Source organism: Actinoplanes sp. NPDC026619 (assembly GCF_040638295.1).
In the GTDB taxonomy this organism is placed as follows: domain Bacteria; phylum Actinomycetota; class Actinomycetes; order Mycobacteriales; family Micromonosporaceae; genus Actinoplanes.
The window spans coordinates 508,748-620,480 of sequence record NZ_JBEZYA010000002.1; the positions used below are offsets into that span (position 1 = coordinate 508,748).

The following is a 111,733-nucleotide window of genomic DNA, read 5'->3' on the forward strand; positions in this document are numbered from 1 at the left end:
CCGGCCGGCGGCCCTCCCTACGGAAGCGGCACACCCGCGAACGGCAACCCGCCCTACGGCAGCAGCCCGGCCGGCGGCCCTCCCTACGGAAGCGGCACACCCGCGAACGGCAACCCGCCCTACGGCAGCAGCCCGGCCGGCGGCCCTCCCTACGGAAGCGGCGCCCCAGTCAGCAGCGCGCCTTACGGCGTCAGCGGCACACCTGCAAGCGGTAACGCCGCGGTCAGCTCCGCCCCCTACGGCGGCGCGCCGGCCGGCGGCGGCGCCCAGGTGAGCAGCCCGCCCTATGGCGGGGGCGCGCCGGCCGGTGGCGGGTCGGTGGCCTACTCGCGTGGTTCGGCCGCTATCCCGGGCACGGCGGCTGCCTCGGGGATGGCCCCGCAGCCGGGCGCGACGCCGCCGATGGGCCTGGCCGCCACGTCCGTCGCGGGAGCGGCTCCGATCTTCGGTGGTGCGGCTCCCGGCGTACCGAATGAGTCGCGGCCTTGGCCACCGCCTCCCCTCGCCGGGGCGCCCAAGCGCAACCTCGGCAAGATCTTGATGGTTGTCGCCCTGGTGGTGGCGGTGATCGCGGGTGGAACGACGGTCGGGCTGATCCTGCTGAACAAGGGCAAGAAGGACAACGAGACCGCCGGCGGCGTGACGCCCACCGCGACGACGGCCGCGGCGACCACCCAGCCGACCGTTGACCCGCTGGCCCCGCCGACCGACACCATGCTGATCCGGGTCGACACCGGCAACGGCGACGCGCAGGTCTCGAAGGTCTACTCGTTCAAGCCGGGCGAGGACACCCGCACCGAACTGCCCGGCACCAAGCCCGGCGACGTGCTGCCGAAGTGGTCGCACACCCGCACCCAGATCGCGCTCACGCACAACAACGGCGACCACACCTCGATCGACATCATGAACGCGGACGGCACCGGCCGGCACGAGGTCGCCGAGGACGCCGGCGGCCGGGTGGCCTGGTCGGCCGACGACAAGAAGATCGCGTTCATGAAGAAGTTCGACGGGATCAAGCAGATCGCCGTGCTCAACCTCGAGACCGGCGAGCTGAAGCAACTCACCAAGACGACTACGCAGAAGGACGACGCGATGTGGTCGCCCGACGGCAAGTCCATCCTGTACTGGCTGAACCGGAACGGGGTGCGCCAGGTCTACGAGCTGACGGTGGCGAACCCGAAGGAGCCGGGCCGGCAGATCACCAAGCCGGAGGTGGGCCAGGTCAACGACCCGGTCTATTCGCCGAAGGGCGACCTGGTGCTGTTCACCCTGGAGGTGGACAAGGAGAACTCGGACATCTGGCTGGTCAACATCGACGGCTCCAATCCGCACCGGGTGACCTCGAACCCGCAACGCGAGATGGACCCGACCTTCTCGCCGGACGGAAACTGGTTCGCGTTCGTGCGGGGCGCCTACGACCATCCGACGATCGTGGTGGAACGCGTGGCCGGCACCGGCGAACAGGTCCTGACCAAGAACGGCGCCCGCGAGGGCCACCCCTGCTGGTTCTAACGCCGGTGGAGGAAGCGGAGGAGCCGCCAGGCGCGCCGGCGGATGCCGTCGTTGCCGGACCAGAGGTAGACGGCGGCCAGAACCACGGTCATCACGAGCTGTACGACCAGGACGGTGCAGATCAACGAGAACGTCATGCCACAAAGAATCCCCAGCTCAGGCCGGGTACGGAAGGTGTTTGGTCACCTTTGGACGGCGTACGACAACGTTGGACGCGGGCGAGACGGTCTTGACCAGCCCGACCGTTTCCGATCATGCTGACGCGGCGATGACTGACCATCCCGATCCCGCTCTGGCCCGCCTGCTGGCCCACGTTGATCAGCTCCGGATGGCCGCGGGCGGTCTGAAGGCGCCCGAGATCTCGAAGCGCCTGGGTGGCATTCCGGGTCGATCCACGGTCAACAACATCGTCAGCCGGAACAGCAGGATCCTGGTCTCCTGGGAACACGTCGCCAAAGTCGTCGATTTCCTCGGCGGCGACCGTGGTGTCGCCCTGGATCTGTGGACGCAGGCAGAGGCCGCGATGAGGGCAGAGCCTGCGAGCGCGACGGACGCCGAGCCCGAGATACTCAAGTGCACGCCGGTCGAACTCGATCTCAACTGCGTGCTTCCGCATGCGGCCGACGACCAGTGGGTGCCGCGTGGGGTGTTGGCGCGGATGGCCGTTGAAGGTCTGTCCCTGGCCGACCTCGGCGACGAGCGCGACCAGCTTCTGCGGCGCGAGCTCATCCGATCGCTGATCACCGCCCGCCAGATCGTCATCAACCGCAGCTTCCTCGTGCGCAATCCGGTGTTGTCCCGGGCCTACCGCGACGAACCCGAAGAACGTCGGGCCTTCACGACGCTGTTGTCCGACGAGGCGATCGTTCCGTATCTCTACACGGAGAAGACCCCGCTGGAGAGCGAGTTCGCCACCGAACCGGCGGCGCGGCAGGCCCAGGAGGTGTGGAACGAGATCCTGCATTCGACGGTCGTGATGTGTGTGCGCCTGTCCTGGAACAACGCCAAGAATCTCGAAGCCACGAACGGGCTCCAGCAGAGTTTCGCGGACGGACTCCGGCGAGCGGCCGGTTCCCAGCTCCGGATGTTGCTGGAGGACGTCGGGACGAGCGCCGATGAAGTGGACGACTTCCGGAAGAAGCTCGGGCACCTCCCGCAGCTCGGCCGGGCGGACGCACCGGAGCCGGTGTCGCGCACGTTGCTCTACAAGCACTACATCGTGAAGCGGGGAACCGATCCGCGCGCCGGCGACTACGACTTCACCCGGACCCGTCATATGGTCCCGCTGAAGTGGGTGCTCGATCTCGTCTACCACTCCAACCTTGCGTCCCGGCTGGGTATAGCGCTGATCACCCCGGTCGACTCGGCCAATCGCTCGGTAGTGCATCACCCCAACTTCCTTCAGACGTCCGCTCGGCGGGGCGGCTACAACGCCCGGCGGGTGCAGATTTCCATTCAGGAGGCGATCCAGCACTTCAGCGCCGGTTCGCTGAAGGTATTCGAGCGTCTTACGCTGGCCGATGTCGTCGAAATTCGGACGAATCCGGTGTGGTTGAGCTATGCCCGGTCGGTCGACGCGCTGCTCAAGGAGCCCTGGCTGATGTCGCATCCGGAGCGCGGCCTGCCGCACGTCTACGCCCGTCATCAAGATCTGATCGACTACGTCAGGCGGCGCTCGTGACCCACGTGATGATCTATGGCGCGGCCGGCTTCGTCGGCACCACGCTGCTGGCGGCCGACGAGCCGCTCGCCGAAAGACTGACCCTCGTCGATCAGAAGCCGATCATGGCACAGCCCCAGCATGCCGTCATCCAAGGGACCGCCCTGCCCGACGAAGCGGCCGATGTGCTGCTGGTGCTCGCCGGCCAGACCGACGTCGACCAGGCACTGGCCGATCCGGCGCTCGCGTTCACCGCGAACGGCGCCATCGCGCTCGAGGCCGCGGAATGGTGGCGCCGTCACCCGCAGGCACGGGTCGTCTACCTCTCCTCCGACGAGGTACTCGGGGTGGCCGACGAACCGCTCGCCGAGGATGCGCCCTACTGCCCCACCCAGCCCTACGCCGCCTCGAAAGCCGCCGCCGAGATGACTCTGCGGTGCTATGCGGAGTCGTATGGCATGGATCTGATCGTTGTTCGCAGCTGCAACCTGGTCGGTGGCCACCAGCGGGCGCGCAAGCTTCTCCCGACCGCGGTGCGAACGCTGGCGAGCGGGTTGCCGGCCCCGGTCTTCGGCACCGGCCGGCAGACCCGTGAATACATGGCGGTCGAGGATCTCTGCGAGGCGCTGCGTCTGGCGGCCTCGGGCACCCTGCCGGCGGACATCTACCACTGTTCGTCCGGAACGGCGTTCACCGTGCTCGACGTGGTCGAGATCGTCGCCGAGGCGGTGGGCGCGCCGGCGTCCTACGAGCACGTCGCCGACCGGCTGGTGCACGACCGGGCGTATGCGATGAATCCGGCCCGGCTCCGCTCGTTCGGCTGGGAGTCCCGCGTCTCGCCGGACAAAGCGATCCGCCGCGCCGCCCAGCACATGCTCGCGGCCTGGCAGCGCGGCGAACAGCTGACCCCACCCCTCAGCTGACCAGGATTCCCTCGCAGCTGCGGGCCACGGCTCGGGCCGCGGTCTTCAGTTCGCGGGGGGAGAACGGGTGTTCGGCGATGTTCTGCCAGCGGATCAGGGCCTCCTGCGCGCCGGCGGCGATCCGGCCGCGGGCGGCGTCGGCGGGCAGGCCGAGGCGGTGGTGGGCGGCGCCGCCGGCGCCGCCGAGCAGCAGGTCCATCTCGGCCAGTTGTTCGTCGGTGCCGGGCAGGCGGCCGGATCTCAGCTGGTGCAGCAGGCGCAGTTCGACGAACTCGTGGGCGCTGGCCCGGATCCGTTCGGCCTCGCCGGCCAGTGCCGAGCCGGGCGGGATGCACTCGTCCAGCACGGCCAGCGCCGAGCGGGCCTTGAGCACCTCGCTGCGGCCGACGAACTGGGCGGTGAAGACCTCGCGCAGCCGGTCGATGCCGCTGTGCTCGGTGAGCGCCTTGGCCAGGGCGGCCGAGTCGGTGACGGTCTTTTCGCGGATCAACCGGATGGAAAGACGAACACCGAACAGACCCAGGCGCTTGAGTACGGCGGCCCGATGCGTTCCCGAGGCGGCGAACCGGTCGGCCGTCAACAGCAGGTCGACAACATGCTCCATCGGTTCGGCCGCGATCGCGGCGAGGGTCCGGTATTCCTCCTCACGCAGGGTCGCCCCGGCCGCCCCGAGCAGCCCGGCCACCGGCACGACGACCGGGCAGAGCTTGCGGAGCCGCTCGTCGGTGGCGTATCGCGCGGCAACCCGGCCCGCCGACGCCATCGCGTCCAGCCGGCAGCCGCCGATCTCGTCGGCCCGCGACAGCACGCCGACCGCGTTCACCGGGGTGCCGCTGGAGAGGCCGTCGCCGTGGAACGACTCGAGGAACCGGACGTCGCTGCCGTGCATGTGGCGCAGCAGGTAGATGACCGCGTCGGTCTGTGCCGCCCGCTCCCCCTCGGCCTCCAGGAACGCCATGGTCCGCAGCGACACGTCGGTGGACAGCGACGCGATGCCGGGCGTGTCGATCAGGGTGTGCTGCCGCAGCCGGCTGCTCGGCACCCGCACCTCGAGGTGTTCGACCTGCTCGGCGGGACGGCCCAGGGAGATCTGGATCGCCCCGTCGCGGCGGGTGAACGGGCGCGGCTCGGCGCTGCCGTCGGTGAGATAGGCGGTCACGGCGTAGGTGCGGCCGTCCGCGTACCAGGTGACTATCCGGGTGCACTCGCCCGCGTCGGTGGGTGCGAGCTCCTCGCCGACCAGGGCGTTGAGCAGAGTGGACTTGCCGGCCTTGACCTTGCCGGCGATGGCCACCCGGAGCGGCTCGTCGACCCGGCGCCGCGCGTCGACGAGCCGCTGATCCGACATCTCCGAGATGGCGCGGTCGAGCAGCGTACGCACCTGGTCGAGGAGGAAGCTCATCTCAGGCCGCCAGCCGGTTCAGCCGGCGGCGCTGCTCGGCGAGGGCGTCGGCGCGTTCTTTCCGCTCGTCCGGTGGCAGGTCGGCGATCTCCCGGACCGCCGCCGCGGTGGCCGCCGCCGAGCGCTCGGCGGCCTGGGCGCGGGCGGCGAACTCGTCGCGCAGGAACCGCTGGGTGCGCCGGATCGCCTCGCGGCAGTCGCGGCCCACGTGGAAGCCGACGTCATCGACGTACCGCCGGAGCTCCTGTTTTGCCTGAAGCCGCCGCTGCTGCACCTGGCGTTCCCGCTCGCTCTTGATCATGCGGCGGCCGAGGGTCATGCCGGCGAGCAGGCCGAGCGGCGCGGCGAAGGCGAGGCTGAAGAACGCGCCGACCGCGCCGAGCATGTAGAAGCCGCCGTAGGTGACCCGGGCGGCGGTGAACGCGCCGAGGAACTGCTGCATGCCCGACTTCTGGAAGCTGACATCGAGCTCGTCGACCTTGCGCAGGGCCAGCTCAGGCGCGGGCAGGTCGACGTCGAGGCTGTCATATTCAATTCCGAAGCGCTCGGCCACGTCGTGTGCGAGCTGCTCGGTGCGGGTGACCAGCAACATCAGGTTGTCGACGGCCGCGGCGGCCGCCTCCCGCTGCGCCCACGCCTGAAAGTCCCGCCAGGTCTCCCGCGGATCGGACTCGGCCAGCAGGTCTTCGCCCTTGCGCACCATGATCCGCAGCCGTTCCCGGAGGTCGTGCTCGATGTCGGCGCTCAGGTCCTGCACGCCGTCGCCAAGCACGGTCTGCCACGAGCCGCCGGCCAGCCAGGCGCTGCGCCGGGACTTCTCCGCGTAGCGCCGCACCACCTCGGGCGCGGCAGCCGGCTCGGCGGCCACCGCGTGCTCGGCCTCGACCCGCTCGCGCAACTGGGCGACGACGAACTGCAGCTCGGCGCGCGCCGCCACGATCTTGTTCTCGGCCGCGGCGCCCAGCACATCGCGGCGCAGCAGCTCGACCAGGCGCGGGAAGCCGGACTCCTCGTTGAGCGCGGTGTCGTCGCGGGCCTGCGCACGCATCCGCAGGAACGAGGAGACCGCCACGATCGGCACATCCAGGCCCGCTCGCTGGAAGTGACCCTCGTTGATCTCGACGATCCGCCGCCACTCCCCGTAGAGGTCGGTCTTGGTGAGCACGCAGAACGCGCGCGGGCAGCGCTCGAGCGCCCGCCGCAGGAACTCCACCTCCGGCGCGGTCAGCTCCTGCGCCGAGTCGGTCACGAACAGCGCCGCCCCGGCCAGGCCCAGCGCGCCCAGCGTGAGGTTGCCCTGGGCCGAGTCGAGCCCGCCCACCCCGGGCGTGTCGATGATCGACAACCCGGCCGCGAGCAGCCGCCGGTCGAGCCGCACCTCGACCGCCCGCACGCCGTTCTTGTCACCCTCGGCGATGTGCCGCGGCAACTCCTCGAAGCCGACCGGCACCGAGGCCAACCCGCCGTCATCCTGCGGCACCTGCAGAAACGCGGCCGGCGGCCGGCCGTGACGCAGAATCGTCGGCACCGCGGTCACGATGTCGGAGTCGACCGGGCAGATGTCGGTGCGCAGCAACGCATTGACCAGCGTGCTCTTGCCCTGTTTGAACTCCCCCACGACGGCCACCGTCGCGTCGTCGGACCGCAGCCGCCCGGCGGCCTGGTCGAGCCGTTGCACGAGGTCGGCGCGCTGCGCGGCCTCGGCCAGGGCGCGGGCATCGGCAAGCTCGGCGAGCACGCCCGTCGTCAACCGCCCTGCCCTCACCTTCATCACGCAACTCCGGCGTTCGAACCCTACGCGCCCCGCACACGCTCTGACCAGCAAGGCAGCGTCCACGACGGATTCGAGACAGCGGGCGTCCCGGATGGCCGGTCCACCGGACCAATTTTGACACCCGCCGAGACTGAGCGAAGAGCGCCGTTGCCCATTACGATCGGACTGCCGCCGTCGGCTGCACGCCGCGCGGCACCGGAGACCTCCGCACGAATCTCGCGGTACGGCACCCCGCGAGATTCGTGCGGGGCCTTTCCGAGATCCTCACCGCCACCGGTCAGCGCGTCAGGGCCAGCCGCGCGCCGAGGCCGAGCAGGGCCGTGCCGGTCGCCGCCTCCAGTCCGCGACGGGCGACCGGGCGGGCGAAGAACCGGCGCAGCGCGGCGATCAGGTTGGCCACCGTGAAGAACCAGGCCAGCGTGACTCCCACCGCGACCAGCGACAGCACGAGAACGTCGCCGACCCCCGCGCCGCTGGGCACGAACTGCGGCAGCAACGCCACGAAGAAGACGGCCGCCTTGGGGTTGAGCACGTTGCAGAGCAGTCCGTCCCGGAAGGACAGCCAGGTGCTCCGGCCGCCGGCTGCGCCCGGATCCGCCCCCGGGTCCGCCGGCGCGTCACGCCGGATCGCGGCGATCAACGCCCGCACACCGAGGTAGGCCAGATAGCCGGCACCCGCGTAGCGGACCACCTCGAGCACCGCCGGAAGCGCGCTCAGCATGGCCGCCACCCCGGCCGCGGCGGCCGCCGCCCACCCGAAGATCCCGGCGGCCACACCGGCCGCGGCCGCCATCCCGCCGCGCCGCCCGGCAATGGCCGCCCGCCGCACCACGACGGCGAAATCCGGCCCGGGCGACATTGCTCCGAGCACGATCACACCCGCGAACCCGAGCACCTGTCCACCAGTCATGCCGTTCCCCTAACCGTCGATCGCAATACCTTCATAGGCCGGGACCAGCTCGCCCATCCGCGCATCCGAGTCGCCACGCTCACCGCCGGCGAGGTGGGCGGCGAGGTCCTCGACATGGATCTGGAGCCCGGCCGCGAAGATCGCGAGCCATTCCAGGCGGAGACCGCGCTGCTCGACCACCAGGATCGTCCCATCCCCGTCGGCGGTCAGGGTGACCTCGATGACCTGCTCGTTCGGCGCGTGCTGGCCCTTGGTCGCCACGATGAAGCGCCGCGGTGACTCGCACGCCTCGATCCGCCCGGTGGCCTCCGCTCCGCTGGAGTGGAACCGGGACCGGTAGGTGCCGCCGAGGTGGAGGTCGCCGTCGAACTCGCCGAGCCAGCGCGCCAGCCGGCCGGGCTCGGTGAGCGCCGACCACACCTCGTCGATGCCGGCGCCGAGGCGGTCCTCCATGCGCGCGATCCCGTTGCCGTCCGCGGATCGCAGGCTGCCGAGGACGTGCGGTTCCGCCTGTTCCTGGCTGGTCATCCGGTGCCCCTCGTCGACTTCGCCCGGCTGCATCGGTGCCGATGTTATTCCTGGACGGTCCCGGCGTGGGGGCAGGCGGCGGGCCGCAGGCCGCCAACGGCCGTGCCGGTGCAGGTCGCTGCGCTGCTCGCAGTGGACCTGGGCCATCTCCGTATCGTCCGAATTCTGGTTTTGGGGGTCAGCGCAGCCGGCCGTCTGACCGTGGTCGGCCAAGCTACCGACGAGTAGATTGCGGTCTGTGACGCACGAGGTCTTCAACCAGCCGCCGCCCCTGGTCGACTACGACGTGTCCGCCGACGCCGCCCTGCTCGCGGCGGTGGCGCGGGAGGGCGCGCCGTGGGCGGTGGGCGATCTGCACCGCCTCGGCAAGCAGGCCGGGACCGCTTCGTCGCAGCTCTGGGCGGACGAGGCGAACAGGTTCGAGCCGCGGCTGATGACCCACGATCGGTATGGGCATCGGATCGACGAGGTGGAGTTCCATCCGTCGTGGCACCAGCTGATGTCGGTGGCGGTCGGCGCCGGTCTCGCCGGGGCGGCCTGGACCGATGGCCGCCGCGGAGCGCACGTGGCCCGGGCGGCCGGATTGTTCGTCTGGTCCCAGGTCGAGGCGGGCCATTCCTGCCCCGTTTCAATGACATATGCCGTCGTGCCCGCCCTGCGTAACAATTCCGCTTTGTCGAAAATGTACGATCCGCTCCTGACTTCCCGTGAATATGACCCGGGGCTCCGGACGCCGGCCGCCAAGCGCGGGCTGCTCGCCGGCATGGGCATGACCGAGAAGCAGGGCGGCTCGGACGTGCGCGCCAACACGACCGCCGCGACCCCCGCCGGCGACGGGACGTGGCGGCTGCGCGGGCACAAATGGTTCACCAGCGCCCCGATGTGCGACCTGTTCCTGGTGCTGGCCCAGGCGCCCGGCGGGCTGTCGTGTTTCCTGGTGCCGCGCGTTCTCCCGGACGGCACCCGCAACGTCTTCCGCATCCAGCGCCTCAAGGACAAACTCGGCAACCGCAGCAACGCCAGCTCCGAGCCGGAATTCGACGACACCGTCGCGTGGCTGGTCGGCGACGAGGGCCGCGGTGTGCGCACGATCATCGAGATGGTCGCGATGACCCGGCTCGACTGCGTCACCGGCTCGGCCTCCGGCATGCGCGCCGCCCTCAGCCAGGCCATCCACCACACCCGCCACCGCAGCGCCTTCGGCCGGGTGCTCGCCGACCAGCCCGCGATGAGCAACGTCCTCGCCGACCTGGCCATCGAGTCCGAGGCGGCCACCCTGTTGGCGATGCGCCTGGCCGGCGCGGTCGACCGGGGCGAGCAGCAGTTCAAGCGCCTGGCCATCGCGATCGGCAAGTTCTGGGTGTGCAAGCGGCAGCCGGCCGTGGTCGGTGAGGCGCTCGAGTGCCTCGGCGGCAACGGTTACGTCGAGGATTCCGGTCTTCCCCGGCTCTACCGGGACGCCCCGCTCAACTCGATCTGGGAGGGCTCCGGCAACGTGCAGGCCCTCGACGTGCTGCGCACCCTGAACCGCGACCCGGAGAGCCTGGAGGCCCTGCTCGCCGAGATGTCCGCCGCGTCCGGCGCCGACCGCCGCCTCGACGCCGCGGTCACCGAACTCAAGAAGACACCGGACGAGAGCCAGGCCCGCCGGGTGGTCGAGCGGATGGCCCTGGTCCTGCAGGGATCACTGCTGGTACGGCACGCGCCGCCCGAGGTGGCCGACGCCTTCTGCGCCACCCGCCTCGGCGGCGACTGGGGCCACACGTTCGGCACCCTGCCCACGTCGGTGCACACCGCCGCGCTCGTGGATCGAGCAGCACCCGCTTAGCAACGTGGCGGGACTCATGCCGGCGGCCGGGCTGTCGATCTCGCTGGACGTGAGGGCTTGGTGGACGTGGCTGACGGTCGGGGTGCTCGTGTGCCTCGGCTATCCGCTGCTGCCCGGCGGCAGTCTCGGCTCCACGCTCGTCTACACCGGGCTCGGCCTCGCTGCTGTCCTGGTCATCGTGGCCGGGGTGTGGCGTAACCAGCCTCCGAACCCACGTTCCTGGTACCTCTTCGCGGCCGGCGTTCTCACCTTCGTGACCGCCGACATCGTGTACGAGGTGAGCGGCCGGATCCTGGGTTACCCCCCGTACCCGTTCTGGGACGACGCCCTCTATTTCATCGCCTACCCGATGGTGTTGGCCGGCCTGCTCGGCGCCTCCCGCGGCCGCCGCCGCCCCGGCCGGACCCGCGACCTGGCCGGCGCGATCGACGCCGCCGTGATCGCCGTCGGGGTGGGCCTGGTCTACTGGGTGTTCCTCATCCAGCCGACCCTCACCGACCAGAGCACCCCGATCCACGTCCGCCTGGTCTCGGTCGCCTACCCGACGTTCGACGTGCTCATGTGCACGGTCGTGACCCGGATGCTGACCCGCCGCGACAGCCGCAGCCCGGCCGTGCTGCTGCTGGCCGCCGGCTGTCTGGCCAATCTCGGCGGCGACGTGGTCCTGACGCTGACCGAGTCGTTCACCACCTACTCCGACGGCGTCATCGGCTCGGGATTCCTGCTCGGGTACGTCGCCTGGGGCGGCGCCGCGCTGCACCCGTCGATGCGCCAGGGCAATCGGCCGGCCGGCCCGGCGACCGGTGACTTCCACCGCGGCCGGCTCAGCCTGCTCGCCGCCTGCACCCTGCTGGTGCCGGCCGTCCTGTTCATCCAGGGCATCCGGCAGGACGAAATCAACTGGATGGCCGTGGGGATCGGCGCGGTCGCGCTGTTCCTGCTGGTCCTGGCGCGGCTGGCCGGCTTCGTCGGGCAGGTGCGCGAGCAGTCGGTCAAGCTCGAGGACCTCGCCATGCGCGACGACCTCACCGGCCTGGCCAACCGCCGGCTGTTCGAGCAGTCGGTCACCGCGGCGGTCGCCGGCGGCGAGGCCCAGGTGTGCCTGCTCGACCTCAACGGCTTCAAGATCGTCAACGACCTGTACGGGCACACCATCGGCGACCGGCTGCTCATCGAGGTCGCCGGCCGCCTCACCACCGCGATGCGCGGCGACGACATGGTCGCCCGGATGGGCGGCGACGAGTTCGCCGTGCTGGTGGCGGGCGGGATCGCCGAGGGCGACGCGGTCGTGCGCCGGCTGTCCGACGCGCTGCGTCAGCCGATCTCGGTCGGCGGGCACGAGCTGCTGGTCGCGGCGACGTTCGGCGTGGCCGACACGGCCGGCACCGACGATCCGGTCGAGGTGCTGCGCCGCGCCGACGTCGCGATGTACGCGGCCAAGGACGCCGGCAGCCGCCAGCACCGTCGCTACTCCCTCGATCTCGACGACCGGGCCGGCGAGGCCGCCCGGATGGGCGTGGACATGCGGATGGGCCTGGACACCGGCCAGTTCCGGATGGTCTACCAGCCGATCGTCGCCCTCCCCGAGGGCCGCACCCGCTACGTCGAGTCGCTGGTGCGCTGGCAGCACCCGGACCGCGGGATGGTCAGCCCGGCCGAGTTCATCCCGGTCGCCGAGCAGAACGGCCTGATCGTCGAGCTGGGCGAGTGGATCCTGCGGACCGCCTGCGACCAGTTCGTCGTCTGGCGCGAGACGCACGGCTCGGACGCGCCCCAGCGGATCAGCGTGAACGTGTCGGCCCGGCAGCTCAACGAGCCCGGCTTCGTGGCGGTCGTCGCCGACGTCCTGGAATGCACCGGCATGCCGGCCGACCACCTGATCGTCGAGGTCACCGAGACCGCGGTGTTCGGCGGCGGCACCGCCGTGCAGGCGGTCAAGGACCTCAAGGCGCTGGGCGTACGGATCGCGCTGGACGACTTCGGCACCGGGCACTCGTCGCTCGGCCTGCTGCAGACCGTGCCGGTGGACGTGCTCAAGGTGGACAAGTCGTTCGTCGACAACCTCACCATGGCCGGCCGGCACGCGGTGATCGCGACCGCGCTCATCCAGGTCAGCAACGGTCTCGGGCTGACCGCGGTGGCCGAGGGCGTGGAGACCGCCGAGCAGGCGGCCGAACTGCACCGGCTCGGCTACCAGTACGCCCAGGGCTTCCACTTCGGCAAACCCGCCGCCGAACCCGACTTCCAGTTCCACGGTACGGCGGTCGTCGTCGGCTAAAGTGCCGCGGTGGCACTCGGCTCGGACTTCCGGCGGCTCTGGACGGCGTACGCGATCAGTGAGGCCGGCACCGGCCTGAGCTTCGGCGCGATTCCCCTGGTCGCGGTGCTCGTCCTCCAGGTTCCCGAGTTCCAGGTGTCGCTGCTCGCGGCGCTCGGCGGGCTGGCCGCCGCCGTCATCGGGCTCCCGGCCGGACCGTGGATCGAGTTCCGCCGCAAACGCCCGGTGATGATCCTCGCCGACCTCGCGCGGGCCCTGGCGATCATCAGCGTGCCGATCGCCTGGGCGACCGGCATGCTGACCTATGCGCAGCTCGCCGTCGTGGCGATCGTGCAGGCGGCGGGGGCGATGGCCTTCGCCGCGGCCAGCGGATCACACCTCAAGGCCCTGGTCGGCGCCGAGGATCGGGCCGCCGCCAACGGCCGGTTCGAGGCGACGTTCTGGACGGCCTACAGCGCCGGCCCGGCCGCCGGCGGGGCGCTGACCTCGTGGCTGGGCGTGTGGTGGACCCTGTCGGCGGACGCGGTCAGCTTCGTCCTGTCCGCGGTCAACGTCCGCCGGCTGCGCTCCCCCGAGCCACCCCCGCCGGTCCGGGCGCCCGGCGGAAATCGCTGGAGTGAGATCGCGGCCGGGTGGCGCTACATCCTCGCCCACCGCGGCCTGCGCACCCTCTACCTCAACTCGCAGGTCTTCGGCGCCGCCATGATGGCCGCCTCCCCGCTGCTGACCGTCCTGATGCTCGGCGAACTGCACTTCGCACCCTGGCAGTACGGCGTCGGCTGGGGCGTGCCGTGCGCCGCCGGCGTCCTCGGCGCCTTCGCGCTCAAGCCGCTCCTCGCACGGTTCGGCGAGCGGAAGGTCCTGCTGATCACCGGTGTCGGCCGCGCCGTCTGGCTGCCGTTCCTGGCCGCGATGCCGGCCGGCCCCCTCGGCCTGGTCCTGCTCATCGTGGTGGAGTTCCTGGCCCTGTTCTTCACCGGCGCCTTCAACCCGGCGTTCGCGACCTACCGGATGACGCACACCGAGGACGGCTACCTCTCCCGGGTCATCGCCGCCTGGTCGATCACCTCACGCACCACGCAACCGGTCGCCATCCTGCTCGGCGGGGCGCTGGCCGCCGCCACCAGCGTGCGCTTCGCGCTGCTGGTGTGCGGCCTGATCGTCGCGGCGAGCTCGCTGCTCCTGCCCTGGCGCGAGCGGGTCAGCGCGGAGCAAGCAACTCCCGTACGCTAGCCAGCAGCTCTTCCTGGGAGATCGGCGAGGCGTTTCCGCCGGTGCGCGCGTCCTGCATCGCTTTGGTCAGCTGCACGCGGCGCAGCACCTCTTTGATGTCCGCCCCGGTCATGCCGTGGCTCGCGTGCCCGAGCGCCTTCAGGTCGATGTCCTCGGCGAACATCACGAAGCCGGGCTGCTCGTGTGCGGCGATCAGGCCCTGGATCATCTTGCGGAAGATCTCGGCCCGGCTCGCCTCGTCCGGCTTCGGCACGCTGATCTTCACGTCGAAGCGGCCGGAGCGGATCAGCGAGTCGTCCACCCGGTGCGGGAAGTTCGTGGTCGCCACCACGATCACGTTCGGGTTCTCCTCGATCAGGTCGTTCATCTCCTGCTTGAAGATGCCGGCCACCGCGTTGAGCGCCTGGCTCGCCGCGTCGCCGCCCTGGCCGGCGTAGCTGACGATCGAGTCGAACTCGTCGAACAGCATCAGCGTCGGCACCCGGTAACGTCGCGCGTCCCGGAAGATCTGCTTGATGTTGCGCTCCGACCCGCCGAGCCATTTGTCGAGGATCTCCGGGGTGCGGATCTCCCGGAAGTCGGCGCCGATCTCGTTGGCGAGCGCGCGCGACAGCATCGTCTTGCCGGTGCCGGGCGGCCCGTACATCAGCAGGCCCTGCGGCCGCCGCGCGCCCCAGCGCGCCATCGCCTCCGGGTGCCGGAACGACACCGCGATCTGCCGCAGCTCGGCGACCACCCCGGTGAGCCCGCCGACCATGTCGAGGGTGACGGTCTGCGTCGTGGCCGGGGTCGGCGGCAACTGCTCCCGGCTGATCACATAACGCCGCCCCTTCAGCGCGTCGGGGCCGGTCAGCTCGAGCACGGTCTGCAGCGTCAGCCCGACGAAAGCCTGCAGGTGAGCGGGGGTGACATCGTCACGCGGCACCTCGGCGGTCAGGCGGACGACGGTCCCGCTCTCGTCCCACGTCACGCCGGCCTGCAGCCCGACGACGGCATCGGCGAGGGTCTCGGTCCGGCGATTTGCTTCCGGCTGGGCGGGTTTGTCAAGACCGAGCTTGCGGTACGCGGCGGCAGCCGCCGCACCCACCCCGTCCACGATGCGCGTGGTGATCGGGTCGCCCTGCTCGATGCGCTTGGCCAGCAGCAGGCCGACCGGATCGTTGCCGAGCACCAGCTTGCGGATGCGCTCCTTGGACAGCGGCTCGTCGGCGGTGCTCACCGCGGCGGCGAACACGTGCACCGGACCGTCCGGCCGGTCGGAACTGGACACGCTCAGGTCGACCCGCCGCACCGGCGCCGGCCAGACGGCGTGCCGCAGCAGGTCGACCGGGTTGACCCGGGCCGCGGCCAGCACGGTGGCCGCCTCGACCAGTTCGACGGTGGCCCCGGCGTACTCGAACGTTTCGCCGCGCGGTCGTGCAAAGCTCGCGTCAGACATGTACCAAGAGTTGCACGCCGGCACACGCACCGCTCGCGTGCGACACGGAGGACAACCATGACCATGCCGCCCATCGTTGACCTGGCCACCTGGCAGGCCGCCCGGGACGAGCTGCTGGTCCGCGAGAAGGCGCACACCCGCGAGGGCGACGCCATCGCGGCCGCCCGCCGCCGGCTGCCGATGGTCGAGTTCGATCCGAAGGTCGAGGTGATCGGCGCCGCCGGCCCGGTCCCGTTCCTCGAGTTGTTCCAGGGCCGCGACGAGCTCGTGGTCTACAAGCACATGTGGCACGACGGCGCGCCGCACCAGGGCCAGTGCGAGGGCTGCACCACCACGGCCTGGCACGTGTCGGACGCGGCCTACCTCCACGCCCGCGGCGTCTCGTTCGCCGTCCTGACCACCGGCCGCCGGCCCGAGGTGGCCCCGTTCGTCGAGTTCATGGGCTACACCCAGCCGTGGTACCCGGTGCGCGACAAGGAAGCGCCGGTCGGCGACAACATGGGCACGATCGCCGCCCGGTGCCGCAGTGGACCCGCCCCGGCGCCACCCCGGAGCAAACCCTGGGCCGCACCGACCACTGCCACTAGACGAGGCGGTGGCCGCCGTCGATGTGCAGCACCGAGCCGGTCATGAAGCCGTTGGTCATCGCGGTCCGGAAGGCGGCGGCGATGTCCTCGGGGCGGCCCACCCGGCCGGCCGGCAGCCGGGCCGCCATCGTGGCCAGCCGCTCGGTCTTCGCCGCCCCGGCGAGAATGTCCCAGATGGCGGTGTCGACCCAGCCCGGCGAGACCACGTTTACCCGGATCGGGGCGAGCTCGACCGCGAGAGTGCGGGCCAGCGACTCCAGGGCGCCGTTCGCGGTGGCCAGCACCGAGGCGCCCGGACCGGGCCGGTAGGCGGCGATCCCGGAGGTGAACGTGATCGATCCGCCGGCGCGCAGGTTCGCGTGCTTGGCGACCAGCCACGGGCCGAGCACCTTGGTGGCCAGGACGTTGCGGGCGTCGTCGAGGGGGAACTCACGGATCGGGTGGTAGGCGCCCGCTGCGTCGGCCGCGGTGACGACGATGTGGCTGCGCTCGGCCGCGAGCAACTGCCGCACGCCGTCCTCGTCGGCGATGTCGACCGGGCTCGCGGTCAGCTGCTTCGGTTCGCCGAGCTCGCGGGCCGCCGCGGCGAGCCGTGGCGCCGAGCGGCCGGCGATGTGCACCTCGGCACCCTCGTCGAGAAGCTGCCGGGCCAGCGCCAGCCCCATGCCGGATCCGCCACCGATGATGAGCACGCGTTCGTTCTGCATGAGCTCAGCGTGGAGCGGCCGCGATCCGCCGTGAAGGCCGCGCCGGGCCTGGTCCTCGCGGGGCCAGGCCCGGTGTTCCGGCCGGTGCGAGACTTGCCGGGTGAGTGAGCTCGGGGAGTTTCTGCGCAGCCGGCGCGGGCGGATCGGGCCCGGTGACGTGGGGCTGCGGGCCGGGAACGGGCGGCGGCAGACGCCGGGGCTGCGGCGGGAGGAGCTGGCCGCGGTGGCCGGGGTCAGCGTCGACTACTACATCCGGCTCGAACAGGGGCGCGACACCAACCCGAGCGCCGCGGTGCTGGATGCTCTCGCCGGGGCGCTGCGGCTGGACGACGACGAACGCGATCACCTGCACCGGCTGGCGAGTGGGCGCCGCGAGGTGAGGCGGCCGGCGCCGGTGGTTGCCCGGCCCGGCCTGCGGCAACTGCTGGAGACCGTGCGTCCGGCGCCGGCGTTCGTGCTGACGCCCGGCAGCGACATCCTCGCCGAGAACCCGGAAGGACTCGCCCTGCTCGACGGGCTGGCCGGCTGGCCGCGCGGGCGGCGCAACATCGTGCGCTACATCTTCCGGCACCCGGCCGCCCGCACGGTCGTCACGCCGTGGCGGCGGATGGCCGAGGACTGCGTCGCCCACCTGCGGGTGGTCCCGGCGGCGCAGACCGAGGCGCTGGTCGAGGAGCTCCTGGCGGTCAGCGCCGACTTCGCGGATCTCTGGGCCCATTACGACGTACGCGTCAAAAGCGGCACCCACCGCGCGTTCCAGCACCCGGCCGTCGGCCGCCTGGATCTGAATTCCGAGGTCCTGACCGTCGCCGACGGCCAGCGGCTGGTGGTCTTCCAGGCCGCCCCGCACTCGCCGTCGGCGGACGCGCTGGCGCTGCTGTCGCTGGCCGCGCGACCGTAGCCCGGTTGGCCGTAGGGTGTGATCATGCGGATTGCGATCTGGCCCGGGGCCCAACGGCCGTATGCGGAGATCATCGAGATGGCCCAGCACGCGGCCGCGACCGGGTGGGACACCGTCTACATCGCCGACCACTTCATGCCCGACGGCGATGACATGGCGTCGCCGATGCTCGAGGCCGGGTCGCTCGTCGCGGCGCTGGGTGCGCTGGTCCCGCGGGTGCGGATCGGCACGCTGGTCTACGGCAACACCTACCGGCACCCGGCCGTCGTCGCGAACATGGCCGCGACCGTCGACCACATCAGCGGCGGCCGGTTCATCCTCGGCGTCGGCGCCGGGTGGCAGAAGACCGAGCACCGGGAGTACGGCATCGAGCTGCCGTCGCCGGGACCGCTGCTGGACCGTTTCACCGAAGCGCTGCAGGTGATGACCGGCCTGCTGCGGCAGCCGCGCACCACTCTGGACGGCAAGTATTACCAGCTGGTGGACGCGGTGTGCGAGCCGAAGCCGCTGCAGTCCCCGCTGCCGCTGCTGATCGGCGGCAAGGGCGAGAAGCGGATGCTCGGCATCGTCGCCAAATATGCTGATTTGTGGAACTGCTGGGGCGTGCCGGCAACGATCGCACACAAGTCGGCCGTCCTCGACCAGCATTGCGCCGCCATCGGCCGCGACCCGTCGTCGATCGACCGGACGGCGCAGGCGCTGGTCGCGGTGGAGGGCGGGCGGCCCGCCGACACCGGCCGGCTGCCGGTGATCGGCGGATCGCGCGCCGAGCTGGCCGACGCGATCGCGGAGTACCGCGCGATCGGCCTCGACGAGCTGATCATCCCGGACGACCTCCTCGGCGAGGGCGCCGCCCGGCTGGCCGCGATGGACGTCATCCGGGAACTGGTCAGCGACTGATTGCCGCCATCTCGGCGTCGGTGAGCGGGCCGCGGGCCTCGGCGGCCAGGCACTCGGCGAGCTCGGTGCGGTTCTTCACGCCGAGCACCACCGTGGCCACGCCGGGAACGCTCAGTGCGTAGCGGTGGGCGAGCGCGGCCGGCGTCTCCCCCAGCTCGGCGGCGAGCTTGCGGAACGGCTCGGCCCGGGTGAAGTCGACGGCCGCCGGGTGGTCCGGCGGGACGTCACGGTCGAGGGCCGAGGTGAGCGAGCCGGCCGCGACGGCCCGGATGCCGATGACCGCGACCCCGTTGTTGCCGGCCGTCTGCCGGATCTCGCCATTGGCGGTGGGCACGTCGCCCCACGGCCAGATGTCCCCGGTCATGTCGAGGGCGTTGACGACGACCTGGGCGGCGTCCGGCCGGGGCTGGCCCGCAGGCTGCGCCCGATCCGCCCGGCGAAGTCGCCCTTCCCGTCGTGCAGCTGCACCTTGGACGTGATCATGACGTGGTCGGCGGCCCGCTGCCGGAGAGCCTCGCCGACCGCCAGCTCCGACTCGGCGTCGACGCCGTAACTGGGCGCGAGGTCGAGCATCGTGATGCCGCCGTCGATGGCGGCGTGCACGGTGGCGACGGCCTCGGCCCGATCGGTCCGCCCCCAGACCCCGGCGATGCCACCGCCGCCGAGGGTGAGCGCGCTGATCCGGCTAAGCCGCCCGAAGTCCCTGATCTCCACAGTGGATTCCTCTCGTAGCTTCTACGCCCCGACCGTAAAGGCTGGAGTGCACTCCACCTCAAGTGGCCGGCGTAGCTTATTGACGAGCTTCACCATGACGGGCAGTGTTGGGGAGTTCGCCCACTGTGGAGATGCTCATGAAGATCACCGTGGACACCAGCCTCTGCATCGGGTCGGGGACCTGTGCGCTCACCGCGCCCGGCGTCTTCGACCAGGACCCGGAACAGCCGGTGGTGGTCGTGCTCGACGACGCCCCGCCGGAGGCCCAGCGGGAGGCGGTCGAGCTGGCCGTCAACAGCTGCCCGGCCGCGGTCATCCGGCTGATCGAGTGACCGGTAACCGTTCGCATCGATCCAGTTACTTCGATATGTTCGAGGCATGCGGAGTGCGGCGGAAACCGAGGTCTCGCTGGTCCTGACGGCGGCGGAGATGTTCGGGCGGGACGGCTATGCGACCACCTCGCTCGACGACGTGGCCCGGGCCGCGGGGCTCAGCCGCGGCGCGGTCTACCACCACTTCGGCACCAAGGCTGCCCTCTTCAAGGTGGCGCTGATCCATCAGGAGCGCCGGCTGGCCGAGCGGTTCGTCGCCGCCTCGTCGGTGCGGGCGGGCTGGGACGCGGTGCGCGCCGGCTGCGCGATCATTCTCGACGGCTACCTCGACCCGGCCATGCGCCGCATCCTGCTCATCGACGGGCCGGCGGTGCTGGGCTGGCAGGAGGTCCGTTCGATCGAGGACGGGTTCGTCGGCGAGCTGCTGCGGCGCGGCCTGCAGCGGGCCGGCGAGGAGCAGGACGTCGAGGCCAGGCTGTCCGTTCTGCGTGGCGCGCTCGCCGAGGCCGGGCTGCTGCTGACCCGCGACGAGGACGCGTTGCCGGCCCTGACCCGCGAGATCGAACTGCTGATCAGCACGTACGAGCGAAACCCGGCCGCCGCCTAGCTTTTCATCTACCCGAAACAAAACTACAGTCGTCGATATCTGGGAGCGCTCCCAAAGCCTCCGTCCCCCATCCCACACGGGAGTTCAGATGCGCCGACGAGCAATTGCACTGGCGGTGGCCGGCCTGGTGGCCGGAGCCGGGCTGATCGTGGCGGCGGCGTCGACCGCCTCCGCGGCCACCGCCTGCGCCGTCGACTACACCCTCAATTCGTGGTCCAGCGGCTTCACCGCCGACGTCAAGGTGACCAACAACGGCTCCGCCCTCTCGTCCTGGACGGTGGGCTGGTCGTTCGCGGGCAACCAGCAGATCACCAGCGCCTGGAACGCCACCGTTACCCAGTCCGGAACCGCCGTCACCGCGGCGAACGTCGCCTGGAACGGCAGCCTCGCCACCGGGGCCGCCACCAGCTTCGGCTTCCAGGGCACATATTCCGGGACAAATGCCGCGCCAACCGCCTTCACCCTCAACGGCGTCGCGTGCGGTGAGCAAACGGCGACGACGCCACCGACGACCCCGGCCACGACCGCGCCGACCACCACCCCGACCACGGCTCCGACGACACCCCCGACCACCTCTCCCACCAGCGCGCCGACTGAGAACTGCGTCGCCACCGCGGTCTGTGACGGCTTCGAGAATCAGACCGGCACGGCCCCGGCCGGCAACTGGGCGATCTCCACCCCGGACTGCTCCGGCGCCGGCACCGCCACCATCGACAAGACCACGGCCCACTCCGGCGGCACCTCGCTGAAGATCAACGGCGCCGAGGGTTACTGCAACCACGTCTTCGCCCGTAACACCGCCATCCTCGGCACCACCAGCAACGTCTGGTACGTCCGCTACTGGGTCCGGCACACCACCGCGCTCCCGGTCTCGCACGTCACCGCGGTGGCCCTGGCCGACGCCAACGACGGCGGCAAGGACCTGCGCTTCGGCGGCCAGAACAGCGCCCTGCAGTTCAACCGGGCCTCCGACGACGCGACCCTGCCCGAGCAGAGCCCGGCCGGCGTCGCCCTGTCCGCCCCGCTGCCGGTCGACACCTGGAACTGTGTCGAGTTCAAGGTCGACGGCAGCAACGGCACGATGGAGACCTGGCTCAACGGCACGTCGGTCCCCGGCCTGCTCGAAGACGGCACACCCACCCACGACATCGACAGCCAGTGGCTCAACAAGACCTGGCGGCCGGCGCTGACCGACCTCAAGCTGGGCTGGGAGAGCTACGGCCAGGGCGCCGACACCCTGTGGTACGACGACGTGGCGGTGAGCGCGATGCGCAACGGCTGCTGAGAACCGTTGCCGGGCCGACCGCCGGAACCCACGATGTAGCCATGCGAATCGTGCACCTGGGCCTCGGGAACTTCTTCCGGGCGCACCAGGCCTGGTACACGTCGGTTGCCCCGGACGCCGGCCAGTGGCCGATCGCGGCGTTCACCGGCCGGTCGGCCGAGGCGGCCCGCCGGCTCAACGCCCAGCACGGGCAGTACACGTTGCTGGTGCGCGGCCCGGAACGGGACGAGGCGCAGCTCATCGGCGCGGTGGACTCGGCGTACCCGGCAAATGATCATCAAGCGTGGCGGGAGCACCTGGCCGCACCCCGCACCGCGCTGGTGACCTTGACCGTGACCGAGTCGGCCTACCTGCAGAAGCCGGGCGGCGGCCTGGACGTCCACCGGGCCGCCGCCGACGTCGCCGCCTGGCTGCGCGGCGACCCGGTGCAGACCGTGCCGGGCCGGCTGATGGCCGGGCTGGCCGAGCGGCGCATCCTCGGCGGCGGTCCGATCGCGATCGTGCCGTGCGACAACCTGCCGGCCAACGGCGAGGCGGCCGCCCGGGTGGTGCTCGACTTCACCTCCCTCGCCGAACCCGCCCTGGTGCCGTGGATCCGCGACCACGTGTCGTTCGTGTCGACGATGGTCGACCGGATCACCCCGCGCACGACTGCGGACGACGTACGGGCGGCGGTGTCCCTGACCGGTTTCGACGATGCCGTGCCGGTGGTCACCGAGCCGTACTCGGAATGGGTCCTGGACGGCGTCTTCCCGGCCGGACGGCCGCAGTGGGAAGCGGGCGGGGCGCGGTTCGTCTCCGACGTCACCGCGCACGAGCAGCGGAAACTCTTGCTGCTCAACGGGGGTCACTCACTTCTGGCGTACGCCGGGAGCGCTCGCGGCCACATCACGGTCGCCGACGCCGTCGCGGACCGGGAGTGCCGCGCCTGGCTGGAGCAGTGGTGGGACGAGGCGGCCCGGTACGTCCCGCTGCCGCCCGGCGAGATCGCGGCCTACCGCCAGGCGCTGCTGACCCGCTTCGCCAACGCCCGCATCCGGCACACCCTCGCGCAGATCGCCGCCGACGGCTCGCAGAAGATCCCGATCCGGGTCGTCCCGGTGCTGCGCGCCGAGATCCGGGCCGGCCGCCTCCCCAGCGGCGCCATCCGGATCCTGGCCGCCTGGATCGATCACCTCCGCGGCGCCGGCGCCCCGGTCGACGACGCCGGGGCGGCCCCGTTCATCGAGCGCGCGGGGAACGTACGAAATCTGCTGGAGCTCCTTGCTCCTGATCTTGCCGCCGACGACGCGCTGGTGGCGGCAATTACTTCCGCACCCGCACCGCGGTGAACGCCCGCAGCACGAACGTCGGGCGATGCACCGGCTCCGCCGTCAGGGCCAGCGCGGGCGCGTGGTCGAGCAGCGCGGACAGGCCGGCCTGCAACTCGATGCGAGCGAGCGGGGCGCCCAGGCAGAAGTGCAGGCCGGCGCCGAAGCCGAGATGCGGGTTCGGATCGCGGCCGACGTCGAAGGTGTCCGGCTCGGCGAAGACGGCCGGGTCCCGGTTCGCCGCGCCGAGCAGGGCCGCGATCTCCCCGCCTTCCCCGATCGTGACGCCGGCGATCGTCACCGGCGCGGCCGCCGTGCGCACGAACAGGTGCAGCGGCGGGTCGTAACGGATCATCTCCTCGATCGCGGCCGGGACCAGCTCTCTTTCTACGCGCAGGCGGGCCAGCTGCGCGGGGTGCCGCAACAGGGCGACAACGCCACCACCGAGCGCGTTGACCGACGCCTCGTGCCCGGCGTTGAGCAGCAGGATCGCGGAGGCGACCAGCTCGTCGCCGGAGAGTTCCCGCTCCGCGACGAGGTGGCTGATCAGGTCGTTCTGCGGGTTCTTCGCACGAGCGGCGGCGAGGACCCGCAGGTAGTCGGCGAACTCGCGGCAGGCGGCAAGCGCGGCCTGCTCGGCCTCCGGCGTCCGGGACACCTCGTACATCCGCACGATCGCCGCCGACCACGGGCGCAACCGGTGCCGATCGGCGGCCGGCACTCCCAGCAGCTCGGCGATCACCGTGACGGCCAGCGGCTCGGCCAGGTCGGTCAGCACGTCGAACTCGTCCCCCGCCGCGTCCAGCAACGACGCCGCCTCGGCCGCCACCGCCGGGCGCAGCCGCTCCACGTGACCACGGCCGAACGCCCTCGCCACCAGCGACCGCAGCCGGCTGTGGGCGGGCGGCTCGTTCTCCATCATCTGGTTGCGGTGCAGCAGATTGAACGGCTCCCACTCGGCCGCCGGCTCCCGATCCCGCCAGAACCGGCCGAGCCGCCGGTCACGCAGCACCGCATCGGCCGCGGCGTGACTGGCGGCCAGCCACTTGCCGGTGGGCTCATGCCAGCCCACCGGCGCGTGTGACCGAAGCCGGGCCAGTGCCGGGTACGGGTCGCGGATGAAGTCCGGGTCCTCGAAGTCGATCACCCGGCCAATTTAGCCGGACCCGCCCAGACATAGCTCTGCGGCGCAACCGCCACCGACGTGCGGAACAGCGACTCGACCTTGGCCCGCTCGGCGGCGCTCGGGGTGGCGTTGGTGCAGGAAACCGGCGCGCTGCTGCCCGACATAAGGTCGGAGCAGAGCCCCGTGCGGTTGTCCGGCAGCCCGAGGATGTGCCCGAACTCGTGAGCCGCGATCCGCGGCGGGTAATACCCGTCGTTCACGGCCTCACGCCCCATGTACCAGCGCCCGTTGCCGAGCGAGGTCGAATAGGTACGCGGCCACCCGTTGTCGGCGTAGACCCGGATGTTGGCGGTGTGCCCCGTGGTAACCGGCTGCAGCTTCACGTTGCTGACCACCGAGTTCCAGATCTGCGCACCCTGGTTGACCACCGCGACGAACTCCTGCGCCTGACTGGCGTCGTAATACAGAATCTTCGCCGCCGCGGAGGCCGGCGTGGCCCCAGCAACCTGCACACCAGCAAGCGCGAGCACGGCGACCAGCGCGGCCGCCCACCTTCGTAGAAGCATCATTGCCCTCCCAGGGGGTTTGAGGGTTACCCCACCACCCTAGAAAGACAAAGAAGATCATCAATCTAAACCCGGCATATCACTTCCCCTCTCCCACCAGTGCAATACCGCCAAAACCCAAGACCCTCCCCGAGTACGCTCCCCTCTCCCCCAACCGCAGCGCGCCAGTCACCCGACTGCTCATGCCTTCCGCCTTCCGCCTTCCGCCCAGCGCCCAGCGCCCAGCGCCCAGCGCCCAGCGCCCAGCGCCCAGCGCCCAGCGCCGATGGTGGGAATTGCCCTTCCGCCACCCACAGGTGCCACGCCAGCCAAAATCTAATCCTCGTGCCGCGGCCACGAAAGCTATTATCCGACTGGGAAAGAAGCCATTTTGTTCGTCACACAAATACCAGATCCGCACCTTTCCAATATTGGCATGATCGACCGTTGTACCTAGCTCTCCGCGGTGCGGGAGAATGTATTCATGCGGCACCCAGACGGTCATGTGGTCGGCGTTCGACAGCTCCAGTTCTTCACCAACTGCGAGCTCGCCGTTATGCGTGACCGAACGAAAGCCCGCAATTATTCGCCGGAGGCTGATGAGTTTCGTCGTGAGCACCTGCGTCACCGGCGATGGGGGCTCGCACGGCGCCACGCCCGGAAGCTGTGCCGATCGAACGGTTGCTCGGCCGAGTGCGGAGCAGTGGGCCTGCATGACAACTTCGAGGAGATCCCGCCGCTGATCTGGAGCGACCAGACCACCGTCGCACGGCCGCCGCAGCACGTGCCAGACCGCGCGGCCCAGGTCGTGTGGGATGCGCGCGAGGAACAGCCCGGCCGCGCCGGTCCCACCGAGCAGGCAGCGGATGCCAACTCAGCCGATCGGGCAATGCAGGCCAAACCTGCACGCCAGGCGGATGCAGCCGGCCGGGCCGAGGTGGTTGATCAGGCGCACGACGGCGACCAGGCGTCGACAGTCGGCCAATCCCAGGCCGTCGACCAGACGGAAGCAGCCCACCAGGCGTCGACAGCCAGCCAAGCCCAAACACTCAACCAGACGAAAGCAGCCCGCCAAGACCAGACAGTCGACCAGGAGGAAGCAGCCGTCCAAGCATTGGTAGTCGATCAAGACCAGACAGTCGACCGGGCGGAAGCAGCCGACCAAGCGTTGGCTGCCGGTCAGGCGCAGGAGGCTGACCAGGCAGAAGTAGGCAGCCGGGCACCATCAGGGAGCCAGGAGCGGGTGGGCGCCCGGTCGAAGGCAGTTCGACCAGGCGGAGTCGGCACATCAGCTCGGGCCGGGCGGCCGCGGTGGGTCCGCAGTTCCCCGCGAACGATGTCGACCGCCTGCGGCCGCCGCGCGGTCCGGGCCCGGCCGCCTCCCGCGGCTCTTCCGAAACCGCAGCCACCCCTGCTGCTCAATCGCGGCCAGCCCGGCGGCGCCACCGCTGGCGGCCGACCCCCGGCGGCCAAGCGGCCGCCCCTCCACCACGCACACCAGACACCAACCACCGCACGCACCACCGCAAGGGCCGACCCCCGGCGGCTAAGCGGCTGCCCCGTCACGACGCGCATTGGACGCCTGCCACCGCAAGCACCACCGCTGGCGGCCGACCCCCGGCGGCCAGGTGGCTGTCGCGTCACGACGCGCACTGGACGCCTGCCACCGGCGGCGCCGGATCGCCGAACATCGCCCGGCGACACCCGAGTGGGCTGGAACGCTGCCCCGGCCCAGTGTCGGATGTGTCGTTCTGTCGACCGGAACGGCAATCGGTGAAATGCGCGGCCATTGCCCGCGCCGAGAAAGACACCAATGACTTTTCCGCGGCCTGCGGAAAGGGCTCCGGGCAACGAACGGAATGAGGATGTCGGGATTGCCGCGGCACCGGCGGAGTTCCTGCGGCGGCGGGCCGGCCGCGCGATTGGAATGCTGTGGCGATAGGGCGCCCGGCTGCTCATGGCGCCCAGCCTGAAGCGCTTTCTATCGGACGTATTCGGCGTCCAGCAAGGCGGCGGCGCTTTCGGTGGTGGCGACGAAATCGGCCGGGGGGACTCGGGCTACGAAGGCCTTGTGCCGGTCCTCCGGGAGCGGGTGGGTGTTTCGCCAGAACTCGAAGACGATCACCAGGTCGACGTCCAGGTAGGCGTACATCAGGACGTTGTCGACGGCTGCGTCCCACTGCATGAACCAGAACCGCTCCCGGAACCCGGTCTGATCCGCCTTGAGTAACCGGAAGATCTGCTCCGGTGAGCGGCCCGGGAAGGGGCAGGGCTCGATTTCGCGGCGGCGCACGCGCTCCACGTCGAGTCGCAGGTAGTGAAGGAAGGACGGGAGGTAGACCGTGTGGTCGTCCGCGGTCAGCAAGTGGTCGCCCAGCCACAGGTGGACGACGCGCTGTGCGTTCGAGATGATCTCGCCCGCTTCGACGCCGAAGGTGCCCCGGTCACCGAATCGACGTGTCATCAGCTGCTGAGCATAGTGGCGCACCGACGGGCATGGATGCCCCGGGCGACGGCCGCTGCTGCGGTTGGTGGAGCCGTCACCCGTACATGCGAAGGGGTTATGGGCGTCGGCGGATGCCGGCGACCAAGCCGACGCCGACCGCAGCCAGCACGACCTGAATGAGCAGCTCGATCCAGTCGATGCCCTTGGTGTCGTTGACGCCTAGGCCGGCGGCGATGAATGTGCCGATGATGGCGGCCACGATGCCGATCAGGATGGTCAGCCAGATCGGGATGTTCTGCTTGCCGGGCACGACGAGGCGGCCCAGGGCGCCGATGATCAGGCCGACGATGATGGCGGTGATGATGCCGGAGACGTGCACGTTTGCTCCTCGGGGGCGAAGTTCTGAGGTGCGGATGCCCCGTGGGTGTGACTCGGCAAACGTGGCGAGCGTGGCGGATCATCCGGCTTCTTCCGGGCGCGATGCTCTCGGGTCGGACGATCAGGATCGGCTCGAAGGCAAGGAGATCGGTGGCAGCCTGCAACTGCTGACCGAGGTCGGGCCCGCCGAGCACCTCCGCGGTCAGCAGATAATGCACTCCGGGCTCCAACTCGTCGACGACAACGGTGCACTGATACACGTCGCCGTCCGGGCGGCACGGGAAGCTTCCCTCGTCCGCCGGCCTTCCGGTGGTCGCCCGGAATGACAGCACGAGTCGCTGTCCACGGAGGAATTGGGACGGCACCAGAACATCGAAGTCGCCGCCGATCGTCCGAGCGTCCGGCGGCGGCTGCTCGGCGGCGGGCGGTGGCACCGACGACGCGGAAGGCAACGCCGGCGGTGCGACCGCGTACGGCTCCGGGTCGGTGCCGGCCGGCGTGACACGGCTGCCGCCGGGGCATAAGCGCTTCTCACCGGCCGGGGCAGCGGCGGGCTGTCGTGCGCCGCCGAGACGACGACCTTCGCGGACGGACGTGCGGCGGGCCGGCCCGAGACCGCTGCACCGGTCGCCTTCGAGGTCAGCACGCCCGCAACGGCTACCCCGCCGGAGATCAGCGAGAGCACCAGGCCGATCACCGCCAGTATCCGCAGGGTCGGATGCAGCAGGACGACGACAACCCGCCGCCATCGCTCGATGGGCGTAACTTTTACGACGCGAGTGCTCAGCGCGGATAACGTCTCTTTGTTATGGCCCGCACTCCGAACTGCGATGCGGCTGCGCTGGGACAAGAATCTTCCGGCATCGTCCGACCCGGGTGAGCGCTTGCCTCGGAGGACCTGGAGGCGATCTTGAAGCGGATGGACGGCCGCTGCCGGCCGGAGTCGATGATCGCCCGGCTGCGGACCTTCTGCGGCTTCAGCCTCTTCGAGCTGTTCCGCACCGCACGGGCCCAGCCCTCGTCCGCCAGCATCATCGAGCCGGTCGCGAACTCCAGACGCGTGAGCAGCACGAACGCGTGTACACGCGCCGACACCTCTCTGGCGTCGCGAGTTCCATCCGGCCCGGTGACGACCAACGCCTCCAGGATCTGAGCGGCGCCGTGCAACACCTCCGGGCACCGCCGCCGGTTCAGTTCTGCCAGGAAGTCGAAGGCCTTCAATATGAACAGCCCGCACAGGGTGAACAGCACCACGCTGATCGGGATGGGAAGTCGGTCATCGGCAGACGGTGGCGCACCGGACGCCCTGCAGATCGCACCAACGGTCCGTCATGTCGGCCGGGGGCAGACTAAGATCCGCGCCTTCAAGATCCCCACCCCGACGCAGGCCGCCTCGCGTCGGCATCCGCTACGTCACAGAGATGACCCATCGCGGCTGGTCGAAGGCCGGCGCCTGGGAGACTGAGCGTTGGCCGAGACCGAGGGGCGGAAATGTCGAGCGAGGGCAGCACCAGGGCCGTATTGACGGCGCTCAGCGCGAACCTGGCGATCGGGGTGGCGAAGTTCGTCGCGGCGGCGATCACCGGGTCGGCGTCGATGCTGGCCGAGGGCGTGCACTCGGTGGCCGACTCGGCCAACCAGGTGCTGCTGCTGATCGGCGGGCGCCGGGCCAAGCGGCCGGCGTCGGCGCTGCACCCGTTCGGATATGCCCGGGAACGGTATGTTTATGCGTTCCTGGTGGCGATCATCCTGTTCAGCCTCGGTGGGCTCTATGCCGTCTACGAGGGCTACCACAAGGTCCGGGATCCGCATCCGCTGGAGTCGCCGCTGGTGGCGGTGGTCGTGCTGCTGTTCGCGGCGGCGCTGGAGGGTTATGCGCTGCGCACCGCGGTCGGCGAGGCGAACCGCACCCGTGGCAAGCGGGACTGGCTGGCCTTCATCAAGCGCACCCGCAACCCGGAACTGCCGGTGATCCTGCTCGAGGACAGCGGCGCCCTGTTCGGCCTGCTGTTCGCGCTGCTCGGGGTGATCCTGAGCGTGGCCACCGGCAACGGCGTCTACGACGGCATCGCCACGCTGTGCATCGGCCTGCTGCTGATCACGGCGGCGGTGCTGCTCGCCACCGAGACGAAGAGCCTGATCATCGGCGAGTCGGCGGTGCCGGAGCAACTGGTCGCGATCGAGCGGGCGCTGTTGGCCTCCCCCGGCGTCAACCGGGTGATCCACCTGCGCACGATGCACCTGGGCCCGGACGAGCTGCTGCTGGCCGCGAAGATCGCCGTCGACCCGGAGGACGACGGCCGCGACATCGCCGCCACGATCGACGATGCCGAGGCCAGGGTCCGCACGGTGGTTCCGACCGCCAAGGTGATCTATCTAGAGCCGGACATCTATCACCCGGTGTGATCCGCGGCGGCGGGCAGCGTGTCCATGAACGAGCTGACCGAGAAGACCGCGTTGCCGGCTCCGGGCGGACCGTACCCGGGCGGGCTGGTCAGGCCGTTCGCCTCCATCACCGCGCGGTAGGTCTGCAGCAGCCGCACGTGGTATTCGAGCGGCGCGCCGTCCGGGTTCATCTTGCCGAGCGGCGTGGTCGGCTCCGGGCACCAGGTGGTGAAGCGGGGCGTGATGCCGCGGGACATGAAGTATTCGAGGCCCTCGGCGGTCGAGTCGATCGCTTCGTTGATGCTGGTGAAGCCGAACGGCGCGGCCATCTCGATGCCGGCCACGAAGTTCGGGATGACGTTGCGCGGGCCGAACACCTCGGCCGACTCGAGGATGCGGCGGTGCCACTCCTCGCGGCCGACGTAACGCTCCTTGCCGGGGCAGTAGCGCTCGAACAGATACTTGTCCCACACCTCGTAGTTCGGGTGGTAGATCTGGATCCCGTAGTCCTTGAAGCGCTGCACGTCCTCGCGCGGGAGCGCCTGGGCGACCACCTTGCCGATCCAGCGGCCCGGGAAACGCTCCTCGATCGCCTGCGCGTAACGCCCGTAGAAGTCGGCCTCGGCCAGCCCGTCGACCTTGCGGGTGATGCTGCCACCGGTGAGCGTGTAGGCCGTGGAGGTGCGCGCCGTGTCGTACTTGTCGATGATCGCGAGCGCCTCGAGCACCTCGTCGACCGGTTTCACGCCGGTGTAGGGGCGCCCGGCCGCCTTGTGCTGGCGGTAGTTGTGGTTGATGTCGCAGTACTGGCACTCTTCGGTCGCGCCGAAGTACTGGCAGAGGCGGTAGGCCGTCAAATAGATCAGATAGCCCCACTGGATGGTCGGGGCGACCTCCATGACCTGCTTGCCGTTTTCGAGGGTGTGCCGGTAGTAGTCCGGCATCGGCGGCAGGCCGACGTCAGCGATCGGCCGATCGTCGAGGTGCAGTTTGAGAAAACCGTCCGCGTCGGCCTTCACGCGATAGGGCGAATCAGGATTTGTCCGGACCGACACCACCGTGCGCCGCAACTCGTACGGCCCGCCGGTGAGCACGATCTCCTCCGGCGGCCGGCGCAGCGCGGCGGTGCCGAGCTCCGGCAGCGTGCGGTGGTCGAACGAGAAGATGAAGTACGACTTCGGCTTGACGTCGCCGTCCTCGTTGTCGGTCAGCGCCGAGTCGTCGAAGGACAGCCCGCCACGGAGCAGGTCCTCCTTGATGACGGCCTCCCGGGGCACGCCCGGGTAACGCCCCATCAGGTCTTCGACCAGGTCGGTCCGCGATTGCATAGGTCTCCTCCACGCCTTTTGTCCGAGCCTACTTCTCAGACCCGATCGGTCAGTGCGGAGGTGACGAACGTCCTGGCGTGATGCACGAGAGGCCCGTCCGCCGGCCCATGGAAGACGTCGGTCACGGCCGCGACGACCAGCGTCGAGTCACCCACCGCGAGCAGATGCAGCGGCGTGCACCGCAGCGCCGCCACCGCATCGGGCAGCACCGGCTCCCCCGACGCGAGCACGCTCCACCCCTGCTCATCGGTGAACCGCGGCCCACCCGAGCGAGCGAAGTCCCGCGCCACCCCGACCTGCCGCGGCCCGAGCAGATGAACGACGAAACTCTCCGCCGCGAGCAGCGCCTTACCGCTCCCGGTCCCCATGACCGAGAACGACAGCACCGGCGGCGCCACCGACACGGACGCGACGCTGGACGCGGTCAGCCCCACCGGCCCAGCCGCGGTGATCACCGCAACACCGGTCGGATAACCGCGAAACGCCGTCCTCATCCGCTCCGAGAGACTTTCGGCAATGGCAAGATCCACGCGAGCACGCTAAAACCTCAACCAACTTTCAGGTCAAGCCAGGCAGGCCCGCTGACAGCTCTTCCAGGTGTACGCGTGACAACTCCCCCACCCGCAGCAGCGACAGTCACCCGACTGCTCATGCCATCGGCGCCGACTGATCCGAACGGGTGACGCGCCCATTTGCGGCAGTCGGCCATGGTGACAGCGTGAGGGTTTTCGTCAGCTACGCCGGCCCCGACCGCCCGTGGGCAGAATGGGCAGCCCAGCAGCTGGAAGCCGCCGGCTTCGAGGCGGAGCTGGACGTCTGGGACTGGTCGACCGGCGACAACTTCGTGTTGCGCATGAACGACGCGCTGGCGAAAGCCGAGGTGATGCTGGCGCTCTTCTCCCCCGCCTATTTCGCCCGCGACCGCTTCACCACCGACGAGTGGGCGGCCGTGCTGGCCGAGCGCCCTGATTCCCCGTCCCGCCGCCGCCTGATCCCGATCCGGGTGGCCGAGGTGACCCCGCCTCCACTCCTGAGGCCACTGTTGTTCCGCGACGTCTTCGGCGTCCCCGAGGAGCAGGCCCGCCAACGACTCCTGGCCGCCGTCTCGGGACCGTCCCGCCCCACGACCACGGTCCCGTTTCCTGGCGGCCCCGCCCGGCCGGCGCCGGCGGACGGCACCCGGGTCCCGGGCTCGCTCCCGCCGATCTGGAACGTCCGCCGCCGGAACCCGGCCTTCACCGCCCGGGAGCGCGAACTGGCCCGCCTCCGGGAGCGGCTGTGCTCGGGCGAGCGCGCCCTGGTCCAGGCCCTGCACGGAATAGGCGGCGTGGGCAAGACGGAGCTGGCCGTCGAATACGCCCACCTGTTCGGCAACGAATACGACCTGGTGTGGTGGATCCCGTCCGAACGACCCGAGTCGATCGGTGACCACCTGGCCGCCCTGGCCGCAGCGGCGGGCGTGGCCGAGATCGGCACCCCCACACCGGTCGCGCTGGACGCGATCCACCGGCACCTGCGGGGACAGGCCCGCTGGTTGCTGATCTTCGACAACGCGGAGAGCCGCGACGACCTGGCTTCCTGGCTCCCCAGCGGCCCCGGCCACCTGATCATCACCAGCCGCAATCCGGCGTGGACGGGCGTCGCCGAGCCGGTGAGCGTTGACCTCTTCGCCCGGCGGGAGTCGGTCGCGCTGCTGCACACCTACCTGCCCGGCGTCGGCACCGAGGACATGGACCGGCTGGCCGAGGCCTTGGGCGATCTGCCCCTGGCGATCACTCAGGCCGCGGAGCTCCTGACCGGGACTCATCTGCCCGTCGACACCTACCTGACCGACCTGCGCAGGAACACGGCCGGACTGCTGCGCGAAGGCCAACCCCCGGCCGGCTATCCGATGCCGCTGGGAGCCGCGGTCGCTGTCGCCGCGCAACGGCTGGCCGACGAGGACGCGGCAGCGGGACAGCTGCTTGCCCTCTGCGCTCATCTCGGGCCCGAGCCCATCCCCGCCGACCTGTTCACGGCCCGGCCCGACCTGCTGGCCGGTCCACTCGGCGACGTCGCCCAGCGGGAGGTCGCGTTCGGTCGCGCCATTGCGCAGCTCAGCCGATTTGGGCTGGCCCGCGTCACAAGCACCGGCCCACTGTTCCATCGGCTGACCCAGGCCGTCCTGCGCGACACCGACCTCGACCCGGACGGCCACCGGGGCACCGTCGAGAAATTGCTGGTCGCCGCCCGGCCCCAGGACGCGACCGCACCCGCCGATTGGCCGCGCTGGAAGCTGCTGCTGCCGCATGTTCTCGCCCGTGACCCGGCCGGCACCGAGAACCACGATCTACGGTGGCTCGCTATTGAGGCAGTGAACTATCTGCACAGCCGTGGCGACATGCGGGCCGCCTTGCCGCTGGCCGAGCAGTTGCACACCGCTTGGCGCCGCCGTCTGGGGCCCGACGAGACGATAGTCCTCGCAGCCGCCGGCAGCCTCGCCGCCAACTACCGCCGGGTCGATCGCTACCAGGAAGCCAGGGATCTCGACGACGACGGACTGACCCGGAGACGGCGACTGCACGGGGAGGACGCCGCCGCGACGCTCGCGACGGCGCACAATCTCGTCGTCGACCTATCTCTACTGGGCGAGCAGCAGCGCGCACTCCGGCTGAGCAAGGACACGCTCGCCCGAATGCGATCTGTGCTGGGCGACGACCACCCCCACGCCCTCCGGGCAGCTGACACGGTTGCGGCTCTCCTTTTCAGGACCGGCCAGATCCAGCCGGCTTTGGATCTGTCAGAGGACACTCTCGCCAAACAGCGACAGATACTGGGCGTCGACAACCCGTCCACCCTGATCTCGGCCGCAAGCCTCGTCGCCCTGCTCTTCGCCGCTGATGAGTACGACCGAGCCTTCCCATTGGGCCACGACACCCTGACACGCCGGCGACAAGCGCTGGGCGACAATCACCCGGACACCCTCACCTCAGCAGACCACCTCGCCGCCGTCCTGGTCGGACTGGGCCGATACGACGAAGCCCGGGCACTTGCCATGGACACACACGCCCGCCTGCGACAGGTGCTGGGGGACGATCACCCCGGCGCGCTCAGTGCCGCCAGACGTTTCGATGACTTCCTGCGGGCTGCCGAAGCGCGCGACCGGACGCGCGGCGCATAGCCCCGAGCCGGCTTATTTCCAGGGTCGAATCATTCGTTGTTGGCAGTCGGGTGGCCGACAGTTTTGGGAAATTGCCCGGATGGGTGGTCCAAAACCGACACATGGTGGTCGAAGTGCGGGATCGGCGGCCAGGTGCTGTCCGGATCGGCCGATGTGCAACTTGCGCTTAACACGATTGAGTGACTTTGCTCGCGCACAGGCGACCCGGGTGAGGGAGATGGTCACGGTGCCCCATGCAGTAATTTTCGTGCAGCCGGACAGGTTCGACGTCCATGCCGCACGCTGCCTCGACTACTGCGCAGCGATGCGCTACGAGGTGGCCGGCCTGATCTGCGGCGATTGGAACGCCGCACTGCAGATGCTCAAGGACGGGCTCGCTGCCGTCATCGTGGTGTCCGCGATGACTCAGCTCGACCCGCACCGGGAACCGCGGATCGAGGTCGTCCCCAAGCGCCTCAAGGCGCGCCGCGGCACCCGCCCCCGGTTGGTGGCGAAAGTCGCGCACTGACGCGCGGTAGTTGAGCGCAAATCCCCCTCGGCGCTCAGCGAATCATTGACGGCCGGAGCCGCCACTCCGGCACCCCGAGCCTTGCGTCGAGTCAAGCTCCGCAGGCCCGTCTGTACAGTCTCTCCGTGAAGCGTCACGAGAGGGAAGCAAGGGCATGACAGGCGAGGACACGGAAACAGCAGGCCCACGGGTGGACCCGGAGCGGCTCGCGATCTGCCTCACGGTCATGGCCGAGGTGGAGAAGCTCCCACCCGAGCACCCGGACGCCGTCGCCGTCCGCCGCGCCACGGCCGGCCTGTTCAAGACGGTCAAGATGCAGCGCCGCCGGGACCGCCGGGAAGCGATCCTCGCCGCCGACCGTGAGGTCACCGAGGCCACCGCGACCGGGGCGCCGGGCCGCATCGACGACGAGACGGCCGGCATCCCGCTGACGTCGAACACTCGTGGCGCCACCGCCGGCGTGCTGCTGCAGTCGCGCGGTTGTTACGTGTGCAAGCAGCGGTTCACCGTGGTCGACGCGTTCTACCACCAGCTCTGCCCGGACTGCGCGGCGGCCAACCACGCCAAGCGCGACGCCCGCACCGATCTGACCGGCCGGCGGGCGCTGCTCACCGGCGGGCGGGCGAAGATCGGCATGTACATCGCGCTGCGGCTGCTGCGCGACGGTGCGGACCTGACGATCACGACGCGGTTCCCGCACGATGCCGTCCGCCGGTTCGCGGCGATGCCGGACAGCGCGGATTGGCTGCACCGGCTGCGGGTGGTCGGCCTCGACCTGCGCGATCCGGCCCAGGTCGTCGGCCTGGCCGATTCGGTCGCGGCGCGCGGCACGCTGGACATTCTGATCAACAACGCCGCTCAGACGGTGCGCCGCACGCCCGGCTCGTATTCGGCGATCGCGGCCGGTGAGAAGGAAGCGCTGCCGGACGGCCCACTGCCCGAGCTGGAATATTTCGGGACGGCTGGTGCCTCCCCCGCGGCCGCGCTCACCGCGCACGCCACGAAACTGACCGCGCAGCAGGTCACCGAGATGGCCCTGACCGCCCGCTCGGTGGCGATCGACGCCGGCGGCCTGGTGCCGGACACGACGGCGACCAACAGCTGGAGCGACCGCGTGCACGAGGTCGATCCGCTGGAGCTGCTGGAAGTGCAGCTGTGCAACGTGACGGCCCCGTTCATCCTGGTCAGCCGGTTGCGTACGGCAATGACGAAGTCGCCTTTCCCACGCCGATACGTGGTGAACGTGTCCGCGATGGAGGGCATCTTCAACCGCGGTTACAAGGGCGCCGGGCACCCGCACACGAACATGGCGAAGGCTTCGCTGAACATGCTGACCCGCACCAGCGCGGTCGACATGTTCGCCGACGGCATCCTGATGACCAGCGTCGACACCGGCTGGATCACCGACGAGCGGCCGCATCCGACGAAGCTGCGCCTGCACGAGGAGGGCTTCCACGCCCCGCTGGACCTGGTCGACGGCGCGGCCCGGGTCTACGACCCGATCGTCCGCGGCGAGGCGGGCGAGGATCTGTACGGCTGCTTCCTCAAGGACTACGCCCCGGTTCCCTGGTGAACAAAAGCGGCGAACCGCACCCCTGGCCGGGATGCGGTTCGCCTGGGTGTTGCAGGAACTAGCTCTGCACGCTGACCGGAGCCGGCGGCTGAGGAGCACCCGGCAGGGTGTTCGGGAACGGGGCGCCCGGCGCCACGATGATCGGAGGACGGCCCGGGAATCCACCCGGGAATCCACCCGGACGGCCCGGGAATCCACCCGGGAATCCACCCGGACGGCCCTGGCCCGGGAAGAAGCCGCCCGGACGCCAGCCCGGGTAGAACCCGGAGCCGCCGATCGGACGCCACTGGTTGCCCCAGTTACCCGGGAAGTGACCGCCCCAGCCGTGGCCCCAGTTGTCATAGTCGACGACCAGCGCGAAACCGCTGCGGCCGTGGTTCCGGATCCGCTCGCAGTCGTAGTCGTCCCAGTAGCCACGGTCCTCGCCGTACTCGCCGGCGCGGTCACAGGCACGGTAGCTGCCGAAGACGTCAACGACCCGGTCGCCGTGGCGACGCGTCTCGCTGGCGCTGGAACCCGACTTCGCCGTCCCCTGATCGCTGCTGACCGACGCCATGGCCGGGCCGGCAGCCATCGTGACGCCGGTCACCAGCCCAAGGCCGGTCATGGTGAGAATACGGGTAAATCGGTTCATGTCACACCTTCTCCTGACAAACGTTATGTCCCAAGAAGGAGATCACATCCACTGAAAGTCACAGGCCGAATTCGTTCCGTGTCGCCCGATGGTGGAAAAACTGACTCCGGCTACGCTTCCGGCAGCGCGAGGTACGCCGGTCGCAAAAGGTCGACAATCGGGCGGCCGTCGTGTGCTAAATGTGGCGGGTCCAATTGGTCGAGAAGTGCATCGGGCCTGGTCACAGCCCCGGGGCGCCCTCCGGTCGGCGCCAGGGAAAGCTCCTGGCCACCCCAGAAATCGACCGGATTTCCCAGATCACCCGAAGAAATCTCCGAATTGGCCGACGAATAACCCTCGGATTCCGGAGCAATAGATTTCTGCGCGAAAGCCGCTCTGAGTTCGCGCAAATGCAGCAGAAGCTCATCCCGGGAGCGGCCGCGCCAGGCGAAAATCCCGAATGGATCCTCCTCGAAGGACCGCGCCAAGGCGTAACAGGTCGCCGCGAGATGCACGCACGGCATCGGCCACCGCTCGCAGCTGCAGTCCATCGCGACCTCGTCGAGCGAGAGCGGCACGAGACTGAGCCCGGCCGCGGCGAACACCGCACCGATCCCCGGCGGCATCCGGCCGGCGAGCAGGTCAGCGGTGTACCGCGCCTCGGCGACCAGGTCCTGCTCGACCCGCGCCCACTCGGAGGCGCCGAAGCTCCGCATCGCGATCCGCGCCCGGAACGCGGTGGGATCGTCCGGCCCGCGCACCAGGGCGACGACCAGGCTGCCCGAGATGGTGAGCTGCCGGACGTGCCCGGCCCGCTGGTCGCGCCGGCCGCGGGCGAACGTCGGCCCCATCCGCAGCGATTCGAAGGTGCCGAGGAACGCGACCGCCATGGAGTCAGTCAACGATCGCCTCCGGTGCCAGGCGCATCAGCTCGCGCAGCTCGCCGGTGCCGAGCGCGGTCAGCCAGCTCTCGCCGTTGCCGACCACCCGCTCGGCGAGCACGCCCTTGTCGACCAGCAGCCGGTCGATCCGCTCCTCCACGGTGCCGAGGCAGACCAGGGTGTGCACCTGCACGTCACGGCGTTGTCCGATGCGGAACGCCCGGTCGGTGGCCTGCGCCTCGGTGGCCGGGTTCCACCACCGGTCGACGTGCACGACATGGTTGGCGGCGGTCAGGTTCAGGCCGGTGCCGCCGGCCTTCAGCGACAGCACGAAGACGCCCGGACGTTGGTCTTCCTGGAACGCGGCGACCATCTCGTCGCGGTCGGTGCGGCTGGTGCCGCCGTGCAGGTAGCGGACCGGAACGCCGAATCGGGCCGCCAGGTGCGGGGTGAGCATGGCCCCGAACTTGGCGAACTGGGTGAAGCAGAGCACGCTCTCCCCGTCGGCGAGGGCGCCGTCGAGGATCTCCTCGAGGCGCTCCAGCTTGCCGGAGCGGCCGGGCAGCGGTGAGCCGTCGCCGAGGAGCAGGGCCGGGTGCACGCACGCCTGTTTGAGCTTGGTCATCGCGGCGAGCACGATGCCCTTGTTCCACTTGTGCGTGCTCTCGGTCAGCTTGGTGGTCATGTCGTCGAGGACCGCGCGGTAGAGCGTGGCCTGTTCGGTGGTGAGCCCGCACAGGTGCCGGACGTGCCGCTTCTCCGGCAGGTCGGTGATCACCGACGGGTCGGACTTGACCCGGCGCAGCAGGAAGGGCCGGGTGGCGGTGCGCAGCTGGGCCGCCGCCTGCTCGTCGCCGTAACGTTCGATCGGCACCGCGAACCGGGCCCGGAACGTGTGCGCCGAGGCGAGCAGCCCGGGGTTGACCCAGTCCAGGATCGACCACAGCTCGGCCAGGCGGTTCTCCACCGGGGTGCCGGTCAGGGCGATCCGCACCCGCGCCGGGAACTTGCGCACCGCCTTGGCCATCACTCCGGCGCTGTTCTTGACGTTCTGCGCCTCGTCGAGCACCACCCGGTCCCACTTGAAGCCGGCCAGCGCGTCGGCCGTCCGCAGCGCGGTCGCATAGGTGGTGAGCACCAGATCGGCGCCCTCGAAGGCGGGCTGCGAGCTGCCGTGCAGCACGCGCACGGTCAGCGACGGCGCGAACCGGGCCGCCTCCCGCTGCCAGTTGCCGAGCACCGACAACGGGCAGATCAGCAGCGCCGGGCCGCTGCGCCGGTGCAGCAGCAGCGACAACAGCTGCACGGTCTTGCCGAGCCCCATGTCGTCGGCGAGGCAGGCGCCCAGCCCGAGCGAGTCGAGAAAGGCAAGCCAGGAGAAACCCCGCCGTTGGTACGGGCGGAGCTCCCCGCGCAGGCCGGCCGGCTGTGGGAGGAGCTCAAGGTGCTGGTCGAGGTCGCCGGCCAGCAGATCGGCGAGCCAGCCCTTGCCGCCGACCGCAGTGACCGGCAGCGGCAACTCCTCCGGCGGCAGCAGCCGGATCATCCGCAGCGCGTGGCCGGCGGTCATCGAGCCGCCGCCGCGCTCGAGGAACAGCAGGCCGGCCGAGAGCTGCGCCGGGTCGAGGTGCACCCAGCGCCCGCGCAGCCGCACCAGCGGCACCTTGGCCCGGGACAGGTCGGTCAGCTCGGCCTCGGTGAGCACCCGGCCGCCGAGAGCGAGCCCCCATTGGTAGTCGACCAGGTGCGCGAGGTCGGCGGCCTCGTCGCGCAGCACCGGCGCGACCGGGTCACGTTCGCGCAGCTCGAGGGCGAGGCCGAGGCTCTGCGGTTCGCGCCACCAGGCCGGCAGCAGCACCCCGTAACCGGCCTCGGAGAGCACCGCGGCCTGGCTGAGGAAGGCGTGCGCCTCAGCCGTGTCGAGCACCATGTCGACCGGCCGGGGCACCCGCAGGGCGGCGCCGAGGTCGGGGTAGAGCCGGGCGGCACGGCCGAGACCACCGAGCAGCCGTTCCTGCGGGTGCCGGGTCCAGCGGCGCAGCGGTGCGTACTCGTCGCGCCAGATGTCGGCCGCGGTCACCAGCGCGCTCGGTTCGTCGACCGCCTGCAGCAGGAATTCCAGGAGCCAGACGTCGCGGCCCGGCGGGCGTGGCCGTGGGTCGGTGGCGTCCGGTTCCTCCTCCAGTTGCTGCAGGTGGCTGAGGCGGAAGCAGAGCCGCACGGCGGCCCCGGAGGCGGCGTCGGCGAACCACGCGTCGAGTTTCTCGGCGAGGTCGTCGGCGAGCGCGTGGGCGGCGGTGAACGCGCCGTCGATGCTGGTCAGAGCGGCCAGCCAGCCGTCGCCGATCTCGATGCCGGCGAGCGCGAGGCGGGTGCGGACCAGGCCGTCGACCAGCCGGTGCAGGGCGGCGGCGAGCGTGTCGAGGGCGGGCAGGCCGGCCACGTCGCCGGGGCGGGCGCGCTCGGCCCGGCAGGCCGGCGGCATGCGGCGCAGCAGGTCGGCGTGGTGGACGGCGTCGAAGCCGGTGAGCACCGGCCGCCACCGGGCGACCGGCCCGGCCGGCAGGACGGCGGGCAGCACCCGGCCACGCCGCACCAGGTCGGCGGCGAACGCGCACAGCTCGATCAGCCACCGCACGGACGGCCCGAGCCGCCCGTCGAACTCGTCGGCGAGATCGTCGTCGACGAACGGCACCTCGGTGACCGGCACCTGCCACGGCTTCAGCCGCGGGGTGCCGCGCCGGGGCGGCAGCCCGAGCTGCGGCGACGGCATCGGCCCGGCACTGGTGGAGGGCAGCATGAGCACGGCCGGCCCGCGCGAGGCCCCCGCCGGAAGGCGCGACTCCGCAAGCGCGAACGGATGCGACCCGCGCCCGGCCGATGAATCGGATTTGTCCGACTCACCCCAGAGCAGCAGCGACCCGTCCCGCGCGACGAACCCGTGCAGAACCCGGACCTCGGCCGGGACGACGTCGCTCATCGCACCGTCCACACGATGTCCGGCGGCCGGACCCGGGCGCAGCGCGGCTCCCCGAGCGAATCGGTCAGCCCGAGCTCGCCCACGAGGAGCGCGGAGGAATCGTCGAAGAGAGAACGCAGCAGGGCGGTCGGAATGTCGCCGAAGAGAAGCTTGGCTCGCCGAAACATCGAAAAGCCCGAATTGTCGACGTTGCCCCAGCTCAAGTACAGAAATCGGGCCCCCGGACGGCCGTGGACGAACGGGCCGCCCACGTCGAGCAGCCCGTCGACTTCCCGGCCGTCGACGAAAACTTCCCAGACGGCGGACGGCGCCGACGCCGGCACGAGGGAGACGACCTCGGCCTTGCGCTGCACCCCGACCTGCACGTTACGCAGGCGCAACTCATCGGCCACCGGGCCCGGCCGGGCGCCCGGCAGATCCCGCCCCTCGATCCGGATCCGCACCCGACCGACAATAGGCCGGGCGTGTGACAAAAACTCGTTACGAGTGGTCGCGCACCCACGCGTCGATCAGGCCGCCGAAGTGGCCGAGGAACTTCTCGTGCTCGTGCACCGGGTAGGTCGCGCGGACCGTCTCGCGCAGCAGCGACCGGAACTCGTCCGAGGTGACCCAGTCGTAGACGATCGCGTCCACGTTTCCCATGTGCTTGTCGCAGAACTCCTCGTACCGCTCGGTCTCGAAGTACTCGTCGGCGAGCCGGCGGTATTCGCCCAGCTTGTCCTCGTACGACATGGACGGGTCGTCGCCGATGGCGAAGTAGCGGGCGGTGTCGGTGTCGAGGGTCGCCTTGCGGCCGGTCACCACGCAGAACACGGTCCACCGCAACAGCGCCGACATCGCCCACGGGAAGTAGTAGTGCAAGGACGTGATCGCCACGTCGGGACAGGCGTTGGCGTAGTCGATCGGGTGCACCTCGGTGCCGCGCACCAGCGACTCGCAGGAGTTGAACTCCCACCGGAAGAACGCGTTGACCAGCCGCGAGATGGTCACCACCTCCTGCCCGACGTCGGCGGTGAGGAAGCCGTGGTCGACCTCGTAACGCGAGTGCATGGGCTGCTCGGGCCGGAACTTCATCACCATCGTCTCCGGGCCGATGGTCAGCGAGCGGGCGAACACGTCGTACCCCTCGACCGCGGCCTGCAGGTGCATGAGCCGCTCGCCGGAGGCGTCGTAGGCCGCGTGCAGCTCGTCGGAGTTGCGGATCTTCGACACCCCGACCCAGGCACCGCCGTCGTACGGCTTCATGTACAGCGGATAGCCGACCCGCTCCGCCGTCGCGTCCAGGTCGAACTCCTTGTTGTAGCGGGCCGAGGTGTAGGCGTACCGGCTGTTGTCGAGCGGATTCTTGTACGGCACCAGGACCGTCTCCGGCACCTTGAGCCCGAGCCGCATCATCGCGCAGTAAGCCGCGTGCTTCTCCATCGACTGGAACGTGAACGGGCTGTTCAGCAGGTAGACGTCGTCCATCAGCGAGATCTTCTTGAGCCACTCGCGCGGGTGGTAGTACCAGTAGGCGAGCCGGTCGATGACCAGGTCGTGGCGCGGCTTGTCGCGCAGGTTGAAGGGCTCGATGGTGACCCGCTCGGTGACGGCCCGATGGGTGCGCCCGTCCGGCCCGGTGACGACCCCGAGCCGGCGCAGCAGCGCCTCGTAGGCCCGGGGCCAGTCGTCCTCGGTGCCCAGCAACAGTCCGATGGTGTGCTCGACGTCGGCCACGTCGTCCTCCCCGGGGATTCGAGAGTTACGGCCACACCCGCTGCAGCAGCGTGGTCAGGTGCGGATCGAGGGCATCGCGCCATCCGATCCAGTTGTGTGCGTCGCGGTTCTCCGCGAAGGTCACCTCATATCCCTGCCCGCGCAGGGCGCCGGCCATGCTCCGGTTGTTGGCGAGGTTCTCCTCGACGGTGCCGCAGGTGAGGGTGGTGGGTATGGCCGGCCCCGACGCGGCGCGCAGCACCGACGAGACGAACCGGGTGATGCGCAGGTAGCGGCCGAAGCCGGATTCCTGCGAGTCGTACCGATGCTGGAAGAAGCTGCCGGACTGCAGGAACAGCCCGGCGAAGCGGCCCGGCTCGTAACGCTGGGCGTGCAGCATGGCGAGGGCGCCGAGGCTGGCCCCTGCGCCGATCACCGGCGCGTCACCGGCAAGGCCCGGCAAGATCTCCGAGACCAGGCTTTTCGCGTACGGCGTGGAAGCCGCGTACCACTCGAGGCGCTCCCCCGGGGGCAGCAGCACCAGGTGGAACGGCGCGACCCGGCCGGCCGCCACCGACGCCGCCGCGAACCGGCCCAGCTCGGCGTAGGTGTCGTAGTCGGGCCCGTCGTGCGCCACCAGGTAACGGTCGGCGGCGCCGGCCGGTGACCACACCCGCGCGGTCAGTTCGGCGCGCAGCGACGGCGCGGGCAGCCGCATCTCGCGCCACTCGCCCCCGGCGGCCGGCAGGTGCAGCCAGTCGGGTTCCCGGTAGTCCGGGCACCACAGCACCGACGAGTCACCGTAGCCACCCGGCGCGCGGCGTGGATTACCGTCGTCGCAGATGGTCTCGCGGCGCCCGTCGCGGTGGGTCAGCTCGAGCTGGTATTCGATCCGGGCCGCGTCCGGGCGGGGAATCCGCAGCTCCCACCGCCGTTCACGGGACGCGTAGGTGAATTCCGGGAATCCCAGGAACTGGTTGATGAGGCGTACACCAGCCAGCTTTTGATCTTGATCGGGGAGCCGGAAGCAGGCCGCCGAGCCGTCGCACCAAGCCCCGGCCACCCGTTCCATGACCGCACATTAACCGGCAACGCGCCGCGGCGCTCGGCTAAGCGATCAGGACGTGTACGACGTCGTCGGCGAGGACGACGGGGGCAGGCCGAACATCTCGTCCAGGCCGGTGACGCGCAGCTGGCGGTGCACGAACTCGCTGGGATTGCGCAGGATGAACCGGGTGCCGATCTCGCGGGCCGAGTTGTAGCCGGTGACCAGCGCGCCGATGCCGAGCGAGTCCATGAAGACCACGAAGGTGAGATCGACGATCATGGTGAGCGGGCGTTCCCGGGTGAGGGTGCCCTGCAGCGATTCGCGCAACGCGTCCACGGTGGCGGCGTCGAGGCTGCCGCGGACGTCGACCACGATCGCACCGTCGGCCTGACGGCGCGTGGTCATCACCGCCTCGCCCATCGCCGACCTCCGCATCGTGCCCTTTCGACTCACGGTACAACGACGATCGCACCCGCCGCAGGCGGCCGGATGTTTCCAGGAGCGTTCCTCGAGTTGCGGACGGTGTGGCGCTGTGCACAAGGTGAGATCGGTAGTCCCCAATCCGAGCTGAGGGTGGGTGGGCCGTGGCAACCACTTCGGGTAAGCCGGGCATCTTTGCAATCCGGGACGTTCGTTCGCTGATCACCGAGACGACCGAGGAAGGGCACGGCCTGAAGAAGTCGGTCGGCGTGACCCAGCTGACCGCGATGGGGGTCGGCGCGATCATCGGCACCGGCATCTTCGTGGTGATCGGCAAGGGCGCCGGCATCGCCGGGCCGGCCGTCATCCTGTCCTTCATCCTGGCCGCCGTGGCCTGCGCGTTCTCGGCGCTGTCCTACGCGGAGCTGGCCTCGTCCATCCCGGTCTCCGGAAGCGCGTACACCTACACGTACGCCACCCTGGGCGAGATCGTCGCCTGGATCATCGGCTGGGACCTGATCCTGGAATACGGCGTGTCGGTGGCCGGCATCGCGGTCGGCTGGGGCGGCAACCTGAACGCATTCCTGGACGCCGCGTTCGGCTACCAACTGCCGGACGCGATCGCCAAGAGCCCCTCCGAGGGCGGCGTGTTCAACCTGCCGGCCGTCTTCATCGTCTTGGCGATCACCTTCCTGCTGGTCCGGGGGGTCAGCGAGAGCGCCAAGGCCAACCTGGTCATGGTCGTGATCAAGCTGGCCGTCCTGATCTTCTTCCTGGTGGTGGCGTTCGCGAACTTCGGCACCGGCAACTTCAAGCCGTTCGCGCCGGACGGAACGGACGGGGTGACCTCGGCGGCGGCGATCATCTTCTTCGCCTACATCGGTTTCGACGCGGTCTCCACCGGCAGCGAGGAGGCCAAGAAGCCGGGCCGCGACCTGCCCATCGCCATCCTCGCGTCGCTGGGCATCTGCACGCTGTTCTACGTGCTCACCGCGGTCGGCGCGATCGGCATCGCCACGCCCGACCAGATGAAGGGCAGCGACGCGCCGCTGGCCGCCGCTCTCGACCAGGGCGCGGGCATCAGCTGGGCGGCCGGCATCCTGGCGCTCGGCGCGGTCGTCGCCATCACCAGCGTCGTGCTGGTCATCTTCTACGGCCAGACCCGCATCTTCTTCGCCATGTGCCGCGACGGCCTGATGCCGAAGCGCTTCGCTACCGTCAACCAGCGGTACGGCACCCCGGCCCGGCTCACCATCGGCCTCGGCGTGCTCATCGCGATCCTCGCCGCGCTGGTGCCGCTCGGCACCATCGTGGAGCTGGTCAACATCGGCACGCTGTTCGCGTTCGTGCTGGTCAACATCGGGGTCATCATCCTGCGCCGGACCCGCCCGGAGATGCCGCGACCGTACCGCGTGCCGTGGGTGCCGGTGCTGCCGATCATCGGGGTGCTGTTCGCGATCTACCTGATGAGCGACCTGCCCTGGGAGACCTGGGTGCGGTTCGGGGTGTGGCTGGTCATCGGCATCGCGATCTACCTGCTCTACGGCTACCGCAACTCGCGCCTGCGCACCGAGCCGCAGAGCACCCCCAGCTGGGCGCGCGAGGAGGACCCGGCCGGTGATCAACCATGACCGGCCCGGTGATCGCCGGGGCGCCCGGCCCGGGGGCTCTCGCCCTGGGTCGGTGGACCGCCGACACGCTGGGCGTGCCCCTGATCGTGGCCGTCGTGCACCCGGCGCCGGCCGCGCTCGGCTCCGGCCGGGTCGACGCCGAATGGGTGGCCGACCGGCACCGAGCCGCCCAGCGGGTGCTCGACGAGGCCCGCGACACGCTCGGCGACACCGCCGAGTACCGCACGGTCGCCTCGTCGTCGGCCGCGCACGGCCTGCACGACCTGGCCGAGGAGACCAAGGCCGTGCTGGTCGTGGTCGGCTCCGGTCAGGAGGGACTGGGCAGCACCGCGGAACGGCTCCTGGCCGGCAGCGGCTGCCCGGTCGCGGTCGTGCCCGGCGACCTGGTCGAGGCGCCGGGCGGGCTGGGGCTGATCGGGGTGGCGTACGTGGACACCCCGGACGGGCGGGCCGCGCTCGAGCAGGCCGCCCGGCTGGCCACCGGCGCCGGGGCGCGGCTGCGGCTCTACACGGTGGTGTCCGAGGGCAGCACTCCGCTGCCGTTCCTGCACGACGCCGAGCGGGTGTTCCTGGAGACCGCCCGGGAGACCTACGAGCATTCGCTGGCCGCGGCCGCGGCCAGCGTGCCCGGTGTGGAGGCGGACTGGCGCATCATCAGCGGCGAGGTGGTCGAGACCCTGGCCGGGCTGGACGAGGTCGACGTGCTGTTCTGCGGCTCGCGCGGCTACGGCCCGGCCCGCCGGGTGCTGCTCGGCGGGGTCTCGGCCCGGCTGCTGCGCACGGCCCGCCGCCCGGTGGTGGTGGTCCCCCGCAGCGGTTAGGCGCGGTGCCGGCCGGCCTGCGACGCCGACGTGGGCTCGTCGACCCAGGAGGTCGTCGGGGCCACGGCCGGCTCGAAGTCGGTCATCGGCACGTACACCCGGGCGTCCACCGCCTCGGCCAGCAGCAGCGCTGCGACCATGGCGGTGGGCCGCTCGAGCGGGTCCTTGGCCAGGCAGCGCGACATCATGTCGATCACCTCGCCGGGCATGCCGTCGATCTCCGGCAGCGGGTCCGGGTCGTCGTGACATTCGGCGTGCACGAGTTCGGTGGGGGTGGCTCGCAGCCACGGCAGCCGGCCGCTCAGGCACTGGTAGAGCAGCGTGCCGACGGCGAACATGTCGGTCGCCGCGGTGGCCGGGTGACCGGCGAAGCGTTCCGGCGCCACGTAGGCCGGGGTGCCCATGACCGGCCCGTCCGGGTCGTCGTCGGCCGTGCCGATCGCCGCGGCGATGCCGAAGTCGAGCACCTTCGCGCCGGACGGGGTGAGCATGATGTTGCCCGGCTTGATGTCGCGGTGCACCACGTTCTCGCCGTGCGCGGCGGCCAGGGCGGCGGCCACCTCGGCGCAGATGCGCACCCCGATCCGCCAGTCCAGCGGCCCGCCGGCCAGGTGCTGGCCCAGCGTGCGGCCCTCGACCAGCTCCATCACGATGTACGGCTGGTTGGCGGAGGTGCCGAAGTCGTGCACGCCGGCCACGTTCGGATGCGCCAGCCGGGCGGCGCTGCGGGCCTCCCGGCGCACGATGTCGACGGTGGTGGCCTGGTGCGGCGCCATCACCTTGACCGCGACCGGCCGGTCGAGCACCTCGTCGTGGCCGTGCCAGACCTCGGACATCCCGCCCACACCGATGCGTTTGACGAGTTGATATCGACCACCCAGGGTCCGCGTTGCCACAGGCCGCCGGTACCCGCCGCGGATCGGGCACAAACGCTGTACTCAAATACTGTATGGCGATACAGTCCGGAAGCATGACCCGTTACGGCCCGATGTTCGGCCCCGACTACACCTTCCTCGGCGTCCCGCAGTGTGACTGGCGCGAGCCGGCGACCTATGCCGATGCCGAGGTCGTCATCGTGGGCGCGCCCTTCGACGGCGGCACCTCGCACCGCCCCGGCGCCCGGTTCGGCCCGCAGGTCATCCGCGGCACCGACTACCTCCCGCACGACGGCTCCCGGCCGCACATGGCGATGCGGGTCGACGCGCTCGACAACGTGAAGGACGCGGGCGACCTGGAGGTCTACTCCGGCGAGATCGCCCGGAGCTGCGCGACGATCGAGGAAGCCGTCGCCGTCATCGCGAGCAACGGCGCCATCCCGCTGATTCTCGGCGGGGACCACACGGTCACCTGGCCCGACGTGGCCGGGGTCGCTCAGCACCACGGCGCCGGCAACATCTCGGTCATCCACTTCGACGCGCACGCCGACACCGGCGACATCGAGTTCGGCTCGCTCTACGGCCACGGCCAGCCGATGCGCCGGCTGATCGAGTCCGGCGCCGTGCGCGGCGACCGGTTCCTGCAGGTCGGGCTGCGCGGCTACTGGCCCGGCCCGGACGTCCTCGACTGGATGGCCGACCAGGGGATGAACTCGTTCCACATGAGCGAGATCGTCGACAGAGGGCTCGACGCCGTACTGAATCAGGCCTTTGAGATCGCTCTTGATGGTTGTGAGGGGGTTTTCCTCTCGGTCGACATCGACGTGTGCGACCCCGGCCACGCCCCCGGCACCGGCACCCCCGAGCCCGGCGGCCTCAGCGCCCGCCAGCTGCTCGACGCGGTCTCCCGGATCTGTCAGGAGCTGCCGGTGGTCGGGATGGACATCGTCGAGGTGTCGCCGCCGTTCGACCACGCGGAGATCACCGCGATGCTCGGCAACCGGGTGGTCCTCGAGGCGTTGTCCGGGATGGCGCGCCGCCGCAAGGACGGCGACGGCCCCCGCTGGAACCGGGCGACCCCGCTGCTAGAGGGCCGCGGCACGGCGAAGGACGAGCCGGCCTAGCGCGTCGGCCAGCAGGTCACCGGCCATTTCCCCGGTGACCTGCGGATCGCCGAGCGCCACCGGCAGGGCGAGCCCGTCGATCAGGGCGAGCGCCTGCCGGGCCACGTCCATCGGCGCGGCGTCGGTGCCGAACCGCCCCTCTTCGACGCCGGCCGCGATGATCGAGGCGATCAGCTCGTGCCAGCGGGTGTAGTCGCCGAGCACCTCGCGCCGCAGCTCCGCGTCGCGCAGCGCCCACCGCCACGACTCCACCCACAATCGCCAGCCGGTGTCGCTGCCGACCGCGCCGGTCAGGTGCGAGGCGATCACGAGCAACCGTTCCCACGCGCCGCCGGCCGCGTCGAGCCGGGGCGTGACCGCGTCGAAGTCGGCCTGCGCCGCGTACCGGAACACCGCGAGCAGCATGTCCTCACGGCTGCCGAAGTAGTACTGCAACGTCGACACGCCGACTCCGGTGGCCGCGGTGACATCGGTGAAGCGGGTGGCGTCGGCGCCGCGTTCCGCGACGACCAGACCGGCGGCGGCGAGCACGTCGGCCCGCTTACGCGCGGCGCGACGCACGCCGCTCCCGGTCACCTCACTCACGGCGCATGTCTATCACGACGAGATCAGGTACGACGCGGCATCCGTCCCGTCCGCAGGGACGGCCTGATTGCACCCGCCCGGCCGTCCCCGGCCGCCGGGCCGGCATTGACGGCACCCGCCGGGTTGACGATCCTGGTTCGGTGACAACGTGGACGGAAGGGATCACCGACCGTGTCGCCGCGCTGATCGCGATCCCGTCCACCGCCGACCGCCCGGCCGAGTTGCAGCGCGCCCTCGACCTGGTCGTGGCCGAGGCCGGCCCCGGTCTGGCGGTCCGGACGTTTCTGTCGAACGGCAAACCCAGCGCCCTGCTGCACCCGCCGCGGCATCCCGGCCCGTTCCGGGTGATCCTCAACGCCCACCTCGACGTGGTGCCGGCGCCGCCGTCGGGGTTCGTGCCGCGCCTCGAGGGCGACCGCCTGCACGGCCGCGGCGCGCACGACATGAAGGCGGCCGCGATCGTGCTGACCGACGTGTTCCGTGAGCTGGCCGCCGAGCTGCCCTACCCGATCGCCCTGCAGCTGGTCACCGACGAGGAGGTGGGTGGCGCCGACGGCACCGCGCACCAGCTGGCCGAGGGCGTCCGGGCCGACTTCGTGATCATCGGCGAGCAGAGCAACCTGCGGGTCGTCACCGAGTCCAAGGGCATCTGCCAGGTCCGGCTGACCACGACCGGCCGGGCCGCGCACGCCGCCTACCCGTGGCTCGGCCGCAACGCGGTGCTGATGCTGACCGACGCGGTGGCCCGTCTGCTGGCCGCCTATCCGGTGCCGGCCACCGAAGCCTGGAGGACAACCGTGAACGTGGCCCGTCTGGAGACCCCCAACCGTGCGTACAACCAGGTGCCGGCCGAGGCGACGGCCTGGCTGGACATCCGTTACCCGCCGTCCGATCCGGACTTCGCGGGCCGCACCGCCGAGGAGGTCGCCATGCATCTGAGCAGGGTCGCCGGCGTCGAGACCACGGTGGACTCCATCGGCCCACCGCACCACGCCGACCCGGCCGGCCCGTTCGTCCGGGCGCTGCGGGCCGCGGCCGGCACCACGCTGCTGCGCAAGCACGGCGCCGCCGACGCCCGGCATTACCACGCCCTCGGCATCGACGCGGTCATCTTCGGCCCCGGCGGGGACGGTCAGCACGGCCCGGCCGAATACGTCGACATTCCGACCCTACGGCCCTATCACGACGCGTTGGTCACCTTCCTGCGGACGTTCGACGGATGACGCACAGTCGCCCGTCGGCAACGTCAGTCGCCGTTGGCGAGCAGCAGCCAGCGCACCCGGCGGATGAGCTCGGCCGGGCTGAACGGCTTGACCAGGTAGTCGTCGGCGCCGACGGTCAGGCCCAGGTCGATGTCGACCTGCCGGTCGCGGCCGCTGAGCATCAGCACCGGGATCTGCGCGGTCGCGGCCGAGGAGTGCAGCTCGTAGCAGACGCTCAGCCCGTCGAGGCCGGGCATCGCCACGTCGAGGATGACCATGTCGGGCTGCTCCCGGTGCACCATGGTCAGCGCCGAGGTGCCGTCGCCCGCGGTGATCGCGTTGTAGCCCGCCGCGGACAGCTTGTAGGCCACCAGGTCACGCACTCCCTCGTCGTCGTCCGCGACCAGGATGGTCGGATCGGCGACGTCGGCTGCCCATTCGGCGACCGGCGAGACGAGCGAGAGCGACGGGACCGTGAAAGTGGGGACGATGGACGAGGCGGTTGCTGCCACGGCACTCTCCTGACCGGTGAAGTTGACGTTCCGTTCGAGCGCGATCATCGGCGGGGTCCGGCCCGGTCCCAGGAAAAGCCGTGTTGCACGACGGGTGCTTTCCGATGATCCGCGCACGGACCGCCGTGGCCGGGGTGGCGGTCGTCGCCCTGGTCTTCCAGGCGGTGGTGCCGGCTCTGCCCGAACCGGCCGGCCGCGGCATCTCCGACTCGCTGATCGCGGTCGCGCTGGCCACCGCCGCCGTCACCTACGCTCGCCGCGCCCGCCGCGAGCCGACCCGCCGGGCCCGCGCCGCGGTCACCGTCGGCGCCCTGTCGGCCGGCCTGTGGTCGCTGGCCAACGTCCTGTTCCTGGTGGACGAGACCACCGGGCGCACGCTGGCCCGGACCCCGGCCAGCTTCCTCTCGGTGGCCGCCGCCGTCCTGCTGCCGCTGGGCGTGCACCTGCTGGCCCCACCGGTCCTCGGCGCCGAGCGTTACCGCCGGCTGATCGACATCGCCGCGGTCTCCGGTGCGGTCTACGCCCTGACCTGGCTCTACGTCCTGATGCCGGCCCAGGACCGGGGTGCGGACGGCATGACGGCCGGTTTCGCGACGCTGCTGACCGCCCCGGAGATCGTCGCCGCCTCGGTCGCCTGCGTGCTCATGTCGCGCAACCTGCCCACCCGGGCCGGCCGCGCGCCGCGGCTGCTGGGCGTGGCCGCGGTGACGCTGGCGGCGGCCGCGCTGCTGTCACTGCACAGCAACGTCAACGGCCGGCCGTGGTACTCGACCGGCGCCGGCGCCGGGTACCTCCTGAGCGCCGGCCTGATCGCGGTGGCCTGCCACCTGGAGACCCCGAAGTCCGAGCCGCCCAGCACCAAACGGATGATCTCCGGCGCCTGGGCGTTCCTGCCGTACGTGCCGATCCTGCTGGCGGTGGCGGCCAGCGCGGCCGAACAGATCCGCCGCGGCGTCCTGAGCCCGGTGCTCGTCTGGGTCCTGCTGGCCACGTTCATGCTGGTCCTGGCACGCCAGTTCATCACGGTGGCGATCGTCGGCCGGCTGGCGGTGACCCTGGAGCGTCAGCAGGCGGAGCTGGCCCACCAGGCCGACCACGACGCGCTGACCGGCCTGCCCAACCGTTCCTGCTTCCACCGCTCCGGCGCCGAACTGGTGCGGGCCGGCCCCGGACACAGCATGGTGCTGCTGCTGGACCTGGACGGCTTCAAGCCGGTGAACGACGACCTGGGCCATGCGGCCGGCGACGAGGTGCTGATCGTGGTGGCCGCCCGCCTGCGAGTCGCGGTCCGCCCCGGCGACCTGGTGGCCCGCCTCGGCGGCGACGAGTTCGTCCTGGTCCTGGCCGGCCTGGACGACGAGGCGGCCGGCGTGACGATCGCCCGCCGGATCCTGGAGACGATCAGCCACCCGATCCCGGTGCTGGAGACGACCGTCCGGATCGGCGGCAGCATCGGCCTGACCCTGACCCGTCCCGGCGTGTCCCTGGACACCCTGGTCAGCGAGGCGGACACCGCGATGTATGCGGCGAAATCGGCGGGCAAGGGCACTATCCGCCGTTTCGTCCCACACGCCGTGCCCGCCAACTGACACCCAGCGTGCCGGCCGGTGAGAGCGCGATCACGATCTTCCGGGGTGGGTGATTGTCCCGGTCTGCGTGATCTAGCGTCATAGCCGACGCCAGGTGTGCGCGGAAAAATCGGCCGCACTGTCGATGGCGGAGCCGTTCCCACAAGGAGAAGCTCCGCCATTTCCCTTTTCCGCGTCAAGCCGTCTCGGTGCGCAGGTCGTGCGCCCCGTCCGGCCGGGTGGCCTCGTAGTAGATCCGCCGCCCGCCGGCCGGCAGGTCGACGATGCTCAGGTAGCGGAGCCCGTGCGGCGCGTGCGGGCTGCCCACCGGCCCGCTCTCGTCGGCGACCAGGGCGCCGAAGCTGCCGTCGGGCAGCCGTCGCCCGCGGGCGACCCCGGTGCGCTCCTCCCAGTTCTCGGCGGCGGTGGCCCGCCCGTCGTAGGCGACCGTGATCTCGTCGCCGTCGACCTGCACCGACGAGACCCGGACCCCGCGCGCGTCCCACTGCCCGGGCCGCCCGGCCAGCGCAGTGCCCCGCCAGGTCCACTGCACCCCGTCCGGGCTGGTCGCGTACTCGGTCGTCATCCGGTCGGCGTCGGCCCAGCTCTCCAGCGGATGCACCGAGGCCCACAGGTGCCAGCCGTGCTCGTCGAAGTGCAGGACCGGGTCCTTGACCCCGACCGTCTCGTCCCCCGCCAGCACCGTCCGGGCCGGCGCGGTCGACAGCCCTTCGACCGTGTCGGCCTCGACCAGGTCGACCCGCCAGTGCTTGGTGCCTGGAGTGGCGGCGCTGACGTACAGCCGCCAGCGGCCGCCGGCCGTCCGGACCAGGGCGGGCCGCTCGAGCGACTCCGCCTCGAACTGGTCCTTGGTCACCTCCGCGACCGGCGTGAAGGCGAGCCCGTCGGTCGAGCGCGCGATGACGTTCGAGATCCCCCGGCCCTCGCCGATCGGCAGCCGCACCCGGTACGCCAGATAGATCGCGCCATCGGCGGCGATCGACGACGGCGCGCCCGACCAGGCCCCCGGCTCATCCCCCGGTGGCGGGATCACCACGGCGGACTCCTCCCAGCGGGGCAGCGGCAGCGTAGAGATCCCGGTAGACAAAGCGGCTCCTCAAAGCAGGGGTGAATATCCGGACAAGGATGCACTATCTATAGGCAATAGGGGAATTAGCCCGCTTTGGCGTGTCGGTCGACGGACAACCAGTCGTCATAGCGGGCGCCGGTCACATCCTGCAGCAACGCGATGTCATCGGCGAACAACGGCAGCAACTCCGCGCGTTCGGCCGGCGTCGTGACCGGCCTGGTCCCCTGCTTGCGGTGCAGCAGGGTCAGCAGCGGCCCGCGCGCGGCCAGCCGCGCCGGCACCGGGAAGCGATGCCCGAACTCGCCGCCGGCCCGCAGCAACCGGCGCAGCACCGCGTTGACCGGGTTGTCCTCCACCACGTGCCGGTTGACGTTCTCCCTCGGAATGGCCGACAGGACGCCGGTTTCCACCCCGAGGAACGCGCAGACCCGGTCGAGCGTGACGGCCGGCGAATCCTTGAGCTCGCGGTAGCGCAGCAGGAGCACCTGCTCGCGCGGGAAGTGCTTGTAGAGGCTCTCGATCTGAGATCCGTACAGCCCGAGGCGGGTGTAATGCCAGAAGTCGGCCCAGCCGGCCTCGATGCGGGCCGGCTCGGCGCGGCAGGCGTCGAGGAAGTCGGCCTCGGACTCCAGGCCGGCGATCCACAGATGGGTCCAGTTGGAGTGCGCCCGGTCGACCGGGTCACGCAGCAACAGGATGATCTTCGCGTCCGGGACCAGCGCGGCCATGCGTTCGTGGGCCTTGAGGTCGTACAGGTAGAAGGGGGTTGCCTCGCCGCGCAGCGTGCCGGGCGGGGCCGGCGCGAAGAGCGCCTCGTAATCCGCCCGGCGCCAGACGTGCTCCTGATAGGTCTGCACGTCGCCGGGGCCGCCGTGACGCGGCGGCGGGCCGTCGAAGAGGAAGAACTTGGGTTCCTTGACCGCCGACAGGAACAACGACGGGTGCGGCTGCAATGCGGCATGCAGCGCGGTGGTGCCGGCCTTGGGCACCCCGGCGATCAGAAAATCAGGAAGTGGCATGGGGGTCCCTCCTGTCGAGGCCGCTCGAAGTGAGAGTTAGCCTACAGAAGAAGTAGGGTTTCGCTACCCTCCCGCGACGAGCCGGCGCCACCACGCGGCGCGACGGAAACGGGGACACTCCTCCGGCCCGCACAGGGCGCAGTCGGTGCCCCGGCGGTGATGCTCGTGGGCGCCACGCGGATGTCCGCAAACACAGGGTGCTTCCTCAGCCTTCATCGTTTCACCAACGGTAAGGACGCCCGAAAGCTACGGGCCCGGTTGAACAGGCTCCCCATACCCACAAAGTATCCATCGTTCGCGATCTCGTTCGTCACTCGATCGAGCAGCCGCTCCGCACCTGGCACATCACTCTTCGTAATGTCGCTGTGCGGTGACCCAATTCACCGTGGCAATTCCGGCATGTAAGTCTTGTCGTGTTCTGAAGCCTTCTGCACACTAAGCGCGATATGTCGCCGGAACCTTTCCGTTTGCTTAAATGAGCGACCTGTCCGTTACTGAGGGTTACTCGTGTGACATAAGTCAAGATCTGGGCCGCAACCTGAACCCTGCAGGTCATCCAGTTGGCCTTCCCTTCCACCGGCGTATGCCGCCACCCTGTCTTTTCGGTCAGTTGACGCTGTGTAGCTGCTTGCTAAGTTGTTCTTCATAAGCGAGCGACCTGCGGATCTGCCCCTGGAATCCGCCGACAAGTTGCTTCGTCTTGGCACGGGAGGAACCCACATGGAGCTTTCGTCGAGAAACGGGAGCACGGAGGGTAACGACTCCGTGTCACCGACGGTAAGTGTGGTCATCCCGGCGCTGAACGAGGAGCGCAACCTCCCGCACGTGTTCGCGGCCCTGCCGGAGGGCGTGACCGAGGTGATCCTGGTGGACGGCGGCTCGGTCGACCGGACCGTGGCGGTCGCCCTCGAGCTGCGCCCCGACGTGGTCGTCGTGCAGCAGACCCGCAAGGGCAAGGGCAACGCGCTGGCCTGCGGCTTCGCGGCCTGCACCGGCGACATCATCGTGATGATCGACGCGGACGGCTCAACCGACCCGGCCGAGATCCCGCTGTTCGTGCAGCAGCTCGTCGACGGCGCCGACTTCGTGAAGGGCTCCCGCTTCTCCAACGGCGGGCACAGCCACGACATCACCAAGCTGCGCAAGGCCGGCAACGACGGCCTCAACCTGGTGGTCAACGTCCTGTTCGGGACCCGCTTCACCGACCTCTGCTACGGCTACAACGCGTTCTGGCGCAGCGTCGTGCCCGCCCTCAATCTGCCCGACACCCGCCTGCCGCAGCCGACCGACGGCAGCAAGCTGTGGGGCGACGGCTTCGAGATCGAGACGATGATCAACATCCGGGCGGCGGCCGACGGCATGACCGTCGGCGAGGTCGGCAGCATCGAGCACGCCCGCATCCACGGCGAGAGCAACCTCAACACCTTCCGGGACGGCTTCCGGGTGCTGCGGACCATCTTCAGCGAGTACGGCCGGATGCGCCGCCGCAACCGCACCGGCGTCCGCCGCCCCGGCGGCGTCATCGTGCACCAGCGCTCCAGCGCGGAATCCCGGGGCTACGGCCAGATGGCCAACCGCCCGGCGATCACCCGCACCGTCCCGCCGGCCGCCCCGATCAACGCCGCCCCGATCAACGCTCCGGCTCGTGAGGTCGGCACCCGCACCGGCGACATCAAGCCGCTGCGCATGCCGTCCTCGATCGAGGACTGACATCCCCTCCCCAGGAGCAGCTCCCATGAGAAACGCCGTCACGGTCGTCGTCGCGACCAACTCCCCCGAACGCTGGCCGACCCTGGTCCGCGCGGTCGCCTCGGCCCGGTCGCAGACCGTCGCGCCGGCCGAGGTCGTCGTGGTCGTCGACCACAATCCGGAACTGTTCCGGCGGATCCGCCGCGACCTCGCCGGCGTCACCATCATGGAGAGCACCAACCTGCCCGGCCTGTCCGGCGCCCGCAACACCGGCGCGTTCCACGCCGAGACCTCGCTGATCGCGTTCCTCGACGACGACACCGTCGCCGACCCGTCGTGGCTGGGCCGGCTGATCGCGCCGATGGCCGACCCTACGGTGATCGGCGCCCGCGCCGGCGTCACCCCCGAGTGGCAGACCACCCGCCCGCGCTGGCTGCCCGACGAGTTCCTGTGGGCGGCCGGCACGGCCGCCGCGGGCCGCCGGCCGGCCGGCACCGTGCTGCGGCGAGAGCCGTTCCGCCAGACCGGCGGCTTCACCACCGGCGACGACGTCGGCTTCGGATCGCGCATGATCGGCGTCGCCGGCGGCCGGTGGACGTCCGTGCCGGACGCCCTGATCCGGCACCTGGTGCCGGCCCGCGGCACCACGTTCGGCTCGTTCTTGCAGCGCTGCTACACCGAGGGCCGCAGCCTGCGGATGGCCGCGACCGGCCGGGCCGTGCTGCGCAACCTCGCTGCCGGGCAGGTGCTGCGCGCCGGCGGCGTGCTGGCCGGGGCGGCCGCCACCGCCGCCGGTTCAGTTCGTGTCCGCCGTGCCCCGATGCGGGTGCTCGCCCCGGCCCGATGAACGCAAAGCTGGGCCGGGCCTGGACGCCACCACAGCGCCCCGACCCGATCCTCACCGCGCCCCGGATCACGCCGACCGCCGCGGAACTGCCCGCCGTCGTCCTCGACCTCGAGCTGTCCGACCCGCTGCCGTCGGTGCCGGGCGTGCACCCCGACGGCCGTCGCGTCCGGCAGTCCTGGGTGCTCGTCCGGCTGTTCACCGAGCCGCTCGGCACCGTCCTGATCGACGTGCCCGACACCGGATTGCGCCCGGCCGACCTCGGCGCCGCCGTCGAGACCGGTCTCGGCCCGGTGCTGCGGCCCCGCGTCGGTGAACTGCCGCTGCCGATCGACGGTTACACCCCGGCCACCGAGCCCGCCTTCCTGGCCCGCCGCCGCGAGGTGCTGGCCACCGCGCCGCCGATCACCGTGGTGGTCTGCACCCGGGAACGCCCCGGCGCGCTCGCCCGCTGCCTGGACAGCCTGCTCGTGCAGAACTACCCCGCCTACCGCATCCTGGTCGTCGACAACGCCCCGGCCGGCGGCGCCACCGCCGAGGTGGTGCGCTCCGCCGCCCGCCGCGGCCCGGTCGACTACCTGATGGAGCCGGTCCGCGGCCTGTCGTGCGCGCGCAACGCCGCGGTCCGGGCCACGCCCGGCCGGGCCCTCGCCTGGATCGACGACGACGAGGTGGCCGATCCGCACTGGCTCGCCGAGATCGCCCGCGCGCTCGACGACCACCCGGACGCCGACGTCATCTCCGGCGTCACCCTGCCGGCCGAACTGGAGACCCGTGCGCAGCTGTGGTTCGAGCAGTTCGGCGGGCACAGCAAGAACCGCGGCTTCACCACCGCCGTGTTCGGGCCGCGGTCCGGCAGCGAGCAGAGCCCGCTCTACCCGGTGCCGCCGTTCGCGATCGGCGCCAACATGGCGTTCCGGCCCGGCGTGATCGAACGCATCGGCATGTTCGACACCGCGCTGGGCGCCGGCACGCCCGCCATGGGCTGCGAGGACACCCTGGCCTTCACCCAGGTGCTGATCGGCGGCGGCACGATCGTCTACCAGCCGACCGCGCTGACCCACCACTTCCACCGGCGCGACCTGGACGGCCTCAAGCAGCAGATGGTCGGCCACGCCACCGGGCTGGCCGCGGCCTACACCGGACTACTGCTGTCGCGGCCGCGGCTGATCTGGCCGCTGCTGCGGCTGGCGCCGACCGCCCTGCGCGAGCTGAACACCATCTACACACCACCGTCGCAGACCCTGCGCGACGACTTCCCGAGCCACCTGCGCCGGGCCAACCGCCGCGGCATGCTGGCCGGTCCCGCCGCCTACCTGAAAGGCCGGTTCCGGGCCAGACGAGCCACCCGCTGAGGTGACTGGGGTGATGCCGCCTCTGCCAAAAGTCGTAGATTCGGGTCCCGCTCCGGACCGAAGCGGCGGTCCCCCGCGACCCGGAAGGCTACGGCCATGTCCATCGATCCTCTCCGGCTGGCCGAAGCCGCGGTCGCGGCGACCCTGATCCTCGGGACCACCACGCTGCCCGCCGCCTGGAACACCCTCGACCCGACGATCGGGGCGGTGCTCGCCACGATGTGGATGATCACCACCTCTGGTGTCTACGCGCTACACGCCGTAACCTTCGACTTCTTTCGGCTTACAGGTCAGCAGCGACGACGGAATTTTTCCGTCACGCGCGGTAGGCGCTGAACCGTCTTTCGGCCCGGCCCGTATTTCCCGGCAAGACGTTGGCGCTTCAACCACCGGGAGCGACGAAGATGTTCCGACTGATCCAACTCCACACCGACAACGGCGTCCCTCGCATCGGGGTCGAGGCCGACGGCTACGTCAGCGCCCGGACCGCCCTCGCGCATTACCGCAGCCGGCCGGCCGCCTACTTCGGCGTCGGCCGCTTCGACCACGAGGGCACCCTCGCCGAGATCATCCTGGACCGGCTGTGCGGCCCGCTGGGCGACTGCCCGCGGCCCGCCTCCGTCGTGCACGCGCGCACCTACCAACGGTTGTGCGCCACCTGCTCGCTCGGCCTCGAGGTGCTGACCGTGCCCGAGCTGGCCCGCATCCTCGGCATCGCCTGCCGCCTCGCCCCGGTCCTGGCCCGCTCGGGCCGGCACGCCCGGCTCGAGGTCGCCTCGCCCGCCGGCAACCGCATCGCCCGCGAGTTCGCCTCCCACGTGCACGACCCGATCTGGCGCCTCGAGCTCTGCGCCGAACTGGCCCGCGACGCCGGCTCGGTCAACGGCCTGCTGATCGGCGTCGGCGCGCTCACCCACCGGGACGTGCTCGACCTCTATCCGCGGCTGCGCACGCTCGGCGACGAGCTGCCGGTGGGCGTGCGCGAGGAACTCAGCCGGGCCACGGCCCGCCCGCTGTCACCCGCGGGCGTGGCCGGGCTCCGGATGGGCCTCAGCGCCAAGGCATCAGCGGAGTGACACCCGCAGCACCGTGCCGTTGCCCGCACAGGTGCTGCAGTTGCTGACGAACGCGTTCCGCCCCCGGATCGCCAGGCCGCCCGGCGCGGTCAGCCCCGTCGACAGGATCTCCTTCTTCCTGCCGTGGCCGTCGAGGCGGATCAGTGCCCCGGTCCGATCGCCGGAGAGCAGCCCGTTCTTCGCGATCTCGAGCACGTAGAGCTGGTGGTCGGGCCCGAACGCCAGGTCGATGATGTTGGTGAAGCCACTCGCGAACACCGTCGGCTGGTGCCCCGGGCGCACCCGCCAGACCCGCGCCTTGCCCGCGAGGAACGGGAATCCGGTCAGCTCACCCACGTAATAGGCGCCGCCCGGTCCCGGCACCACCGAGGTCGGCACCGCCTGCATCGGGATCGGTGTGCCCGCCGGTGGCCCGTCCGGGATGCCGGCCGGCGCCGGCACCGTCCGCGCCGGGAACACCGCGAGCGTCGACAGCTTGCCGCGCGAGCTCACCCGAACCAGCGAATTGCCACCGGCGTCGGCCACCACCTCGCCGTCGCGCGCCACGGCCACCGAGTTGGGGTTGGTGTCCGGCGGCTGCACGCCGTCGGGGTTGACCCGCTTCTCGAACGCCCCGAGGTCGGCCATCACCCGGCTCCCCCGGTAGAGCTTCGCCATGCCGGACAGCTGGGGCATCTGCGACCGCAGGTCGGGGCTGCCGCCCAGACCGACCGTGTAATAGAGCGTGCCGTGCCGGTCGACGGCGACGTCGGACACGCCACCGGCCTCGGTGCCCGCCGGCGACGCCACCGACGGCAGCCCGCGCAGAATGCGCTTCTGCCTGCCGTGCGACACCCGGGTCACCGCGGCCGACCGGCCGAAGCAGACCTTGCCGCCCTCGGGACCCTCCTCCTGGCACGGCCCGGCGCCGCCCCTGCCCGCCTCGGCCACATATAACGCCCCGTCCGGCCCGAAGGCCAGGCCGCGTGGATTGTCCAGCCCGATCGCGACCGGGAACGGTGGCGGGGAACCACCCGCCGCGGCCGGCGCCGCCGAGACGAGCACGGCGCCGGCCGCGAGGGCGGCGGTGAGAGCGACACGTTTCGTGATCATGTAATCCCCCTGAGTGGTTGCCGAACAGTCAGGACCCTCCCCCCGGGGGAAGGTCAAGCCCATGGCCCGAACGGGCCGGCCACCCGCCACGTCGTTGATCCGACCTCGAACAGGTGACGTACCTTCAAAGTCATGAGCCTGACCTTCGACACCCTCGTCGACCGGGCGAAATCCCTGGTCGCGAGCGGGGGCCGGGCGGTGCTCGGCATTGCCGGGGCGCCCGCGGCCGGCAAGAGCACCCTCGCCGAGGAGCTGGTCGCCGCCCTCGCCCCGCAGCCCCCGGCCGGCCTGGTGCGGGACCGGTGGATCGCGCACGTCCCGATGGACGGCTACCACCTGGCCGACGCCGAACTCGTCCGCCTCGGCCGGCGCGACCGCAAGGGCGCCGCCGACACGTTCGACGCCCTCGGCTACGCCGCCCTGCTGCGGCGCGTGCACGACGACCAGGACGAGATCATCTACGCCCCCGGCTTCGAGCGGACCATCGAGCAACCGATCGCCGGCACCATCCCGATCGAGCGAGCCGCGCGCCTGATCGTCACCGAGGGCAACTACCTGCTGCTGGACACCCCGCACTGGCGCACGGTGCGCCCGCTGCTGACCGAGGTCTGGTACGCCGATCTCGACCAGGACACCCGGCTCGACCGGTTGATCGCCCGGCATGTCCGTTTCGGCAAACCCCAGCAGGCCGCGATCAGCTGGGCCACCGGCACCGACGAGCGCAACGCCGCCGTGATCGCCGCGACCCGCGACCAGGCCGACCTGATCGTTCCCGCCGAGTTGATCCGCCGCATCGGCACACCGCCCGCCTGAAGTGGCATGCTTCATTCGTGTCAGTCGGTGAAACGGTAGAGGCCGAACCGAAGCGCCGCGGCGGTCGCGCCGCCCGCTTCGGCCTGATCCTCGTCGCGGTCCTGCTACTCCTCTTCGGCGTCCCGTGGTGGACCCTGGTCATGTCCGGCAACCACTGGCCCACCCCGGTCGCGGTGATCGGCACGATCGTCTTCGCGCTGACCGCCGTCGCGTTCCCCGGCCTGATGTTCGCCGGCCACGGCCGCAACCACCACGACTGGCCCGCCAAGATCGGCGACACCCTGATGGGCATCGCCTGGGTGCTCTTCGTCTGGTCGATCCTCGGCCAGGTCCTCACCCTCATCCTGTGGCTGAGCGGCGTGGATTCCCCGGCTCGCTACCGCATCGCCACCGCGGTGGTCATTGTCATCGCTCTGGTCCTGCTCATCTGGGGGTACGCGGAGGCCATGCGCGTGCCTCGCATCCGCCGGGTGGACGTGACCCTGCCCAGGCTGGGCGCCGGCCTCGACGGCCTGCGCCTGGTCCTGATCACCGACACCCACTACGGCCCGCTCGACCGCGCCCGCTGGTCGCGCGGCGTGACGGTCGCGGTCAACGCCCTCGACCCCGACGTGGTCGCCCACACCGGCGACATCGCCGACGGCGAGGTCGCCCAGCGCCGCGAGCAGGCCGCCCCGCTCGGCGACATCCGCGCCTCGCTGGCCCGCGTCTACGTGACCGGCAACCACGAATACTTCAGCGGCGCCCAGCGCTGGGTCGAGCACATGGCATCGCTCGGCTGGGAGGCCCTGCACAACCGCCACCTGGTGATCGAGCGCGGCGGCGACCGCCTGGTGATCGCCGGGGTGGACGACCGCACCGCGGCCGGCTCCGGCGTCCCCGGCCACCACGCCGACCACGAGGCCGCCCTGGCCGGCGCCGACCCCGAACTGCCGATCCTGCTGCTCGCCCACCAGCCCGCCCAGATCCCCGGCGCGGTGGCGCACGGCGTCGACCTGCAGATCTCCGGCCACACCCACGGCGGCCAGATGTGGCCCTTTCACTACCTGGTCCGGCTCGACCAACCGGTCCTGCAGGGCCTGTCCCGCCACTCCGACCGAACTCAGCTCTACACCAGCCGCGGCACCGGCTTCTGGGGCCCACCGTTCCGAGTCTTCGCCCCCAGCGAAATCACCCTCCTGACCCTGCACAAGGCCTGACCCAGCGCCCTCGCATCCCAGACGCGCCGCCGGCCGACGTCACACCGACTTCCTTGAATCCGGCCCCTCGGGGTGTCGTGGTCGGCCCGGAATCCAGGAAATCGGGGTCTGGCGTGGGGCGGACAGTCGCGATCAAGCTGACCGATGGCAGCTTGGCGCCCGGGACGCCTGCTACCTACGGCTGATGTAGTCAGCTGCTGCCAGCATCTGGGCGGCGACCGGCTGCACCCCGGCCACCGTCAGCACCAAGCCGGTCGTCACTCGTTCGACCAGGCCCCACTCCCAGATCGCCTGCGGATCGGTGCCGGTGCGTGCGGCCAGCCAGCGGGCCCGGTCCCATGGGTCGGACTCCATCAGCTCGACCGGGTCCTCCCGCATGAGGACGCCCAGGTCGCACTCCGGCTCGGCGATCAGCCCGTCCGGGTCCACCAGCCTGAACGCGGCCTCCGCGGGGTCGTCACCCGGTGCTAGGCGTCCTAGGAGGCTAGGCTCATCGGCCAGTGCCGGGACGCTCAGGGCGTTCCACTGGTGGACGTCGCCGTGGATCAGCACCGCGCGGGCCGGGTTCCAGGCTCGGCGGCGACTCTCGGCCGCGGCCAGGGCCTGGTCGACGGCGGCCGCGCTGCACGGTTTGCCCAGCTCGCTCCACTTTCGAGGGATATAGCTCGCCTGCCACTCGGCCCGGGTGACCGCGGTCGGCAGGTCCGCGCCGGTCGGCCGCCACAGCGCCGACGCCAGGTCGGTGAGGATCTCCAGGCGGCGGGGCTGCGGGATGTTCAGGTCGGCCATCGACGGGCCCAGGTGCTCGAGAAGCAGGGCGCCCCGGCCCTCGTCGTACTCGTAAAGGCGGCAGCAACCATCGCCCGCGGCCAGCCGGAGGACGGTCATTTCGTGGGCGGCGGCCGCGCTGCGGCGGGGCACCAGCACTTTGAGGACGGCGGGGGTGCCGTCGTTACGGGTCACGCTCACGACGTACGCCTCAGTCGCGTCACCGAAAGTGACGCCTGGCCGCAGCCCCCATTCGCGGCAGAGGCCGTCGATCAGCCGGGGAAGTTCGGTCAGCCAGGCGGAAGCGCCGGCGTCGAGCGCCTTGGCCCGCACCGCGGCCGGAATATCTCGCACGGAAGCCGATGGTGACACACGTGATATGCGGCGGCCACGTAATTGCGTTGTAGGTTCTCCGGCCCCACCGGAGGATGGACGCACCGCCACATCGTCGAGCCCCAGGGGTGTCTCATGCGTTTGCTTCGCGACCTGTGGGCCACTTCCCGGCGCCGAACTAGCCTGGTGGGCCTGCTGATTCTCATCGGCGCCGCCGGTCAGGCCGGCGCGCTCGCGCTGACCGGCGCCGTCCTGGTCAATCGATCGATGCCGCTGTTCGCCGTGCTCGCGGGCGCGCTGGTCGCGTCCGTGCTGAGCGACGTGGTGGTCGGTCTGGTGACGGCCGGCCTCACCGCCGACTGGGCCGCGCGGATCCGTCGTGGCCTCAACCGGGTCGCTTTCGGGCAGCCCCTGCCGGCGCTGGAGAACACGCCGGTCGGCGAGCTGCTCGACCGGATCGACGCCGACGTCTACGCGGTCGGCTCCGAGCTGCGCGGCAGCGGCGTGCGGATCGCCCAGTCGGTGGCCGTCGCCACGCTGTCGATCGTCACCGCGTTCTTCGCGTGGTGGCCGGCCGGCGTCGCGATGGTGTTCGTGTCGTTCCTGCTCTACGTCACGATGAACAAGCCGATCCAGCGCATCTCCCCGTTGCGGATCAGCGAGGAGGAGGCCTGGTCCGACCTGGCCGCGGTGATGGAGGAGTCCATCCACGGGCAGGACGACGTGCGTACGAGCCTGGCCGCGCCGTACGTTCGGGGGCTCTACGCACAACGGTCCCGCGAGGTGCTGCGCCGTGGCCGGCTGGTCTGGCGGTCCTCGTCGCGCATCACGATGGGCGCCGGCACGATCACCCGGTCGCTGATCGCGGTGCTCGTCGTGGGCGGCGCCTGGGGGCTGCTCGAAGGCCACATCAGCGGCGCCCGGCTGACCGCGGTCTGGCTGCTCGCACTCGGCTTCGGCGGCACCCTCGAGCACGTCACCCGCATGGTGCCCGAGCTGCAGAACGCTCTGGGCGCGTGGAGCCGGGTGCAGCTGCTGCAGGACGTGCCGCAGGAACCGACCGGCGGCCTGCCACCGGTCGACGGCGACCTGACCGTCCGTGATCTGACTTTCCACTACGGCGAGTCGGACAGCGGGCGGCCGGCGGCGCTGCGCGACGTGAGCCTGAGCTTCACCCGCGGCCGTTCGTACGCGTTGATCGGCCGCACCGGCTCCGGCAAGTCCACCCTGGCCAAGGTCCTCACCCGGGCGGTCGAGGTGCCGCGCGGCACGGTGTTCCTCGGCGACGCCGACCTCAACGATCTCGACATCGAGGGCCTGCGCCGCTGGACGGCGATCGTCCCGCAGCGCACCGAGATCCTGGCCGGCACCCTGGCGGAAAACATCGCGCTGTTCGATCCGGAGCTTCTGCCGAAGGCGGCCGCCGCGCTGGACGAGCTGGGCCTGACCCCGTGGGCGTCGAGCCTGCCGGACGGCATCGACACCAAGCTCGGCGAGGGCGGCTACAAGTTGTCCGCCGGCCAGGAACAGCTGGTCGCGTTCGCCCGCATCCTGGTCCGCGACCCGCACGTGGTGATCCTCGACGAGGCCACCGCACGGATGGACCCGGTCACCGAGACCTGGGTGCAGCGGGCCACCGACCGGCTGCTCATCGGCCGGATCGGCGTGATCGTGGCGCACCGGCTGTCGAGTGTGCAGCGGTGCGATGAGGTGGTCGTGCTGGCCGACGGCAAGGTGCTCGAGGCCGGCCCGCTGCGTCAGTCGCGCCGGTTCGCCGAGCTGCTGGCGTCGAGCAGCCTGACCGTTCCGGCCAGCACGGCCGGCAGCGGGAGCGGGGTCGCGCTCGCCGAGCGCGACTGGGACACCGCGGTGCAGGTCGAGCTGGGCGCGGAAGCCCTGGCGAACACGCTGCCCCCGGTCGAGCCGCCGCCGCTGCCCGAGCCGCCACCGGCCCGCACCATGCGGGAGATCCTGCGCCTGGCCACCAACGACCCACGTTATGGCCTGGGCGCCGTGGTCTTCTTCATCCTGCTGATGGCGCTCGGCCTGGACGGCCCGATCCTGCCGGTGCTGTGGACCAACGTGGTCGACGGTTCCGGAAACCCGCTGCTGCCGGCGATCGGGATCGCGTCCGGCCTGATCGTGGCCATCCCCACGCTCTACTACACCGGGGCCTGGTTCCCGGAGTGGTGGGTGCGGCAGATGCTGCGGATCAGCCTGCGCCTGGTGCACGGCCAGATCGGCCCGCGCCGGGTCAGCCGGCACACCCCGGCCGAGGTGGTCGCGCAGGGTGGCGACACCGAGCGCGTGGTCATGCTCGCCGACAACCTGATCGACAACGTGACCAGCCTGATCCTCATCGTGCTGATGACGGTCGCGTCCCAGTCGGTCGTGCCGGGCCTGTTCTTCCTCTGCACGATGGTGGTCTCCGGCCTGGCCGCGACGATGTTCGGCCCGCGGCTGGAAAGAGCGGCCCGCCGCACGGTCGCGTCCCGGGCGGCGTTCGCCACCGCGCTGGTGTCGTCGCTGTCCGCGGCGCGCACGGTGAAGCTGGCCGGCGCAACCGAGCCGGTGCTGAACCACCTGGCCACGCTCGACACGGTCCGCAGCGACCGCCAGCGCCGGGAGATCGCCATCCAGGTGTGGGCCCGCTCGACGCCGTCGATCGTCAGCGGCCTGCTGCCGATCGCGGTGTGGGCTCTTTATCTTGGCGGAAACCTCAGTTCGGCGGCCGCCCTGGTCGCGGTGTCCACGCTGGGCGCGGCGAGGTGGTTCGCCTGGACCACCGCGTCGCTGGTGTCGCAGATGCCGTCGGCCCGGGTGTGGACGCGCCGGACGGTGGCCATGACCGGCGTCTCCGAATACACGTCGGAGGTTCCCGGCGTGGACATCTCGGAGGGCACCGCGCCGGCCCCGCCGACCGCACCGCGCAACCCGCTCAACCGTCTCGAGCTGCGCCACTTCAGCGCGGTCCACGAGAACGGCACGCTCGGGGTGAAGGACGTCGACCTCACGGTCGACCGCGGCCAGCTGGTGCTGGTCGTCGGTCCGGTGGGTTCCGGCAAGTCGTCGCTGCTGCGGGCGCTCGCCGGGATCGTGCACCACACCGGCGAGCTGCGCTGGAACGACAACGACGTCGACGAGCCGGAGGTGTTCCTGCGGCCCAACCAGGTGGGTTATGTCGCCCAGCTGCCGCGGGTGCTGTCCGGCACGGTCGCCGACAACATCCAGCTCGGCCACGAGCTGGATGCGGCCGACGCGGTGTCGACCGCTCAGCTGGAGCACGACCTGACCGCCTCGGGCGGCGGCCTGCAACTGCTGATCGGTCACAAGGGCACCCGGTTGTCCGGCGGCCAGCTGCAGCGGCTGGCCCTGGCCCGGGCCTTGGCGCCGCGCACCGAGCTGCTGATCGCCGACGACGTCTCGTCCGCCCTGGACGTGACGACGGAGCTGGAGCTGTGGCGGGCACTACGCGCCCACGGCGTCACGGTGGTCGGCTCGACCTCGAAGCGGGCCGCGCTGGCCCAGGCCGACAAGGTCGTGATCCTGATCGGCGGCCGGGTCGAGGACCAGGGCTCCTGGCCGGAGCTGGAGCGACGGTGGGGCCACCTGGCCGGCTGAGCTGAGGGCACGCTGAGAAAACTGCGGGGCACGCATCTTTGCGTGCCCCGCAGTTTTTGGTAGCGTTGCCGTGGTGGGGCTCCGGGAAGAGAAGAAGCTGGCGACGCGGGCGGCGTTGAGCTGGTCGGCGATCCGGTTGATCGTCCAGCGTGGTTACGACAAGGTGCTGGTGGAAGACATCGCCGCCGAAGCCGGTGTCTCACCCCGCACGTTCAACAACTACTTCGGCAGCAAGGCCGAGGCGGTCGCGTCGCGGCACCTCGACCGCTGCCGGCGCATGGCCGAGGTGCTGCGTGAGCGCCCGGCCGGCGAACCACTCTGGGACTCCATCACTCACGCGGCGATCGAGGTGTTCAAGCCGGGCCCCGAGGTGACCGCGCACCCGAGACCCGACCGCGACGCGTGGGCGGCGGGCCTGCAACTGATGCTCACCGTCCCGGCCATCCAGGCCGAGTTCCTGCGGGCGGCCGCCACGGCGGAGTCCGCGCTGGCCGATGCCGTGGCCGCCCGCACCGGCACCGACGCCGCCAAGGATCTCTACCCGAACCTCGTCGCCGCGGCTGTCCTCGCCGCCCAGAACGTCGTCAGTCAGTCGTTCCTCAGCAACCGGACCAGCATGCAGGCCCTGATGACGAATGCTCTGCGCCAGATCTCCGAAGGCCTGCCCCCACCCGAGTAGCCGCCATTTCGTGACACCCGCCTTTCTTCGAAAAGGACGGGGCGGTCAGTGCTGCGTTTGTGGACTTCTTTCCGCGTACGATTAGAAGGGGTTGACATGGTTTTTGATGTGGTTATTTCCGGAGCCGGACCCAATGGGCTCATGCTTGCCTGTGAATTGGCGCTCGCCGGGGTGCGGCCGCTGGTGCTGGAACCGCGCACCGGGCCGTCGGCCGAGCAGCGCGCCAACGGCATGGTCGGGCAGGTCATCCGCCTGCTCGACCGGCGTGGCCTCTACGAACCACTGATCGGCGAGAAACCGTCGCCGGCTCAGCAATTCATGTTTGCTGCATTTCCGTTGCCGCTTCATCAGCTCGCCGACAATCCCGTTTACATCGTCATGGTGCCGCAACAGAAGATCGAGGCGATGCTCGCCGCCCGGGCCGCCGAATTGGGCGTGACAATTCGCCACGGGCATTCCCTGATCGGTATGGAGCAGAAGGACGACCGGGTTCTGATCGACGCCGACGGGCCGGAGGGCAATTATCGGATCGAGGCGCGCTATCTCGTCGGCGCGGACGGCGGCAAGAGCATCACCCGGAAACTGGCCGGCATCGGTTTCCCCGGCGTCACCACCGACCGCACGATCAGTCGCACCGCTCACGTCACGGTCCCGGCCTCGATGCGTGACCCGGTCACCGGCGGTCTGCGAGTGCCCGGCTACGGGGTGATCCCGCCTTTCCTGCACCATCGCACCGAGCGAGGGCTGATCGCCTACGCGCCGTTCCCCGACGGACGGACGCTGCTCAGCGTCAACACGGCCGACCTGCCCGCGCCGGACGCCGATCTCACCCTGACTGAGCTGCAGGATGCCCTGGCACATGTGCTCGGCGGCATCGAGGTGCCGCTCACGCCGCCCGCCGGCGACGGGCCGCACCTGCTGCGCCGCCTGGCCGGTGGCAACACCCGGCTCGCGGAGCGTTACCGCGACGGCCGGGTCCTGCTGGTCGGTGACGCGGCGCATGTGCACTCGGCGATGGGTGGTCCCGGCCTCAACCTCGGCCTGCAGGATGCGGTGAACCTCGGCTGGAAACTGGCCGCGACCGTGCGCGGCTGGGCTCCGGACGGCCTGCTCGACACCTACGAGACGGAGCGTCGCCCGGCGGGCGAACGCGTCACCATGCACACCCTCGCGCAGCGGGCGCTCGTCGGACCGGGCCCGGAGGTGACCGCGCTGCGCACGCTCTTCGCCGAACTGCTGGGCGAACCCGCGGTGCTCGAGCGCATCGCGTCGCTGATCGCCGGCTCCGACTTCAGGTACGACCTGGGCGACAGCACGTCGCCGCTGGTGGGACGGTTCGCGCCGGAGATCGGCCCGGAGAGCAGGACCGGCCGGCCCTTGCTGGTCGACAGCACCGGTTCGCTCACCGGTGTCGCCGAGCCCTGGCGGGACCGGGTCGACGTGATTCCCGGAGAGCGGTCGATGCTGGTGCGGCCGGACAACTACGTCGCCTGGGCGTCGGGCGATGCCGGAAGCCTGCGGGAGGCGCTTGGTCGCTGGTTCGGCGCCCCCGCCGCGGTCGCATGATTATTTGATCTGGGCCTTGAGCTGGGAGATCACCTTGGTGACGGTGTCGGCCGGGATCGCGAAACCGACCCCGATGCTGCCGGTGCTGGTCTGACTGGCAGTGGCGATCGCCACGTTGATGCCGATCACGTGACCGGACGTGTCGACCAGCGCGCCACCGGAGTTCCCCTGGTTGATCGCCGCGTCGGTTTGGAGCAGGCCGGACAGCTTCTCGTCACCGGTGTCGACGCTGCGGTCCAGCGCCGAGACGATGCCCGAGGTGACCGTGTCCTCCAGGCCGAGCGGCGCCCCGAACGCGAGCACGGTGTCACCGACGACCACGGAGTCATTGGTGCCGAACGTGACCGGGGTCAGGCCGGACAACCCGGTCGCCTGCACCAGGGCCAGGTCGTTGGTGGTGTCGGTGGCGACCACGGTGGCCGCCACCGTCTTGCCCGACGACAGCCGCACGCTGACCGTGCCGTTCTCCGCGATCACGTGATTGTTGGTGAGGATCAGCCCGTCCGAGCTGATGATCACACCCGATCCGATCGACGACGCCTGGCTGCTGTCCACCATCACCGTCACGACGCTCGGCTGCACGGCCTTCACGATCGTCGCGAGGGAGTCGGTCTCGGTGGAGGTGCTCGTCGAGGTGGCCGACGTGACGCTGCTGGTGGTGGCCGCGGCGGCCGGGTGGTCGATGAGGTAACGCTCGGCGAGCACGCCACCGGCCGTGCCGCCGCCGGCGACGAGCGCGAGCACGGCGGCCCCACCGGCGACACGGCGCGGCCAGCGGCGGCCACCGTTCGAGGGCATCACGTACGGCGGTTCCGGCGGCGGCGGGGGCGGCGTGCCGCGGTCATCCTCGCTCGGGCCGTGGGCGCCACGGTAATAGGGGGGCCGGGTCATCAGATCGGTCATGGCGACGCCTCGCTTCGTTCTGGCTGATGCGTCAACAGTTGCGCGCGACCTTGTTCAGATCCGGTGAAGCGTCTGTGGCTTTGCTGTATGCCGCCGGTCACCCGTCCGGGTCGCTTCGCCACCCGGCGGTGGGCGCGCCGCCGCTTCGAGCAGCGCTGGCCTCTTAACCTTTTCGGGTGTCTTTAGCCCGTTTCACCACAATCCGAGTGCCGTTGCCGCCCCGCTCCGGTCCAGCGGGCACCCCGCCGCCCCACCCGGCCCTGTCCGCCGAGACCGTGGTCGCGCCCATCGTGGCCGCCCCCGCGGCCACCCTTGCCGCCCCCGCGGCCACCGTGGCGGCGGCCGCCCGCACTCCGCGGCCCGGTCTTCGCGTGTGGCCGCCGGCGGACGAACCGTTTCTGCTCCGGCCGGGTGGGGCAGCGCTGTCGGCCGACCGGGGAAGGGACCGCCGATGAGGCGCACGCTTATCGCGTTCGGGCTGCTCGTGGCGCTGGCCGGATGTTCGTCGCCGGAGGAGGAGGCGGCCCCCGTCGCCGCCGCGCCCGCTTCCGAACCCGTCCAGCAGGCGACCACCACGCAGTCACCGCTGCTGACGCACCGGCCGGAGCCGAAGCGGCCCAGCCGATCGCCGCAGACGAAGAAGACATCACCGCCGGCCCTCGACGGTTTCCTGGCCGCCGTGCAGAAGCAGTTGCCGCAGGTGGCGCTCGACCGACGGGACGAGGAGGTGGAGGCGCTCGGCGAGCAGGCCTGCACCGCCATCGCGGCCGGCCGGAGCGCGACGGCCGCGGCCGGTGAGCTCAGCGAGGAGGGTGTGCCGGCGGCCGACGCCCGCAAGCTGGTCGCCCTGGCCGGCGCCACCGTCTGCTGAGCTCGGCCTGCAGTCATCGGCCTCTGGGGCTCGGCCGAAAGTCGGAACAGGACACAGGTTTCTCGGGACCTAGGTCCGATGTGCCGCACAGGCTTCCTGCGGATTCTTGACGTATCCCGTCCCCCCGGGATCCGGCAGGAGGCAGACATGTCCGCACGAGAGATGCTCAACAACCTCGGCACCGCCGTCGGTGGCCTGATCGGCTGGCCGGAGACCGCTCCCCCGGCCGATGCGGCCACCGTGCGTGCCCTGTTCGCCGACCTCGGCGCGACCGTCGGTGACACCGACGAGGAGCTGGCCGAGCTGGTGAGCGCGTTCCAGGCCCGGGTCGGCCTCGAGGCCGACGGGGTGGCCGGCCCGCGCACGATTCACCTGCTGGTGCGCTATGCGACCGAGGTCCGCGAGCGTCACCTGGACGTGGCTGCGTAATTCGCTAATCTGCCCCGATGGGCGAGCTGTTCACCTACTACGACGACGCGACCGGCGAACGCATCGGGCTAACCGCGGCGCAGCTCAGCGGCTGGTCGGCGGCGACGGCCGCACTGCTCACCGAGGGCTGCGGGCTCGGCCCGGGCGATCAGGCGGCGGTGCTGCTGCCCCCGCACTGGCAGACCGCGGCGGTGCTGCTGGGCGCCTGGTCGGCCGGCATCGAAGTTTCCTACCGGGGTTGGGCGACCGCCGGTCTCGCCCCCGCCGGCGATCCGCTCGACGTCACGTTCGTGCAGCAGCGGCGGATCGGCAGCTGGCTCGACGAGGTGCCGGCCGGCCGGCATCAGTTCGTGCTGGGCCTGGCCCCGGCGGGCGCGCCGGCGACGGACGTCCCTGAGGACTACCGCGACTTCGCCACCGAGGTGCGCCCCTATCTGGGCGCGGCGCCGCCGGCTTCACCGATCGGCCCGGCGAGCTTCGGCGAGTACGCGGTGGTAGCGGCCGGCCTCGCCGAGATGCACCGGATCGGGCCCGGCGATCGGGTGCTCATCCAGGCGGACGCCTCCGAGCAGCCGCTGATGTGGCTGCTCGCCCCGCTCTCGGCGGGCGCGTCCATCGTGCTGTGCGCCAACCTCGACGAGTCCCGGCTGGACGACCGCGTCACCGCTGAGGGCGTCACCCGCGTGCTCGGTTCGCCGGTTCCGTGATCGCCAGAACCTGCGCATCGGGAACGTCGCCGTTCGGAGATCTACTGAGAACGTTCGACTTCTGTAGATCATCCAATCGTGCCGGTAGCGTCCGGCGCATGGCGGTATTCGACCAACTCGCCGAGCTTTACCAGGGCGAACACAGCAGCAACCCCTTCCAGACGGCGCTCGTGGAACGTGTCAGCGCGCTACTTCCCACCGATGCCTCGGTGGTGGACCTCGGCTGCGGCACCGGCCTTCCCACGGCCAAGATCCTCACGGAGGCCGGCCACCGGGTGGTCGGCGTCGACATCTCCGAGGGCATGCTGAAGCTGGCTCGCAACCAGGTCCCGGCGGCCGAGTTCGTGCACGCGAACTTCGCCGAGCTCCCCGCCGACTTCAGTCGTCGAAGGTGACCACCAGCTTCGGGGTGACCGGCGTCGACTGGCAGGTCAGCACGAAACCGGCCGCCACCTCCCCCGGTTCGAGGGCGAAGTTGCGCCGCATGGCCACCTCGCCCTCGACCACCCGCCCGCGACAGGTCCCGCAGACCCCGCCCTTGCAGGCGAACGGCAGGTCGGGCCGGGCCCGCTGCGCCCCTTCGAGAACGGTGTCGCCCTCGGCGACGGCAACGGTGGTGGACCGCCCGTCGAGCACCACGGTCACCTCGCTGGCCGGCCCGGCGGGTCGCGGTTCGTCCCGCCGGGGCTCCGGCGGCGCCTCATCGACCCAGAACAGCTCCCGGTGGATCCGCTCCGGCGCCACGCCGGCCTCGCTCAGCACCTCGACGGCGTCGGTGACCATCCCGAACGGCCCGCACAACCACCAATGATCAACCCCACCGACATCGATGAGTACGGGTAACAACTGCCGAAGCTTTTCCGCGTCGATCCGCCCACTGAGCAGGTCGACCTCCCGGGCCTCCCGCGACAGCAGGTGCACCAGTTCGAGCCGCGAGGGATGACTGTCCTTGAGGTCGGACAGCTCCTCCGCGAACATGACCGTCGCCGCCCGCCGATTCCCGTACAGGATGCTGACCTGGGCCTTCGGGTTCCGCAACAGGGACGCGGCGATGGACAGCACCGGCGTGATCCCGGACCCCGCCGCGATCATCACGTGCCGGCCGCCGGCCGCCAGGTCGGGCGTGAAGCTCCCGCTCGGCGGGGCCACCTCGACCGCGTCGCCGACCTGCAGCTCCCGGACGAGCCACCCCGACACCATCCCGCCCGGCACCTCACGCACCCCGATCCGCGGCCGCGAGCCCTCGGCCGCACAGATCGAGTAGCTGCGCCGCTCGTCAACACCTCCCGGCCGCCGGACCGTCAGCGACTGCCCGGCCCGGAACGCGTAGAGCGACGCCAACTCCCCCGGCACGTCGAAGGTCACGGCCACCGCGTCGTCGCAGAGCCGTTCGATCCCGGCCACCCGCAGCGGATGAAAGTCACGCACGACCACGTCAGATCTCCTTCACGTGCTCGAACGGCTCCCGGCAGGCCGGGCATCGCCGCAGCTCCCGGCAGGCGGTGGCGGAGAACGCGGCCAACTGCTCGGACTCGGCGTGCCCGCACCGCGGACAGGCGACCGAAGCCGCCCGCACCCCGAGCATGAGCGGCACCGGCCCGGCCCCGCGTCGGGGCGCCGCACCGGGCGGCGCGATCCCGGCGGCGGCGAGCTTGGCCCGCCCGGTCTCGCTGATCCAGTCGGTGGTCCAGGCCGGCGCCAGCACGGTGCGCACCCGGGCCGGCCCGAATCCCGCCTCCGCCAGCGCCCGGACGATGTCGTCGCGCATCGCTTCCATGGCCGGGCAGCCCGAGTACGTCGGCGTGATCGTCACGACGACGCCGTCCTCGCCCGCACGCACGTCCCGGACGATCCCGAGCTCACCAAGCGTGAGCACCGGCAGCTCCGGGTCGGCAACCGCCTCGACCACCTCCGCGGCGGTGGCGGTCACCACACGCCGCCGGGGACGGCTCGGGGCAGTTCCTGCATCTCGGTCAGGATGGCGGTCAGCTCCGGGCCGTGGATGCCGTCCCGGCCGCTGCCCCCGGCTACCGCCTGCAGCTCGGGCGGCGCCGGCAGGGTGGCCACCCGGTGCACCTCACGCAGGACGCTGTCATATTCCGCGCGCAGCGTGGACGGGTCGACCGCGACACCGGCCGCGGCCAGCCGCAGCTCGAGCTCGTGCGGCGCGAACAGCTCGCCGGCCAGCGGCTCCACCGCGTCGGCGGCGGCGCGCATGCGCGTGTGGGACACGTCGGTGCCGTCGCCGAGGCGGACCACCCAGCCCGCGGCGTACTCCCGGTGGTACGCCACCTCCTTCACGCCCTTGGCGCCGATCGCGGCCAGGATCGGGTCGCGCGAGGCGGTCAGCCGGTCGAGCAGGGCCAGCCGCCAGGTCGCGAAGACCAGCAGCCGGGCGATCAGGTGGGCGAAGTCCTCGTCGAGGCGCTCGGCCAGCCGCACGTTGCGGAAGCCGGCCGGATCGCGCAGGTAGGCCAGGGAGTCCTCGTCATTTCCGGTCCCCTCCACCTCGGCGGCCCGGCTCAGCAGCAGGCGGGCCTGGCCGAGCAGGTCGAGGCCGATGTTGGCGAGCGCCATCTCGTCCTCGAGCTCGGGCGCGCGGGTCACCCACTGCTGCAGCCGGTGCGACATGACCAGGGCGTCGTCGCCCAGCATCACGCAGTACGCCGCGAGGTCGGCGGGCGGCACTCCGTCGGGCGCCGCGGTGGGCACGCCGGCTAGCGGGTCGGCGAACCCCGTCCCGTACGCCCAGCGGCTGTCGTCGTCGTGGTCGGTGAGCGCGTCGTAGGCATCGTCGAAAGACATGGCCGGCCTCAGATGTGCGGAACCGAGTCGGGAATGGAGTAGTACGTGGGGTGGCGGTAGACCTTGTCGCCGCTGGGTGCGAAGAAGGCGTCCTTGTCGGCCGGCCCGGAGGACACGACGTCGTCGGAGCGCACCACCCAGATGCTGACCCCCTCGTTGCGCCGCGTGTAGAGATCACGGGCGTGGTGCAGCGCCATCTCGTGGTCGGCGGCGCGCAGCGAACCGACGTGCACGTGGTTGAGGCCGCGCTTGGCCCGCACGAACACCTCGAACAGCGGCCATTCGTGTTTGATCTCGCCGTTGATCTGGTCGCTCATGCGCGTGCTCCCGCCCGTTTGGCCGCGTGCGCCGCGGCGGCTTCGCGCACCCAGGCGCCCTCCTCGTCGGCACGCCGCCGGTGGGCGAGGCGCTCGGCGTTCATCGGGCCGGAGCCGGCGATGACCTTCTTGAACTCGACCCAGTCGATGGCGCCGAAGTCGTAGTGCTCGCGTTCGGCGTTCCACCGCAGGTCGGGGTCGGGCAGGGTGACCCCGAGCGCCTCCGCCTGCGGGACGCTCATGTCGACGAACCGCTGCCGCAGATCGTCGTTGCTGTGCCGCTTGATCTTCCAGGCCATGGACTGGGCGCTGTTGGGCGACTCCGCGTCGGGCGGCCCGAACATCATCAGCGACGGCCACCACCAGCGGTTGGTGGCGTCCTGCACCATCTCCCGCTGTGCCGGGGTGCCGCCCATCATGGTCATCAGCAGTTCGTAGCCCTGCCGCTGGTGGAAGGACTCCTCCTTGCAGATGCGGATCATGGCTCGCGCGTACGGGCCGAAGGAGCTGCGGCACAGCGGCACCTGGTTGCAGATGGCGGCGCCGTCGACCAGCCAGCCGATCACGCCGACGTCGGCGAAGGTCAGCGTCGGATAGTTGAAGATCGACGAGTATTTCTGCCGGCCCTCGATGAGGCGCCGGGTAAGGTCGCCCCGGTCGGCGCCGAGCGTCTCGGCCGCCGAGTAAAGATAGAGGCCGTGGCCCGCCTCGTCCTGCACCTTGGCGAGCAGGATCGCCTTGCGCCGCAGCGTCGGCGCCCGGGTGATCCACGCGCCTTCCGGCTGCATGCCGATGATCTCGGAGTGCGCGTGCTGGGCGATCTGCCGGATCATCGTCTTGCGATATCCGTCCGGCATCCAGTCGCGGGGCTCGACCCGCTGGTCCTTCGCGAGGGTCTGTTCGAAGACCTGTTCGCCGGTCATGACGCCTCCCAAGTGAAGAACCCCTGCCCCGTCTTGCGGCCCAGCTCGCCCCGGGCCACCTTGTCACGCAGCAGCCGGGGCGGGGCGAACCGATCGCCGAGCTCGGCATGCAGATGCTCGGCGATGGCCAGCCGCACGTCCAGGCCGACCAGGTCGGTCGAGCGCAGCGGGCCCATCGGATGCCGGTAACCGAGCTCCATGGCCCGGTCGATCGCGGCGGCGTCGGCCACGCCCTCCTCGAGCATGCGGATCGCCTCGAGGCCGAGCAGCACACCGAGCCGGCTGGTGGCGAAGCCGGGCGAATCACGCACCACGACCTCGGTCTTGCCCAGCCCGGCCACCCAGGAACGGGCGGCGTCACGCACCTCGTCGCCGGTCTGCGGCGCGACCACCACCTCGACGAGGCTGCTGGCCGGCACTGGGTTGAAGAAGTGCATGCCGAGGAACCGCCCCGGCCGGCGCAGCCCGTCGGCGATGCCGGCGACCGACAGCGAACTGGTGTTGGTGGCCAGCACCGTCTGCTCGCCGACCGCCTCCTCGGCCGCGGCGAGCACCCGCACCTTGAGCGCGGCATCCTCCGGCACCGCCTCGACCACCAGGTCGGCGCCCGGCGGCAGGGCCGCGATGTCGTCGACCAGCAGCAACCGCTCGAGCACGGCGTCCGCCGACTCGGTGAGCTTGCCCTTCTCCGCGGCCCGCAGCAGCCCCATGGCGACCCGGTCGCGGGAGGCCTTGGCCGCGGCCGGGTCACGCTCGGCCAGGCAGACGACGGCGCCGGCCACCGCGAAGACCTGCGCGATCCCGGCCCCCATCCGCCCACCACCGATGACACCGACCGTCTTGGGCACAGCGGCCTCGATCAGAGAGCTCACCACGTTGCCTCCCGCGGTCATGGCCGGTCTCCGGCCAGGAACGCGTCCATCCGGGTCTGTTTGTCGGTGGACTCGAAGAGGATGGCCTGGGCCAGGTCGTCGGTCACCGGGTGGCCGCCCGGCGCGTCGGCGACCAGCTTGGTCAGGCGCAGAGCGAGCGGGGCGGAGCGGGCCATCCGGTCGAGCAGCGCGTGCGCCCGCTTGAGCAGGTCACCCGCCGGGACGACCTCGGCCACCAGGCCGCAGCGCAGCGCGTCGTCGGCGTCGAGCCGGCGGCCGGCCAGCAGGACCTGCTTGGCGACGGACGCGCCGACCAGGTCGCGCAGCCGCCAGCAGGCGCCGGCCGCGGCGAGGATGCCGAGGCCGGGCTCGGGGTTGCCGAAGACGGCAGCGGGCGAGGCGAGGCGGATGTCGCATGAGTACGCCAGTTCGGCGCCGCCGCCCAGCGCGTAGCCGTCCACCGCGGCGACGGTCGGCATCGGCAGCCGGGCGAGGCGGTCGAAGAGCCGGCTGTTGATGCCCTGCAACGCCTGGTCACGGCCGCGTTCGCGCAGTTCGCCGATGTCCGCGCCGGCCGCGAAGACCCCGCCGTCGCCGGTGAGCAGGAGCAGCCGCGGCCGCTCCTCCAGCACGGTGCACACGTCGTGCAGCTCCCGCACCATGGCCGCGTTGATCGCGTTGCGCGCCTCGGGGCGGCGCAACGTCACGACAACTCGGTCGTCGAGCTCCTCGACCGCGAGAGTCGGGCCCGTCATGGCCGCTCCACCAGCATCGCGACGCCCTGGCCGACGCCGACGCAGAGGGTGGCGAGGCCGCGGCAGGCGTCCTCGCGTTCCATCCGGCCGAGCAGCGTGACGGTGAGCCGGGCGCCGGAACAACCCAGCGGGTGACCCAGGGCGATGGCGCCACCGTCGGCGTTGACGCGTTCCTCGTCGAGCTTCAGGCGGCGGAGCACGGCGAGCGACTGCACGGCGAACGCCTCGTTGAGCTCAACGGCCTCCAGGTCGCCGACGCCCCAGCCGGCCCGGGCCAGGGCTTTCTCGGTGGCCGGAACCGGGCCGAGGCCCATCAGCTGCGGGGCGACCCCGGCACTGGCGCCGGTGACTATGCGCGCCCGCGGGGTCAGGCCGTAGCGCTCGACGGCCGCGCCGCTCGCCACGATCAGGGCGGCCGCGCCGTCGGACAGCGGTGACGAGGAGGCGGCGGTGACCACGCCGCCGGCGCGGAACACCGGCTTGAGCTGGCCGAGCTTTTCCAGGGTGGAGCCGCGGCGCGGGATCTCGTCGGTGGTCAGGTCGCCGACCGGGGTGATCTCGGCCGCGAACCGGCCGGCGTCGATGGCGGCGATCGCCCGCTCGTGGCTGCGCAGCGCGAACGCGTCGCTGTCGGCCCGGGTGATGCCGTCGAGGGCGGCCACCTCCTCGGCGGTCTCCCCCATGGAGAGGGTGACGCGGCGGTCCTCCGGGGCGGCGCCGGCCGTCCGGTCGTGCTCGGTGAACGCCGGGTTGGTGAAGCGCCAGCCCAGTGAGGTGTCGGCGACCTCGCCGGGGCGGGCCCAGGGGGTGCCCGGTTTCTGCATCACCCACGGCGAGCGGGTCATCGACTCGACGCCGCCGGCCACGATCAGATCGGCCTCACCGGCGCGGACCTGGTTGGCGGCCGAGATGATCGCGGTGAGGCCGCTCGCGCAGAGCCGGTTGACCGTGTAGCCCGGGATGGTGTCGGGCAGGCCGGAGAGGAGCACCGCCATCCGGGCGACGTTGCGGTTGTCCTCGCCCGCCTGGTTGGCGGCGCCGAGAATCACCTCGTCGATCAGGTCGACCGGCGCGCTCGCGCGGGTCACCGCCTCGCGCACCACCTGGGCGGCGAGGTCGTCGGGGCGGACCCCGGCGAGCCCACCGCCATATTTGCCCTGCGGCGTGCGGACACCGCCGACGAGATAGGCCTCAGACATGGTGGCGGGACTGCAGCGCGAAGAACCGGCCGCTGACGAAGTGGTCGTCGGTCAGGGATGCCGTCGCCGCCGGGTTGGCGCCGGTGCCGTGCAGGTCGCTGAAGGCGGCCGTCTGGTTGACGAAGACGCCGCCGGTCAGGTTTTCGGACAGGTGGACGCCGGCGTCGAGCGCGGCCTCGCGGGCGGCGGCCAGGACCTCCGGGGAGCTCGAATAGACCGCCGCGGTCAGCGCGCCGTGTGCCCGGACCGTCTCGACGAACACCTCGAGGCTGTGCGAGGTGGAGTCGGTCGCGATCAGGAAGGAGACCGGGCCGAACCACTCGCGGGTGTAGGTCTTCTCGTCGGCGGCGTCGAGCCGGGCCACGACCGGGGTGCGGATGCTGGCGTTGGGGAACTGGTCGTCGGCGACCTCGGCGGACGGGTGGACCACCGACGGCAGGTCGCCGGCCTCGGCGAGCCGGCCCCGCACCCCGTCGTTGACGATCGCGCCCAGCGTGCCGGCCGCCCGTTTCGGGTCGCCGAGCAGCTTGTCGAGGGCGGCGGCAAGGTCGGCGCCGAACTCGTCGAAGCTCTTGTGGCCCGCGTCGGTCTCGATGCCGTCCCGTGGGACCAGCAGGTTTTGCGGGGTGGTGCACATCTGGCCGCTGTAGAGCGACAGCGAGAACGACAGGTTGCGCAGCAGGCCCTGGTAGTCGCCGGCGGAGTCGACGATGACGGTGTTGAGGCCGGACTTCTCGGTGTAGACGACGGCCTGACGGGCGTTGGCCTCAAGCCAGTTGCCGAACTCGCTGGAGCCGGTGAAGTCGACGATGCGCACGTCGGGGTGGGTGGCGAGGGTGGCCGCGATGCCGTCGCCCGGCTCCTCGACGGCGAGGGTGACCAGGTCGGGGCTCTGGCCGGCCTCGGCCAGCACCTCGCGGCAGATCTGCACGGTGATGGCGAGCGGCAGGACGGCGCCCGGGTGCGGCTTGACGATCACCGGGTTGCCGGTGACCAGGCTCGCGAACAGGCCGGGGTAGCTGTTCCAGGTCGGGAAGGTGTTGCAGCCGATCACCACCGAGACGCCCCGGCCGACCACCGTGGTGGTCTTTTCCAGGCGCAGCGGGTCAGCGCCACGCTGCGGCTTGGCCCAGCTCGCGCCGGCCGGCATCCGCGTGGTGGCGGCGAGAGCGTAGGCCACCGCCTCGAGCGCGCGGTCCTGCGCGTGCGGACCGCCGGCCTGGAACGCCATCACGAACGCCTGGCCGGTGGTGTGCTGCACGGCGTGGGCCAGCTCGAAGCTGCGCGCGTTGATCCGCTTGATGATCTCGGCGGCGACACCGGCCCGGCCTTCCGGACCGGCGGCGCGCCACGCCGGGACGGCGGCCCGGGCGGCGGCGACCAGGGCCAGCGGGTCGGCTTTCGGGTAGCTCACGCCGAGCTCGATGCCGAACGGGGAACGCTCGGTGGCCACGGTGCCGACCGCGCCGGGCACGTCGATCGGGAACTGTTTGCCGAGGAGCGCGGTGAACGCCCGCTCGCCGGCGGGAGCCGCGTCCTCGCCGTAGACGGACTTGCTCGGCGACTCCGGGAAGGCGGACCAGTAATCCCGCTCCTGGGCAGCCTGAACGGCCCGATCGAGCAGCTCGCGATGCGTTTCGTACAACTCGGTGGGGGTTGTCATCTGCGCTCCATTGCGGTTGGCTGTGGCTTAAATATCTACCGAACGATCGGTTGGTAATCAAGGCTTGGGAGACAAGGTGGCACGGACCGCAGCGCACGACATGTTCGACCGCGACACCGCCTCCAAGGTTCTCGGCATCGAGCTGCTCGACGCCGGGAACGGACAGGCCACGGTGCGGATGCGGGTCACCGGCGACATGGTCAACGGGCACGCGATGACCCACGGCGGCTATGTCTTCATGCTCGCCGATACCGCCTTCGCGTGTGCCTGTAACAGCCATGGCCCGGTGACGGTGGCGGCCGGCGCCGACATCAGCTTCCTCCGGCCGACCGCGGCCGGTGACGTGCTCACGGCGTACGCAAGCGAGAGAGTGACCCAGGGTCGCAGCGGCATCTACGACGTGACCGTGACCCGCGACGGTGAGGTGGTCGCCGAGTTCCGGGGCCGGAGCCGCGTGATCAGCCCGGGGAAACCGGCATGACCACGCCGGCGCCGCGCCGCCGCGGGCGACCGGGTCATGATCTGGACGCCGTGCTGAGCGCGGCCGTGCTGCTGTTCAACGAGCGGGGCTACGACGCGACCAGCATGTTCGACATCGCCGAGTCGCTCGGCATCACCAAATCAAGCGTCTACCACCACATCAGCGGCAAGGAGCAGTTGCTGCAGATGGCGATGGACCGGGCACTCGACGGCCTGTTCGAAGCGGCAGAGGATGTAACCCGACTCGACCGGCCGGCCATCGAGCGGCTCGAGCAGCTGATCAGGCGCAGCGTGCTCGTGCTCGCGGAACGTTTCGAGTTCGTCACCGTGCTCCTGCGGGTACGGGGCAACACAGCGGTCGAGCAGCACGCGCTGTCTCGCCGGCGTGAGTTCGACACGGTCGTGACCGAGCTGGTCAAACAGGCGCAGGCAGAGGGTGGCGTGCGGCCCGACGTCGACCCGGCGACCGCCGCCCGCCTGCTGCTCGGCATGGTCAACTCACTCACCGAGTGGTATAGACCGCGCCCCGGCGGCGCTGACGCCATCGCCGATGCCGTCAGCACGGTCGCCTTCGAAGGATTGCGCATGTAGGAGGTACCGAAAGTGCAGGATCGCTCCCCCCGTCCCGAAGATCTCGACCCGATCGAGCGCGCCTCCGTCGACGAGCTGCGCGACCTGCAACTGAGCTGGCTGAAATGGTCACTTCAGCACGCCTACGACAACGTTCCGCAATACCGCAAACTGTTCGACGAGCACGGAGCGCACCCCGGCGACCTGCGCGGGCTCGGCGACCTGGCGAAGTTCCCGTTCACCGACAAGGCGACACTGCGGGCAAATTACCCGTTCGGCATGTTCGCGGTGCCGCGCGAGCGGATCGCCCGGGTGCACGCCTCCTCGGGCACGACCGGCCGGCCCACCGTCGTCGGTTACACGAAGGACGATCTGCACACCTGGGCCCGGCTGATGGCGCGCTCGATCCGCGCGTCCGGCGGCCGGCCCGGCGACCGGGTCCACGTCGCTTATGGCTATGGCCTCTTCACCGGAGGGCTCGGCGCGCACTACGGCGCCGAGGAGCTGGGCTGCACCGTCATCCCGGTCTCGGGCGGGATGACCGAGCGTCAGGTCATGCTGATCAAGGACTTCGAGCCGGAGATCATCATGGTCACGCCGAGTTACATGCTGGCGATCGTCGACGAGATGGAGCGGCAGGGCATCGATCCACGGTCCACCTCGCTGCAGGTCGGCATCTTCGGCGCCGAGCCGTGGACGCAGGATCTGCGCCGCGAGGTCGAGGAACGGCTCGACATGCACGCGCTCGACATCTACGGCCTGTCCGAGGTGATGGGCCCCGGCGTGGCCACCGAGTGCATCGAGACCAAGGACGGCCCGCACGTCTGGGAGGACCACTTCTACCCGGAGGTCATCGACCCGGACACCGGCGAGGTGCTGCCCGAGGGCGAGATCGGCGAGCTGGTCTTCACGTCGCTGACCAAGCAGGCCATGCCGGTCGTCCGTTACCGCACCCGCGATCTCACCCGGCTGCTGCCCGGCACCGCCCGCCCGATGCGCCGGATCGAGAAGATCACCGGCCGCTCCGACGACATGATGATCCTGCGCGGGGTCAACGTCTTCCCCACCCAGATCGAGGAGCTCATCCTCCGCACGCCCGAGCTCGCACCGCATTTCCAGTGCGTGCTGAGCCGCGAGGGCCGGCTCGATGCGCTCACCGTCAAGGTCGAGCGCCGCGCCGCGACCAACCCCGCGGTGGGCACGCAGGCCGGCCACGATCTGGCCACCGCGATCAAGAACAACATCGGAGTTTCGGTACGGGTGGAAGTCATCGAACCGGACGGCGTCGAGCGGTCGATGGGCAAGGCGCGACGGATAGTCGATCTGCGGCGGGAAGTGGCGACCGGCTAACCTTCACGCCGATGCGAACCCGGACCGCTCCTCACCTTGCCGTGGCGCTGACCGCCCTGCTGGCCGTTCTGTTGGCCGGATGCTCCTCGCCGCGAACCCCGGCTGCCGCCCCTCCTCCCTCGTCGCCGGCATCCTCGCCGTCAGCTTCCGTGGCGCCATCGCCCTCGTCTTCGCCGTCCGCGTCGGCCGGCTGTGTCGGCGGAGCAGTCGGCGGGCTCTCCGAGGCCGAGCTGGCCGGCCAGGTGCTCATGATCGGCACCGCGGTCGACTCCCCGAACGATCTCGGCGGCACGGTGCAGAAATACCACCTGGGCGGGGTGTTCCTGCACGGGCGCAGCACGCACACCGCCGATCAGCTGCGCGCCGGCATCACCGAGCTGAAGCAGAACGCGTCGGTGCCCCTGCTGATCTCGCTCGACCAGGAGGGCGGCAGTGTGCAGACACTGAAAGGCCCCGACTTCCCGATCCTGCCGTCGGCGCAGAAGCTCGGCGCCGGACCGCCCGCGACGCTGCGCAGCACCACCGGCGACAGCGCCCGCCGGCTGGCCGGGATCGGCATCAACCTCAACCTCGCGCCGGTCGCCGACACCGTCCCGGCCGACATCGGCGAACGCAACCCGCCCATCGGCTACTGGCACCGGCAGTTCGGCTCCGACCCGGACAAGGTCGCGACCAGCATCCGCACGGTCGTGCCGGCCAGCCAGGAGGCCGGGGTGCTGACCGTCCTCAAGCACTTCCCGGGCCTGGGCCGGGTCACCGCCAACACGGACACCTCGGCCAACGCCGCCGACAGCACCACGACCGCCGACGATCCCTTCCTCAAGCCGTTCGCGGCCGGGATCGAGGCCGGCTCGGCCGCGGTGATGATGTCGTCGGCCCGTTACCCGAGACTCGACCGATCGGCGATCGCGCCTTTCTCGCAGCCGATCGTCACCGGGCTGCTGCGACAGAAACTCGGCTTCACCGGGCTGATCATGTCGGACGACGTGGGCGCGGCGGCCGCGCTCGAATCGGTGCCGGTCGGGCAGCGTGCGGTGCGGTTCGTGGCGGCCGGCGGCGACATGGTGCTGACCATCCGGCCGGAGGACGCGGCCCCGATGGCGTCGGCGCTGATCGACCGGGCCGGCAGCGATCCGGCCTTCCGCGCCCGGCTGACCGATGCGGCCCAGCACGTGCTGACGGCCAAGAAGCGCGCCGGTCTGCTCAGCTGCTGAACGGCGGGGCGGTGCTGCCCCGGACCACCAGGTGCGGCACCAGGACCGCCTCGTAACGGGCGGTGCGGCCGTCGTCGAGGCGGGAGACCGCGGCCATCACGGCGTTGCGGGCCTGGGCGGGCGCGTCCTGGTTGACCGAGGTCAGGTCGATGTGCCCGAGCCGGGCCAGGATGCTGTCGTCATAACCGACCAGGGAGACTCGGCCCGGCACGTCGACGCCGGCCCGGATCAGCGAGTCCATCACGCCGATCGCGAGCCGGTCGTTCGAGGCCATCACCGCGGTCGGCAGGTCGTGCCCGGCTTCGCGCCTGGTCTCGTGCCCGGCATCGCGCCCGGCATCGCGCCCGGCATCGCGCCCGGCATCGCGCCCGGCCAGGAGACGGCGCCCGGCGCGGACCCCGCCCTCCTCGGTGTGGTCGCCGGAGACGATCTGCGGGACCAGACCGGCGCGGCGCATCGCGCGACGGTAGCCGCGGCGCCGGATCGCCGCGACCGCGCCGTTTCCACCGTCCACGAACGCGATCCGCTCGTGTCCGAGACCGATCAGATGGAGCAGGGCCGCGTCCACGCCCACGTCGTCGGACGGCCGGACCACGTCGACCTGGGCCGTGCCGACCGTGCGGCCGACCACCACGCAGGGCACCTGGGCGGCCAGCCGGTCGAGCGTCTCCTCCGAGGCATCCGGGCCGAGCAGGATCAGCGCCTCGCAGCGGAAGTCGAGCAGCGTCTCGATCGCCCGGTCCTCGTCGCGGTCGCGGGTCAGCGTGGACAGCACCACCTCGTAACCCGCCTTGTCGGCCGCGGCGTGCAGCTCCTCGACCAGCTCGGCGTGGAACGGGTTGCGCACGTCGAGCATGACGCCGAGCAGATGACGCCGGCGGCGGGCGAGCAGGCTGGCCGTGCGGTCCGCGCGATAGCCCAGCTCGGTGGCCGCCGCGAGCACGCGCTCGCGGGTCTCGGCGCTCGGTCCCGGCTCACCGCGGAGAACGAGGGACACCGATGCGGTGGAGACTCCGGCGCGGGTGGCGACGTCAGCCAGGCGCGGTCGTTGATCCACTAAATCACTCCCCGTGAATCCCTTGACACACATCGAGATCGACTCAGATAGTACAGGGACTTAAAGCGCTTTAAAAACGGCGCACTTCGGAGGGATTCCCATGTCCGAACCGTCCATCGGCGTGGCCGTCATCGGAGCCGGCATGGTCGGCCGAGCCCATGCCAACGCCTACCGGCAGGCCGCCACCGTCTTCGGCCTCGGCCGTCCCGCTCCCCGCCTGGTCGCGGTCGCGGACCTGCACGAACCGTTCGCGGCCGACGCCGCCGCGCGCTACGGCTTCGCCCGCGCCGAGACCGACTGGCGGGCGGTCATCGACTCCCCCGAGGTCGACGCGGTCAGTGTCGCCGTCGCCAACAGCCTGCACCGCGAGATCACCGAGGCCGCCCTGGCCGCCGGCAAGCACGTGCTCTGCGAGAAGCCGCTGGCGCCCACGGTCGCCGAGGCCCAGTCCATGGTGGAGGCCGCGGCCGCCGCCCCCGGCCAGATCGACGCGGTCGGTTTCACGTTCCGCCGCTCCCCCGCGATCAACGCGATCAAGCAGCAGGTCGAGGAGCGCCTCGGCCCGGTGCGCCATTTCGTCGGCAACTACTGGTGCGACTACGGCTACGACCCCCAGCGCCCGATGAGCTGGCGTTATCTCGGCGGCCCCGGCAGCGGCGTGCTCGCTGACATCGGCAGCCACCTGGTCGACCTCGCCGAGTTCTTCTGCGGCCCGACCACCGGCGTGCAGGGCACGACGCTGACCACGGTGGTCGGCGACCGGCCGAAACCGCTCGGGGTGGCCGTCGGGCACGCCGGTGGCGTGCGGGTGAGCGACGAGCGGGTCCCGGTGGAGAACGAGGACGTCTGCACCTTCACCACGTCCTACGGCGGCGACGCCGTCGGCACCTTCTCGCTGTCCCGCATCGCCTTCGGGCATGCCAACACGCTGCGGATCGACCTGTTCTGCGAGAACGGCACGGCGTCGTTCGACCTGAACCGGCCGGCCGAGTTCACCATCGCCGACGCCGGCCCCGCCACCGAGGTCAACGGCGTCCGCACGGTCTACATCGGCCCCTGGCACCCCTACCTCGCGAAGGGCCTGCCGATGGACTTCCCGACCGTCGGCCACGGGCAGAACGACTTCTTCGTCTACCAGGCCCGCGCGTTCCTCGACCAGATCGCCGGCGACACCACCCTGCCGGCCTGCCCCGACATGGCCCACGGCCTGCACAACCTGCGCGTCCTCGAGGCGGTCGTCTCCGCCACCGACAAGCCCGTCCAGCTCTGAGGAGTCCCATGAAGCTCGGCGCCTACACCGCGTGCCTGCACGACCGTTCCCTCGACGAGACCCTCAAGATCCTCGGTGAACTGGGCCTGACCAGCGCCGAGATCAACACCGGCGGCTTCATCGGCGCGCCGCACATCCCGATCGACGACATCCTGGCCAGCGTGGCCGCCCGGGAAGACTATCTGGGCCGTTTCGCCCAGGCCGGCATCACGCTGACCGGTCTCAACGTCAACGGCAACCCGCTCAACCCCGACCCGCTCGTCGGGCCGCGTCACGCGGCCGACCTGCACCGCACCATCGAGGTGGCGGCGGCGCTCGGCGTCAAGCGGGTGGTCACCATGTCCGGGCTGCCCGGCGCCCACGCCGGCAGCCCGTCGGCCAACTGGGTCGTCAACCCGTGGGACAGCCAGTGGCTCGACGTCCTCGATTATCAGTGGAACCAGGTGGCCGTCCCCTTCTGGAAGGACATCCAGGCCCGCGCCGCCGACGCCGACGTCAAGGTCTGCATCGAGATGCACCCGCACAACCTGGTCTTCAACCCACCGACGCTGCAGCGGCTGGTCGAGCAGACCAACGCCACCCACGTCGGCGCCGAGATGGACCCGAGCCACCTGTTCTGGCAGGGCATCGACCCGATCGCCGCCGTCGAGTTCCTCGGCGAACTGGTCTTCCACGCCGCCGCCAAGGACACCCGCATCAACCAGGACAACGTCAAGCTCTTCGGCGTCCTCGACGACCGCTTCACCCGGGTGCCGGCCGACCGCAACCCGCTCAACCTCGGCGGCAACAACACGCTCAACGAGTGGCCGTCCCGCCCGTCGTGGCAGTTCGTGGCGGTCGGCCGCGGCCACGGCGAGCAGGATTTCTGGGCGCCGTTCCTGCGGGCGCTGCACGCCGTCGACCCCGACATGGCGGTCAACATCGAGCACGAGGACACCGAGCTCGACCAGATCGAGGGCCTGCGCCTGGCCGCGGAAAATCTGCTCGCCGCGGCCCGCACGGCCGGCGTCTGACCCGCCGTTTCTTGACAACTCAAGAGTGACTGCGCCTCAAGAATGACTGAGGTCGATCAGGTTGCCGTCCGGGTCCCGGACGCAGGAGGTCCGGGGCTTCCAGGCGAAGTCGGTGGGCGGGTGCACCTGGTCGGCGCCGGCGTCGAGCGCCCGTTCGTGCGCGGCATCGACGTCGGCCACCAGCAGGCCGAATCGCACCGGTGCGCGGCCGTCCCGCTCCTCGAGCGTGATCAGGAAGAAGCGATCCGACCGATAGGTGCCGAACTGGAGCGACGAGATCGCCTCGTTGAAGACGAGGTCGAAGGCGGAGGTATAAAAGGTGGCCGCCGCCGGCACGTCCGCGACCGCGATGCGGATCTGGACCGGGCGCACGGCCTGCACCGCGGGCATCGGAGTTCCTCTTTCGATGAACTCCTCGACGGCGGCTATTCGCTGCGACAGCTCGCGCGCCTGGGCGGCCAGCCGCTCCCGGTGCGAGTCGAGCACCGCCCGCACCTGGTCCGCGGGCCGGCCGAGCACCGCGCGGACCTCGTCGATCGGCACGCCGACGGCGCGCAGCCCGCAGACGAGGCGGGCGTCGTCGAGCTGGCGCCGGCCGTAACGGCGATAACCGGTGCCGGCGTCGACCTGCTCGGGCTCGAGCAGGCCGATCTCGTCGTAATGGCGCAGTGCCGGGATGGTCAGGCCGGTCGCCGAGGCGAACGCGCCGATGTTGAGCAGTTCTTCATCGTTCACGCGTCCAGCTTCGGCCCTCAGGCCACCGGAGAGTCAAGCGCGAGATCAAGCCGCGGCGACGGCCTCCCGGCCGGCCACCCGCGAGGTGACCACGTGCAGGGCGAAGAGGGCGTAACCGGCGAGGACCGGCACCAGCGCGGGGTGCACGAACCAGCCGAGCAACGCCGCCACGCCCAGCACCCCGGCCGCGGCGAGTGGCGCGACCGGCCGCGCCAGCGCGATCGTCAGCGCCGACCGCACGGCTCCCCCGGCGGGAGCTTCATTACTCACGGTTCCTCCGGTCATGGCCCGGCCCGCCGGCGTTCCCGACGGGACAGCGGCCGAACGGATGCCCGCGCCAGCGCGAACGGCGTCGCCCGCCGGAATGGTGACGCCCGCGCGGGCGGTGGCTCCGGCGCGGACGGCGACCAGTGCGAGGTAGCCGACCGCCAGGACGGCGGCTATCAGGACGGCGGTCAGGACCGGGGCGCCACCGGGGACGGTGCCCCGGCGGAGCGCCGCCACGTCGATGACGACCAGGGTGGCGGCGGCCGCCACCGCCGGGCCGGCGATAAGGCCGGGCACCAGGCGGCGGCGGAACACCGGCCAAAGGTCGGCAAAGGTCGGCCAGCGGCCCTCGGCGATCAGGTGGCCGATGGCGTAGCTGCCGGTCGCCACCGCCGCCCCCGCGGTCAGCAGCGGGAGCGACAGCAGCGTGACGACTATGCCGAGCAGGGCCAGGTCAGCGGCCAGGCGCAGGGAGTTGCGCCAGTCGTTCGGCATCGAATCACCCCTTCAGGCCGCTGGTGTTGATGCCCTCGACGAGCAGCCGCTGGAACGCGACGAAGAAGAGGAACACCGGAACCAGCGACAGCAGGCTCATGGCGAACATCGGGCCGACCGAGCTCTCGCTGGTCGAGTCGATGAACAGGGTCAATGCCACCGGCGCGGTGTAGTCCTTGAGGTCGGACAGATACACCAGCTGGCGGAAGAAGTCGTTCCAGGTCCAGATGAACGAGAAGATCGCCGTGGTGACCAGGGCCGGCCGGCTCAACGGGAGCACGACGTGGCGGAACACGCCATAGGGCGAAGCGCCGTCGATCACCGCGGCCTCGTCCAGCTCGCGTGGGATGCCGCGCATGAACTGGACCATGAGGAACACGAAGAACGCCTCGGTGGCCAGGAAGTGCGGCACGAGCAGCGGCAGGTAGGGCCAGTCGCCGCCGACCCAGCCGAGGGTCCGGAACAGGATGTACTGCGGGATGATCAGCACGTGCCCGGGCAGCAGCAGGGTGCCGATCATGATGGCGAACCAGACGCCCCGCAACCGGAACTTCAGCCGGCCCAGAGCGTAGGCCGCCAGCAGGCAGGACAGCGTGTTGCCGACCACGGTCAGGATCGCGACCATCGCGCTGTTCAGGAAGAACTTGCCGAACACGAAGTCGAACTTGTGCCAGCCGTCGGAGAAGTTCGCCGGAGTGAAGTGCTCCGGGAAGAGGCCGATGTTGCTGGCGATCTCCTGCTGCGACTTGAACGACGTGCCGACCATCCAGACCAGCGGGTAGAGCACGATCGCCAGGATCACGATCAGCGCCAGCAGGCGCACCTTCGAGCGCATCACTTCTCCTCGGAGTCGGAGTAGTGGACCCAGAACCGCCCGGTGCTGAACAGCACGACCGTGATCGTGCCGATCACCAGGAGGAAGACCCAGGCCATCGCGGACGCGTAGCCCATGTTCAGCTCGACGAAGCCGGCGTTGTAGAGGCGAAGCGTGTACATGAGAGTGGAGTCGACCGGTCCGCCGGTGCCGTTGCTGAGCACGAACGCCGACGTGAAGCCCTGGAACCCATGGATGGTCTCCAGGACCAGGTTGAAGAAGATGACCGGCGACAGCATGGGCAGCGTGATGTGGGCGAAACGGCGCCACGCGCTGGCGCCGTCCACCGAGGCGGCCTCGTACAGCTCGACCGGCACCTGTTTCAGGCCGGCCAGGAAGATCACCATTGGGGCGCCGAACTGCCAGATGGCCAGCAGCATGAGGGTGGGCAGCGCCCAGGTCGGGTCGTTCACCCAGGCCTCGCCCTTGATCCCGAACAGCGAGAGGAACGAGTTGATCGCCCCGTCGCCGCTGAACATGCTGCGCCAGACGATGGCCACCGCCACGCTGCCGCCGAGCAGCGACGGCAGGTAGAAGAGGCCACGGAACGCCGAGATGCCGCGCATGGACTTGTTGAGCAGCAACGCCACGGCGAGCGCGGCCGACAACTTCAGCGGCACCGCGATCAGCGCGAAGGTCACGGTGACCCGCACCGCGTGCCAGTACTGCGGGTCGGCGGTGAACATCCGCCGGTAATTATCCAGGCCGATCCAGTTGGCCTCGGTAACCGGGATGAGCGGGCTGTAGTCGGTGAAGCTCAGATACAGCGAGAGCAGCATCGGGATAGCGGTGATCCCCAGCAGGCCGAGCAGCCAGGGTGAGAGGAAGACGTAGCCGGCCAGGTTCTCACTACGCCGGCGGCGGGCCACCCGGCCCCGCCGATGTGCGGCGGGAACCGGGGGCGCGGGCTCGGTCGGACGGACCGGCATTTGTGCCATTGTCACGAAAAGTTCCTCAGCTCTGCCCGATGGCCGCCTTGGCGGCCGTGACGAACGCCGTAGCACCCGCCTCGGGGGTCGATCGACCGTAGGTCACTTCCTCCGCGATCCGGATCAGCTCGGTCTTCACCTTGCTGTGGCCCTTCGGCGGGACGGCCGGCGAGGTGGGCCCGAACTTGGTGCCGAGCTCGTTCTGCACCTCGATGGTCTGCTTCATGCTCGCGTCGGTGACCGACGCCGCGACCTGCGTGCGGACGTCGAGGTTGGGCGGCAGGCCCCGGTCGGTGCCGAGGATCTTGCCGACCTCCGGGTCGTTGGCGAGGAAGTTGACCACGTCGACCGCGGCGTCCTTCTTCTTCGTGCCCTTGAAGATGGAGAAGTACATCGAAGCGCGGGCCCACTGGGCGCTCGGGTCACCGGGGTAGGCGACGACGCCGAGCTCGCTCTTGGTGTTCTTCTTCAGCTCGGGCATCTGGTTGACCCAGACCCAGGAGGTGTCCGCCTTGCCGGTCACCACCAGCTGCTTGCTGACGCTGGAGTCGTTGCCCTCGTGGATCACGTCCGGGGTCGGGGTGGCCCCGGCCGCGCGGGCGTCCTTCCACAGCTGGAACCACTTGGTGATGTCGGCCTCGTCGAACGCGAGCTTGTTGTCCTTGTACAGGTCCTTGCCGTTCTGCCGGAGATAGACCCAGAGGGCCTGGTAGACGGCGCTCGGGTCCTGCGTGCCGGGAACCTTGGCGACCTTGGAGACGTTGGTCGCCCACTTGATGAAGTCTTCCCAGCTCATGCCGGTGGTCGGCGCGGGCAGCTTGAACTTGTCGAGCAGTGTCTTGTCGAAGACCAGGCCCTGGGTGTTCTCGCCCATGGCGACGCCGGCCAGCTTTCCGTCGACCTTGCCGTACTCGACGAGGCTCTTCGGGAACTTGGTGATGTCGATCTTGCCGCTGTCCGCGTACGACTGGAGGTCCAGGGTGACGCCGCGCTGGGCGTACTCGGCGATGAAGTTGTCGTCGATCTGGAAGATGTCCGGCGCGTTGCCGCCGGCGGTGAGAGTGGCCAGCTTGTCGAAGTAGCCCTGGTTGGCCTGCCAGGTCTTCTTGAACGTCACGTTCGGGTGCTTCTGGGTGTAGAGGGCGAGCGCCTTGTCGGTCAGCTCGGCGCGCTTGTCGGCCCCCCACCAGAAGATGGAGAGCTCGACCTTGTCACTGCTGCCGCCACCCGAGTCGTCGGATCCGCCACAGGCGCCGGCCCCGAGGAGCAGGGGCACAGCGACAGCGGCGGCGAGCAGGCGGCGGCGGGTGGTGCGGGGCGCCGGGGTAGGTTGATCGTGCGTGGCGCTCCTCGAGATGGGATGCATGTCGTGCGGCTCCTTTTTAGGAGGCGACACCTCCGGGGACGCTTACGTCGCCCGGGTCCGCAGGGCTGTGCGGACCCGGGCCCGGCCCCGTCGAGTCGCGAATGACCAACTCGGTCTGCAAATGAAGGTGTGCGGTGGAACGACGGTCGTCGCCATGCGCGAGAAGCATGTCGACGGCCGCCCGACCCGCGGCGGCGGTGGGTGTCGCCACCGTGGTCAGCTTCGGACGGGTGAGCCGGCTGAGCATGATGTCGTCGATGCCGACGACGCTGACGTCCTCGGGGACACGGGCCCCCGCGGTGAACAGCCCCTCGATGAGGCCGATCGCCATCAGGTCGTTGTAGGCGAGCACGGCGGTGGCACCGGCCCGCAGCACGTCCTCGGCGACGGTGAGGCCGCCGAACTCGGTGGGCGGGTTGGGCCCGATGACTGTCAGCTCGGCATGGCCGGCCCGGGCCGTGGCGGTTGCGGAACGCCGGATCTCCCGGCTGGTCCACGAGCCGCGTGGCCCGCTCAGTAGTGCGATATCGCGGTGACCGCGGGCGGTGAGGTGCTCGATGGCGAGCCGGGCGCCCTGGGCCACGTCCATCACGACGGCAGGGATGCCGGTGATCTGGCGGTTCACGACGACCAGCGGCACCTCGCGGCTGAGCTGCTCGATCAGCGTGTTGCTCATCCGCGGGCTGCACAGCAGGACGCCGTCGACCTGTTTCGCCAGCGCCCGCACCACCTCTTCCTCGACGGCCGCGTCCTCGTTGGTGTCGGCGACGAATATGTGGTGATCGTGCTTGCGGGCCTGACTTTCGGCGGCCTTGATGAGAGGCGGGAAGAACGGGTTGGCGATGTCCGCCACGATCAGGCCGATGTTGTACGTCCGGCCGGTGATCAGCGCGCGGGCCGCCCGGTTGGGCCGGTAACCCAGCTGCTCGGCACAGGCCAGCACGCGACTACGGGTGTTCGGGTTGACCAGGTGCGGCGCCGAGAACGTGCGCGACACCGTGGAGATGTGCACGCCGGATGCCCGAGCGACATCGCGAATGGTGACGGACACGCTCCGACCTCCTCAGTGGACTAAAAGCCGTGGTCGATGTGGCCGCGGTCACTGACAGCCACAATTAATGCAAGCGGTTGCACAACTGTCAATGTCGTTGTGTTGCATAAAGATTGCAGCCGGGCACCTGAAAGGCCAACTTAATCGGGCAAATACGGACGATAATCGTCAGAGGCGTTGACGGTGTTGCATCGATCCGCCTAACTTCGCTGCAAACCTTTGTAGTGTCGGCTCCGGGAGGACCCATGCCACGAGATGAACGCCGCCGCATCGCGCTCGTCGGTGCCGGCGCCCGCGCCGAGATGTTCGTCCGGGCGATCACCGAGGACCATGCGGGCACCACCACCCTGGTGGCCCTGGCCGACACCAACCAGGCCCGGATGGACGCGCACAACCGCTGGCTGAGCGAGGCCGGCCACGACCCGGTCCCCACCTACCAGGCGAGCGAGCTGGCCGCGCTGATCGCCAAGGAACACGTCGACGAGGTGATCGTCACCAGCATGGACAGCACCCATGCCGGGCACATGGTCACCGCGATGGACGCCGGCTGCGACGTGATCACCGAGAAGCCGATGACGGTCGACGCGGACAGCGCCCGGCGCATCCTGGACGCGCAGCAACGCACCGGCCGCCGGGTGCAGGTCACGTTCAACTACCGGTACAACCCGGTGCACGAGATGGTGCGCACCCTGCTGGCCGGCGGCGAGATCGGCGAGATCGGCTCGGTGCACTTCGAGTGGCTGCTCGACATCCGGCACGGCGCCGACTACTTCCGCCGCTGGCATCGCGACAAGGCGAACTCCGGCGGGCTGCTGGTGCACAAGTCCGGCCACCACTTCGACCTGGTCAACTGGTGGCTGGGGGCGGCGCCGACCGAGGTGTACGCGTCCGGCCGGCTCTTCTTCTACGGCGAGGACGGGCAGCGACACGGATATTCGCGCGACTATGAGCGGGTGCATGGCAGTCCCGAGGCGCAGGGCGACCCGTTCGCGCTCGACCTGACCGCCAACGCCCGCCTGCGCGAGTTGTACCTCGAGGCCGAGGGCGAGGACGGCTACCTGCGCGACCGCAACGTGTTCGCGCCCGGCGTCACGATCGAGGACGACCTGTCGGTGCTGGTCCGCTACGACACGGGGGCGCGGATGACGTACCACCTCACCGCGTACGCGCCGTGGGAGGGCTACCGGCTCATGGTCAACGGCAGCCGGGGCCGGCTCGAGCTCGAGGTCGTCGAGTCCGACCACGTGAGCCCGGCCGCCGCCGGCGAGCTCAAGGGCGCCGCCGTCCACGGCGTCACCGAGGCCGCCGAGCAGGGCGGGGTCACCCTGACGATCCGGCCGTTCTGGGCTCCGCCGTACGCCGTCGAGCTGCAGCCGCGCAGCCGCGAGGGGCACGGCGGCGCCGACCACCGCATGACCGCCGTCCTTCTCGGTGGGCAGACCGACCCGATGAACCGTTCCGCGACCGCCCGTGACGGCGCCCTGGCGCTGCTCACCGGCCTCGCCGCCAACCGCTCCCTGCAGACCGCCGAGCCGGTTCGGGTCTCCGACCTGCTCGACCTGAACTGATCCTGAGGTGACCGTGTCCGACCCGACGTTCGCCATCGATGCGCGCCAGGCCGGCATCGCCCGCGAGCTCTACGAAGCCGTCCGGGAAATGCCGCTGCTCTCCCCGCATGGCCATGTCGATCCCCGCCTGCTCGCCGACGACGAGCCGTTCCCCGACCCGGCGCGCCTGCTGATCGTGCCCGACCATTACGTCACCCGGATGCTGCTGAGTCAGGGCATCCCGCCGTCGCGGCTGGGTGTGCCGCGGCGGGACGGCGGCGAGGTGGAGACCGACCCGCGGACGATCTGGCGGCTGCTCGCCGAGAACTGGCACCTGTTCCGCGGCACCCCGTCCCGGCTGTGGCTGGAACAGACGTTCCGCACCGTGTTCGGGGTCGAGACGCCGCTGCGCGCCGAGACCGCCGACGAGGTGTACGACGCGATCGCGGCCCGGCTCGCCGAGCCGGAGTTCCGGCCGCGGGCGCTGTTCGAGCGGTTCGGCATCGAGGTGCTGGCCACCACCGAGTCACCCACCGACGACCTCGCCCAGCACGCGAAGCTGGCCGCGGACGGCTGGGGCGGGCCGGGCGGCCGGGTGATCTCCACGTTCCGGCCGGACAACGTGGTCGACATGGACCGCGAGGACTGGCGCGACGAGATCGGCAAGCTCGCCGACATCAGCGGGGAGAACACCGACACCTACGCCGGCTACCTGGCGGCGCTGCGCAGCCGGCGGGAAGCGTTCATCGCGGCCGGCACCACCTGCACCGACCACGGCCACCCGACGGCACGCACCCTGTCGCTGACCCCGGCCGAGGCGGCCGCCGTCTACGAGCGGGGGCTGCGGGGCACGGCCACCGCCGAGGACGCCGAGACGTTCCGGGCGAACATGCTGCTGGAATTCGCCCGGATGTCGCTCGACGACGGCCTGGTCCTGCAGATCCACCCGGGCGCGAACCGGGACCACAACCGGAAGCTCTACGCCGCGCACGGCAAGGACGTCGGCGGCGACATCCCGCAGGCCACCGAGTACGTCCATGCCCTGCGGCCGCTGCTCGATGCGTACGGGATGAATCCGGCCCTTCGGGTTGTGGTCTACACGCTCGACGAATACACGTTCAGCCGGGAGCTGGCCCCGCTGGCCGGCGGCTACCCCGCTCTCTACCTGGGCGCGCCGTGGTGGTTCCTGGATACGCCGGACGCGATGCGCCGGTTCCGGGAGGCGGTCACCGACGCGGCCGGCTTCTACAACACGGCCGGTTTCGTCGACGACACCCGGGCGTTCTGCTCGATCCCGGTGCGGCACGACGTCGCCCGCCGCTCCGACGCCGCCTACCTCGCGTCGCTGGTCGCGCAGAACCGGCTCCCGATGGACGAGGCCGCCGAGACGATGGCCGACCTCGCCTACCACCTGCCGAAACGGATCTTCAAGCTGGACGGGGCCAAGAAATGATCACCATCACCGGGCTCACCGTCCACGACGTGCGGTTCCCGACGGCAGCCGCGGGCGACGGCTCCGACTCCATCAACAAGGGCGACTACTCGGCCACCTACGTCGAGCTGGCCACCGACGGGCCGCACACCGGCACCGGCTTCACCTTCACCAACGGCCGTGGCAACGAGATCACCTGCGCGGCGGTGAAAGCCCTGGCCCACCACGTCGAGGGCAAGGCGCTCGAGACGCTCTTCGATCTCGACTTCATCCGCAGCGTCACCGCCGACGTGCAGCTGCGCTGGCTCGGCCCCGAGAAGGGCGCCCTGCACATGGCCACCGGCGCGCTGGTCAACGCGGTCTGGGACCTGCGGGCGAAGGTGGCGGGCAAGCCGATGTGGCAGCTGCTCGCCGAGATGCCCACCGCCGACCTGATCGCCTGCATCGACTTCCGGCACATCGACGACGCGCTGACCCCGGACGAGGCCGCGACGATCCTGGACAAGGGCCGCGACGGACTCGAGGATCGACTCGCCTTCCTGAAAAAAGAGGGCTTCCCGTCGTACACGACCAGCGTGGGCTGGCTCGGCTATCCGGACGACAAGGTCAAGGCCCTGACCCAGGAGGCGTACGCCCAGGGGTGGCGCGCCATGAAGATGAAGGTGGGCGGGCCGATCGAGGACGACGTCCGCCGGGCCGGGATCATCCGCGCCGAGATCGGGCCGGACGCCCTGCTGATGATGGACGCCAACCAGATCTGGGGCGTTGGGGAGGCGATCGCCAACATGGCCCGCCTGGCCGAATTCGATCCCTATTGGATCGAGGAGCCGACGCACCCCGACGACGTCCTCGGGCACGCTCGCATCCAGGAGGCGGTGGCCCCGGTCCGGGTCGCCACCGGCGAGGTCGCGGCCAACCGGGTCATCTTCAAGCAGCTGCTGCAGGCCGGCGCGATCCGGGTGATGCAGATCGACGCCTGCCGGGTCGCCGGCGTTCCCGAGGTGCTGGCGGAGCTGCTGATGGCGGCCAAGTTCGGGGTGCCGGTCTGCCCGCACTCCGGCGGCGTCGGCCTCTGCGAGCTGGTCCAGCACCTGGCGATCTTCGACTACCTGCGGGTGGGCACGTCGCTGGACGGGCGCATGGTCGAGTACGTCGACCATCTGCACGAGCACTTCGAGGACCCGGTGCGGACCCGCGAGGGGCGCTACCTCGTGCCCGAGAAGCCCGGCTACAGCTCGGACATCAAGGCCGCCTCGATCGCCGAGTTCTCCTTCCCGGACGGGCCGGTCTGGCGATGAGCGACCTCCTCGGCCTGTCCACTCTCGGCCGCATCCCCGAAGCCAGCCGCCCGCGGATCACGCCCGGCGACGCGAGCGCCGGCATCGTCCACCTCGGACTCGGCGCCTTCTTCCGGGCCCACCAGGCCGTCTACACCGAGGACGCGATGGCCGCCGCCGGCGGCGACTGGGGCATCATCGGCGTCGCGCCCCGCTCGGCCAAGGTCATCGACGCGCTCAGCGCCCAGGACGCGCTCTACAGCGTCACCACCCTCGCCGCCGAGGGCCGCTCGGCCCGGGTCATCGGGGCGCTGGCCGGGCTGCGGCACGCGGCCGCCGACCCGGCCGCCGTGGTGGCGCTGATCGCGGACCCGGCCATCAAGGTGGTCACGCTCACCGTGACCGAGAAGGCCTACCGCCTCGATCCGGCCACCGGCCGTCTGCTGCTCGACGACGACCTGCGCGGCGACCTCGAGACCGACCGCGAGCCCCGCACCGTGCCGGGCCTGCTCATCCGGGGCCTGGCCGCCCGCCGCCGGGCTGACGGCGGGCCGATCGCCCTGGTGAGCTGCGACAACCTGCCGTCCAACGGCCACCGGCTGCGCGGTCTTGTCGAGTACCTGGCGACCGCGACCGGCCACTTCGACTGGGTGCGGGACAACGTGACGTTCCCCGGCACCATGGTCGACCGGATCGTGCCGGCCACCACCGCCGAGACCCTCGCCATCGCCGCTGCCGAGCTGGGCGTGCGCGACGAGGCGGGCGTGCACGGCGAGCCATACATGCAGTGGGTCATCGAGGACGACTTCCCGGCCGGGCGGCCCGCGTGGGACCTGGCCGGCGCGGTGTTCACCGGTGATCCGCGCCCGTGGGAGCTGCTCAAGCTGCGCACTCTCAACGGGGTCCACTCGGCGATCGCCTACCTCGGCGCGGTCGCCGGCCAGGAGACCATCTCCGCGGCCCTGGCCATGCCGGGCATGGCGATCGCGATGCGCAGGTTCATCGCCGAGGACATCGCGCCGAGTTTCGACCCGCCCCCGGGCACCACCACGATCGAATACGGCGAAGAGGTGCTGCACCGGTTCGCCAACCCGGCCATCGGGCACCGCACCGTGCAGGTCGCCATGGACGGCTCGCAGAAACTGCCGCAGCGGCTCCTGCACACCATTCGCGACCGGCGGCGGGCCGGCGGCACCCCACGCTGGGGCGCCTTGGCGGTGGCGGCGTGGATGCGGTTCGTGCGGGGCGCCACCGACGACGGGCGGCCGCTCCCCCTCGACGACCCGCTGGCCGAGCGGATCCGGCGGCGGCTCGCCGCGGCCGACCCGACCCCGGCCGGCACCGTCGACGCGCTGCTCGGCCTGGACACGATCTTCGGGCCGGAGCTGGCCGGCGACGAGACGATGCGGCAGTTGCTCGTCGACTGGCTGACCGACCTCGACAAACACGGCGTCGAAGCGACCCTGGCCGGCATCCGATGACCCCCACCATCGCCTTGATCGGAGCCAACGGGCACGGGCGGTGGCACCGGCGGCACATCGCCGAACTGGAGGCTGCGGGCCGCGTACGGCTGACGGGTCTGGTCGATCTCCGGCCGCTCGAGCCGGACCCACCCGTACCCCCCGGGGTCTCGGTTTTCCAAGACCACCGTGACCTGCTCGCCGAGGCCGCCCCCGACGTGGTCGTGATCTGCACCCCGCCGCACACCCACCTGCCGATCGCGCTCGACGCGATCGCCGCCGGCTGCGATCTGCTCCTGGAGAAACCGCCGGTGGCGTCGCTCGCCGCGCACCGCACTCTCGCCGCCGGGCTCACCTCGGCCGGCCGGTCCTGCCAGGTCGGTTTCCAGGCGCTCGGCTCGGTCGCCTGGCAGCGGTTCCGGGACGCGCTGCCCACGCTCGGCGCGATCGACGGCATCACCGCGACCGCGTCCTGGCAGCGGGAGGACTCCTACTACGCGCGGGCGCCGTGGGCCGGCCGGCGCGTCGTCGGCGGGCGGGCGGTGATCGACGGCGCCCTGGTCAACCCCTTGGCGCACGCGGTCATGCAGGCCCTGGCCAGCGCGACGGCGCTCGGCGCCGGACGCCCGCGGCAACTGGTGGCCGAGCGTTACCGGGTGCGGCCGATCGAGGTCGAGGACACCGCGTTCGCGCGGATCACGTTCGACGGCGGGCTGCAGGTGATGATCGCCGTCACGCTGGCCGGCGAGGACTTCATCGCCGGCGAGATCGGGGCGCGCGGCGCAAACGGGCGGGCGCTGCTCGAATATCCCACCGACCGGCTCGCCCTGCCCGGCCAGGAAATGGAGCACGTGCCCGGCCGCACCGATCTGCTGACCAACCTCCTTGATCACCGATCGTCGACGGAGCCGCTCCTCGTGCCGCTGGCCGCCACCGAGGACTTCACCGCCGTCCTGGAAGCGCTGACTGTGCCCGACGTGACCGGGCCGCATCTGCTCGACGAGGACGCCGTGCTGATCGAGGGACCGAAAAGGACCATCCCCGGCGTCAACGACCTGCTGCGCAAGGTCACCGAGACACTCGCCCTGCCCTCGGAGATGGGCGTGCCGTGGGCGGTCCGCCCGTTCACTCAGCGTTTGCCGGTGAGCTGAGCGCTGATTTCCACCACAAAGGTGTGTACGTCGTCGGCGCGCCCGGCATCGGCGGCATCGCCGTGGTCGTACCACCAGTCCCGGGCCCAGGCGATCAGGTCCGCCCACTCCGGGCAGGCCTCGATCGTCCGGTCGGCCGCCTGCCGCTTGGACAGCTGCCGGCCGTAGCGCAGACGCTGCACGGCCCGGCACATGGTGAGCACGGCGTAGGACTGGCCGCCCGGTGCGGCGGTCATCGACCGCACCCAGACCGGCCAGTCGCGCACGTGGTCGAGCAGCGCCGACTCGACCAGCCCGGCGTCGAAGGCCGGCAGCAGCTCGCCGGCCGGCGGCCCCAGCAGGCAGCGGCCGCTGTGCTGAACGCCGGCCCAGGTCACGACGCGGTGCGTGGTGGCCGGCAGCAGATGCAGCGCCTCCCCCGGACTGATCCGGGCGATCAGGTGATCGCCGCCGCCGGCCGCCCGCACGGCGTCGATCGACACGTACTCGACCTCGATCCGGCCGGCCCACGCCGGGTGCCGCCGGCCGAGGCCGGCGTGCAGCCCGGCGAGCACGCCGAGCAGCCGCTCATCCGGGTCGGCGGTCAGCACCGCGAGCACGTCGAGGTCACTGCGGTCCGGATCGAAGTCGCCGGCGATCAGCGAGCCGTGCACATACAGGCCGGCGAGCGCGTCCGGCAGCACGAGGCGCCAGGCGTCGCGCAGATCGAGGAGGACATCCATGCTCTCCATTTTCTGCCACCAGCAGACAACGGTAGATCTTCCGGGCACCGATGGTGTCGGGTAGGCGGATGACGCCTTACCGCCCCGTGCTCCGCAGCCCGGTGCTGCGGCGGTTGCTGCCCGGGTTCGCCGTGTCCGCGCTCGGCGACGGCATGGCGATCGTCGCGGTCAGCTGGCTGGCGATGCAGCTGGCCGCACCGCCCGACCGCGGCTTCTGGGTGGCTCTGGCCGTCGCCGCCTACACCCTGCCGAGCGTGCTCGGCACAATCCTCCTCGGCCGGTGGCTCGCGCATTGGAACGGGGCGCGGCTGGCCGGTTGGGACGCGACGTTGCGCGCCGCCAGCCTGGCGGCCATTCCCTTGGCGTACGCCACCGGCACCCTCACCCCGATTCTGTACGTCGTCCTGCTCGCCTGCTCGTCGGTGCTGCACTCGTGGGGCTCGGCCGGGCGGTACACACTGATCGCCGAGGTGCTGCCGGCGGAGCACTACCTAGCCGGTAACTCGCTGATGGGCGCGATCGCCGAGGCCGCCGCGATCGGCGGTCCGCCGCTGGCCGGTTTCCTGACCGCGGCCGGCGGCCCGGCGTGGGTGATCGCGGTCGACGCGGCCACGTTCGCCGTGCTGGCGCTCAGCTACCGGTTCGCCGTGCCGCGCACCGTGCACGCCCCGCCGCCGGCCGCCGGGGCGTCCCGCAGCGCCGGATTCCGGGTCATCCTGCGCCGGCGCCGGCTGGTCGGCCTGCTCGCGCTCAGCTTCGGGTTCTTCTTCCTGTTCGGGCCGGTGTACGTTGCGCTCCCGCTGTACGTGGCCGACGACCTGCACGGGTCGGCGGCGTTGCTCGGCTGGTTCTTCACCGCGTTCGGCGCCGGCGCGCTCGGCGGGGCTCTGGTCGCAGGCTATCTGCGGCGGCTGCCGCTGTGGCCGGTCACCATCGGGGTCGTGGTCACGTTCGGCCTGACCATGGTGCCGATCGGGCTGGGCGCACCGGTGGCCGTGTCACTCGTCGCGTTCGCGGTCGGCGGGGCGGTCTGGGCGCCGTACATGCCGACGGCGATGGCCCTGCTCCAGCGCAGCACCACACCGGAGAACCGCGCGCCGGTGCTCGCCGCCAACGGCGCGGTGACCGTCGTGTCGGTCCCGGCCGGCACGATCCTCGGCGGCCCCCTGGTCGCGCTGCTCGGCCCCCGGCACACCCTGCTGCTGTGCGGTCTCACCATCACCGCCTTCGGCGTGGCGGCCGCCGCCCTGGTCGCGCGGCACCATCGAACGACAACCATCGATTTAGAGCCGTCCGCACGGTAGTCTGCCGCGATGGTCAGCCGACCACGCGCCTTCACTATCGCGACCGCCTGGATCATCGCCGGGCTGGCCGCCGGCGTCGTCGCGCTGGCCGCCGCCGGCGGCTCCGGCGAAGGCTTCCGCGAGACGGTGCTCAGCACCCTCCCCTACACCACGATCTTCCTGCCCGGCTGCCTGCTGGTGGCCGGGCTGTGGGTGATCGTCGGCGCCCGCAACGCCCGCACATCGGCGTCGCTGGGCGGTCAGGCGGCCCTGTTCGGCCTGGCCGCGGCCCTGGCCGCCCTGATCTTGCTGGCCGCGATGGAGCAGTCACTCGGCGAGTCGGCCGTCTGAACTGTCCGGTCACCGGCATGTCAGACTGCTGTCGAGACGATGTCCGCAGAGGATTTCCTGGCCGAGCGAGAGGCCGCCCTGAAAGCGGGCGCCCCGAACTTCGGACGCCGGGCATCGCAGAATGCTCCCGTCGCCGGCCTCGGCGAGGCCCGCGACCGGATCGATCAGCTGCGGCGGCAGTTTCAGCCGCGACGATTCGGAACCGGCTATTCGCCGGCTCAGGTCGACCGCTGCTTCGACGCCATCAGCCGGGCCGTGGGACAAAACCAGACGCTTCCGGTCAGCGCCGTGGCTATGGTCACCACGACGTTCACGATCGTGCCAGCCGGCTACTTCGAGGCCGACGTCGAAGCCGCCCTGCGCGAGACCGCCGGTCTGATCCGGAAGCTGGGACTGGAGAAAAGCGCCGCGGAAAGCCCCACTGGGCCGGACGACCGGGCCGAGCGGGTGCGGGCACTCGCGGCGACTTTCCAAGCCCGTCGTTTCGGCGCCGGGTACGACATCGTCGAGGTCGACACGTTCTTCCGATCGATCATCGACTTCCTGGACCGCAGACGCCCTCGGCTGCCGGTGCCCGTCGACGAGTTGGACAGGGTGCATTTCGCCGAGACATCGCAGGGCTACTTCAACGCCGAGGTCGATGCCGCTATGCGTGAGATCAAGGGGATGCTCTAACCGTCCACGGCGGCCGCTATCTGGTCGCGGGTGAGGGCTCCGTCGGCGACCAGGACCCGTAGGTGGCGGGTCAGGGGGTTGGCGGGCTTTATCGGGAGTGGGTCGGTGAAGGCCAGGGCGGCGCAGACGCCGACGTACTCCGTGGTGCGGGCGAACCAGCGGTCGGCGTCGGCCAGGCCGCGGAAGACCAGGGTGTAGCGGTCCGCGACGGTCAGGGCCAGCCATGGGTCGGCGGAGCCGTGCGGGTTGTCGGACGACTGCGTGAAGGCCACGGCCGGGCCCGGGGTCGCTCGCCAGAAGAAGCCGCCGTAGCCCGCGTCGCCGGGGCGGCCGTGCGTGGCCGGGCTGCCCAGGGTCACTTCGGCGGGGCCGGGGGCGGTCAGCGCGTACGTGAAAGAGAGCTCCCAGCCGTGCGGCGCGGCCGTTGCCGTTATCTCGCGCTGCTCGCGCAGCAGGATCTCGCCGGAGGCGGCGCACCACGTCAGGCTCTCGGTGAAGCCGCCGGGGATCGGGGTGGCGGACAGGTGCTCGATACGGCCGTGGTCGTCGAGCCAGACGTAGCCCTGGTCGCGGACGTAGGTGCGTCCGCCCCACAGGTTGTAACCGTTTACATCGGACATGGTCAGGGAGGCGCCCATGTGCCAGGGGTGGTCGTAGCAGAGGGCGTCGGTGACGGTCACCCCGGAGAGGGTGCGGACGGGGTGGAGGTAGGGGCGCGGGGCCAGGCGGACGTCCAGGCCGGGGTCCTCGACATAGCTGACGACCGGAACGCCGTCGACGTGCAGGGTGGTGCCGGGCCCGGCGGTCATTCGGCGGCGGCGCGGTAGCCGGCGAACGCCTCGGCCAGCACCTCGGGGCCGGGGCGGGACCACACGTCCTCGTGGAAGACCTCGACCTCGATCCAGTCCCGGTAGCCGGCGTTGCCGACCGCTGTCGCGAAACGGCGCATGTCGACGCAGCCGGTGCCGGGCAGGCCGCGGCCCAGCAGGACGCCCTCGGGCAGTGGGGTGATCCAGTCGGCCAGCTGGAAGGCGGCGATCCGGCCCTGGCGGCCGGCCTCGTCGATGCCCGCCCAGACCTGGTCGTCCCACCACAGGTGGTAGGTGTCGATCACCACGCCGACCGCGTCCGCGGGATACGGGGCGGCGATCGCCAGGGCCTGGCCCAGGGTGGAGACCACGCAGCGGTCCGAGGCGAACATCGGGTGCAGGGCCTCGATCGCCAGGCGGACACCGGCGGCCTGCGCGTCGGGGACCAGGGCGCCGATCGCGTCGCTCACGTGCCGGCGGGCGCCGTCGATGTCCCGCGACTTGCCGGGCAGGCCGCCGCTGACCAGCACCAGGGTGTCGGTGCCGAGGGTGGCGGCCTCCTCGATGGCGCGGCGGTTGTTGTCGTACCAGTCTTCCTCGTGGAAGAAGCCGCTGCGGCACAGCGACGAGACCGCCAGGCCGGAGTCGCGGATCAGGGAGGCGGTCTTCTCCAGGCCGAAGGCTGCCACCTCCTCGCGCCACAGGCCGACCGCGGGCACGCCGGCCGTGACGCAGCCGGCGACGAGCTCGTCGATGGGCCAGCGCTTGGTGGTGGCCTGGTTCAGGGAGAAACGGGTCATCAGGACAGTCCAACCGTCGTGAGCCAGGCCTGGGCGCGGGCGGCGGCCAGGTCGGCGTCGGGGAGGATGCCGGCCTCGTCGGCCAGCCGCATCAGGGTGCGCAGGTGCTCCGGGGAGCGGCCGGCGTGCGCGCCACCGACCATGGTGAAGTGGTCCTGGTGGCCGGCCAGCCAGTTGAGGAAGACGATGCCGGTCTTGTAGTGATAGGTCGGGGCGGCGAAGAGGTGCCGGGCGAGCGGCAGCGTCGGCTCCATGATCCGGTCATATGCCGAAATGTCGCCTGCATCGAGGGCTCGGAGCGCGGCGGCGGCGGGCGGGGCGATCACCGCAAAGACACCGAGCAGCGCATCCGAGTAACCGAATGAATCACCTTTTATCAGCGCGGGATAGTTGAAGTCGTCGCCGGTGTACATCCGGACGCCGGCCGGCAGCGAGCGGCGCATCGAGATCTCACGGGAGGCGTCCAAGAGAGACATCTTGATGCCGTCCACCTTGGCGGCGTGGTCCGAAATAATAGAAAGAACGACATCATCACCGCCCCAGTAGCCGGCCAGGAGCGGGTCGAACGCCTCCCCCAGCCAGTGCAGCAGGACGGGGCCGGAGGCCTGCGACAGCAGCTCCCCGTAGACCTCGCGGTAGTCATCCGCAGAGCGCGCCGCCGCCGCCAGGTGCCGGGAACACATGATCACCGGCTGGGCGCCGGCTTCCTGCACATCGGCCAGCTGCTCGGCGTACGCCTTCCGGATGTCATCCATCGTGGCCGGCCCCGGCGGCAGCTGATCGGTGTTGACACCGGCGCAGATCGGCCCCGCCGCCGAGGCCGCGCTCCGGCGGATCAGCTCGCGCGTCGCCGGGTAGTCGAGGCCCGCCCCGCGCTGGGCGGTGTCCATCGCCTCCGCCACCCCGAAGCCGTGCGACCAGAGGTGATGGCGGAACCGCAGGGTCGCATCCCAATCGAGAGCAGCGGGTGCGCCCGGGATGTTGTCGGCGTGCTGATCCGCGGTGACCGGCGCCGCGGCGTACGCAATCCGGCTGGTGAATTTGCCCTTTTCGGTGGCGAACTCGGCGCCGCGGCCGGAGAACTTCATCGGTCCAGCTCCGGGATCTCGATGCGGCGGCCCTCGCGGGACGACTGCAGGCCGAGCGAGGCGACCTGGACGCCGCGGGCGCCGGCCCAGAGGTCGCCGGCGTAGGGGGCGTCCTCGGCGACGTATCGCAGGAACTGCTCCCACTGCGCCCGGAAGCCGTTGGGGAAGACGTCGTTGTCCGGCACCTCCTGCCACTGCGACCGGAACTGCTGGGTGGTCGGCACGTCCGGGTCCCAGACCGGCTTGGGCGTGGCCGCCCGCGGCTGGATGCGGCAGTGGTGCAGGCCGGCGACCGCGCTGCCGTTGACGCCGTCGACCTGGAACTCGACCAGTTCGTCGCGGTTGACCCGGACCGCCCAGGACGAGTTGATCTGGGCGACGATGCCGCCGGCCAGCTCGAAGATGCCGTACGCGGCGTCGTCGGCGGTGGCGTCGTAGGCCGCGCCCTCCTCGTCCCAGCGCCGGTCGATGTGCGTGACCGCGCGGGCCGTCACCGCCTGGACCGGGCCGAAGAGCTGCTCGAGGACGTAGTGCCAGTGCGGGAACATGTCGAGCACGATGCCGCCGCCGTCGGCCGCCCGGTAGTTCCAGCTCGGCCGTTGCGCGCTCTGCCAGTCGCCCTCGAACACCCAGTAGCCGAACTCCCCGCGCACGCTCAGGATCTGCCCGAAAAATCCGGACTCGACCAGTCGCGCGAGCTTGCGCAGGCCGGGCAGGAAGAGCTTGTCCTGCACGACACCGTGCTTCACGCCGGCCGCATCGGCCAGCTTCGCCAGGTCGATCGCCTGCTCGAGAGTCTCGGCAACCGGTTTCTCGGTGTAGATGTGCTTACCCGCGTCGATCGCCATCTGCAGCGCCTTGACCCGCGCCGAGGTGACCTGCGCGTCGAAGTAGACCTCGACGTCCGGCCGGGCCAATGCGGCCGGCAGGTCGGTGGTCCAGTCGGTGAGCCCGTGCCGCTCAGCGATGTCGCGCAGCTTGGCTTCGCTCCGGCCGACCAGCACCGGCTCGGGCCAGAGGACCGACCCGTCACTGAGCGGCAGGCCGCCGTCCTGGCGGATGGCGAGCACGGAACGGAGCAGGTGCTGCCGCAGCCCCATCCGCCCGGTGACGCCGTTGAGCACGATTCCGATCGTTCGCCGACCCATGCTGGAGGTCCTCCCACGATGGTCTTCTGACTTCACGCGCTTAGGTAAGCGCTTTCCTAGACCGTAATGGGCGTGCCACCAACCAGGCAAGACCGTCGACGGTATCCTCCCCGGTCATGGCCACTTTGGCGGATGTCGCACGCCACGCGGGAGTTTCGACCGCGACCGCATCGAGAATCATCAACGGCAGCTCCAAGCCGGTAGCGGACACGTTGCGCGCTCGGGTGCTCGCCGCGGTGGCGGAACTCAAATATGTGCCGAACGCGCACGCCCAGATGCTGGCCCGCTCGCATCGCAGCGCGGTCGGCGTGATCGTCCACGACGTCTCGGACCCCTATTTCGCCGAGATAACCCGCGGCCTGCAACGCGTGGCCACGGCCGACGGGCGCCTGGTGATCATCTGCAACAGCTTCCGCGAGCCGGAACGTGAGCTTGAATACATCGACCTGCTGCACGCCCATCAGGTGGCGGCGATCGTGATCGCCGGCTCCGGCTACCTCGACCCGGCGGCGGCCCTGCGGCTCGACGACCGGCTGCGCGCCTTCGAGGCCACCGGCGGCCGGATCGCCGTGATCGGCCGGCACGAGCACACCGGCGACGCGGTGCTCCCCGACAACGAGCAGGGCGGCTTCCTCGCCGGCACGCACCTGTTCGAGCTGGGCCACACCGAGGTGGCGGTGATCGCCGGCCCGTCCTACCTCACGACGACGTTCGACCGCCTCAAGGGGATGCAGCGGGCCGCCCGGAAATACGGCGTCAAACTGCCCAAGAAGCGGGTCATCCACGCCGACTTCACCCGCGACGGCGGCGAACAGGCGGCCGCCAAGGTGCTGGCCGAACTGCCCGACGTCACCGCCATCGCCGCCCTCAACGACTCGATGGCGGTCGGCGCCCTGGCCGCCCTGCGCGCCGCCGGCAGCCCCCGGCTCGCGGTTATCGGCTTCGACGACATGCCGATCGCCCGCGACGTGACGCCGTCGCTGACCTCGGTCCGGCTCCCACTCACCGAACTGGGCGAGCGGGCGATGACGCTTGCGCTGGGTGCGGCCGGCGACGCGCCGCGCGTGGAGCGGGTCGAGGCCGAGCTGATCGTCCGGGAAAGCACGTGGTCACTCTGATTTTTTCCGGTACGCGGTGCGGGCCGGCCGGCAACAATCGCGCCCCCGGCCCGACCAGAACCACGACCACCCGCCGTGCGCGAGCCGCTCCTCCCTCTCGAGGCTGACGTCACGAAGCAGGACCGCGTCCTGGCGCTCGCCAGGCCGGGGCCCGGGCATTTCGGTTGGGCATTGACTAGTGGCGATGGATAGTTCTAGCGTGCGCAGGAAAGGCCTTTCCTTAGGAGCTTCGATGCGTCGACGTCGGTTTCTCGAACTTGCTGGTGGCGGTGCCGCCGGCGCCGTTCTCACTGCTACCGTGGCGTCGCCCGCGCGGGGCGCCCCGGCCCCGTTCGGCACCGTCGCCCTGGACGGGAGCGGAGATTTCACCTCGATCCAGGCGGCCATCGACTCGGTGCCGCCCGGAAACACCGTGCCGGTGACGATCGCGGTCAAGCCGGGGGTCTACCTCGGCCAGGTCATCGTGCCGTCGACCAAGCCGTTCATCACGATCGCCGGGCTGGGGCACTCCCCCGACGCCGTGGTCATCGCGGACGACCGGGCCAACGGGACGCCCAAGCCGGACGGCAGCGGCACCTGGGGAACCTCGGGCAGCGCGTCGGTCACGGTGGACGGCGAGGGCTTCGCGGCGCGGAACCTCACCTTCGCGAACCTCTTCGACGAGGCGGCCCACCCGGAGATCACCTCGAAGCAGGCGGTGGCGATCCTGACCCGGGCGGACAAGCTCGAGTTCGACCGGGTGCGGTTCCTGGCCAATCAGGACACGCTCTACGTCAACAGCAAGGCGGCCGGCGTGGTCGGCCGGGCCTACTTCCGGGACTGCTACGTCGAAGGGGATGTCGACTTCATCTTCGGCCGGGGCACCGCCGTCTTCGACGGCTGCCGGATCCATTCGCTCAACCGCGGGAGCAGCCCCAACGGGTACGTCACCGCGCCCAGCACCGACATCACGATTCCGTACGGGTTGCTCTTCAGCCGATGCATGCTCACCTCCGACGCGCCGGCCGGGACCGTCTTCCTCGGCCGGCCGTGGCACCCGAGCAACGACCCGAACGCGATCGGCCAGACGATCATCCGGGAGTCGTGGATCGGTTCGCACATCGGCGCCACGGCCTGGTCGGACTTCGGCACGTGGCCGTGGCGCGACGCCCGCTTCGGCGAGCACCACAACCGCGGCCCGGGGGCCATCGCCTCCGCCGACCGGCCGCAGCTCACTGCCGACGAGGCGGCCACCTACACGGTGGCGGCGTTCCTGCGCGGCACGGACGGATGGCGCCCACAGTCCTGCCGGTAATAGGCATAGAGGTTTTGCATCTTTCGGCCGAACGGCCGGTACTCGGCGAGGGCCCGGGGCTTCCACACTGTCTCGGTGATGAATCAGACACCGCTGCGGGTCGTGCCGGCACTGATCCTGCCACGCCGCGGCGGGCTCGCCGCGTTCGCCGCACCGGCGACGGCCGCCACCACTGCGCTCGTCGCCGGCCGGCCGCCCCGTGCGCCCGGCCACGACGCGGGCCGGGGCCGGCCGCGCTCCGACGGCGACCGGTGACGGGGGCGTGTGCCGTGGACACTCCAGAGCCGGAACCGGAACCGGTCAACCCGTCGGTGCTGAGCCTCCGCATGCTGCTCGACGACGAGTCCGCCGCCTTCGAGCACGGTGACCTGCCACATCTGGTCTGGCAGGAGCAGGGCTGGCGCAACGACCGGCCGTCCCGATTCGCCCGCGCGCTGCGCAACGTCTGGCGCCGCGTTTGAGCAAGCCTGCCACCCGGGCAAACCGATCTCACACGGCACTGGGGAGGCAGTAGTGCACGCACAGGACTACGTGGCGGCGATCATCTTCGGTGCGCTGATCGGCGTGGTGGCCCGGGTCCTGCTTCCGGGCCGCCAGCAGATCGGCCTGATCCTGACGGTGCTGATCGGCATGGGCGCGGCGGTGGCCGGCACCTGGGCCGCCGACCGCTGGGGCTGGCACAGCACCCACCACTTCGAGGTGACCGGCCGCACCTTCGACTGGCTGGTCGTGGCCGTCCAGATCGGCATCGCCGTGGTCGGCGTCGCGATCGCCGCAATGCTGGCCCGCGCCTTCTCCACCGACCGTGCCGACGACTGACCGGCCACCGACGACCAAGATCATAAGTGGTCGACGGCGGTGACGGGCGCCCTGACAGACTCGGCCCGTGACTGCCTCCGCAAGGTTCTGGAATCGGCCGGCGATGTGGAAGGCGTTCCTTCTGATCGTCGGCTATCTGGCCTTCTACCTGGCCGTCGGGCAGTTGATCGGGCTGGCGCTCGGTGACCGGATCGACGGGGACAACGTCCTCGCCGACCCCGGCAGCATCCTGGCCGCTCTCGTGTTGCCGATCGCGATCGGCGCCATCGGGCTGCTGGTCTTCACCTGGCGGGTGGGCTGGCTGCGAACCGTCTTCGGGCCCCAGCCGGTCCGCGGCCGCTGGTGGATGTGGATCGGCCCGTTGTTCGTCGTCGCCGCGATCGCCGCGCACGTCGGGGCCACAGGACGCGGCATGAGAGCCCAGGTTCAAGGATTTTGCGGGCGGCGGGCGGCGGGCGGCGGGCGGCGGGCGGCGGGCGGCGGGCGGCGGGCGGCTCAGGATGCCGTGGTGGCTAGGGGTGGAGCCACTCCAGGGCTGGGATTGCTGCCTGCGGCAGGATTGAGAGGTGGCCGGCGCCGTCGGACAGGCGCAGGGCTGCGCCGGGGATCTGGGCGGCCAGCCAGGAGCTGTGTGCGGGCGGGACGATTCTGTCGGCGGTGCCGTGGGCCAGCAGGGTTCGGGCGGTGATCGTGGACGGGGCGAAGCCCCACGGGGTGACGTAGCTCAGGTCGTCGTCGATCAGGGCGGCCGGGCCTGCCGCCATGGCCGGTTCCACGACGCTGCCGAACCAGCCCCACTCCCCCGTCAGGGCTGCCCAGTCGGCGGGCAGGAAGTCGGGGGTGGTGTCGGCGGCGGCCTTCTCGTGGGCCTCTTTCGCTTCGCGGCCGGCGGCGGCTGCCCGCAGCGTCGCCTCGCCGGCTGGGCCCATTCCGGCGAACCAGTCCATGCCGGCCGCGTCGAAGGGGGCCAGGCCGGAGATCGCTACGGCGGCTGTGACCCGGTCCGGGAGCAGGGCCGCGCAGGCCAGGGCGCACGGGCCGCCGCCGGAGTGGCCGAAGACCGCGAACTGGGCCACGCCAAGCGCGTCGGCGACCGCGGCCGCGTCGGCCGCGGCCGAGGCGATGTCACGGCCGGGGCGCGGGGTCGAGCCGCCGTAGCCGGGGCGGTCGTACGAGATGAACCGGATGCCGAGACGGTCGGCGGCGGCGAACAGCGGGGCCGGCGGGGTGCCGATGTTCGGCGTGCCGTGGTGCCACATGACGACCA

At 70.9% G+C, this 111,733-nt stretch carries 110 protein-coding genes and 2 pseudogenes (1 of these 112 only partly in view); 56 read left to right on the top strand and 56 right to left on the bottom strand.

What is annotated here, in order from left to right; genetic code table 11:
- Nucleotides 1-1,512 (top strand): annotated as a pseudogene (locus tag AB0E90_RS07555) (hypothetical protein); the annotation flags it as partial.
- Here the strand turns inward: AB0E90_RS07555 and AB0E90_RS07560 are convergent.
- A complete protein-coding gene (locus AB0E90_RS07560; protein ID WP_360400812.1) occupies nucleotides 1,509-1,649 on the bottom strand; it encodes a hypothetical protein in 141 nt (46 codons plus the stop codon). The pseudogene AB0E90_RS07555 and the gene AB0E90_RS07560 sit on opposite strands and share 4 nt — an antisense overlap.
- Nucleotides 1,650-1,741: 92 nt before the next feature.
- On the opposite strand from AB0E90_RS07560, the gene AB0E90_RS07565 reads away from it, so the two are divergent.
- Nucleotides 1,742-3,193: a hypothetical protein gene (locus AB0E90_RS07565; RefSeq protein ID WP_360400815.1), complete on the top strand. Its 1,452-nt coding sequence runs from the start codon at nucleotides 1,742-1,744 to the stop codon at nucleotides 3,191-3,193.
- The gene (locus tag AB0E90_RS07570; RefSeq protein ID WP_360400818.1) at nucleotides 3,190-4,095 is read left to right on the top strand and encodes an NAD-dependent epimerase/dehydratase family protein; all 906 of its coding nucleotides are present in this window, start codon (nucleotides 3,190-3,192) and stop codon (nucleotides 4,093-4,095) included. Before AB0E90_RS07565 ends, AB0E90_RS07570 begins: the two co-directional genes overlap by 4 nt.
- Here the strand turns inward: AB0E90_RS07570 and AB0E90_RS07575 are convergent.
- The 4 genes from AB0E90_RS07575 to AB0E90_RS07590 form a co-directional block, all read right to left on the bottom strand.
- A complete protein-coding gene (locus AB0E90_RS07575) occupies nucleotides 4,088-5,497 on the bottom strand; it encodes a dynamin family protein (protein ID WP_360400821.1) in 1,410 nt (469 codons plus the stop codon). The genes AB0E90_RS07570 and AB0E90_RS07575 overlap by 8 nt on opposite strands.
- Before the next feature lies 1 nt (nucleotide 5,498).
- Nucleotides 5,499-7,247, bottom strand: coding sequence for a dynamin family protein (locus tag AB0E90_RS07580; protein WP_360400824.1), 1,749 nt, complete (start codon nucleotides 7,245-7,247; stop codon nucleotides 5,499-5,501).
- Between the two features lie 301 nt (nucleotides 7,248-7,548).
- Nucleotides 7,549-8,181, bottom strand: a complete 633-nt coding sequence (locus tag AB0E90_RS07585) for a LysE family translocator (RefSeq protein ID WP_360400827.1) — start codon at nucleotides 8,179-8,181, stop codon at nucleotides 7,549-7,551.
- Between the two features lie 9 nt (nucleotides 8,182-8,190).
- A complete protein-coding gene (locus AB0E90_RS07590; protein ID WP_360400830.1) occupies nucleotides 8,191-8,742 on the bottom strand; it encodes an SRPBCC family protein in 552 nt (183 codons plus the stop codon).
- A 205-nt stretch (nucleotides 8,743-8,947) separates the two neighbouring features.
- On the opposite strand from AB0E90_RS07590, the gene AB0E90_RS07595 reads away from it, so the two are divergent.
- From AB0E90_RS07595 to AB0E90_RS07605, 3 genes are read left to right on the top strand one after another with little or no spacing between them, the layout of a single operon-like run.
- Complete coding sequence (locus tag AB0E90_RS07595) at nucleotides 8,948-10,537, top strand: isovaleryl-CoA dehydrogenase (protein ID WP_360400833.1); 1,590 nt, start codon at nucleotides 8,948-8,950, stop codon at nucleotides 10,535-10,537.
- A gap of 4 nt (nucleotides 10,538-10,541) precedes the next feature.
- Complete coding sequence (locus tag AB0E90_RS07600; RefSeq protein ID WP_360400836.1) at nucleotides 10,542-12,815, top strand: EAL domain-containing protein; 2,274 nt, start codon at nucleotides 10,542-10,544, stop codon at nucleotides 12,813-12,815.
- Nucleotides 12,816-12,824: 9 nt separating this feature from the next.
- The gene (locus AB0E90_RS07605; RefSeq protein ID WP_360400839.1) at nucleotides 12,825-14,048 is read left to right on the top strand and encodes an MFS transporter; all 1,224 of its coding nucleotides are present in this window, start codon (nucleotides 12,825-12,827) and stop codon (nucleotides 14,046-14,048) included.
- Here AB0E90_RS07605 and AB0E90_RS07610 read toward each other — a convergent pair.
- Nucleotides 14,017-15,486, bottom strand: coding sequence for an ATP-binding protein (locus AB0E90_RS07610; RefSeq protein ID WP_360400841.1), 1,470 nt, complete (start codon nucleotides 15,484-15,486; stop codon nucleotides 14,017-14,019). The genes AB0E90_RS07605 and AB0E90_RS07610 overlap by 32 nt on opposite strands.
- A 57-nt stretch (nucleotides 15,487-15,543) precedes the next feature.
- Here AB0E90_RS07610 and AB0E90_RS07615 point away from each other — a divergent pair, with 57 nt between their 5' ends.
- A complete protein-coding gene (locus AB0E90_RS07615) occupies nucleotides 15,544-16,119 on the top strand; it encodes a DUF899 family protein (RefSeq protein ID WP_360400844.1) in 576 nt (191 codons plus the stop codon).
- Here AB0E90_RS07615 and AB0E90_RS07620 read toward each other — a convergent pair.
- Nucleotides 16,070-16,780: an SDR family oxidoreductase gene (locus AB0E90_RS07620; RefSeq protein WP_360400847.1), complete on the bottom strand. Its 711-nt coding sequence runs from the start codon at nucleotides 16,778-16,780 to the stop codon at nucleotides 16,070-16,072. The two genes, AB0E90_RS07615 and AB0E90_RS07620, sit on opposite strands and share 50 nt — an antisense overlap.
- 100 nt (nucleotides 16,781-16,880) lie before the next feature.
- On the opposite strand from AB0E90_RS07620, the gene AB0E90_RS07625 reads away from it, so the two are divergent.
- Nucleotides 16,881-17,681 carry a helix-turn-helix transcriptional regulator gene (locus AB0E90_RS07625; RefSeq protein WP_360400850.1) on the top strand — a complete coding sequence of 267 codons (801 nt, stop codon included), beginning with the start codon at nucleotides 16,881-16,883 and terminating at the stop codon, nucleotides 17,679-17,681.
- A gap of 24 nt (nucleotides 17,682-17,705) precedes the next feature.
- Complete coding sequence (locus AB0E90_RS07630) at nucleotides 17,706-18,581, top strand: TIGR03560 family F420-dependent LLM class oxidoreductase (RefSeq protein ID WP_360400853.1); 876 nt, start codon at nucleotides 17,706-17,708, stop codon at nucleotides 18,579-18,581.
- Here the strand turns inward: AB0E90_RS07630 and AB0E90_RS07635 are convergent.
- Both AB0E90_RS07635 and AB0E90_RS07640 read right to left on the bottom strand, forming a co-directional pair.
- Nucleotides 18,571-18,951, bottom strand: a pseudogene (locus tag AB0E90_RS07635) (aldo/keto reductase); the annotation flags it as partial. The gene AB0E90_RS07630 and the pseudogene AB0E90_RS07635 sit on opposite strands and share 11 nt — an antisense overlap.
- Nucleotides 18,942-19,295 (bottom strand): aldo/keto reductase, encoded by a 354-nt coding sequence (locus AB0E90_RS07640; RefSeq protein WP_360400856.1) that lies wholly within the window; start codon nucleotides 19,293-19,295, stop codon nucleotides 18,942-18,944. The gene AB0E90_RS07640 and the pseudogene AB0E90_RS07635, both read right to left, overlap by 10 nt.
- 137 nt (nucleotides 19,296-19,432) lie before the next feature.
- On the opposite strand from AB0E90_RS07640, the gene AB0E90_RS07645 reads away from it, so the two are divergent.
- From AB0E90_RS07645 to AB0E90_RS07660, 4 genes are all read left to right on the top strand, one after another.
- Nucleotides 19,433-19,627 carry a ferredoxin gene (locus AB0E90_RS07645; protein WP_360400859.1) on the top strand — a complete coding sequence of 65 codons (195 nt, stop codon included), beginning with the start codon at nucleotides 19,433-19,435 and terminating at the stop codon, nucleotides 19,625-19,627.
- A 46-nt stretch (nucleotides 19,628-19,673) separates the two neighbouring features.
- Nucleotides 19,674-20,234, top strand: a complete 561-nt coding sequence (locus AB0E90_RS07650) for a helix-turn-helix domain-containing protein (RefSeq protein ID WP_360400862.1) — start codon at nucleotides 19,674-19,676, stop codon at nucleotides 20,232-20,234.
- An 88-nt stretch (nucleotides 20,235-20,322) separates the two neighbouring features.
- A complete protein-coding gene (locus AB0E90_RS07655; protein WP_360400865.1) occupies nucleotides 20,323-21,519 on the top strand; it encodes a cellulose-binding domain-containing protein in 1,197 nt (398 codons plus the stop codon).
- A 41-nt stretch (nucleotides 21,520-21,560) separates the two neighbouring features.
- On the top strand, nucleotides 21,561-22,850 hold the full coding sequence (locus tag AB0E90_RS07660) for a mannitol dehydrogenase family protein (protein ID WP_360400868.1): 1,290 nt from the start codon (nucleotides 21,561-21,563) through the stop codon (nucleotides 22,848-22,850).
- Here AB0E90_RS07660 and AB0E90_RS07665 read toward each other — a convergent pair.
- The 6 genes from AB0E90_RS07665 to AB0E90_RS07690 all read right to left on the bottom strand — a co-directional run bounded on the left by AB0E90_RS07665 (nucleotide 22,825) and on the right by AB0E90_RS07690 (nucleotide 27,325).
- The gene (locus AB0E90_RS07665; RefSeq protein WP_360400871.1) at nucleotides 22,825-23,976 is read right to left on the bottom strand and encodes a cytochrome P450; all 1,152 of its coding nucleotides are present in this window, start codon (nucleotides 23,974-23,976) and stop codon (nucleotides 22,825-22,827) included. The two genes, AB0E90_RS07660 and AB0E90_RS07665, sit on opposite strands and share 26 nt — an antisense overlap.
- Entirely contained in the window at nucleotides 23,973-24,524 is a 552-nt protein-coding gene (locus tag AB0E90_RS07670) for a snapalysin family zinc-dependent metalloprotease (protein WP_360400874.1), read from the bottom strand. Before AB0E90_RS07670 ends, AB0E90_RS07665 begins: the two co-directional genes overlap by 4 nt.
- 76 nt (nucleotides 24,525-24,600) lie before the next feature.
- Nucleotides 24,601-25,128 (bottom strand): hypothetical protein, encoded by a 528-nt coding sequence (locus tag AB0E90_RS07675; RefSeq protein WP_360400877.1) that lies wholly within the window; start codon nucleotides 25,126-25,128, stop codon nucleotides 24,601-24,603.
- 246 nt (nucleotides 25,129-25,374) lie between these two features.
- A complete protein-coding gene (locus AB0E90_RS07680; RefSeq protein WP_360400880.1) occupies nucleotides 25,375-25,629 on the bottom strand; it encodes a hypothetical protein in 255 nt (84 codons plus the stop codon).
- Between the two features lie 852 nt (nucleotides 25,630-26,481).
- Nucleotides 26,482-26,964 carry a hypothetical protein gene (locus AB0E90_RS07685; protein ID WP_360400883.1) on the bottom strand — a complete coding sequence of 161 codons (483 nt, stop codon included), beginning with the start codon at nucleotides 26,962-26,964 and terminating at the stop codon, nucleotides 26,482-26,484.
- A gap of 97 nt (nucleotides 26,965-27,061) precedes the next feature.
- Nucleotides 27,062-27,325 carry a GlsB/YeaQ/YmgE family stress response membrane protein gene (locus AB0E90_RS07690; RefSeq protein ID WP_360400886.1) on the bottom strand — a complete coding sequence of 88 codons (264 nt, stop codon included), beginning with the start codon at nucleotides 27,323-27,325 and terminating at the stop codon, nucleotides 27,062-27,064.
- Between the two features lie 70 nt (nucleotides 27,326-27,395).
- On the opposite strand from AB0E90_RS07690, the gene AB0E90_RS07695 reads away from it, so the two are divergent.
- Complete coding sequence (locus AB0E90_RS07695; protein ID WP_360400889.1) at nucleotides 27,396-27,650, top strand: hypothetical protein; 255 nt, start codon at nucleotides 27,396-27,398, stop codon at nucleotides 27,648-27,650.
- 457 nt (nucleotides 27,651-28,107) lie between these two features.
- Here AB0E90_RS07695 and AB0E90_RS07700 read toward each other — a convergent pair whose 3' ends face one another.
- The gene (locus tag AB0E90_RS07700) at nucleotides 28,108-28,578 is read right to left on the bottom strand and encodes a hypothetical protein (protein WP_360400892.1); all 471 of its coding nucleotides are present in this window, start codon (nucleotides 28,576-28,578) and stop codon (nucleotides 28,108-28,110) included.
- A gap of 237 nt (nucleotides 28,579-28,815) precedes the next feature.
- Here AB0E90_RS07700 and AB0E90_RS07705 point away from each other — a divergent pair, with 237 nt between their 5' ends.
- Nucleotides 28,816-29,730 (top strand): cation diffusion facilitator family transporter, encoded by a 915-nt coding sequence (locus AB0E90_RS07705; protein WP_360400895.1) that lies wholly within the window; start codon nucleotides 28,816-28,818, stop codon nucleotides 29,728-29,730.
- On the opposite strand, the gene AB0E90_RS07710 is transcribed toward AB0E90_RS07705, so the two are convergent.
- A complete protein-coding gene (locus AB0E90_RS07710; RefSeq protein ID WP_360400898.1) occupies nucleotides 29,718-31,037 on the bottom strand; it encodes a radical SAM protein in 1,320 nt (439 codons plus the stop codon). The two genes, AB0E90_RS07705 and AB0E90_RS07710, sit on opposite strands and share 13 nt — an antisense overlap.
- Before the next feature lie 35 nt (nucleotides 31,038-31,072).
- Nucleotides 31,073-31,567 (bottom strand): flavin reductase family protein, encoded by a 495-nt coding sequence (locus AB0E90_RS07715; RefSeq protein ID WP_360400901.1) that lies wholly within the window; start codon nucleotides 31,565-31,567, stop codon nucleotides 31,073-31,075.
- 188 nt (nucleotides 31,568-31,755) lie between these two features.
- Here AB0E90_RS07715 and fxsT point away from each other — a divergent pair, with 188 nt between their 5' ends.
- The 3 genes from fxsT to AB0E90_RS07730 all read left to right on the top strand — a co-directional run bounded on the left by fxsT (nucleotide 31,756) and on the right by AB0E90_RS07730 (nucleotide 36,278).
- Nucleotides 31,756-34,197 carry an FxSxx-COOH system tetratricopeptide repeat protein gene (gene fxsT, locus AB0E90_RS07720; protein ID WP_360400904.1) on the top strand — a complete coding sequence of 814 codons (2,442 nt, stop codon included), beginning with the start codon at nucleotides 31,756-31,758 and terminating at the stop codon, nucleotides 34,195-34,197.
- A 247-nt stretch (nucleotides 34,198-34,444) separates the two neighbouring features.
- Entirely contained in the window at nucleotides 34,445-34,705 is a 261-nt protein-coding gene (locus AB0E90_RS07725) for a hypothetical protein (RefSeq protein ID WP_360400907.1), read from the top strand.
- A gap of 154 nt (nucleotides 34,706-34,859) precedes the next feature.
- Nucleotides 34,860-36,278: an SDR family NAD(P)-dependent oxidoreductase gene (locus AB0E90_RS07730; protein WP_360400910.1), complete on the top strand. Its 1,419-nt coding sequence runs from the start codon at nucleotides 34,860-34,862 to the stop codon at nucleotides 36,276-36,278.
- A 58-nt stretch (nucleotides 36,279-36,336) separates the two neighbouring features.
- Here AB0E90_RS07730 and AB0E90_RS07735 read toward each other — a convergent pair whose 3' ends face one another.
- The 7 genes from AB0E90_RS07735 to AB0E90_RS07765 form a co-directional block, all read right to left on the bottom strand.
- Entirely contained in the window at nucleotides 36,337-36,885 is a 549-nt protein-coding gene (locus AB0E90_RS07735) for a hypothetical protein (RefSeq protein WP_360400913.1), read from the bottom strand.
- A gap of 137 nt (nucleotides 36,886-37,022) precedes the next feature.
- Nucleotides 37,023-37,793 (bottom strand): hypothetical protein, encoded by a 771-nt coding sequence (locus tag AB0E90_RS07740; RefSeq protein WP_360400916.1) that lies wholly within the window; start codon nucleotides 37,791-37,793, stop codon nucleotides 37,023-37,025.
- Nucleotides 37,786-40,752: a DEAD/DEAH box helicase gene (locus AB0E90_RS07745; protein ID WP_360400919.1), complete on the bottom strand. Its 2,967-nt coding sequence runs from the start codon at nucleotides 40,750-40,752 to the stop codon at nucleotides 37,786-37,788. The genes AB0E90_RS07740 and AB0E90_RS07745 overlap by 8 nt, the downstream gene beginning before the upstream one ends.
- Nucleotides 40,749-41,195, bottom strand: coding sequence for a DUF5990 family protein (locus tag AB0E90_RS07750; protein ID WP_360400922.1), 447 nt, complete (start codon nucleotides 41,193-41,195; stop codon nucleotides 40,749-40,751). Before AB0E90_RS07750 ends, AB0E90_RS07745 begins: the two co-directional genes overlap by 4 nt.
- 37 nt (nucleotides 41,196-41,232) lie before the next feature.
- Entirely contained in the window at nucleotides 41,233-42,468 is a 1,236-nt protein-coding gene (locus AB0E90_RS07755; RefSeq protein ID WP_360400925.1) for a hypothetical protein, read from the bottom strand.
- A gap of 25 nt (nucleotides 42,469-42,493) precedes the next feature.
- A complete protein-coding gene (locus tag AB0E90_RS07760; RefSeq protein WP_360400928.1) occupies nucleotides 42,494-43,519 on the bottom strand; it encodes an alpha/beta hydrolase-fold protein in 1,026 nt (341 codons plus the stop codon).
- Nucleotides 43,520-43,564: 45 nt separating this feature from the next.
- Complete coding sequence (locus AB0E90_RS07765) at nucleotides 43,565-43,948, bottom strand: STAS domain-containing protein (RefSeq protein ID WP_360400931.1); 384 nt, start codon at nucleotides 43,946-43,948, stop codon at nucleotides 43,565-43,567.
- Between the two features lie 131 nt (nucleotides 43,949-44,079).
- Here AB0E90_RS07765 and AB0E90_RS07770 point away from each other — a divergent pair, with 131 nt between their 5' ends.
- Nucleotides 44,080-45,546 (top strand): amino acid permease, encoded by a 1,467-nt coding sequence (locus AB0E90_RS07770; protein ID WP_360400934.1) that lies wholly within the window; start codon nucleotides 44,080-44,082, stop codon nucleotides 45,544-45,546.
- Nucleotides 45,543-46,367: a universal stress protein gene (locus AB0E90_RS07775; protein ID WP_360400937.1), complete on the top strand. Its 825-nt coding sequence runs from the start codon at nucleotides 45,543-45,545 to the stop codon at nucleotides 46,365-46,367. The genes AB0E90_RS07770 and AB0E90_RS07775 overlap by 4 nt, the downstream gene beginning before the upstream one ends.
- Here AB0E90_RS07775 and AB0E90_RS07780 read toward each other — a convergent pair.
- A complete protein-coding gene (locus AB0E90_RS07780) occupies nucleotides 46,364-47,263 on the bottom strand; it encodes a serine/threonine-protein kinase (RefSeq protein WP_360400940.1) in 900 nt (299 codons plus the stop codon). The two genes, AB0E90_RS07775 and AB0E90_RS07780, sit on opposite strands and share 4 nt — an antisense overlap.
- A 74-nt stretch (nucleotides 47,264-47,337) precedes the next feature.
- Here AB0E90_RS07780 and speB point away from each other — a divergent pair, with 74 nt between their 5' ends.
- Entirely contained in the window at nucleotides 47,338-48,366 is a 1,029-nt protein-coding gene (gene speB / locus AB0E90_RS07785; RefSeq protein WP_360400943.1) for an agmatinase, read from the top strand.
- On the opposite strand, the gene AB0E90_RS07790 is transcribed toward speB, so the two are convergent.
- Entirely contained in the window at nucleotides 48,328-48,951 is a 624-nt protein-coding gene (locus tag AB0E90_RS07790; protein ID WP_360400946.1) for a TetR family transcriptional regulator C-terminal domain-containing protein, read from the bottom strand. The two genes, speB and AB0E90_RS07790, sit on opposite strands and share 39 nt — an antisense overlap.
- A 140-nt stretch (nucleotides 48,952-49,091) precedes the next feature.
- On the opposite strand from AB0E90_RS07790, the gene AB0E90_RS07795 reads away from it, so the two are divergent.
- A complete protein-coding gene (locus AB0E90_RS07795) occupies nucleotides 49,092-50,174 on the top strand; it encodes a M20/M25/M40 family metallo-hydrolase (protein WP_360400949.1) in 1,083 nt (360 codons plus the stop codon).
- A 23-nt stretch (nucleotides 50,175-50,197) separates the two neighbouring features.
- Here AB0E90_RS07795 and AB0E90_RS07800 read toward each other — a convergent pair whose 3' ends face one another.
- Complete coding sequence (locus AB0E90_RS07800) at nucleotides 50,198-50,713, bottom strand: response regulator (RefSeq protein ID WP_360400952.1); 516 nt, start codon at nucleotides 50,711-50,713, stop codon at nucleotides 50,198-50,200.
- A 56-nt stretch (nucleotides 50,714-50,769) separates the two neighbouring features.
- Here AB0E90_RS07800 and AB0E90_RS07805 point away from each other — a divergent pair, with 56 nt between their 5' ends.
- Nucleotides 50,770-52,254, top strand: a complete 1,485-nt coding sequence (locus tag AB0E90_RS07805) for a GGDEF domain-containing protein (protein WP_360400955.1) — start codon at nucleotides 50,770-50,772, stop codon at nucleotides 52,252-52,254.
- Nucleotides 52,255-52,429: 175 nt separating this feature from the next.
- On the opposite strand, the gene AB0E90_RS07810 is transcribed toward AB0E90_RS07805, so the two are convergent.
- Nucleotides 52,430-53,341: a hypothetical protein gene (locus AB0E90_RS07810; RefSeq protein WP_360400958.1), complete on the bottom strand. Its 912-nt coding sequence runs from the start codon at nucleotides 53,339-53,341 to the stop codon at nucleotides 52,430-52,432.
- A gap of 65 nt (nucleotides 53,342-53,406) precedes the next feature.
- The gene (locus AB0E90_RS07815) at nucleotides 53,407-54,342 is read right to left on the bottom strand and encodes a sulfotransferase domain-containing protein (protein WP_360400961.1); all 936 of its coding nucleotides are present in this window, start codon (nucleotides 54,340-54,342) and stop codon (nucleotides 53,407-53,409) included.
- Nucleotides 54,343-55,107: 765 nt separating this feature from the next.
- Between AB0E90_RS07815 and AB0E90_RS07820 the strand changes: the two genes are divergently transcribed.
- From AB0E90_RS07820 to AB0E90_RS07840, 5 genes are all read left to right on the top strand, one after another.
- On the top strand, nucleotides 55,108-56,052 hold the full coding sequence (locus tag AB0E90_RS07820) for a glycosyltransferase family 2 protein (protein WP_360400964.1): 945 nt from the start codon (nucleotides 55,108-55,110) through the stop codon (nucleotides 56,050-56,052).
- A 25-nt stretch (nucleotides 56,053-56,077) separates the two neighbouring features.
- A complete protein-coding gene (locus tag AB0E90_RS07825; RefSeq protein ID WP_360400967.1) occupies nucleotides 56,078-56,878 on the top strand; it encodes a glycosyltransferase family 2 protein in 801 nt (266 codons plus the stop codon).
- A complete protein-coding gene (locus AB0E90_RS07830; RefSeq protein WP_360400970.1) occupies nucleotides 56,875-58,230 on the top strand; it encodes a glycosyltransferase family 2 protein in 1,356 nt (451 codons plus the stop codon). The genes AB0E90_RS07825 and AB0E90_RS07830 overlap by 4 nt, the downstream gene beginning before the upstream one ends.
- 96 nt (nucleotides 58,231-58,326) lie before the next feature.
- Nucleotides 58,327-58,566, top strand: coding sequence for a hypothetical protein (locus tag AB0E90_RS07835; protein ID WP_360400973.1), 240 nt, complete (start codon nucleotides 58,327-58,329; stop codon nucleotides 58,564-58,566).
- Nucleotides 58,567-58,634: 68 nt separating this feature from the next.
- Nucleotides 58,635-59,306, top strand: a complete 672-nt coding sequence (locus AB0E90_RS07840; RefSeq protein WP_360400976.1) for a hypothetical protein — start codon at nucleotides 58,635-58,637, stop codon at nucleotides 59,304-59,306.
- Here the strand turns inward: AB0E90_RS07840 and AB0E90_RS07845 are convergent.
- A complete protein-coding gene (locus AB0E90_RS07845; protein WP_360400979.1) occupies nucleotides 59,295-60,398 on the bottom strand; it encodes a ScyD/ScyE family protein in 1,104 nt (367 codons plus the stop codon). The genes AB0E90_RS07840 and AB0E90_RS07845 overlap by 12 nt on opposite strands.
- A 132-nt stretch (nucleotides 60,399-60,530) precedes the next feature.
- Here AB0E90_RS07845 and AB0E90_RS07850 point away from each other — a divergent pair, with 132 nt between their 5' ends.
- Both AB0E90_RS07850 and AB0E90_RS07855 read left to right on the top strand, forming a co-directional pair.
- Nucleotides 60,531-61,211 (top strand): nucleoside/nucleotide kinase family protein, encoded by a 681-nt coding sequence (locus tag AB0E90_RS07850; RefSeq protein WP_360400982.1) that lies wholly within the window; start codon nucleotides 60,531-60,533, stop codon nucleotides 61,209-61,211.
- Nucleotides 61,212-61,228: 17 nt separating this feature from the next.
- Nucleotides 61,229-62,410: a metallophosphoesterase gene (locus AB0E90_RS07855; RefSeq protein ID WP_360400985.1), complete on the top strand. Its 1,182-nt coding sequence runs from the start codon at nucleotides 61,229-61,231 to the stop codon at nucleotides 62,408-62,410.
- 171 nt (nucleotides 62,411-62,581) lie between these two features.
- Here the strand turns inward: AB0E90_RS07855 and AB0E90_RS07860 are convergent, their stop codons facing one another.
- Nucleotides 62,582-63,532, bottom strand: coding sequence for an aminoglycoside phosphotransferase family protein (locus tag AB0E90_RS07860; protein WP_360400988.1), 951 nt, complete (start codon nucleotides 63,530-63,532; stop codon nucleotides 62,582-62,584).
- A 114-nt stretch (nucleotides 63,533-63,646) separates the two neighbouring features.
- Here AB0E90_RS07860 and AB0E90_RS07865 point away from each other — a divergent pair, with 114 nt between their 5' ends.
- From AB0E90_RS07865 to AB0E90_RS07875, 3 genes are all read left to right on the top strand, one after another.
- A complete protein-coding gene (locus AB0E90_RS07865; protein WP_360400991.1) occupies nucleotides 63,647-67,132 on the top strand; it encodes an ABC transporter ATP-binding protein in 3,486 nt (1,161 codons plus the stop codon).
- 73 nt (nucleotides 67,133-67,205) lie between these two features.
- Complete coding sequence (locus AB0E90_RS07870) at nucleotides 67,206-67,811, top strand: TetR family transcriptional regulator (RefSeq protein WP_360400994.1); 606 nt, start codon at nucleotides 67,206-67,208, stop codon at nucleotides 67,809-67,811.
- Between the two features lie 96 nt (nucleotides 67,812-67,907).
- Complete coding sequence (locus AB0E90_RS07875) at nucleotides 67,908-69,377, top strand: FAD-dependent monooxygenase (RefSeq protein WP_360400997.1); 1,470 nt, start codon at nucleotides 67,908-67,910, stop codon at nucleotides 69,375-69,377.
- Here the strand turns inward: AB0E90_RS07875 and AB0E90_RS07880 are convergent, their stop codons facing one another.
- Nucleotides 69,378-70,280: a trypsin-like peptidase domain-containing protein gene (locus AB0E90_RS07880; protein ID WP_360401000.1), complete on the bottom strand. Its 903-nt coding sequence runs from the start codon at nucleotides 70,278-70,280 to the stop codon at nucleotides 69,378-69,380.
- 451 nt (nucleotides 70,281-70,731) lie between these two features.
- Between AB0E90_RS07880 and AB0E90_RS07885 the strand changes: the two genes are divergently transcribed.
- From AB0E90_RS07885 to AB0E90_RS07900, 4 genes are all read left to right on the top strand, one after another.
- Nucleotides 70,732-71,151, top strand: coding sequence for a DUF732 domain-containing protein (locus tag AB0E90_RS07885; RefSeq protein ID WP_360401003.1), 420 nt, complete (start codon nucleotides 70,732-70,734; stop codon nucleotides 71,149-71,151).
- A gap of 147 nt (nucleotides 71,152-71,298) precedes the next feature.
- Complete coding sequence (locus AB0E90_RS07890) at nucleotides 71,299-71,580, top strand: peptidoglycan-binding protein (RefSeq protein WP_360401006.1); 282 nt, start codon at nucleotides 71,299-71,301, stop codon at nucleotides 71,578-71,580.
- A 17-nt stretch (nucleotides 71,581-71,597) separates the two neighbouring features.
- Complete coding sequence (locus AB0E90_RS07895; protein WP_360401009.1) at nucleotides 71,598-72,287, top strand: TIGR03089 family protein; 690 nt, start codon at nucleotides 71,598-71,600, stop codon at nucleotides 72,285-72,287.
- Between the two features lie 98 nt (nucleotides 72,288-72,385).
- Complete coding sequence (locus AB0E90_RS07900) at nucleotides 72,386-72,682, top strand: class I SAM-dependent methyltransferase (protein ID WP_360401012.1); 297 nt, start codon at nucleotides 72,386-72,388, stop codon at nucleotides 72,680-72,682.
- Here AB0E90_RS07900 and paaE read toward each other — a convergent pair.
- From paaE to paaN, 9 genes are read right to left on the bottom strand one after another with little or no spacing between them, the layout of a single operon-like run.
- Complete coding sequence (gene paaE, locus AB0E90_RS07905; protein ID WP_360401015.1) at nucleotides 72,666-73,721, bottom strand: 1,2-phenylacetyl-CoA epoxidase subunit PaaE; 1,056 nt, start codon at nucleotides 73,719-73,721, stop codon at nucleotides 72,666-72,668. The genes AB0E90_RS07900 and paaE overlap by 17 nt on opposite strands.
- Nucleotide 73,722: 1 nt before the next feature.
- Entirely contained in the window at nucleotides 73,723-74,217 is a 495-nt protein-coding gene (gene paaD / locus AB0E90_RS07910) for a 1,2-phenylacetyl-CoA epoxidase subunit PaaD (protein WP_360401018.1), read from the bottom strand.
- On the bottom strand, nucleotides 74,214-75,092 hold the full coding sequence (paaC, locus tag AB0E90_RS07915) for a 1,2-phenylacetyl-CoA epoxidase subunit PaaC (RefSeq protein WP_360401021.1): 879 nt from the start codon (nucleotides 75,090-75,092) through the stop codon (nucleotides 74,214-74,216). The genes paaD and paaC overlap by 4 nt, the downstream gene beginning before the upstream one ends.
- A gap of 8 nt (nucleotides 75,093-75,100) precedes the next feature.
- Entirely contained in the window at nucleotides 75,101-75,409 is a 309-nt protein-coding gene (gene paaB / locus AB0E90_RS07920; RefSeq protein WP_360401024.1) for a 1,2-phenylacetyl-CoA epoxidase subunit PaaB, read from the bottom strand.
- Nucleotides 75,406-76,332, bottom strand: a complete 927-nt coding sequence (paaA, locus tag AB0E90_RS07925; protein ID WP_360401027.1) for a 1,2-phenylacetyl-CoA epoxidase subunit PaaA — start codon at nucleotides 76,330-76,332, stop codon at nucleotides 75,406-75,408. Before paaA ends, paaB begins: the two co-directional genes overlap by 4 nt.
- Nucleotides 76,329-77,207 (bottom strand): 3-hydroxyacyl-CoA dehydrogenase family protein, encoded by an 879-nt coding sequence (locus AB0E90_RS07930; RefSeq protein WP_360401030.1) that lies wholly within the window; start codon nucleotides 77,205-77,207, stop codon nucleotides 76,329-76,331. The genes paaA and AB0E90_RS07930 overlap by 4 nt, the downstream gene beginning before the upstream one ends.
- A 14-nt stretch (nucleotides 77,208-77,221) precedes the next feature.
- Nucleotides 77,222-77,959, bottom strand: a complete 738-nt coding sequence (locus AB0E90_RS07935; RefSeq protein WP_360401033.1) for an enoyl-CoA hydratase/isomerase family protein — start codon at nucleotides 77,957-77,959, stop codon at nucleotides 77,222-77,224.
- Nucleotides 77,956-79,158, bottom strand: a complete 1,203-nt coding sequence (locus tag AB0E90_RS07940; protein WP_360401036.1) for a thiolase family protein — start codon at nucleotides 79,156-79,158, stop codon at nucleotides 77,956-77,958. The genes AB0E90_RS07935 and AB0E90_RS07940 overlap by 4 nt, the downstream gene beginning before the upstream one ends.
- Nucleotides 79,151-80,821, bottom strand: a complete 1,671-nt coding sequence (gene paaN, locus AB0E90_RS07945) for a phenylacetic acid degradation protein PaaN (RefSeq protein ID WP_360401039.1) — start codon at nucleotides 80,819-80,821, stop codon at nucleotides 79,151-79,153. The genes AB0E90_RS07940 and paaN overlap by 8 nt, the downstream gene beginning before the upstream one ends.
- 100 nt (nucleotides 80,822-80,921) lie before the next feature.
- Here paaN and paaI point away from each other — a divergent pair, with 100 nt between their 5' ends.
- The 4 genes from paaI (at nucleotide 80,922) to AB0E90_RS07965 (ending at nucleotide 84,435) form a co-directional block, all read left to right on the top strand.
- Entirely contained in the window at nucleotides 80,922-81,302 is a 381-nt protein-coding gene (gene paaI, locus AB0E90_RS07950; RefSeq protein WP_360401359.1) for a hydroxyphenylacetyl-CoA thioesterase PaaI, read from the top strand.
- The gene (locus tag AB0E90_RS07955) at nucleotides 81,299-81,892 is read left to right on the top strand and encodes a TetR/AcrR family transcriptional regulator (protein ID WP_360401042.1); all 594 of its coding nucleotides are present in this window, start codon (nucleotides 81,299-81,301) and stop codon (nucleotides 81,890-81,892) included. Before paaI ends, AB0E90_RS07955 begins: the two co-directional genes overlap by 4 nt.
- Before the next feature lie 12 nt (nucleotides 81,893-81,904).
- Nucleotides 81,905-83,221: a phenylacetate--CoA ligase PaaK gene (gene paaK, locus AB0E90_RS07960; protein ID WP_360401045.1), complete on the top strand. Its 1,317-nt coding sequence runs from the start codon at nucleotides 81,905-81,907 to the stop codon at nucleotides 83,219-83,221.
- Between the two features lie 149 nt (nucleotides 83,222-83,370).
- Nucleotides 83,371-84,435: a glycoside hydrolase family 3 N-terminal domain-containing protein gene (locus AB0E90_RS07965; protein WP_360401048.1), complete on the top strand. Its 1,065-nt coding sequence runs from the start codon at nucleotides 83,371-83,373 to the stop codon at nucleotides 84,433-84,435.
- On the opposite strand, the gene AB0E90_RS07970 is transcribed toward AB0E90_RS07965, so the two are convergent.
- Nucleotides 84,425-85,492 carry a LacI family DNA-binding transcriptional regulator gene (locus tag AB0E90_RS07970; protein ID WP_360401051.1) on the bottom strand — a complete coding sequence of 356 codons (1,068 nt, stop codon included), beginning with the start codon at nucleotides 85,490-85,492 and terminating at the stop codon, nucleotides 84,425-84,427. The two genes, AB0E90_RS07965 and AB0E90_RS07970, sit on opposite strands and share 11 nt — an antisense overlap.
- A 100-nt stretch (nucleotides 85,493-85,592) precedes the next feature.
- Between AB0E90_RS07970 and AB0E90_RS07975 the strand changes: the two genes are divergently transcribed.
- A complete protein-coding gene (locus tag AB0E90_RS07975) occupies nucleotides 85,593-86,762 on the top strand; it encodes a Gfo/Idh/MocA family oxidoreductase (RefSeq protein WP_360401054.1) in 1,170 nt (389 codons plus the stop codon).
- 8 nt (nucleotides 86,763-86,770) lie between these two features.
- On the top strand, nucleotides 86,771-87,775 hold the full coding sequence (locus AB0E90_RS07980) for a sugar phosphate isomerase/epimerase (protein WP_360401057.1): 1,005 nt from the start codon (nucleotides 86,771-86,773) through the stop codon (nucleotides 87,773-87,775).
- Between the two features lie 36 nt (nucleotides 87,776-87,811).
- Here the strand turns inward: AB0E90_RS07980 and AB0E90_RS07985 are convergent, their stop codons facing one another.
- From AB0E90_RS07985 to AB0E90_RS08010, 6 genes are read right to left on the bottom strand one after another with little or no spacing between them, the layout of a single operon-like run.
- Nucleotides 87,812-88,510, bottom strand: a complete 699-nt coding sequence (locus tag AB0E90_RS07985) for a MerR family transcriptional regulator (protein ID WP_360401060.1) — start codon at nucleotides 88,508-88,510, stop codon at nucleotides 87,812-87,814.
- A gap of 45 nt (nucleotides 88,511-88,555) precedes the next feature.
- Nucleotides 88,556-89,272 carry a hypothetical protein gene (locus AB0E90_RS07990; protein ID WP_360401063.1) on the bottom strand — a complete coding sequence of 239 codons (717 nt, stop codon included), beginning with the start codon at nucleotides 89,270-89,272 and terminating at the stop codon, nucleotides 88,556-88,558.
- Nucleotides 89,273-89,276: 4 nt separating this feature from the next.
- On the bottom strand, nucleotides 89,277-90,107 hold the full coding sequence (locus tag AB0E90_RS07995) for a carbohydrate ABC transporter permease (protein ID WP_360401066.1): 831 nt from the start codon (nucleotides 90,105-90,107) through the stop codon (nucleotides 89,277-89,279).
- Entirely contained in the window at nucleotides 90,107-91,075 is a 969-nt protein-coding gene (locus AB0E90_RS08000) for a sugar ABC transporter permease (RefSeq protein WP_360401069.1), read from the bottom strand. Before AB0E90_RS08000 ends, AB0E90_RS07995 begins: the two co-directional genes overlap by 1 nt.
- Before the next feature lie 25 nt (nucleotides 91,076-91,100).
- A complete protein-coding gene (locus tag AB0E90_RS08005; RefSeq protein WP_360401072.1) occupies nucleotides 91,101-92,441 on the bottom strand; it encodes an extracellular solute-binding protein in 1,341 nt (446 codons plus the stop codon).
- Nucleotides 92,442-92,457: 16 nt separating this feature from the next.
- Complete coding sequence (locus AB0E90_RS08010; protein WP_360401075.1) at nucleotides 92,458-93,492, bottom strand: LacI family DNA-binding transcriptional regulator; 1,035 nt, start codon at nucleotides 93,490-93,492, stop codon at nucleotides 92,458-92,460.
- Nucleotides 93,493-93,737: 245 nt separating this feature from the next.
- Between AB0E90_RS08010 and AB0E90_RS08015 the strand changes: the two genes are divergently transcribed.
- From AB0E90_RS08015 to AB0E90_RS08035, 5 genes are read left to right on the top strand one after another with little or no spacing between them, the layout of a single operon-like run.
- Nucleotides 93,738-95,060 carry a Gfo/Idh/MocA family oxidoreductase gene (locus AB0E90_RS08015; RefSeq protein ID WP_360401078.1) on the top strand — a complete coding sequence of 441 codons (1,323 nt, stop codon included), beginning with the start codon at nucleotides 93,738-93,740 and terminating at the stop codon, nucleotides 95,058-95,060.
- A gap of 7 nt (nucleotides 95,061-95,067) precedes the next feature.
- Nucleotides 95,068-96,492, top strand: coding sequence for a glucuronate isomerase (gene uxaC / locus AB0E90_RS08020; protein ID WP_360401081.1), 1,425 nt, complete (start codon nucleotides 95,068-95,070; stop codon nucleotides 96,490-96,492).
- A complete protein-coding gene (locus AB0E90_RS08025; protein WP_360401084.1) occupies nucleotides 96,489-97,769 on the top strand; it encodes an enolase C-terminal domain-like protein in 1,281 nt (426 codons plus the stop codon). The genes uxaC and AB0E90_RS08025 overlap by 4 nt, the downstream gene beginning before the upstream one ends.
- A complete protein-coding gene (locus AB0E90_RS08030; protein WP_360401087.1) occupies nucleotides 97,766-99,229 on the top strand; it encodes a mannitol dehydrogenase family protein in 1,464 nt (487 codons plus the stop codon). The genes AB0E90_RS08025 and AB0E90_RS08030 overlap by 4 nt, the downstream gene beginning before the upstream one ends.
- On the top strand, nucleotides 99,226-100,359 hold the full coding sequence (locus AB0E90_RS08035; RefSeq protein ID WP_360401090.1) for a Gfo/Idh/MocA family oxidoreductase: 1,134 nt from the start codon (nucleotides 99,226-99,228) through the stop codon (nucleotides 100,357-100,359). The genes AB0E90_RS08030 and AB0E90_RS08035 overlap by 4 nt, the downstream gene beginning before the upstream one ends.
- Here the strand turns inward: AB0E90_RS08035 and AB0E90_RS08040 are convergent.
- The gene (locus AB0E90_RS08040; protein ID WP_360401093.1) at nucleotides 100,338-101,081 is read right to left on the bottom strand and encodes an aminoglycoside adenylyltransferase domain-containing protein; all 744 of its coding nucleotides are present in this window, start codon (nucleotides 101,079-101,081) and stop codon (nucleotides 100,338-100,340) included. The genes AB0E90_RS08035 and AB0E90_RS08040 overlap by 22 nt on opposite strands.
- 68 nt (nucleotides 101,082-101,149) lie before the next feature.
- On the opposite strand from AB0E90_RS08040, the gene AB0E90_RS08045 reads away from it, so the two are divergent.
- The 3 genes from AB0E90_RS08045 to AB0E90_RS08055 are packed head-to-tail and all read left to right on the top strand — an operon-like array spanning nucleotide 101,150 to nucleotide 103,390.
- Nucleotides 101,150-102,385 carry an MFS transporter gene (locus AB0E90_RS08045; protein WP_360401096.1) on the top strand — a complete coding sequence of 412 codons (1,236 nt, stop codon included), beginning with the start codon at nucleotides 101,150-101,152 and terminating at the stop codon, nucleotides 102,383-102,385.
- Between the two features lie 9 nt (nucleotides 102,386-102,394).
- On the top strand, nucleotides 102,395-102,715 hold the full coding sequence (locus tag AB0E90_RS08050; protein ID WP_360401099.1) for a hypothetical protein: 321 nt from the start codon (nucleotides 102,395-102,397) through the stop codon (nucleotides 102,713-102,715).
- 39 nt (nucleotides 102,716-102,754) lie between these two features.
- Nucleotides 102,755-103,390, top strand: coding sequence for a hypothetical protein (locus AB0E90_RS08055; RefSeq protein ID WP_360401102.1), 636 nt, complete (start codon nucleotides 102,755-102,757; stop codon nucleotides 103,388-103,390).
- On the opposite strand, the gene AB0E90_RS08060 is transcribed toward AB0E90_RS08055, so the two are convergent.
- From AB0E90_RS08060 to AB0E90_RS08075, 4 genes are read right to left on the bottom strand one after another with little or no spacing between them, the layout of a single operon-like run.
- Nucleotides 103,387-104,199 (bottom strand): PmoA family protein, encoded by an 813-nt coding sequence (locus tag AB0E90_RS08060; protein ID WP_360401105.1) that lies wholly within the window; start codon nucleotides 104,197-104,199, stop codon nucleotides 103,387-103,389. The two genes, AB0E90_RS08055 and AB0E90_RS08060, sit on opposite strands and share 4 nt — an antisense overlap.
- Entirely contained in the window at nucleotides 104,196-104,999 is an 804-nt protein-coding gene (locus AB0E90_RS08065; RefSeq protein WP_360401108.1) for a sugar phosphate isomerase/epimerase family protein, read from the bottom strand. The genes AB0E90_RS08060 and AB0E90_RS08065 overlap by 4 nt, the downstream gene beginning before the upstream one ends.
- Complete coding sequence (locus AB0E90_RS08070; RefSeq protein ID WP_360401111.1) at nucleotides 104,999-106,087, bottom strand: DUF993 family protein; 1,089 nt, start codon at nucleotides 106,085-106,087, stop codon at nucleotides 104,999-105,001. The genes AB0E90_RS08065 and AB0E90_RS08070 overlap by 1 nt, the downstream gene beginning before the upstream one ends.
- On the bottom strand, nucleotides 106,084-107,235 hold the full coding sequence (locus tag AB0E90_RS08075; RefSeq protein WP_360401114.1) for a Gfo/Idh/MocA family oxidoreductase: 1,152 nt from the start codon (nucleotides 107,233-107,235) through the stop codon (nucleotides 106,084-106,086). Before AB0E90_RS08075 ends, AB0E90_RS08070 begins: the two co-directional genes overlap by 4 nt.
- Nucleotides 107,236-107,351: 116 nt before the next feature.
- Here AB0E90_RS08075 and AB0E90_RS08080 point away from each other — a divergent pair, with 116 nt between their 5' ends.
- From AB0E90_RS08080 to AB0E90_RS08100, 5 genes are all read left to right on the top strand, one after another.
- Nucleotides 107,352-108,353 (top strand): LacI family DNA-binding transcriptional regulator, encoded by a 1,002-nt coding sequence (locus AB0E90_RS08080; RefSeq protein ID WP_360401117.1) that lies wholly within the window; start codon nucleotides 107,352-107,354, stop codon nucleotides 108,351-108,353.
- Between the two features lie 232 nt (nucleotides 108,354-108,585).
- Nucleotides 108,586-109,647 (top strand): pectinesterase family protein, encoded by a 1,062-nt coding sequence (locus AB0E90_RS08085; RefSeq protein ID WP_360401120.1) that lies wholly within the window; start codon nucleotides 108,586-108,588, stop codon nucleotides 109,645-109,647.
- A 78-nt stretch (nucleotides 109,648-109,725) separates the two neighbouring features.
- A complete protein-coding gene (locus AB0E90_RS08090) occupies nucleotides 109,726-109,902 on the top strand; it encodes a hypothetical protein (RefSeq protein ID WP_360401122.1) in 177 nt (58 codons plus the stop codon).
- A 14-nt stretch (nucleotides 109,903-109,916) separates the two neighbouring features.
- The gene (locus tag AB0E90_RS08095; RefSeq protein WP_360401125.1) at nucleotides 109,917-110,108 is read left to right on the top strand and encodes a hypothetical protein; all 192 of its coding nucleotides are present in this window, start codon (nucleotides 109,917-109,919) and stop codon (nucleotides 110,106-110,108) included.
- 52 nt (nucleotides 110,109-110,160) lie between these two features.
- A complete protein-coding gene (locus tag AB0E90_RS08100) occupies nucleotides 110,161-110,466 on the top strand; it encodes a GlsB/YeaQ/YmgE family stress response membrane protein (protein WP_360401128.1) in 306 nt (101 codons plus the stop codon).
- Nucleotides 110,467-110,610: 144 nt separating this feature from the next.
- On the opposite strand, the gene AB0E90_RS08105 is transcribed toward AB0E90_RS08100, so the two are convergent.
- Together AB0E90_RS08105 and AB0E90_RS08110 are read right to left on the bottom strand one after the other, a co-directional pair.
- Nucleotides 110,611-110,880 carry a hypothetical protein gene (locus AB0E90_RS08105; protein ID WP_360401131.1) on the bottom strand — a complete coding sequence of 90 codons (270 nt, stop codon included), beginning with the start codon at nucleotides 110,878-110,880 and terminating at the stop codon, nucleotides 110,611-110,613.
- A 98-nt stretch (nucleotides 110,881-110,978) separates the two neighbouring features.
- Nucleotides 110,979-111,733 carry the 3' portion of an alpha/beta hydrolase gene (locus tag AB0E90_RS08110; protein WP_360401134.1) on the bottom strand. Its footprint extends 73 nt past the window's final position, so 755 of the gene's 828 nt are visible here — the last part of the coding sequence; its start codon lies off the right edge, out of view — the gene reads right to left on this strand; the stop codon is at nucleotides 110,979-110,981.

Bases quoted from the DNA above. Each gene is read 5' to 3' on its own strand.
- AB0E90_RS07800 (WP_360400952.1), bottom strand. From the start codon at position 50,713: ATGATCGCGCTCGAACGGAACGTCAACTTCACCGGTCAGGAGAGTGCC.
- AB0E90_RS07845 (WP_360400979.1), bottom strand. From the start codon at position 60,398: ATGATCACGAAACGTGTCGCTCTCACCGCCGCCCTCGCGGCCGGCGCC.
- AB0E90_RS07610 (WP_360400841.1), bottom strand. From the start codon at position 15,486: ATGTCTGACGCGAGCTTTGCACGACCGCGCGGCGAAACGTTCGAGTAC.
- AB0E90_RS07825 (WP_360400967.1), top strand. From the start codon at position 56,078: ATGAGAAACGCCGTCACGGTCGTCGTCGCGACCAACTCCCCCGAACGC.
- AB0E90_RS08005 (WP_360401072.1), bottom strand. From the start codon at position 92,441: ATGCATCCCATCTCGAGGAGCGCCACGCACGATCAACCTACCCCGGCG.
- AB0E90_RS07775 (WP_360400937.1), top strand. From the start codon at position 45,543: ATGACCGGCCCGGTGATCGCCGGGGCGCCCGGCCCGGGGGCTCTCGCC.
- paaN (WP_360401039.1), bottom strand. From the start codon at position 80,821: ATGACAACCCCCACCGAGTTGTACGAAACGCATCGCGAGCTGCTCGAT.
- AB0E90_RS07875 (WP_360400997.1), top strand. From the start codon at position 67,908: ATGGTTTTTGATGTGGTTATTTCCGGAGCCGGACCCAATGGGCTCATG.
- AB0E90_RS08050 (WP_360401099.1), top strand. From the start codon at position 102,395: ATGGTCAGCCGACCACGCGCCTTCACTATCGCGACCGCCTGGATCATC.
- AB0E90_RS07645 (WP_360400859.1), top strand. From the start codon at position 19,433: ATGAAGATCACCGTGGACACCAGCCTCTGCATCGGGTCGGGGACCTGT.
- AB0E90_RS07660 (WP_360400868.1), top strand. From the start codon at position 21,561: ATGCGAATCGTGCACCTGGGCCTCGGGAACTTCTTCCGGGCGCACCAG.
- AB0E90_RS07705 (WP_360400895.1), top strand. From the start codon at position 28,816: ATGTCGAGCGAGGGCAGCACCAGGGCCGTATTGACGGCGCTCAGCGCG.
- AB0E90_RS07840 (WP_360400976.1), top strand. From the start codon at position 58,635: ATGTTCCGACTGATCCAACTCCACACCGACAACGGCGTCCCTCGCATC.
- AB0E90_RS08000 (WP_360401069.1), bottom strand. From the start codon at position 91,075: ATGCCGGTCCGTCCGACCGAGCCCGCGCCCCCGGTTCCCGCCGCACAT.
- speB (WP_360400943.1), top strand. From the start codon at position 47,338: ATGACCCGTTACGGCCCGATGTTCGGCCCCGACTACACCTTCCTCGGC.
- AB0E90_RS07995 (WP_360401066.1), bottom strand. From the start codon at position 90,107: ATGCGCTCGAAGGTGCGCCTGCTGGCGCTGATCGTGATCCTGGCGATC.
- AB0E90_RS07980 (WP_360401057.1), top strand. From the start codon at position 86,771: ATGAAGCTCGGCGCCTACACCGCGTGCCTGCACGACCGTTCCCTCGAC.
- AB0E90_RS07730 (WP_360400910.1), top strand. From the start codon at position 34,860: ATGACAGGCGAGGACACGGAAACAGCAGGCCCACGGGTGGACCCGGAG.
- AB0E90_RS08040 (WP_360401093.1), bottom strand. From the start codon at position 101,081: ATGGATGTCCTCCTCGATCTGCGCGACGCCTGGCGCCTCGTGCTGCCG.
- AB0E90_RS07890 (WP_360401006.1), top strand. From the start codon at position 71,299: ATGTCCGCACGAGAGATGCTCAACAACCTCGGCACCGCCGTCGGTGGC.
- paaI (WP_360401359.1), top strand. From the start codon at position 80,922: ATGTTCGACCGCGACACCGCCTCCAAGGTTCTCGGCATCGAGCTGCTC.
- AB0E90_RS07880 (WP_360401000.1), bottom strand. From the start codon at position 70,280: ATGACCGATCTGATGACCCGGCCCCCCTATTACCGTGGCGCCCACGGC.
- AB0E90_RS07940 (WP_360401036.1), bottom strand. From the start codon at position 79,158: ATGTCTGAGGCCTATCTCGTCGGCGGTGTCCGCACGCCGCAGGGCAAA.
- AB0E90_RS08045 (WP_360401096.1), top strand. From the start codon at position 101,150: ATGACGCCTTACCGCCCCGTGCTCCGCAGCCCGGTGCTGCGGCGGTTG.
- AB0E90_RS07815 (WP_360400961.1), bottom strand. From the start codon at position 54,342: ATGCCACTTCCTGATTTTCTGATCGCCGGGGTGCCCAAGGCCGGCACC.
- AB0E90_RS07745 (WP_360400919.1), bottom strand. From the start codon at position 40,752: ATGAGCGACGTCGTCCCGGCCGAGGTCCGGGTTCTGCACGGGTTCGTC.
- AB0E90_RS07850 (WP_360400982.1), top strand. From the start codon at position 60,531: ATGAGCCTGACCTTCGACACCCTCGTCGACCGGGCGAAATCCCTGGTC.
- AB0E90_RS08075 (WP_360401114.1), bottom strand. From the start codon at position 107,235: ATGGGTCGGCGAACGATCGGAATCGTGCTCAACGGCGTCACCGGGCGG.
- AB0E90_RS07735 (WP_360400913.1), bottom strand. From the start codon at position 36,885: ATGACCGGCCTTGGGCTGGTGACCGGCGTCACGATGGCTGCCGGCCCG.
- paaC (WP_360401021.1), bottom strand. From the start codon at position 75,092: ATGTCTTTCGACGATGCCTACGACGCGCTCACCGACCACGACGACGAC.
- AB0E90_RS07955 (WP_360401042.1), top strand. From the start codon at position 81,299: ATGACCACGCCGGCGCCGCGCCGCCGCGGGCGACCGGGTCATGATCTG.
- AB0E90_RS07655 (WP_360400865.1), top strand. From the start codon at position 20,323: ATGCGCCGACGAGCAATTGCACTGGCGGTGGCCGGCCTGGTGGCCGGA.
- AB0E90_RS08060 (WP_360401105.1), bottom strand. From the start codon at position 104,199: ATGACCGCCGGGCCCGGCACCACCCTGCACGTCGACGGCGTTCCGGTC.
- AB0E90_RS07830 (WP_360400970.1), top strand. From the start codon at position 56,875: ATGAACGCAAAGCTGGGCCGGGCCTGGACGCCACCACAGCGCCCCGAC.
- AB0E90_RS07935 (WP_360401033.1), bottom strand. From the start codon at position 77,959: ATGACGGGCCCGACTCTCGCGGTCGAGGAGCTCGACGACCGAGTTGTC.
- AB0E90_RS08035 (WP_360401090.1), top strand. From the start codon at position 99,226: ATGACCCCCACCATCGCCTTGATCGGAGCCAACGGGCACGGGCGGTGG.
- AB0E90_RS07900 (WP_360401012.1), top strand. From the start codon at position 72,386: ATGGCGGTATTCGACCAACTCGCCGAGCTTTACCAGGGCGAACACAGC.
- AB0E90_RS07590 (WP_360400830.1), bottom strand. From the start codon at position 8,742: ATGCAGCCGGGCGAAGTCGACGAGGGGCACCGGATGACCAGCCAGGAA.
- AB0E90_RS08055 (WP_360401102.1), top strand. From the start codon at position 102,755: ATGTCCGCAGAGGATTTCCTGGCCGAGCGAGAGGCCGCCCTGAAAGCG.
- AB0E90_RS07685 (WP_360400883.1), bottom strand. From the start codon at position 26,964: ATGACACGTCGATTCGGTGACCGGGGCACCTTCGGCGTCGAAGCGGGC.
- AB0E90_RS08065 (WP_360401108.1), bottom strand. From the start codon at position 104,999: ATGACCCGTTTCTCCCTGAACCAGGCCACCACCAAGCGCTGGCCCATC.
- AB0E90_RS07710 (WP_360400898.1), bottom strand. From the start codon at position 31,037: ATGCAATCGCGGACCGACCTGGTCGAAGACCTGATGGGGCGTTACCCG.
- paaA (WP_360401027.1), bottom strand. From the start codon at position 76,332: ATGACCGGCGAACAGGTCTTCGAACAGACCCTCGCGAAGGACCAGCGG.
- AB0E90_RS07805 (WP_360400955.1), top strand. From the start codon at position 50,770: ATGATCCGCGCACGGACCGCCGTGGCCGGGGTGGCGGTCGTCGCCCTG.
- AB0E90_RS07630 (WP_360400853.1), top strand. From the start codon at position 17,706: ATGCGGATTGCGATCTGGCCCGGGGCCCAACGGCCGTATGCGGAGATC.
- AB0E90_RS07560 (WP_360400812.1), bottom strand. From the start codon at position 1,649: ATGACGTTCTCGTTGATCTGCACCGTCCTGGTCGTACAGCTCGTGATG.
- AB0E90_RS07760 (WP_360400928.1), bottom strand. From the start codon at position 43,519: ATGGAACGGGTGGCCGGGGCTTGGTGCGACGGCTCGGCGGCCTGCTTC.
- AB0E90_RS08015 (WP_360401078.1), top strand. From the start codon at position 93,738: ATGCCACGAGATGAACGCCGCCGCATCGCGCTCGTCGGTGCCGGCGCC.
- AB0E90_RS07895 (WP_360401009.1), top strand. From the start codon at position 71,598: ATGGGCGAGCTGTTCACCTACTACGACGACGCGACCGGCGAACGCATC.
- AB0E90_RS07835 (WP_360400973.1), top strand. From the start codon at position 58,327: ATGTCCATCGATCCTCTCCGGCTGGCCGAAGCCGCGGTCGCGGCGACC.
- AB0E90_RS07865 (WP_360400991.1), top strand. From the start codon at position 63,647: ATGCGTTTGCTTCGCGACCTGTGGGCCACTTCCCGGCGCCGAACTAGC.
- AB0E90_RS08085 (WP_360401120.1), top strand. From the start codon at position 108,586: ATGCGTCGACGTCGGTTTCTCGAACTTGCTGGTGGCGGTGCCGCCGGC.
- AB0E90_RS08070 (WP_360401111.1), bottom strand. From the start codon at position 106,087: ATGAAGTTCTCCGGCCGCGGCGCCGAGTTCGCCACCGAAAAGGGCAAA.
- AB0E90_RS07975 (WP_360401054.1), top strand. From the start codon at position 85,593: ATGTCCGAACCGTCCATCGGCGTGGCCGTCATCGGAGCCGGCATGGTC.
- AB0E90_RS07670 (WP_360400874.1), bottom strand. From the start codon at position 24,524: ATGATGCTTCTACGAAGGTGGGCGGCCGCGCTGGTCGCCGTGCTCGCG.
- paaB (WP_360401024.1), bottom strand. From the start codon at position 75,409: ATGAGCGACCAGATCAACGGCGAGATCAAACACGAATGGCCGCTGTTC.
- AB0E90_RS07620 (WP_360400847.1), bottom strand. From the start codon at position 16,780: ATGCAGAACGAACGCGTGCTCATCATCGGTGGCGGATCCGGCATGGGG.
- AB0E90_RS07615 (WP_360400844.1), top strand. From the start codon at position 15,544: ATGACCATGCCGCCCATCGTTGACCTGGCCACCTGGCAGGCCGCCCGG.
- AB0E90_RS08080 (WP_360401117.1), top strand. From the start codon at position 107,352: ATGGCCACTTTGGCGGATGTCGCACGCCACGCGGGAGTTTCGACCGCG.
- AB0E90_RS07585 (WP_360400827.1), bottom strand. From the start codon at position 8,181: ATGACTGGTGGACAGGTGCTCGGGTTCGCGGGTGTGATCGTGCTCGGA.
- AB0E90_RS07885 (WP_360401003.1), top strand. From the start codon at position 70,732: ATGAGGCGCACGCTTATCGCGTTCGGGCTGCTCGTGGCGCTGGCCGGA.
- AB0E90_RS07990 (WP_360401063.1), bottom strand. From the start codon at position 89,272: ATGCCGAACGACTGGCGCAACTCCCTGCGCCTGGCCGCTGACCTGGCC.
- AB0E90_RS08030 (WP_360401087.1), top strand. From the start codon at position 97,766: ATGAGCGACCTCCTCGGCCTGTCCACTCTCGGCCGCATCCCCGAAGCC.
- AB0E90_RS08090 (WP_360401122.1), top strand. From the start codon at position 109,726: ATGAATCAGACACCGCTGCGGGTCGTGCCGGCACTGATCCTGCCACGC.
- AB0E90_RS08105 (WP_360401131.1), bottom strand. From the start codon at position 110,880: ATGCCGCGTCCTGTGGCCCCGACGTGCGCGGCGATCGCGGCGACGACG.
- AB0E90_RS07650 (WP_360400862.1), top strand. From the start codon at position 19,674: ATGCGGAGTGCGGCGGAAACCGAGGTCTCGCTGGTCCTGACGGCGGCG.
- AB0E90_RS07575 (WP_360400821.1), bottom strand. From the start codon at position 5,497: ATGAGCTTCCTCCTCGACCAGGTGCGTACGCTGCTCGACCGCGCCATC.
- AB0E90_RS08025 (WP_360401084.1), top strand. From the start codon at position 96,489: ATGATCACCATCACCGGGCTCACCGTCCACGACGTGCGGTTCCCGACG.